The following is a 114,050-nucleotide window of genomic DNA, read 5'->3' as shown; positions in this document are numbered from 1 at the left end:
GTGGCAAAGTCGCCTCTGTGGAAAGCATCCGATGTGATTAAGATCTGTTGGTCTTCGGTCATGCTTTGAGCAAAAAGCATGCCGTTTAGGGCTAACCCCAAGCCAAAAAGCCTCAAAGTCCTCATTCTCTGTTGTGGCATAAAACCTCACTTGTGTGTAAAATTTGCATGGTATCCTGTAGTATATAACACAAAAAACATGTTTTAGTTAAGGGGTTTGACCCCGGGGCATAGGGCGCACAGTTCTTTGACCTTTTTTGGGTTTTGGAAACACTCCCAAAAGGGGAAAGTTTGGCATTGCTTGGGGCGCACGGGGTAGATTTGGCATTGCTTGGTTTCCTCATCTAAGAACACACACGCATAGCCCTCTTTGGGATCGCTTGCGGGCTTTTCTAGTAGACTGTATTTGTAGCCCACCTTTTTGATGTATTGCAGAGTAAATTTTTCAAAGGGCAGTTTTAAAAACGCGCTGATCGCCTCCATTTCAACGGGTTGAAGAAAGATATATCCCTCTTGCCCCAAACAGCACCTAGCCCCACAAGATGCGCACGCCCTCGGGTCAAAACTAAACTCCATCAGCGTTTCATCACCTTGTAATCTACATGCATGCCAAAATCCAAAATAAAGGTGTGTTTGTTTTTGGTGATTGTGATGGGAAACTCAATTTGCGTGTATGCACTGATGGCGGCTAAGCCGTCAAAGAAAGCGTAAAAATCGCTCAAACTGTGCGCTTGCACATTCACCCGCAACTCATCGTGAATAAACCGCTCCAAGGGGTCAATGCGGCTACTCTTTTCTTGGATTTTAATGTGGGTGAAGTGCTGGCGCAAGAGTGTGTTTAGATTATTTGTCGCCATAGTATAATCGGGGTGTTTTAAAAGGGAGATGTTATTTTGCTCTAAGGTTTCGTAGTCTTTCAATGTCCCCACGAAGTCCTTGCGGTAGTAGGCGACAATCGTGGCTTGTTGGCGGGCTTCAAGGTCTTGGGAGCGGTAGTCGCTAATCTTTGGCAAAAGCCATACACTCACACTCACCATAGCGGTGATCACAAAGACCACAAAAAAGATGAAGTTTTTAAATAAGTTCTCAAACGCCAAATCCTTGGCGTAGCGACTCATGTAGACTTGTTCGGGGCTTCTTTGGCTTTGTTCCATTAGTTGCTCGCCTTTTCAATGAAGGGTAAAACAGAAGAGTTTGTGGAAATGAAGCTGTACCACCCATTGTTTAGGGGGGTAAAGACCACATGGCTGTTTTCAAAAATCGAGTCGAGTCGTTGTTGGATCGTGTTTTTAAAATCCTCTTTGGAGGGGACAACGCCCTTAAGTACCAAACTAGAGTAGTCTATGGTGATGGACTCTATGGTGATCGAATCGGGGATCATCTCTAAAACCCCCTTGATCGAATCTTTGACATTAACGGTGTAGGTGGCCTTGCCCCGCATGCTTTTTAAGGTTTGCTTGGTGCGCTCTATACGCTCCTCAAGACGGCGGTTTTCGTGGCTGTAGATATGCCCTTGCACTTGGGAGATTTCAGTCTGGTTTTTGGTGATTTCAATGTACTTTTGCAAGAAGCGGGTGAGTCCCCACACAATCACCACAGAGAGCAAAATATAAAAAATCCAAACTTTGGCAAGCGGACCTAATATGTGTTTGGGGAATGGTTTGCTATAGCTGAACTTCATTGTATAGCTCTTTCTTCGCTAAAACACCCATTTGTTCGAGCAAGGACACGGGCGTGTGCAACACATTGAGCATCATTTCATCTTGGAGCATGTCGATGAGTTGTTTGGAGACTCCATAGGTGTGCAAGAGATAGATTTTTTCCACGAAGTCCACAATGTTGTAGACAGGGTTGCTGTAACAGGTTTGGATGCACTCTTGCAAATGCTTGGCGATGTCGGGGACATGCAAGATACTATCGACAAGGGCTTTTGGATCTTCTACGGGCTTTTCTTCGATGATGGGCTTTTCAGGAGAGCTAAAATCCATTTGCATCAAATTGGTTTCAATGGACTTCAAAAAAGATTGCAGTAATTGCTCTTCATGCTTATAGTCCTCGTTGTCTTCCTGGGTTTGCACCTCAAAATCTGTTTTCACCGTTTCTAGAGGATAGAATTTGCTGTAACAAATGTCCCCGCGGTTGCTCACCATGACATGCAAGCGGGCGTGTTCTAAAAGGGCGTAAACCACCACACCATCCTCCAGCATGGGCTTGATGAAGCTATACATCAACAAGAAGGGCGAAAAAATGTAATCGATCTTTTGCATGGTCAGGTTAAAGATTTTGCGGTCCTGCTCTAAAGATTGTTTGGGGATGTAAAAACAATAGTCGTCCACTTCTAAGATGATCAAGTCTTTTTTACGCATCCCCTGCGGGATGTGTTGCTCTAATTCGCTCTTTCTACACATCCCCTGATCCACACTCTTAGCCATCCCGCACATGTAAGAAAAAGGGTAGATGTTGACATAGTCGCGGGTATCTTTTAAGGCCTTGATGGGGATCATGCTATTTTTCACGGGGTAGACTTTATTGATAATTTCGCGCGTTTTTCTCCATCTGAGCCTCTCTATCCGGCCAAGTAAAACTTCATGATCTAAGTTAAAACAGATGAAGACATCGGAGAAAAACAAAGAGCGCATACCATCGTAAATAACACCCCTACAAAAGCTAAAGACCCCCACTACACCGTCTCCATGCGTTGTTTCACAAGCACTTTAGCCTCTTGTAAATCCATGTTTTTGGGGATGAAAAAAGGGGAGAGCATATAGTAATGGATGGTGGAAAAGGGCTTGGGCAGCTTAAAGCGATCCCATGTGTTGAGTGTGAAAGCATTGCTAAAGACCACACGGCACACCACCACCCCTGCTCCCGTCTTTTGCGCCAAGGCCACCACCCCATCGGCAACACTATGGCGCGGCCCCTTAGGGCCATCGGGGGTGATGCCGATGTCCTCCCCACTCTTTAGCCTTTTGATCGCCTCAATGAGCGCACCCACCCCGCCTCTCTTGCTAGAGCCCCTAATGGCTCGAAACCCAAAGCACTTAAAGAGTGTCGCTGCCAAACCGCCGTCAAAATGCTGGCTGGCGATCACGGATAGATGCGCTTGGGGCTTGACACGCAAATAAGCAAAGGGCAACATCGCCATCTCGCCATGCCAGCAACTGGCGATGAAAGTTTGTTTTGGCAAGTCCTCGGCTAAGTGAAAATGGTTTTTACAAGTCTTGAACAAAACCCTAAGCACCCAATAGAGCAACACAGGCAAGGCGTGGGAAACAAAACCATTTCTCAAGCGTTTCAACAGCACACCTTAAGCAATCCTCCCTTTTAAGCTCCCCTTACGGTGCGCCACCACCTCAACCGCCACAAAATCCCCCACGCCAGCCCCGCCAGCCTCAAAGCTTAAGAGCCGTCCATTGCTGCTGCGCCCCTCAGCCACACCCTCTGTGATTTTTTCGATCAACACCTCGTGGGTTTTGCCCAGCTCTGCCCTAGCCTTTTGCTCTAAAATTTCCTTGTGGCGGCTTTGTAGGCGTTTTAAATGCGCACTCGACTCTTCTTTGGGGACTTGATTCTTCCATGTGCAAGATGGTGTGAGCGGGCGGGGGGAGTAAATGAAGCTATAGAGCGTGTCAAAGCGCACTTGCTCTAAGATGTCTAGGGTGTCCTCAAAGTCTCTAGGCGTTTCGCCCGGAAAGCCTACAATGATGTCCGTACTGATGCCCACTTCAGGTACTAGGGCTTTTAAACGGGCGATGCGATCTAAATACCACTCCCTGCTATACCCCCTTTTCATTGCCTTTAAAATGGCATTAGAACCGCTTTGCAAAGGGATGTGGATGCTCTTACACACTTTAGGGTTGGCAGCAAAGTGTTCCAAAAAGGCGTTGTCCATATGCAGAGGGTGGGGCGATGTGAAGCGGATGCGTTTGAGCCCCCCAATTTGGCTTAAGTTTTCCAATAAAGTGGTGAAGTTCACTTTAGGGTGGTCTGTGCTAAAGCGCGCGCCGTAGTTGTTGACATTCTGCCCTAAAAGTAGAATCTCTTTCACCCCCGCCTGTGCGAGCTTATCCGCCTCTTTTAAGAGTAAATCCATAGGGATGGAAATCTCTTTGCCCCTGGTGTGGGGGACAACACAATAGGTGCAATGCTTATCGCAACCGATGGAGATGTTTAACAGGGCTTTGATGTTGCTAGGGGCTTGGCTGGCAAACACATAGGTGCTGTCGTCATGGTCGAGATCAACGGCGACCGCTTTATCCTGTTTGATGATTTGGCTGATCTTAGACACATTGCGCGCGCCTAAAACGAAGTCCACGCTCGGGGCTTTTTTAAGGATTTGTGCGCCCATGTGGCTTGCCGTGCAGCCACACACACCGATCTTTGCCCCCGGCTTTTTGATCTTGGCAAACTGCCCGATCTCGGAGAACAATTTTCGCTCGGGCTTCTCGCGCACACTGCAGGTGTTGATTAAAATCAAATCCGCCTCGCTAGGTTCATTTGTTTGGACATAGCCCACCTTGCCAAGTTCGCCCACCATATGCTCGCTGTCGCGACTATTCATCGCACAGCCCATCGTTTCAATGTAAAGTTTCACAAACTGCCTTAAATGATGTGCATTTGGTAAATGAAGTCCTTTTCATCTGAGCTCACCTGCACTTGCGACAAATGCACCCGACAATGCTTTTTCTCCAAAAACGCCACCGCCGCTAGCATGTCCTTGTGGGAGTTGGTGGGGGCAAAGTAAAAAATATGCTCACTTTTTAGGTATTTTTGGTGCAACTCTTCCAAACTCAAGCTAGGGGTTTTGCTCTGTTTACGATCCATTTTTGCTAAACGCAGTTCCATTAAGACCTCCCATCAAATAACCCTAGAGTCTAGCCTACATTGCCTTAAAACCCCTTTTAGAGCCACACACCCACTCCCCGCCGATGTATAGACTCTGCACCCGTCTTGTCTGCAAGAGCCAGTGCAACACCCCTTGTAAATTTGCCTGAGCGTGAAAGCCAAATAGGGCAAAATCTGCCAAAAAGCCCGCTTGCAAACTCCCCCCTTTAAGCCCCAAGGCGTGGCTGGCGTGCAAGGTCGCCCCGAGCAAAATTTGGGGTAGAGCCTCTAAAAGCGGGATATTCAAGGCAAAAAAGGCGGTGCGCAGTTCCTCTAAAAGTAAGGTGTTGGCATTAGAGCTTGCACCATCGGTGGCTAGGGCGATCTTCACACCCGCCTTGTTTACCTGCTTAAAATCCAAGAGTGTACCGCTTAACAGGCGGTTAGAGCGCGGGCAACTAATCAGTGTCGGATGGGCGATGTTTTTGGCGTGTTGTAAATGCGCCTTGTTGGCAAACAAGGCATGCACTAAAAGCAACTTTTGCCCTTGAAATAGATCTAAAAACTCTAAAGGGCTTTCATAGTGGGGGGCACTTAGTCCATGTTTGGCGTAAAAATCCTTGAAATACCCCCCCCTCCCCTTTAAAAAATCTAACTCGGCCTGAGACTCTAAAAAATGCGTGGAAACCACGGGGCTTTTGTGGGTGCTTAAAACTTTTTGAGCGAGGCCTTTATGTACCGAATAAGGGGCGTGGATGGCGATGGCGGGGGTGAATTTAGGGCTTTGGCACTCAAGACTCAAGGCGTGGCGTTTGCTAAACGCCTCAAAAGCGGGGGCAATGTTGCCATTTGCTCCAATGAGCTCATCAAAAAACACCACCCTTAAAGGACTCTCTTTTAAAATGGGGCGATCGATCCCATAACTGCTGATCGCCCCCACACTCCCCACGCCTTGCATGAGTTGCTCGCCCACCGCCCTTTGCATGTGCGCTGCGGCTTTCTTCAACACTTGGCTTCTATTAGACATGACCGAGCTTAGCCAGCCCTCAAAGCTCCCATAGTCAAAGTTGTTTTTTTGTGCAGCAAACTCAAAGTGGATGTGCGGGTTAATTAAAGCGGGCATTAAAAGGGCGTTTTTATAAAAATGGGCTTGGGTTTTGGGGTATTTGGCATAAAGTGTGGCGTAATCGCCCACTTCTAAAATGTGTTCTCCCTCAAACAACACCCCCCCATTAGGCACAATGTCAAAGTTGGGGTTGCACAAGAGCACACACTTGGCCCCCAAAATTTTAAGCCCCATAGACCATGTCCTCCCCTTGCAACACCAAGCGCACACCCCCCTTTAGTTTCTCTTGATAGTAGGGACTGTGTGGGTTTTGCACCACGACCTCTCCCTCAAGGTCTACAAGCATCAAGCGCGCCTCTTTGCCCTCTTGTACCTCCCCACAATTTAGGCGCAAGAATTTAGCGGGGGTGCTTGCCATTAACTCTATGAGTCTTTCTAGACTCACTAAGCCTGTTTTGACTAAATGTGTGTAGGCTAGGCTAAAGCTGTCCTCAATGCAGTGCATGCCAAAGGGGGCTTCTTCAAAGATTTCTTGCGCTTTAGGGGGGCGGGTGTAGTGTAGGCTTGTTAGCATGTCAATTTGCCCTTCTTTGAGGGCTTTGTGTAGGGCTTTTTGCTTCTCTTTGCTTTGCAGGGGGGGCAAGATTTTAAAACGGGGGTCGTAGGTTTGATACACACTCTCGGTTAGGATTAAGTGGTGCAGGGGGGTTTGCACGAACAGGGGTGCGCCCAGAGATTTTAGGCTCGTGGCAATGTTGAGGGCATCGATCTCCACCACGCTGTCTAGCATGGTGTCTATCTGGGAGTGCAGCGCCATGCTGGCGTATTTACCAACCTCTTTGATTTGGATTAGGGGGCTGACACTAGGCAAGCCCAATCTATAGGCCAAGGGTGTGGCATCAACGATGCCTAGAGTGGGCCGTCCCTCATAGCCACGCACCCCGCACACCAGGGGCAAGTTTAGCATTTTGGCGTAATCTAGGGCGGGCAAGAGCTTTTGCCCCTCCAAATTATAGATGTACAAACACGCAGGGCTTCTCAGTCCGCTCACAATCTTAGACAAATTTTGCAGGCGTTGTTTGGTGTTTAAAGGGTGCAAGCAAATAGGGTCTTTGGCTTTTTGCGCTTCTTTGGCAATGGTGCTTTCTAAATTGTCCTCTGCCTCTTTAAAGTCCAAAGGTTGCATTTCAGGCTCGTTTAAAGAGTAAAGGGGTTCTAAGTCAATCCCCATGGGTGTGCCTACCCCCCCCTTGAAGGCTTGGGTTTTTAGGGCGGTGTAGGTGGCGGCTTGCAGGTTATGCAAGAACACGCCCAAATCCACAAGACTAGGCAGCAGCGTCAGCCCCTTGCAATCTAGGACTTCTTCGCCATCTGTGGCGGATAAAGATGGGCTAATTTCTGTGATGTGCTCGCCCACAATGCGGACACCAACAACTCCACCCCCTAATTTTGCATTTTTGAGTAACAAAAGATCTCCTTAAATTTGTAAAAACGCCCCTAAGCGCGCCATTTGTCCGCTTAAAATCAAAATCCCCATCCCCACTAAGAGCAAGCCCGAAACAATCTCCACGACTCGGCTGTAACTGCGCATTTTTTTAAGCACCCCCCACACTTGATTCATCAACAAAGCCACCACTAAAAAAGGCAAGCCAAAGCCCAGCACAAACACGCCTAAAAGTGCCATGCCATAGGCGTGCTCTGCCCCACTAAGCAATACAATACTCGTAAAAATAGGGCCGATGCAAGGAGTCCACCCTAAAGCAAAACTCACTCCCAAGATGAAGGGAATGGAGCTGTTTAAAAAAGGGTTTTTAAACTCTAGGCGCACTTCTAGGGTTTTGCTTTTGTAAAGCCATTTGATGGGCAAAATCCCCAAAAAGTGCAGACCAAAGACCACCACAACCAAGCCCGCTACCACCCTAACCCACGGAGCGTTTAAGTAGGCGTGCATGATTTTTGCCATAGACACCCCGATGAGCCAAAAGACCAAACCAAAGCCCAAAACGAATAAACTAGCCTTGCCTAAAACCACTAAACGGGGGGCGTTGCCGCTCTTTAGTTCCTCTAAAGAAGTTTGCGAGATGTAGGACAAGTAGGCGGGGATTAAGGGCAAAACGCAGGGGCTTAAAAACGCTAGAATACCCGCCAAAAATGAAGCAATCAGGGGTGTTTTGTCAAAGAGCGTTAAAAGGTTCTCCTCCAACATTTACCTATCCTAAGGGTTTTTTGCTATAATACTATACTATGTAATTTATTGATTGCACCTAGATTACGCCTAGCATTGATATTAAGGACACTAAGCCACCTATGCAAACCCCCACTGAAGAAACCATCCAGCCCACGAAGTCTTTTAAAGATTTGGGTTTAAACTCTAAGATTTTAAAATCCATCGCCGAAGTGGGCTTCACCCAGCCAAGCCCCATTCAAGAAAAGGCGATCCCCGTGGTACTTGAGGGCAAAGATGTGATCGCCCAAGCCCAAACAGGCACGGGCAAGACCGCTGCTTTTGCCCTGCCGATTATCCAAAATTTGCAAAACAACAAAAGCGTAGAAGCCCTCATCATCACGCCCACGAGAGAGCTTGCCATGCAAGTGAGCGATGAGATTTTTAAACTCGGTAAAAGCTCACGCACCCGCACCATATGTGTCTATGGGGGGCAGAGTATCCGCAAACAATGCGAGCTCTTAGAGAGAAACCCCCAGGTGATGATCGCCACGCCGGGTAGACTGCTCGATCACTTGAAAAATAAACGCCTCAAACGCTTTGCGCCCAAAGTCGTGGTGCTCGATGAAAGCGATGAAATGCTGGACATGGGCTTTTTGGACGACATTGAAGAGATTTTTGATTATTTGCCCGAAGATGCGCAGATTCTGCTCTTTTCAGCCACCATGCCCCCGCCCATTAAGGAGTTGGCAAATAAAATCTTGCAAAACCCCGTATCCATCCACATTGCCCCCACGCATGTGACCAATGCCGACATTACGCAACGCTTTTATGTCATCAACGAACACGAGCGCAACGAGGCGATCATGCGCTTGTTGGACAAAGAAACCCCCAGCAAGAGCATCATTTTTATGCGCATGAAGCGCGAAGTGGATGAATTGCACCAGTTTTTGAGTGCCAAGGGCTATAAAACCACACCCCTGCACGGCGACATGGAGCAAAGGGCGAGGCTTGCCTCTATCAAAGCCTTTAAGTCCAAGCAAGCCGATGTGTTGATCGCCACCGATGTGGCGAGTCGGGGGCTAGACATCAGCGATGTGAGCCATGTGTTCAACTACCATATGCCCCTAAACACGGAAAGCTATATCCACCGCATCGGGCGCACGGGGCGGGCGGGCAAAAAGGGCGTGGCGATCACGCTTGTAACCCCTCTAGAGTATAAAGAGTTGCAGCGCATGCAAAAGGACATCGGCTCATCTCTAGAGCTGTATGAAATCCCGCACATGGACGAAGACCGCTTGATCCAAGCCCTTTCTAAAGTGGAAGTGGATGCAGAGGTGGTGAGTTTGTACGAGCAGTTGACTGAACAGTTTGAGCCCTCTCAGTTGGTGCTGAAGCTCTTAAGTTTGCAATTTAAGAGCCACAAGGTGGATTTAGACCGTATTTTTGCAGAACAGAAGCCAAGCGAGTCTAAAAAATCCCCAAGAAGTTCAAAACCCCGCAGAAATGGGCGTTTTAAGGATTCTAGGCGCAGGTATTAAGAGAATAGGAAAATAGGAAGGCATATCATGAATCACCCATATATTTGGCAAGATGGGGTTTTGGTTGAATTTGACAAAGCCAAAATCCATGTCCTCAGTTATAGTTTGCACTACGCTAACCTCGTGTTTGAAGGCATCCGCGCCTACAAAGGCAAAGAAGGCTTGTTTGTGTTCCGCTTGCACGATCACATGCAGCGGCTCTTGGATTCGTGTAAGGCGGTGGGCTTAAAAATCCCCTACTCCATAGAAGAGCTGAGCCACGCCACGCTAGAAACCTTGCGGGCAAACAAGTGTGATGCCAACACCTACATCCGCCCTTTTGTGTTTATGGGGCTTGGCACTCTAGGCATTTGTGCGAGTAATCCGCCCATCCACACCGCGATCGCCACCGTTACATGGAAGGACAACCCCCACGAGGGCATTAAAGTCAAGACCAGCTCTTACAGAAAACCCAGCGTGCAATCCACGATGAATAAAGCCAAAGCCAGCTCCAACTACTTAAACTCGCAACTTTCTAAACAAGAGGCCCTAGATTGTGGTTGCGATGAGGGCTTGCTTTTAGATGTCAATGGCTTTGTGGCTGAGGGTTCGGCTGAGAGCTTTTTTATGGTGACTAAGGATAAACTCATTGTCCCCCCCCTAGATTATGCGCTAGACTCGATCACCCGCCAAACCATCGTTGAGCTCGCCGAACATTTAAAAATCCCCATGGTGCACCGCCATGTGGTGCGTGAGGAAATTTACAGTGCCCAGGAGGCCTTCTTTGTCGGCACAGGCATGGAGATTTTACCCATCAAGTCTTTGGATTTTAGACCCATTGGCACGGATAAAAAGCCCATTACAAATGCTTTGTTTGATGCTTACATGAAGCTCGTTAAGGGCGAAACCGCCGGCGGTTTGGAGAAATTCGCACACTATGTTGTTCGGGTCTAAAGGAAGTGTATGCCCATTGATCTCAACGAGCATTTAAAAAAAAAGCAAGGCAACCAGCCCGAGCCCCCCAGCCCTCCCCCCAAGAACAACACGCCTTTCAAGCCCCCTCTAGGGCCCAATCTATGGCAGTCTAAAAAGCTCACTTCGCTTGTCGTCTTTTTAATTGTCGTGGCTCTGCTCTTTTTGGCTAAACCTTTCATGGTGATCCAATCGGGCGAGATCGGCATTAAAGTAACGGCGGGGCGTTACGATCCGATCCCCTTACAACCCGGGATACATTTCTTTATCCCCTTAGTGCAAGACATTTTGGTGATCGACACAAGAGTGCGGACGATCAATTTTTCACGCACGGAGGATATGGGGATTGTGGGCAAGAATCAGGGGATTTTTAGAAACGATGCGATCAATGTAATGGATTCAAGGGGACTCACCGTTTCCATTGAGCTCACCGTGCAATACCGCCTCAACGCCCAAACCACACCCCAAACGATCGCCACTTATGGCTTGAGCTGGGAGCAAAAGATCATCAACCCCGTAGTGCGCGATGTCGTGCGCTCTGTGGTGGGGCGCTACCCTGCTGAGGATTTACCCATCAAACGCAACGAAATCGCCGCACTCATCAACACCGACATCAATAAAGAAGTTTCTAAACTGCCCAACGCTCCCGTGCAACTAAGCTCCATCCAATTAAGAGAAATTGTTTTGCCCACGAAAATCAAAGAACAAATTGAAAAAGTGCAGATCGCCCGTCAAGAGTCCGAGCGGGTGAAATACGAGGTGGAAAAAGCCAAACAAGAAGCCCAAAAGGCGGCAGCTTTGGCTAAGGGCGAGGCGGACGCAAACCGCATTAAGGCACAAGGTGTGGCGGATGCGATTGTGATTGAAGCGAAAGCCAAATCGGCAGCAAATCTGAGCATCGCCCAAAGTTTGACAGATAAGCTGTTGAGTTTGCGCCAAATTGAAACACAAGGGCAATTCAACGAAGCGCTGAAAAGCAATAAAAATGCCCAAATTTTCTTAGTCCCCGGCGGGGCTGTGCCTAATATTTGGCTAGACACCCACAACCGCCAAAAGGCAACAGCGGCCACACACAATAAATAATGATAGACACGACTGCCCTTTTGCACTCTGTACTTGCCCATTTAAAAATCTTTTGGGCAAACACCAGTCCCTTCGCTTTGGTGGTCTTTGGGGCGCATTGTGCGTTTTTTTTATGCTTTTATATCCCCGGCTTGTTGTTTCGGGGGTTTATGTCCTATTTTTTCTACATTTTAGCCACTTTGTGCATGCTCGGCGCGCCCTTTGCCGTGCGCTACATCCTTGAAGAACAACTTTTTAAAATCCAAACCCACATACACGAATCCTTCTCTTTCAACTACACCAACGCCTTCATGGCCAAGATCAATGTCAAAAATGTCGGCCGTTTGGCCATCAACCAATGCCTTTTACGCCTAGATGTGCTACACACACCACACAATAAACTTCAAGACTATTTATACCAGTGGGTGTTTGTACACACCTACACGCAGTCTTTCAAGGTGCAACTCCCCCCGCAAGCAGCCCAAGATTTAGTGATGGACATTGAGGGCTACCCCTACAAACAAGCCCCCTTTAAACTCTCTGCAAGTTGCTATTGAGCATCTTGTTGCATTTTTACCAAAATTCGTTATAATGGATGGGTTTATTTTGAAAAAAAGGATCAGCATGGCAATTGGTATTTTTTACGGTACAGACAGTGGCAACTCTGAGACCATCAGCAATAAAATTTCTGGAAAACTAGGCGGGGCTAAAGTTTTTGATGTGGCAAAAGCCTCTAAAGCCGATTTTGACGGCTTTAGTTCTGTGGTCTTGGTGGCACCCACTGCGGGAGCTGGGGATTTACAAAGCGACTGGGAGGAGTTTTTAGGTACTCTTGACAATGCAGATTTTGCTAACAAAACCATCGCCTTGGTGGGCTTGGGCGATCAAGACACCTACTCTGAAACTTTCGCTGAGGGCATTTTCCACATTTACGAAAAGGCTAAAGCCGGTAAAGTTGTGGGCTTCACTTCTACAGATGGCTATAATTTTGAGGCTTCTAGGTCTGTGGAGGGCGGTAAATTCGTAGGGCTCGTGCTGGATGAAGACAATCAAGACGACTTGACAGACAGCCGCATCGATGCTTGGATCAGCGAAGTGAAAGGGCAACTCTCATAAATCTCTAAAAGGGAGGGGCTTATTCACTCAAAAAAGCGTATACTATAGTTTCTAAACTTGTTTAAAGGAACTACGATGTTTCAAGTGCGCTTTTTACCTCCCGCTTTGGTTCTTAGCAGCCTTTTAGGTTTTGTGGCCTGCACCAGTACTCACCAAAAAGACATTTTTCTAGCCAATGTGCCCGCTTGGATGGTAGAAGACCGCAGTGCTTTTGTAACACAAGGCATCGACAGCTCACACATCATAGACGGGCAGATCGCCCGCTCAGAGAAAATCGCTAGAGAGCGGGCGCGTTTTCGAGTCGCTCAGCACATCGGCAACGCCATTAAAGAGACTTTCAAACAAACCCAAAACACCAATAACCGCCCCTTTGACAACGATCTTTTTAGACAGGTCATCCAAGCCATCGCCGCCAGCCTCGATCAAGAGGTCCAACTGGGTGAATACATCAACACCAATAACCAAGAACTCTTTATTTTAGTGCGTGTGGATGGCTACGATCGGGGCTTGCTTGAAAAGAATTTACTCGCCATTAAATCCATCCACATCAGTGCCATCAAAGCCTTGCAGCAAGCAATCCACCAAGTCTTTAAGGACGCGATGAGCTATGGCGAGGTGAAAGTCCCCCAAAGCATGTAACCTAAAACAACCCCAAGAGTTTGGCAAGGGCGAGCACCACCAAAGACAGCCCCCAGAGCCAGAAGAAGCTGTAAGCGATGTGTCGCCCCATAGAAAGTTTAGCTAGCCCTAAACCTAACCACAAGGCGGGCGCAAATGGGGAAACAAAGGTCCCCACAATTGAGCCAATGAGCATCGCATAGCCTGTCGCTTCCCCACTCACGCCATAGGGGGCGGTGATGTGTGCAACGATGGGAAAGAGCGTGAAGTAATAGCCGTTGGTGTCTAGTAACAGCTCAAAAGGCGCGCCAAAAATCCCCGTGATGATGTGTAAATGTTTGGTGGCAAAGTCAGGCAAGAAGAGGCTCAGATGTTGTGCCAAATCCACGAGCATGCCGGAGCCACTTAAAATCCCAATATACACCCCGGCGGCGAGCAAGATCACTGCCATAGAGATGGCTTCAGGGGCGTATTCCTTCACCTTTGCCATGCGCTCTTGAGGGTTGGCGTAATTGATCAAAAGCACGGCACACAACGCTAAGAGAAAGCAAAATTCAGGAGGTAGAATTTTAAACATCACCGAGCCTAGCGCGATTAGGGCGGTTATAACATTGATCCAAAAAAAGCGGGGGTGATCTAAGGTCTGCACGCTCAAATCCCCCTGCATTTCTAGCCCCGCCTTCACAATGCGCCGCTTTTCTTTAAAGCCTAGAAACAGCGCCATGAGCAAAATACACGCAAAGCCAAGCAACTGCACCTTGATCAAGGGGGTGTAGAGTGCGCTCACATCAGTGCCGAGTACACTGGCAATGCGCCCTAAGGGCCCGCCCCAAGGGAGCATATTTGCCACGCCCGCACTGGCTGCCACGAGCAGTAGGAGCAAATAGGGGTTCATGTTTAGGCGCTTGTAAATGGGCAAAAGTGGGGGGATCACCACTAAAAAGGTACTTGCCCCCGAGCCATCTAAATGGGCGATCATCGCAACCAAACAAGTCCCCACGCACACCGCCACCACACTGCCCTGACTGAGTTTAATCAGCGCATTGATGAGCGGGTTAAACACCCCCACATCGTTTAAAACCCCAAAGAATAAAATCGCAAAGACAAACATGATCGCGATGTGCGCCACCTTAGCAATGCCCTGCTTGAAGTAGCGCACCAACTCTTGCATATGGTCTTTAAAGGTGTAAAAGGCGTTGTGCTTGGCAAAGAGCGGGGCTAAGTTCTCTTGAATGTGCTTGGCATTAGGATAAAGGGCAGCCACGCCCGCCAAGTAGAATTTTTCCACCTGTGCTTTAGAAAGTGGGGGGTAGTCCTTCATTTTGGGTTGAAAGCCTAGGGCGACATTGCCCGCTTTGCTAAAGGCGTGGCGCAGATGCCCATCGGGTTTGTCAAAACCATTGTTTTTAGCCAGGTGCTTTAAAAAGTGCTTTTCACTGGAGTGGCTCAGCATATAGGCGTAATTCTTAGGCACAACGGGCTGAAAAAATAGGGCAGAAGTGAGCCAAAAGCCAAACAATCCACCTAAAGGCACGAGGGTTAAAGCAACCATAGGTGAGAGCTTATCGGTCAAAAGCAGGGCGATCAAAGAAGCGATGATGAGGATAGCAAAAAGTGTAAGCATGGCCTTTATTCTCCGATGGGCTACGAGAGGATAAAAGACCTAGTGTAGAACCTTTTTCTTAAAACTCCCTTTTAAGTCTAAAATGCTAAATTCCAGCGCATCGTCTGCGCAAACCTCAATACACCGCCCGCAACGGGTGCATTCCCCAGAATTGACCGACACGCTCTTAAGCCCCACCATCCACAGCACCTGCCGCTCGGGGCAAATTTCAAAGCACAGGTCGCACTTGGTGCAACGCATTGCATCATGTTTGACCTTTAAGAGCGCATAACGGCTGACGAGTGCATAAAATGCCCCCAAAGGGCAGAGTTTTGAGCAAATGATTTTATCGCCCAAGAAGGCGTCCACGCAAAAGAGCAAGAGCGCCACAATGAGCCACGAAGCCGTGCCTAAAATGATCCCCCTTTGCACGACCCCGATGAAGGACACGCTCTCAAAAGCCGGTGTGGCGAGCACAAAGGATAAAATTAAGCTCAAGACTAAAAGAATGTAGCGTAAATTTCTAGGCAAGCCCAAATGTACGCCCTTAAAGCCCAACTTGCGCCGCACCCACGCCGCAAAATCCACAATCATATTCACCGGACACACCCACGCACAAAACGCCCGCCCCAAAAACAAGCCATAAACGCACGCCACCAAGACCGCCCCCAAAAGAGCGGTGATTTCTATGTGCATGCCGGCTAAAAACACCTGCAGAGCTGCGAAGGGGTCGCTTAAGGGGATCGTGTTGAACAACTTGGACGCGCTCAAATTGCCCTTGAGTACAAAGGTGTTGGCGGCAAACAAGGCTAAAACGCCACATTGCGCAAGCCGTCTTAGCACCAAATAACGCATCAAAGCCCCTTGTTAAGATAGTCTAGGGGATTGTCTGTCCTGGGATTTAGGGTGTTGGGCTTGGCATTTTTTACCCGTTCTTGATCTTTAGCGTCCCATCCCTTGACATAATGGTTACCCACCTCCCCGCTCACAAACGCCACGGGCAAAACCCGAATGGCAGGCTCTTTGGTGATGCATGCCCGCTCACACAACCCACAACCCACACACACATCGTTTTGGACCACAGGCAACATATAGGCGTGTTTGCCCGTGCGCTCGTTGTGCTTGGTCTCTAGTTTAATGGCCCTGTCTATCAGAGGGCAAACCCGATAACACACATCGCAACGAATCCCCCAAAACGCCACGCAAGAGATGGGATCGACCACCGCCACGCCCATTTTAAGCGAATCCACACCTTGATTTTTTTCTAAGTGCTTCTTGTCTAGCGCATCTGTGGGGCAAGCTTTGATACAAGGGATGTCTGGGCAAAGATAACAGGGGACTTTGCGGGCTTCAAAAAAGGGCGTGCCGACTCTAGCGTAGTCTAGCAGGGTGGCGAGTTTTAGGGTGTTGTAGGGGCAATCTTTCACGCATAGACCACAGCGGATACATAGGCTTAAAAAGCGTGCCCCATCCTCTGCCCCCGGGGGTCTTAGCGCATACGAATCCTTGCCGTGCTTGGCTTTGAGCATGGCGGCCAAAAACGCCCCCCCGCTGCCACACAGCAAAGCCCCCTTAAGGGCTGTTTGTAAAAACGCCCGTCTTTGCATCAAAACCTTTAATCCGTATAGGGGAACTTGCCATCTAGGCGTAGTCCTGTGGCGTTAAATTGCGTGTGCGTCATCCTAGCCGCCCTAGCCCTGATTTTGCTTGTGTGTGGTTTCCATGTGGTCTTCAAACACCTCCATTGTCTTGTTTGCGGCGTTTTTGTTCGCCGCCACAACCGCCTTTTGGTAAAACTCCCTGCGCTCTGCTAAGCTCAATACGCGCCTATGCGCTAGCCGGGGATTTTTGCCACCTCTATTTTTTACCCGCCACGACACCCATTAGACTTTCTCAACAAAAGCCTCCTCAAGCTTTGGTGATCTTCACCGCGCATTTTTTATAATCCGTTTGTTTAGAAATGGGGCAGGTCGCATCCAAACAAACCTTGTTGATGAAGACATTTTCATCAAACCAAGGCACATAAACCAAACCTGCGGGGGGTTTGTTGCGCCCGCGCATATCCACCCTAGCTTTCACAGCCCCCCGGCGCGACTCGATCCACACGGCATCGCCTTGATCGAGTCCTAGCTTTTTGCCATCTTCCTCGTGCATGTAGCACAAAGCCTCGGGCACGGCTCTAAAGAGCTCAGGCACACGCATGGTCATCGTACCGCTGTGCCAATGCTCTAAAACCCGCCCCGTAGCCAGCCAAAAGGGGTATTCTTCGCTGGGGCGCTCAGGGGCTTTCATAAAAGGTCTAAAGAAAATCTTAGCCTTATTGGCTAGGCTCTTGGCCTCTGTGCCTTGTGGCCCTTTTAAGTCTCCGCTCACCAGCTTTTTACCCGCCTTACCATAGAAGGCAAAATCCCCATTGGGGGCGGCTTTTTTGGCGTAAGGGTCGTACTTGGTGTTGAAGCGCCAAAGGGTTTCTTTGCCATTGACCACCGGCCATCTTAGCCCCCTTGCTCTGTGGTAGTCGTCAAAATAAGCCAAATCGTGCCCATGCCCTCTGCCGAATTTGCGGTACTCTTCCCACAAGTATTTTTGGATGAAGAAGCCATAACCTTTAAAAGGCTTGCCATCACTGCCGATCACATGGCGTTTGTCGCCAAAGACTTCGGAGTTGGGCGCACCCCTACCGATGGGATCATTGGCTAAAAACTTACGGCTAAAGCGGTTGTCAAAGAGCACATGGTAGAGCGTGTCGTTGTCCTTGTAGCCCATTTTACGCGCCTCAGCCAAGACATTGGGCAAGGTGAGTTTGTCATCGATTTTATGCTCGCCCCAAACTTCTTTGAGTTTAAAGCGTTTGGCAAACTCTAAAATCTGCCAAGTGTCGCTCATGGCTGAGCCCACGGGTGTAACTTGTTGTTTCCAGTGTTGTGTGCGCCGCTCGGCATTGCCATACGCCCCCCATTTTTCATAAATCATCGCCGTGGGCAAGATCAAATCCGCCACTTTTGCACTGATCCCCGGATAACAATCACTCACCACGATGAAATTGTCCATTTCTCTAGCCGCCTTGATCCAGTGGTTGGCATTCGCGGTGTTTTGCCAAGGGTTATTCACCTGCACCCAAATAAACTTCACCTTGCCATCCTCTAAGGCGCGCATCATTGTCAAGAAAGGGTAGCCGGGCTTGGGGTTGATCGTGCCCTTAGGCAAGTGCCAAAGTTTTTCGGCGATTTTGACATGCTCGGGGTTGTTCACGACCATATCTGCGGGCAAGCGGTGGCTAAATGTCCCCACCTCTCTAGACGTGCCGCATGCACTGGGCTGGCCGGTGAGTGAAAACGCCCCACAGCCCGGCTTAGCCTGCTTGCCTAGCAAGAAATGCACCATATAAGCCTGCTCATTCACCCATGAACCCCTTGTGTGTTGGTTAAAGCCCATCGTCCAAAAGCTCACCACCTTGCGATCTTTCTCAATGTAGAGTTTGGCAAGGTGTTGCAATTTATGCTTAAAGCTCTCGATCGACTCGTTCCTATCGCCCTTAGCCACTCTGGCGACATAGTCTAGGGTGTAGGGCTCTAGGGCTTCTTTAAACTGCGCAAAGGTGATTTGCCAGTGTTTGCCCGCTTGTTTTTGGTGCTCCATTTTAAACACCTCGCCGGCTTTCACACCTAAGTGTTTGAGGGCAATCGCCTCATCTTCATCTAGGGTGATGGCGTTTTGTTTGGCGACGGTGTCCTTTTCGCTCGCTTTAAAGCCGTGGTGGTTGGGATCAGAGCGCATGCCATAGCCGATGTCGGCGTATCCGGTGGCAAACACGATGTGTTCATCTAAGAATTTTTGGTCGATCGCTTCGGGGTGGTTATAGACAATCTCCCTTGCGATGTAGTTCCAAATGGCTAGGTCGGTGTTGGGCGTGAAGATGATCTCTATATCTGCCACACTGGAAGTGCGGTTAGAAAAAGTCGTGAGGTTGATGACCTTGACCTTATCGGGGCTGTTGAGCTTGCGATCGCTCACCCTAGACCATAAAATGGGGTGCATTTCGGCCATGTTTGCCCCCCAAGTGATGATGGTGTCCGTGGCTTCGATGTCATCATAGCACCCACTGGGCTCATCAATCCCAAAGGTTTGCATAAACCCGGCAGCCGCACTTGCCATGCAGTGGCGGGCGTTGGGGTCAATGTTGTTGCCCCTAAAGCCGGCTTTCATGAGCTTGAGCGCCGCGTAACCCTCTGGGATCGTGTATTGCCCGCTCCCAAAAACCCCTACCCCCGTAGGTCCCATTTCTTTATAGTATTTTTTAAACTGCTTTTCCATTTCATCAAAGGCGCGTTTCCAAGACACTTGTTGGAACTTACCCTTTTTGTCAAACTCACCTTTGTCATTAACTCTTAAAAGAGGTTCTACGAGGCGATCAGCCCCATACATAATTTTGGCGTTGAAGTAACCTTTAATGCAGTTCAAGCCACGATTGACCGGAGCTAATGGGTCCCCCTTTGTGGCGACAATTTTATCGTCCTTGGTGGCGACCATGATCCCACAGCCCGTACCGCAAAAGCGGCACACGGCTTTGTCCCATTTCCAATCTTCTTGGGCACGCTCGGCTTTAGCTTGCAAGGCGGTGGGGGTGAGCAACCCGGCGCTGCCCATCGCTGAGGCAAGGGCGGCAGATTTTAAAAACTCTCTACGGCTTTCATCTTGGGGAGTTGTGTGGTCTAAAGATGGAAGGGTTGGCATAAATAACTCCTTTGCATTTAATCTCTGTATTATACATAAAAATCCATTTGCTTTAGAGCAAATATCAAGTAAATGGCTTAGGTTTATGGCTATTTTTTAATCAATTTTTGGTTATCATTGCCCTTTGTTATCAGGGTATGGAGGTCGTGCATGGCAACTCCCTATGAAAGGTTAATGGGTGTGGGAAATCAGCGGGGTTTGGCGGTTAAGCTGTTGTGGATTTTTGGGGCCATTTTCTTTGCGTTGTTGGGCTTAGGCGCTGTTGGAGTCGTCCAAAAACAAGAGTGGGTGCAAAGTGTGGATGTGTTTTTTATTGACCTTGTCCGTAGCCCTGCCCCAACCCAAGGGGCTTGGCTTAACTTTGTGCTCTTTAGCACTTGGTTTGCCCAATCTGGACTCACCACACCCATCGCTTTACTCATCGGTCTTTGGTGGGTGTTTAAAAAACGCACCACCTTTGGGGTTTGGTTTTTCTCTAGTGTCCTTGTGGGCGAGATTGCGCTTAAAACCTTAAAACATGTTATCAAACGCCCTCGCCCGGCGACTAATGGGGAGCTGTATTTGGCGCATGGCTTTAGCTTTCCTAGCGGACACGCCCTAGCTGCTGCGCTTTTTTACGGCTTGTTGGCTCTCTTGTTGTGCTTTTCTAGAGCAAGCGTAGGCGCAAAAGTGGGCGGGTTTGCCCTTTTGTTCTTTTGGATTTTTTTAATGATGTACGATCGGGTTTATTTAGGGGTGCATTATCCTACAGATGTTTTAGGGGGTTTTTGCATGGGCATGGGTTTTGTGTGTTGTTCTATGGGATTTTATGTAGGGTATTTAAAACATTAATGGCTTTTAGGACAATCCGTGGATTTTAAGGGTTTATTACAACAAATCATCCGCCTTTTCTCGAGACTCAATAAGGCACAGAAAATCACGATTGTGGTGGCGGTTTCCTTGATTGTCGCCTTTTTGGTCTTTTTATTGGTCTACCCCACTAAAGATCGGGAGGATTTGAGCGGGTATGGGGTCCTCTTTGAGGGCATGGATGCCAGCGACAATGCACTGATCTTGCAACACTTGCAACAAAAGCACATCCCCTATAAAATCCCCAAAGACGACACCATTTTAATCCCAAAAGACAAGGTCTATGAGGAACGCATCACTCTTGCCTCTCAAGGCATTCCTAAAACCAGCAAAGTGGGCTATGAAATCTTTGATGTGAGGGATTTTGGGGCGACAGACTTTGATCAGAACATCAAATACATCCGCGCCATTGAAGGAGAGCTTAGCCGCACCATTGAGAGTCTTGTACCGATTGAAAAAGCCGATGTCCACATCGCTATCCCCAAAGACAGCGTGTTTGTGAGCCGTGAGATTCCCCCCACGGCTTCGGTGATGCTTAAAATCAAGCCCAACATGCGCTTGTTGCCTAAACAGATTCTAGGCATTAAAAATTTAATCGCCGCCTCTGTGCCCAAGCTCACGGTGGAAAATGTCAAGTTGGTCAATGAAAATGGCGAACCTTTGGGTGAAGACGATGAACTAGACACCACGAGAGAACTCGCCCAAGCCCAGCTGCACTACAAACAAAACTTTGAAAACATCCTAGAAAATAAAATCGCCAATATTTTAGCCCCCATTGTGGGCGGGCACGATAAGGTCGTGGCTAAGGTGAGTGCGGAATTTGACTTTAGCCAAAAGAAAAGCACTAAAGAAACCTTTGACCCCAACAATGTCGTGCGCAGCGAGCAAACGATGGAGGAAAAAAAGGAGGGCTTGCCTAAAAAGCAAGTGGGCGGGGTGCCCGGGGTGGTGAGCAATATCGGGCCCGTGCAAGGCTTGAATGGCGCAGAAAGAGAGAAATACGAGAAATCCACAAACACCACAAACTACGAAGTGGGCAAAACCGTGAGCGAGATCAAGGGAGAATTTGGGGTTCTAACCCGCCTAAATGCCGCTGTAGTGGTGGATGGTAAATACCAAAAAGTGGATAAAAATGGCAGAGAGAGTATTGAATATGTTGCCCTAAGCACCGATGAAATGGAAAAGATCGACGCTTTAGTCAAACAAGCGATCGGCTACAACAAAGCTAGAGGCGATGCGGTGACGGTCAGCAATTTTGAGTTTAATGGCAAATCTGCCAAATATGTGCCCATGAGTGCATATGAGAAGGTTGTGGCCACTACAGAGAAAATACTAGGACCCTTCTCATCCTTGCTCAAATACCTCATTGTGGGATTGGTGTTGTTTGTCTTTTACAAAAAGGTCATCACGCCCTTCAGCCAACGCATGCTTGAGATTCACCCGGATGAGGAAGAAAAGGTACAATCTCTCTTTGCTATGGATGAAGAGGATGATGAAGAGATTGACCGTTTTGGAGAAATACGCAAAAAAGTGGAGGATCAATTGGGGCTTAGCGCGAGCTTTAATGAAGAGGATGTCAAGTATGATATTATGCTTGAAAGGGTGAGCAACTCCCTTAAAGAGAAACCCGAGGAGATTGCGTCTTTGTTTAAACTTTTGATTAAGGATGAGGTCGCAATCACCAACACCAAAGGCAACTAATGGCTAAACTAACCCCTAGACAGAAAACGCAACTAGATGAATTCACCATGTCTGAAAAGATCGCTATTTTGTTGATTCAAGTGGGCGAGGAGGCGACAGCGGGGATTTTACGCCATTTGGATGTGGATTCGATCACCGAGATCAGCAAGCAAATCGTGCAGCTCAATGGCACAGACAAGGCCATCGGGGCGGCGGTTCTAGAAGAGTTTTTTGCCATTTTGCAATCCAACCAGTACATTAATAGTGGCGGTTTAGAGTACGCCAGAGAGATTTTAATCAAGGCTCTAGGTCCCGAGCAAGCCAAGATCATTTTGGAGAAACTGAGTCGCAGTTTGCAAACCCAGAAAAACTTTTCTTACTTGGGGCGCATCAAACCCCAGCAACTTGCCGACTTCATCATCAACGAACACCCCCAAACCATCGCCCTGATTTTAGCGCACATGGAATCGGCCAATGCTGCCGAAACTTTGAGCTTTTTCCCCGATGACATGAAAGCTGAGGTGAGCATTAGAATGGCAAGTTTAGGCGACATTTCGCCCCAAGTGGTGAAACGGGTTTCTACGGTCTTAGAGAATAAATTAGAGGCCCTCACTAGCTATAAAGTCGAAGTGGGTGGTACGCGCGCGGTGGCCGAAATCTTTAACCGCTTAGGCCAAAAAGCGGCCAAAACCACTTTGGCACGCATCGAAAACATCGATGCCAAACTAGCTAATGACATTAAAGAGATGATGTTCACCTTTGAAGACATCAGCACCCTTGACAATTTCGCCATCCGTGAAATCCTTAAAATTGCGGATAAAAAAGACCTCACTTTGGCGCTCAAGACTTCCACAGAAGAGCTAAAAACGAAGTTTTTAAGCAACATGAGTAGCCGTGCGAGCGACCAATTCATTGAGGAAATGGCCTATTTGGGCGCGGTGAAAATCAAAGATGTGGAGTCCGCACAGCGCAAAATCATCGAGATTGTCCAATCGCTCGCCGAAAAAGGTGTGATCCAAATGGGCGGAGAGGAAGATATCGTTGAATAACTTTAGCGATGAGAATTTAATCCCCAAAGAGGACCTTGACAAGCACACAATCAAGCGCTACACCTTTAAATCTTTCGCTGAAATCGCCGCTGAAGAGCCCGAGGAGAAAAAGCCCAAAAAAGAGCAGCCCGAGCCCCCCCAAGAGGACGCACATCTCGAGCGCTCCATCCAGCTAGAAAACGATCTCATTGAGTGCCTACTCAAAAAAACCGATGAACTCTCAGGCCAGCTTGCCAAACTCCAAATGCAGTTTGAAAAGAGCCAAGAGGAAAACCAAAATCTCTTACAACAAACCAGAGAGGACAATTATAAAATAGGCTTTAAGGAGGGCGAGCAAAAGGCCAAAGAGGACTTAAGCGCAAGCATTGACGAAGAAAAGACTCACCTCCTGCAATCGCTCACTGCTATTGACCAAAAAATGCAACAATCCCAAAGCCACCTAGAAGCCCTAGAAAAGGAACTCAGCGCCATCGCCGTAGAGATCGCCAAAGAGGTGATCGTTAAAGAAGTGGAGGAAAAGAGCCAAGAGGTCGCACTGGCCTTAGCCAAAGAGCTCTTAAAGAACATCATGGACGCGACCGACATTTGTGTGAAGGTCAACACTTTAGACTACCCCTATCTCTCCCAAAATCTTAAAGACCTACCCAAAATCAAGCTAGAACCCAGCGATGCGATCGCCAAGGGCGGGGTTTTGATCACCAGCTCACAGGGCAACATCGATGGTAATTTAATGACACGCTATAAGAATTTGAAAGAGAGCGTGTTAGACAATTTAAAGGCATAAATACAAAGCATGGACCTAGAAGTTTATCAGCGAGATTTGCCCCATTTAGAGCAAGTGTGCGCCCAGCTTAGAGGGCGGATTTTAGAAGTGGTGAGCGCACACGGAGGGCACTTAAGTTCCTCACTCGGGGCGATTGAACTCATTGTGGGTTTGCACAGCGTGTTTGACAAGGATAAACACACCTTCATCTTTGACACCAGCCACCAAGCTTATGCCCATAAACTCTTAACGGGACGCTTTGAAGCCTTTGATACCTTGCGCCAAATGGACGGGCTTAGCGGGTTTGTGCGTCCCAGTGAGTCGCCCTATGATTACTTCATCGCCGGACACAGCTCCACGGCTTTATCTGTAGGGGTGGGTGTGGCTAAGGCTTACGCTTTAAAGGGCAAGAGTGAAGTACCCGTTGCAATGATTGGTGATGGCAGTCTTAGCGCAGGGCTAGCCTATGAGGCCCTAGATGAATTAGGCGATCGCAAATACCCCCTGGTGATCTTGCTCAATGACAATGAGATGAGCATCGCCAAACCCATAGGCGCGATCAGCAACGCTTTATCGCAACTCATGGCACGCCCCCTTTACCAATCCTTTAGGGACAAAATCAAGAGCGTTTTAAAGTCTATGCCCGAGGGGGTGAATTATCTAGCCAACCGCTTTGAAGAGTCCTTAAAGCTCATCACCCCGGGGATTTTCTTTGAAGAGCTGGGCATCAGCTATATGGGGCCCATTGACGGGCACGATTTAGAGGCGATCACCCAAGCCTTAAAATTGGCCAAAGACACCAAAACCCCCCTAATCATCCATGCCCAAACCACGAAGGGCAAGGGCTATAAGATGGCAGAGGGGAAGTATGAAAAATGGCATGGCGTGGGGCCCTTTGATTTAAAAACGGGGCAAAGCCTTAAAAGTGCGCCCAAAATTGCTAACCCCACACAAATATACTCAAAGACCCTTTTTGAGCTAGCAAGCCTTGATGATAAAATCGTGGGGGTTACGGCGGCTATGCCCGGGGGCACAGGGCTTGGCAAACTCATAGACAGCTACCCTGAGAGGTTTTGGGATGTCGGCATTGCTGAGCAACACGCCGTAACTTCTATGGCAGCTTTAGCCAAAGAGGGCTTTAAACCCTTTGTGAGCATTTACTCCACCTTTTTACAAAGGGCGTTTGATCAGATCGTGCACGATGTAGGGATCATGTCTTTACCCGTAAAATTTGCCATCGATCGTGCCGGAATTGTGGGTGAAGATGGCGAAACCCACCAAGGCCTGCTAGACATTGCCTATTTGCGCCCTATCCCTAACATGACCCTACTAGCCCCAAGGGACAACGCCACTTTGCAACAGGCGATACACTTTGCTAAAGAACACACAGCAGGGCCATGTGCTTTCCGCTACCCACGGGGAGCGTTTTTGCTAGAAGAGGGGGTCTTTGAATCCAAGCCCTATGTGTGGGGGCAGTGCGCGTTTCTAAAGCCAGAAGGGGATATTTTATTTGTGGGCTATGGCAATGGGGTGGGGCGGGCGTATGAAACCTTAAAACTCGTAGAGGCTCAGGGGCTCAAAGTGGCTTTGCTCGATTTATGTTTTTTAAAGCCCCTAGATGGCGCATTGAAGGAGATTTTGCCTAGATACTCTAAAATCTATGTCTTTAGCGATTCGTATTTGATGGGAGGTGTGGGGAGCGCGTTGTTAGAGTTTGTAGGCGGGTTGTATGTGGAAAGTTTTGAAATCGCCGACTTGTACCCCACACATGGCAACATTGCCCTCGTGGAGCGATCTTTACAGATCGATCCCGCTAGTTTAGCTAAGAGAGTATTGGGCGTGGTGTGATTTGGAGTTTGATCAAGCATCCCTCTTTTAAAAGGCGATATCAAGTTCAACAGTACCGATATTGTGGCTTAAGGGTTGCTCCTCAAATCCCTTGCTCAAGTTGGTGGCAATGAAGGACAGACGAAATCCTCGATAAAGCAGAGCAAACCCACCCTCTACAGCATAGAGTGCATCGGGTAGATGGGTGATCCCTCTAGTTTGAGGGCTATTGCCCTGGATAAAAATATCGATAGGTTGGTAACTCCCGCTAGCCCCTATGAAAAAGTAAAAAGAAAAGCGGTTGCTAAAAGGTTGCCCTCCGCTAAAAAGAGATCCAATTTTATTCGGTCCAAAATCTGTGTCTAGGTTATACCCAAATCTAAGAAGCGAACCGAGGCGTACATGGGTGATGGCATTGCCCAGGGCAATGTCCACAGCGGGCAGAATATCCATGCTAAAAAAACGCGTTTTGAGGATATAGACTTGATACAGCCACTGGTAATTGAATTGGAAGATGAATTCATCGCGCAATTGGTTATGCCAACCTTGAAAGGTTTTATCACCCCATAGCCCATGCAACCAATTTTGGGTTTGTCCGGCCATCGAATTGGGCCCCACTGTGCCTAGAGAAATCAAGATTCTCTCGAGGGCATGCGGGGCGCGTTGGAAGAGGGCAAGACTAGCTCTTAACCAACCCGCATAGAGGTGATCGCCCACAACGATCGCTTCGCTAGTATGGCTATTTAAGTGTGGCGTGTACATGGTCTGAGTCATGCTCACATTAAAACGAGTCATTTTAGGGGAGTGGATCATCAAGGTTAAATAACGACTCCAGGCCATCCAAGAGTGTGCATAAGCCGCACCCCAAAAATTATATTCTTTACTCGTGTAGCTGATACGATTTCCTGCGCTGTAGTAGCGATCGGCCGGATAAACATAGGCATCGTTTTCAGAGAGCAGGTTAATGTATTGTTTTTTATAGGGAACTAAAGGTGTGGGGACATCTAGCAAAGAGGGATATAAAGGGCTTGCAGCGGCTTGAAGGCAACAGAGGAGCAAAAATCCAAAAACATAAAACATAAAAACCACACAAAATCAAACAGCCCCCGCGCTCTAACACAGAGGAATAAAAACATAAAACCAAAAAAACAACCCTCCCTTTCAAAACTCTAGCGTTTTAGGCTATTGACCGTCTGCAACATGTTATCTGCGGTTTGGATCGTCTTAGAGTTGGCCTCATATGCCCTTTGGGCGGTGATCAAGTCGGTCATCTCCTCAACCAAGCGCACATTGCTCAACTCCAAGAAGCCTTGACGCAATTGCCCATAACCATCTCCATTAGGATTGCCCACAATCGCCGGGCCGCTGGCGGAGGTTACGGCGAGTAAATTATCGCCTAAGGCGTGCAAGCCGGCGGGGTTGATAAAATTAGCTAAAGTGATCTGCCCGATCACATTAGAAGTGCTGGCATTGCCCTGAGTTACGCTCACTGTGCCATCTACGCCAATGCTAATTTGGGTGGTGTCTTGGGGGAAAGTGATTTGGGGAATGAGAGGGTAGCCCTCAGTCGTCACCATATTGCCCTGATCGTCAATTTTAAAGTTGCCCGCGCGGGTATAGGCTGTCGAGCCATCAGGCATTTGGATCTGAAAAAAGCCCTTGCCCGTGATGGCTAAGTCTAAATTATTTTCAGTCTCTTTAGGGCTGCCTTGAGAAAACATCTTGGTCACGCTAGAAGTGCGTACCCCCAGCCCCACTTCGATCCCATTGGGCGATTTTGTGGTATCCGAGGTGGAAGTGCCGGCGTATTGCAAAGCTTGGTAAAAAAGGTCGTTGAAGTCCGCTCTTTGGCGTTTAAAGCCCACGGTGTTGACATTGGCAATGTTGTTAGAAGTGGTGTCAATGTGGGTTTGTTGGCCTAACATTCCGGTAGTGGCGCTATAAAGAGATCGCAACATGGATAGCCTTTGCTGATGAAATTTAGGCCCCATTATAGCCTAAATATCCTAATCCCCTCCAAAATTCTAAAAAGTGTAGCTCAAATACGCTGTAACAGAGCGCCCGGGGCCGGGTTGTAAGCCTGCAGGGCTAGAGCCAATCCCCGTGAAGAAATACTTCATGTTAAAGATATTGTTGACCTGTAAACTCCCCACAATTTTATGCCGTCCGCTCTCCCAAAAGACTTGGCTCACTTGGATATTCCACACCCAATACCAAGGCAACATCCCCTCATGTTGGGTCATACACCAGGCTGCACATTGATAACCGCTGTTTAACACACTCTCAAAGTTAGCGCCACCGCTGTAGTACTGCGTGCCATAATAGCCCCCTGCCGCGCTGTTGCTAATGCCACTATAAGCCCGGCTATAAAAGTAGCTAGACAAACCAAAGGTGGTTTTGCGGTAAGTGTAGCGCGCATCCAAGATGAACTGATAAGGGCTCACAAAGGGGAAGTGCTTGTTATAGCTTGTCCCGGGCAACACATCGCCATTTAAGTCTGTTAAAGGTCCATGGCTTGTAACGCGCGTGTCAATGTAGTTAAAGGCAGCATGCAGTTGCAAGCCCTTAATGGGGCGGTAATACATTTCCAGCTCCACACCTTGTGAGTAGCCATTGACGGGGCGCACATTGCCCTTCATAGGCCCGCTGGTGTAAATAGAATATTGCCCTGTGGCAAAATCGCGAGCCCAAATGCGGAAATAGTCGGCGTTAAAACTAAAGTTGCTTTTATAGGTATAGCGCGCGCCTGCCTCTACCTCATCAAAGTGCTGGGTAAAGTACTCTGCTCCACCATAGCTCAAGACATCTAATTGGGGCGGCACATAGGAGCGTTGGTAGTTAAAGTAGGTGAGCAGTGTGTGATCGCCCTGCACCGGGATAAAACCAATATTGGTCGAGGGCATCCAGTTGTTCATGTGGGCAATTTTTTTCAAGACAGCTTGCGGAATGGTGGCCCAATTAGCTGCATTTTCATTTTGATACTGCACCAAAGCATAGCGTAGACCAGGCACCACAAAAAAGCGCCCATTCCAAGTCTCGATGCGATCGCTCAAATACACGGCGGTGTAATTGTTGCGCCAATCGTTCCAGTTTTTGTATAGCCCATGCTTGATGTGGGGTTCCCAGCCGCTCATGACATTGGCTCCGTCACACAAAAAGCCCGCCCCCTCTCCGCTTTTTATAGTTGGACAATCATTGGTGTTCATGTATTGGCGTTGCAAAAAGGTGGTGGTCATGAAACGCAAACCAGTGATGAAAGTCTGCTTAACCTTACCAGTGTTGACAACTAAATTGACCTTGGGTTCAAAGGCGTTGTTGATGGAACGCACAGGGTTTTCCACCTCTCCCCAGCCATTGTAGTTTGTGGCATAGTAGGGCACGGCTAGGTTATAGCCACTAAGTCCCTGGGCTGCACAGCTTGCTGCGCTGTAACAAGTGACCATGTTCGCGCTGTTGTAGCTAGAGCTCACCTGAAAATCCCTAGTCATGAACTGCCCATAGTAGGTGAAACTAAATGTCCCGCCCACTCTTTCTAAGTCGCCAAAGCGGTTTTCATACACAATGCCAAAGCGCTGGGAACGCCCCCCTTTGGAGTTGTAAGGGCGTCCGTTCATGAAGCGGTTTTCTTGGTACTGCTCTGCGCTTAGGCTCCCGGGCTGGGCAATCTTAAAATCATAGTACTGGTAGTAGGCTTTGATGCCGTTGTTCTCGTTGATGTCATAGACTCCATCCAGCCAATAGTTTTGGATATTGGTGGGGCTATTGTCCCTAAAGCCCTGCCCATCTACCCAGTTAGCCTGCGCCTGTACGCCAAAGTGCTTGTTGATCATCCCCCCACTCCTCACATAGGTATTGTAAAGAATGTCATTGCCCAAAGAGCTGAGGAAAGAGGGATTGCCGGTTTTGCCAGGAGGGGCAGCAAAGCCAGCATTCCTCGCCTTAGCCCAAAAAGTGGTTCTCTCAGCCACTTGACTCTCCCAATGCTTGGGGATGGGCTTGGTGATAATGTTCACGATCCCGCCATAGGTGTTGGGGCCATACTGCACACTCCCCCCGCCCTTGATCACATCGATGCGATCGATGGATTGGAAGGTAACGGGGAAGATGTCTAGCTCGATGTGTGAGTAAGGCGCCATATAGACGGGAATCCCATTCACCAACATTAAAGTGGCATCGCTGTGCCCTGAGCCTCCGGCCCCAAAGCCACGGATTTGGATGCTAGGCATCGCCCCCACGCCAGTGGTGTTTCTCACCTGCATGCCCGGGACATTTTGCAAGGCCTCCTCAATGCTTTGGTTGGCACTCTGGGTGAGTTGTTTGTTAGAGATCACCGTGCGGCTACCGGTGTATTTTTTCACTTCTTCATCTTGCCAACTTTTAGGAGCCGTGATTCCGCTGTAGCCTAGATTGACATGCCCTGAGTAATCGGTTTTACCTCTTTGTCCGGCTGTAGAGACCTTGCCTAGGGTGTAGGTTTTGTCCTTAGCCATTAAAGCCGCTTGGCACGCCAAAGAGGCTATTAAAGCCGATAGTAATCTTTTATGCATGATGCAAAAACTCCTTGCTCTAAATTTCATAAGGCTGAACATAAATTACACAGAATTTGAAGGCTCTTAGTTCAACTGTGGGCAGAACTAGTAATAAAAATTAAACTTTTTTAATAAAACGGGCGCATTATAGTCTAATAAACTTAAGATTTTCTAAAAAATTGAGTTCAATTAACTTCTTATTTATCTTCTTCTAGTAAGTAATCCCCACTTTTGACGCAAATGATTCTGGTGTTGTGGATGCTCGGGCGCACCTTTTTATTCTTAATCAACTCTTCCACTTGGTATTCTTGGCAAGTACCCTGCTTGGGGCGGACATATTTATCTTGCCATGCTAAATATTCTTTAGAGTGCGCCACTTGGCTATCCAAATACTTTTTTTCATACACTTCTACAAACTCTAAAAACTTAGGGCTTAAGTGCAAGTCGTTCTTTTTGATGTCGGTTTTTCTCTGGGCTTTCACCTCATCGGTGGTGGTGCTGTATTCTGTGGGAGTGGTTTGCCCCACTTGTGGGGGGCGTTGGTAGGTCCTAGTTGTCCTTGTGGTGGTGGTGGAGTAAGTGCTGGTCCACTCTGTGGCAGTGTTTGGCTCAATGTGTAAACACTGGCGGGTCTTTGCCTTGTAACACAACTTTTCGCTGTAATTTGCCTTGCTTAAAATAAAAGTGTGCATGCTCGTGGTTGGTCCTAGCACTTCAACTTCAGGGGGCAATTCTACATAGTTTAGCGTGATCCCCTCCCCCTTGCCACTAGCACTATCTGCCCTAAAATCGCAAGGGCTGATGTCTAAAAGTTGCCCGCTGGCTTTATCCAAAGCGCGCATGACACTGGGGCGTTTGGCCTGCAATTTTGCATCATCATAGCTCCAAACCCCACAAGCCTCCTCCTGGGCACCCCCCATCCCTAAGTGTGTTTGCACTTCCAGCATGGCTTTGGGGTTGGGTTCTAACTTTTTACTTTCTATTTTGGGCTTTTCTTGGGATTCTTTCTTGGTGTCTTGGGGCTCTATGGGTTCTTTAGGTTTTTCTAGGGCTTCTGGGGTTTCGGGTTTTTTAGGGGGTTCTTTTTCTAGGGGTTTGGAGGGTTCTTTGGGGATTTCTGTCAGAGTGCTTGGCGTGGGTTGTGTGGCTTGGGGCGTGGTGGGGGTATTTGGGGTTTGGCGGCTTGGCGTGCTTGGCGTGGTGGTGCTGGTTTGTGGATAATTTAGGGGCAGGGGCATGTAACTTGGGCTGTAGGTGGGGCTTGGGTTGTAAGTGGGCGCGCTTGTGCCTGAAGTGTAACTTTGGTTTGGGGGGTTATAACTTTGGTTTGGGCTGGGGTTGTAGTGTTGGGGCTGTGTGTTTTGGGCTTGGTTATAATATTGGTTAAAGTTTTGGTTTTGGCTCTCCTTTTGTGTGCTGATGTGGCCTCTTGTGCTGCGTGTGCTAGCACTTACACTTCTTGCACTTGCCCTGCGTGTTGTGCGTATACCCCGTGTGGTGCTTGTGGTGCGCCTTGAACTTGTGGAGCTTCTTGTGCTTCTTTCCCTTGTGGCATTCGTGTCAGTAGGGCTAGGAGTGGTACTTCTACTGCTTCTTGCGCTCGTGTTTCTAGCCCTTAAACTTGCATCACTTCTAAAACTTCTTCTTGTACCTGTGCTTCTTATACTTCCTGTTCTTGTACTGCTCGTGCGTTTGGAGCGTGTATTGGTGCTGTAGGTTTTGGGTGTGTAGGTACGACCTCTTGAGTGTGTTTTGCTCTCTCTATCTTGGGGGTTTTCTTCTCTCTCTTCTCTTGGTTGTAAACGCGTGCTTTGTGGGGCGGTGGGGTTTAAAAAGGTGGTTCTCTCTTGGGGCGAAAAGCGGAGATAGTCTTGGTAGGACAGCCCTAACATTTGCGCCATTTTTTTAGGGTCGGGGTCTTTAAAGTAAATGTGTGCGCCTTTGTTGATTTTAGCGGGCAAGATCGCCCCCAAATCTTGCGTGGCTTTTAGATCCCTTAGGGGCGTGGTTGTGGACTTGTCTTTTGTGGGTACGCCCTTTTTAGGCTTTGGGGGTAATTTTTGAAGCTCTAGGGCTTGTAGGCTGAGCTGGTTGCCCCTTAGTTGGTAGTGCCCTTGCACAACGAGTTGCTGGTGGGCGGCGTTTTTGTAAAAGACATAGCCACTAAAGTGCCCACTCTTTTGTTTTAATGGCAAGTCTTGGATCGTTTGTATGGTTAAAGCTTGCAGGCACACCACGCCCACAAGCCACAAAAGCCAAAACATAAAAACCCCTAGCCCGTGTTACGCAAGCCTTGGGCGATGCCGATGAGTGTGCTTTGCACCGCTAGTTTGATCTGCTCGCTAGGGTTGTGTTTAAAGACTTTAATGAGCTCAATTTGCAAGCAATTTAGGGCATTGGTGTAGGGGGTTCTAAACAAAATCCCCTGCCTCACGAGATTGTCTTTTTCTAAGAGCGCACCCTCTTGGCGGATTTGTAAAATGCGCTCTAGGCTTGTGTGAAACTCGCCTTCAATTTGCGCCCAAATGTGCTGGGCATTTGGCACACCGCTGGCAAAGGCGTGGTATTGCTTGGCGATGTCTAAATCTACCTTTAAGAGTACTTGGGCGATGTTGTCGATCACCACCTTAAAAAACCCGCCCTCAAGATAGCATTCTTGCAAGTCAGCTAAATCCACGCTTTTAAGCGCACTGCCCACCCCAAACCACGCCGGCAAAATGCTTCTATTTTGCGTCCAAGCAAAGACCCACGGGATCGCCCTCAAGTCTTCTAATTGTGTGCTTTCCTTGCGTTTGGCGGGGCGTGAGCCTAGATTGAGTTCTTGGATAAAGGCGATCGGCGTGGCTTGTTTGAAATAGTCTAAAAAGCCATGCATGGTGTAGAGCTGGCGGTAAGCGGTGTAAGAAATTTGCGAGAGTTTTTGCATGAGCTCTTGGGTATTTGGGCTGATGGGGTTTTTAGACACCCCTTTTTCATCGTAAAGGGATTTTTTTAAGAGTGCCCCCATGATATTAGAAAGGTTGTTTAGAGCACTGGTGTTGTTTAAATACCTTGTGCTGATGGTTTCGCCCTGTTCGGTGAGTTTCAACACCCTTTGTGCGCTAAAAAGGGGAGCGTTTAACAAAGCATCTTCTAAGCTCCCCCCCCCACGGCTCACACTCCCTCCCCGTCCGTGGAATAAGATAAACTCCATGCCTAGCTCCTTGCCCAAAGCGACTAGCTGGCAAATCGCCATGTGTAGGTTGTAATTGCTGGCGAAAATCCCCCCATCCTTGCTCGAATCCGAGTAGCCCACCATGATTTCTTGGGTGTTTTGCATGCCCTGTAAATAGGCTTGGTAGTGGCAGTTAGCGTGCAGGGCTTTTAAAATCGTGGGGGCGTGGTTTAGGTCTTCTATGGTTTCAAAGAGGGGCGTGATGTAAAGGTCTTTTTCCAGCCCCACTTGCTTGACAAGCCACAGCACAGCTAATAAATCGCTTGCCTGTGTCGTCATAGACACAATCACGCTAGAGAAGGCTTGTTTGGCGATTTTGTGTTGCGCCCACAGCATGGTTAAAAAGCCTTCTAGCAAGCGTTTGCACTCGGGGCTGATCTTAGGCAGCAGTGCCCAAAAAGAGATGGGCTCTAGGCTTAGGGCGTGGTTGAGCACTTCTATTTTTTGTTCTTCGGGTAGGGCGTAAAAGTCGGTGGCGATGGATAAGAGCGAAAAGACTTCGCTTAGGGCATTGACAAACACCGCTTGGTGTTCTCTAAAATCAAGGCTGAGTAAATGAAAGCCCACAAGCAGAACCAAATTTTTAAAGCGCAGCATAGAAGCCTGTAAGCTGGGCTCTAAATTCTCTAAGAGCAAATCAATGTCGGCGACAAGTTCATCGGCGTGTTGGTAGCTAAAGTCAATGGGGGTGGGGGAGTTGAGGGCGATGAGGCGGTTTTTTAATTTGGCCTGCATTAAAAGCAACTTCGCCCTAAAGGGCTCTTTGGGGTGCAGCCTTGCGCTGGTGGGGTCGAGCTTGTCATAAAACTCTTTCAAATCGGCTTTTAGGGCAACAGAGATGGGGCAAAAGTCCACAGAGATAGACAACTCGCGGCGCAATTTGTCTAATTCTTTGAGGTATAGGTCTATGGCAAACTGGTGTTGGATACACACCACTTGGCGCAACAAGTCGTTGGTGACCATTGGGTTGCCATCGCGATCTCCGCCGATCCAGCTCCCCAAAGTGATGGGAGCGTGGGCGAGCGATTCTTGAAACTCGGTTTGGATTTGCTGGCATAAATCCAAACAGCTAGGCAAAAAGGAATTTTCTAGGATATACAGCAAATTGTCTAGCTCAAAGAGCACTTCTAGTTTTTCTTGGCGCACGAGGTGGCTTTTATACAACAAACGCAGGCGGTAACCCAGCCGTTCTTTAGCTTTTTTCATGGCGATGGGGTCGCAAGGGTGGTCAAAAATGGTCGCAAGGTCGCTAAACATTTCTTGGATGGCTTCTAGGAAGGTGCGGCGCATGGACTGCGTGGGGTGGGCGGTGAAAACGGGGTAAAAGCGCAAGGTTTCGAGCTTATCGCTTAAGCTTTGGGGGCTAAAACCGGCTTGACGCAAGTCATGCCTTGCTTTGGCAAGCCCGATTGCAAGGGGTTGTTTGTTTTTGTGGCGTTCTTCTACAAGATTTGCCAAAATATGATAGAGCGAGAAGGCTTTAATCACTTCTAAGATTTGGTCCGATTCGATCGTGGCTTGCAATTCTTTGGCAAGGTTTTCTAGGCTGGCGTGGCTTTTAAATAACGCCTTTAGAGCGATGAAATAGCCCGAGCTTTTGGGACTAAACTCTTGCAAAATCTCTAAGAGCAAATCTTGTAAAAAATCCAACTCAACTTGTATGTTTTGTGGCACGGGCTCTCCTAAAAACAAAACTTAAGTTGTTTTCGTTTAGAATAGGCATTTATCATAAATAAAAGGGTAATTATGGGTGATTTACCCATTTATACAAACCAAGATGGCAATTTGGAAACGCTTTTGGATCAAAAGGTCGCCGTTTTGGGCTATGGCGCACATGGACGGGCGCATGCACTCAATTTAAGGGACAGCGGGGTGGCGGTGCAAATCGGGCTGTATGAGGGCAGCCCCAGCATTGCCATTGCCAAAAAAGATGGCTTTGAAGTCTTTAGCGTGAAAAAATGCGTGCAAGAGTGCGCCGTTTTGGCACTGCTTTTGCCCGATGAGATCCACGGCGATATTTACAAGCAAGAGATCGCTCCCTACATACAGTCCGGACAGACCTTGATTTTTGCCCATGGCTTCAGCGTGTGCTTTGGGCAAGTGCAAGCTCCCGAGGGCGTGGGCTTGGCGTTGGTGTCGCCTAAAAGCACGGGCTACGCTTTAAGAGAGAATTACAAAGAAGGGCGGGGGGTCTTTGCCCTCATGGGTGTAGAGCAAGACAACAGCCACAAAAACGCCAAAGAGATCGCCCTAGGCTATGCCTATGCTTTGGGCTGTGGGCGGGTGGGGATTTTAGAAACCACCTTTAGGGATGAAACCCATTGCGACCTTTTTGGCGAGCAGGCGGTGCTGTGCGGGGGAGTGGAAAATCTATTGTTGAACGCTTTCAACACCTTAGTGGAAGCGGGTTATCCCAAGGAAGTCGCCTACTTTGAATGTGTGCAAGAGTTAAAAGTGATTGCGGATTTGATTTACGCCAAGGGTTTGGCCAGCATGCAAGAGCACATCTCCAACACTGCCGAGTATGGGGGGCTTGAGAGCGGGGCGAAGGTCATTGGCCCCAGTGTGAAAGAGCGCATGCAAGAAGTACTAGAACAAATCCAAAACGGCTCGTTTGCCAAGAAGTTTTTAGAAGAAAAAGAGCAAGGCTACCCCCAAATCCACAGCAATAGGAAAGCCCTAAAAACCGAACTTTTAGAGCAAACAGGGGCGCATTTGCGCCATTACTTGTTCCAATAGGGGCGTTTGTGGTTATCACGATCACTTCGGGCAAGGGTGGGGTGGGTAAAAGCACTTCCACGGCGAATTTAGCCATAGGACTCGCCCAACAGGGCAAAAGGGTTGTGGCGATCGACTTTGACATAGGACTGCGTAATTTAGACATGATTTTAGGCTTAGAAAACCGCATTGTCTATGATGTCGTGGATGTGATGGAAGGCAACTGCAAACTGCCCCAAGCCTTGATCAGCGATAAGAAAAATAAAGACCTTTTCTTTTTGCCCGCCTCACAGAGCAAGGATAAAAATATCCTAGAAAAATCCAAAGTACAAGCTTTGATTGCGGATTTAAGGGCGCAGTTTGACTTCGTTTTGATCGATTCACCCGCTGGGATTGAAAGCGGATTTGAGCATGCCATGCTCTTTGCCGACCGGGCGATTGTGGTGGTAACGCCGGAGGTGAGCAGTGTGCGCGACAGCGACAGAGTCATAGGGATCATGGACGCTAAAAACCAAAAACGCAAGGAGGGGCAAGAAATGGAAAAACACATTTTGATCAACCGCATCAAGCCTGAGCTTGTGGAAAAACAAGAAATGCTTTCTAACGATGATGTGCTGAAAATCCTAGCTCTGCCCTTAATCGGGCTCATACCCGAAGACCCTAAGATCATCTCTGCCACCAACACCGGCGAACCCATCATTTACACCCAAAGCCCGAGCGCACAAGCGTTTCAAAGGATCACCAAGCGCATTTTGGGCGAAGATGTCCCCTTTGCAGAGTTTAAGGCTAAACGGGGGCTGATGGGGGCTTTAAGGGGCTTGTTTGTATGACTTCTTTGCTGAACAAATGGTTTAAGGGTGCAAACAGCGCACACATTGCCAAAGACCGCCTAAAATTTGTGCTCGCCTATGAGCGCAGTGTGCGCCTGCCCTACATTGACGAGATGAAAAAAGAGATTTTGGCGGTGGTGCAAAAATACACCCAAACGAGCAAGATCGATGTTAGGGCAAATTCTAACCACGACATAGACACCCTAGAGGTGGAGATTGTGCTAGAAAAGCAGACCCACACCCCCTAATGCTTAGCCCCTTTGCGCCCAAGCCCCTAGACTTTCTGCCCCTAAGTTTCAAAGCCCTAAAAAACCCCCCAAAACTCTTGCACTATGTGGGGGAGCTAAAACACCTACAAGCCCCCCTGAAAGTGGCGATTGTCGGCACAAGAAAGCCCAACACCTACACCCAGCAAATGACCGCCACACTCGCCAAAGAGTTGGTTAAAATCGGGGCGGTGGTGGCAAGTGGGGGAGCACTTGGAGTAGATATTATCGCTCAAAAAAACGCCCTGCCCTCTACAATTATGTGCGCCCCCTGCTCTTTAAAGCGCATTTACCCACCTAGCAACGCCAAGATCATTCAAGAAATTGCGAAGGTGGGACTCATTTTAAGCGAATATACAGAAGACTTTCAGCCCTACCGCTTTACCTTTTTAGAAAGAAACCGCCTCGTCATTGCCTTGAGCGATCTTGTCATCATCCCCGAAGCACAGGAAAACAGCGGGTCTATGGCGAGCGCAAGGCTTGCGCTAGAGTTAAACAAGCCCTTATTTGTCCTGCCCCAAAGGCTCTTTGAGAGCCCGGGCACAAACGCTTTACTCGCGCAAAATAAGGCCAAAGCCATTTACAGCACCGCCGCCTTTGTGGAGGGCTTGGCTAGAGATTTTGGCTTAAATGTGCCCCAAACCCTTCCAGATCCCACAGAAGTGGGGTTTTTAGAGTTTTGCCAAAAGTCCCCGAGTTTTGAAGAAGCTTACGCCCTCTTTGGGGATTTAGTGTTAGAACAAGAGCTCTTGGGTGTGGTGAAAAGAGAAAAGGGGCGGGTGGTGGTGCAGTGATCCTCGCGTGCGACATCGGCTTAAAACGCATCGGTTTAGCCATAAGCGTGCAAGGCATTATTTTGCCCCTAGAGCCCATTTTACGCCTCAATCGTAAACAAGCCAGCCAAGAGCTGCAGGCCCTGCTAGATGAGAAAAAGCCCTCTTGCCTGGTGGTGGGCTTGCCCCCCGAAAACTACACAGACACCCGCAAGCGCATTTTGCACTTTGTGGGGCTGTTGAACTTTACACCCATTGTGTTTGTCAATGAGGGCAACACAAGTTGCGATGCCCTAGAGTACACCCACCACCTCAAGGCGCAAAAACGCCAAAACGCAAGAAAGGACGGCACGCTAGATAGCCTAGCTGCCTGTGAAATTTTAAAACGCTATCAAGAAATGTTGGTGTAAAGGGCGATCACATCGTCGTCCTCTTCGATCTTGTCGATCAGTTTTTCGCTCTCGGCTAGGGCTTGCTCGCTTAAAGTGATGGGGGCGTTGGCGATGCGTTGCAAGTTTGCCTTTTGCACGGGGATGTTCAAGGTTTCAAAGCCCTCGTTTAGCTGTTTGAAGTCTTGGTAATCGCCGATGGCAAAAAAGCTCTCCCTCTCCACTTCTAGGCTCTCTAGCCCATAGTCGATCAAACTCAGCTCCAAATCCTCCAAAGACAAATTTAAAGGTTTTAAATCCGCCAAACGCCCCTCTAAGACACTTTTGCGCGCAAACATGAACTCTAAAGAGCCGTTATTGACAATGCTCGCCCCCGGGGTTTTGTTGAAGTAACTTTTTAAATTCGCAATGGTGCGGGTGGGGTTATCTGTCATGCACTCAATGAAGAGCAAGACTCCGTGGTTTGCCTTGCCCTCATAGCTCACCTCTACCAACTGCCCCTCTTTGCTGTTTGCCCTTTTAATCGCCGCGTCTATGTTGTCTTTAGGCATGTTCTGTGCTTTGGCGTTTAAAATGGCGGTGCGTAGTTTGGCGTTGCTGGCCGGGTCCCCCCCGCCCTCTTTAGCCGCCAAAGTGATGGCTTTGGCAAGTTTAGGGAACACTTTACTCATTTTATCCCAGCGTTTTTCTTTCGCTGCTCTTCTGTATTCAAAAGCCCGTCCCATTAAAATCCTTTCTGTAGTAACTTGGCCACTTCTTTGGCGTGGTAACTGATGATGATGTCTGCCCCCGCCCTCTTAAAGGCGGTCATGGTTTCTAAAACTAGGCTGTTGTAGTCCATGAGATTGTGCGCTTGGGCAAGTTTAAACATGGAATACTCTCCGCTCACATTATAAAGCGCAAGGGGCAAGAGTGTGCGCTCTTTAATGTCCCTAACAATATCGAGGTAAGCTAGAGCGGGTTTGACCATAAGAATGTCCGCCCCTTGAGTTTCGTCTTCTAAACTCTCTAAAATCGCCTCCCTGCGGTTGGAAAAATCCATTTGATAAGCCTTGCGGTCTCCAAAGCTTGGGGCAGAATTTGCCGCCTCTCTAAAAGGTCCATAATAGCTGCTGGCAAACTTGGTGGAGTAGCTCATGATGGGGGTTTGGCTAAAGCCGTTTTCATCTAGGGCTTGGCGTAAAGCGATCACCATGCCATCTAACATGGCACTAGGGGCGATGATGTCTACCCCGCTTTGCACCAAAACCAACGCCTGTTTAGCCAAGATTTCTAGGGTCGTGTCGTTGTCTGGCACCCCGTCTTTTAAAATCCCACAATGCCCGTGGTCGGTGTACTCACAAAAGCATAAATCTGCAATGACGCACAAATCGGGGAAGTTTTCTTTAATCGCTCTTGTGGCGGTGGCTATGGGGTGGTCTGCGCTCAACGCGCTTGAGCCGGTGGGGTCTTTAGAGCTAGGCAAGCCAAAGAGCAACACGGCTTGGATGCCTAGCTCTTGCAACAAGGCGCACTCTTTCAATAAATCTTGTAAATCCATCTGCCACACCCCGGGCATGGACGCAATGGGCGCACTCTTGCCCTCTTGCAACACAAATAGGGGGGCGATGAGGTCGGCGGTGTGTAACCTAGTTTCACGCACCAAGTTACGCAAAGTGGGCGTGGCTCTTAGACGGCGGAATCGTTTAAACATGGCTATCCTTATTTTGCGAAATGAAACAATTCTTGCAAAAGGGGGCGTTGAGAGTGGCCTTTAGGGCGTTTAAAGACAAAAAGCCCACGCTACTCGCCCCTATCGCCTCAGCCTCTCCCCCCTGCACGCTTAATAACTCGCTTTTTTTGGGAATGTCAATGCCCCAAAAACAGGGTGCTAGGATGGGGGGGGTGGTGAGGAGTAAATGGATGCGCCTAGCCCCTGCATCTTTTAACATTTGCACCACAACCTTGCTTGTGGTCCCCCTAACAAGCGAGTCGTCTATGAGAATAATGTCCCTACCCTGCACGGGCTCGAGCACAAGGCTGAATTTTTGGCGGGCTTTAAGCTCCCTGCCTTCTTGGGTACTCTCTATGAAGGAGCGCCCCACATAGGGATTAAGGCTCAAAAGCGGGGCAAAGTCTAGCTTCAATGCTTTGGCATAAGCTAGGGCAGCGATGCTCCCACTATTGGGGATAGGCAGCACAAAATCTGCTTTTAAGGGGTGTTCTTTGGCTAGGGCTTGCCCCAACTTTAGGCGCAGGGCATACACGCTTTGGCTAAACACCACACTGCTTGGGTGGCTAAAGTAAATGGCTTCAAACACGCAGGGGCTAGGTGTGGGGGGGGCTAGGAGCATTGCGCCTTTTTTCGTGTAAAGCGTGGCTGGGGGGACTTCTTGGATATTGCGCACCCCCAATGCTTGTAAGGCACTGCTTTCGCTAGCTAGAGCATAACCTCCCTTTAAATCCCCCACAAAAAGGGGGCGATAGCCAAAGGGGTCGCGCACAGCGGTTAAGTTATCCGGGGTTAAGAGCAAAAATGCATGAGCTCCTTTAAGTGTGGGGATCACCTCTTTTAATTTAGCTTCCAAATTTGAGGCTTTGGCTTGTTCTAGAGCTTTGGCTATAAAATGCGCTGGGTTGTCAGTGTTGGGCAAGTGGCCACAAAAGGCGATGGCTAGTCTCTCATTAGCGTAAAAGTCGTGGTGTGTGCCTAGGACTTGGCCTAGAGCGTGGGGGGCTTCTTTAAAAAAGTCTTTGGGAGTGCTGCTGAGCAAGCCTTGAGATTGTTTAAATTCTATGTGGTGGTTGGCGATGGCTAGGGCAATGCCCTCTTGGGCGCGGTGTTGTAAAGAGAGCAGGGCTTGGTGAGCTAGGGCTGGGGTGGCGCAGGCAAACAAACCAAACATTAGACTTTCACCCCCCTTTTGGATTTAAAAAAGAGCGGTCCAAATTCTTGCAAAATGCACCCGTGGATCGTAAAAATATTGTACTCGTCCTTGTAGGCGTAGCTTAAACGCAATTCTAAGGTGTCTAGTGCGCTTTTAATAATATACATGCCTAGCCCAAAGCCGTGCGCATCGCTGGGATTTTCGTGGTGGAAATAGGGTTTGAAGTAGTGCATTAGGTCTTCTTTAAGCGGTTCGCCCCGATTGGAAACCAATAAATCTTTACCGCTCACTTCGAGTTTCACCTGCCGATCTGGGCTGTATTTTAGGGCATTGTCTAGCAAGTTTTTAATCACAAGGCTAAAGAGCTCAAAGTCGGTTTCAAAGGTGTAATTGGGCAAGTTTGCCACAATACAGGTACTCCCCCTTTCTAAGAGCAGCATGTTTTTGACATGTTCTAGCAGGCGGTCCATTAAAAAAATTTCTTTGGTGATTTTGTAGTTCTTGGAGGAGAGTTGCTCGATGCGGGCAAATTGCTCGATGAGGGCGTTGAGCCGTTTAAAGGTCGTGACTAGCCGCTCTTTTTGCACGCTGTTATCCACCATTTCGGCCACAATCATGCCCTTGGCGATGGGGGTTCTAAGCTCGTGCATGATGGCCCTTAAAAATAAAATGCGCGACTCGTTCATGCCCTTGATTTTTTTAATGGCGTTGTCAAAGGCTAGGGCCAAATCCCCAATTTCGTCCTGTTGCTCTAACTTGCACTCAATGTCCATTTCGCCATTGGAGAATAAATGCACCTTTTTGCGCAATTCATTGATGGGGATGAAGCCTTGCAACATGAAAACAAAAATCATGGTGATTAAAAACGCCCCCACAGAGATGGCAAAGTAGTAGTTGCGATACGAGGTCTTTTGGATTTCCTTATACAGCACCGTGTCGCCCTGACTTTTGAGCGAGATGAAAATCTTATTGCCGACTTTGATGATATGGGCTAGGGGGTTTTCGTCATTTTCGATCTTGCCATGCTGGTTGGCTAGGATTTCGCGCAATTCTTGTTGGGTGATCTCTTGAAAGCCCAACTCGTGTAGGTAGACTTCAGCGGAGTAGCGGTTGCTCTTGTCGGCTAGGACTTGGTTGATGGTGGTGATGAATTGTTGGTGGCGGATTTGGGTTTGGAAGTTTTCATGATCGATTTGTGAGCGGATGAAGTAGTAAGAAAAGGCGGCAAAGCTTGTGATCGAGATCACAAACAAAAAAACAATCTTGCTAAAGATTGAAAAAGGCATTTAAAACTCGAGCTTGTAGCCGACTCCCCGCACAGAGATGATGTGCTTAGGTTTTTTGGGGTCTTGTTCGATTTTAGAGCGCAAACGCCCGATGATGACATCTATGCTCTTATTGGAGCTTTCAGGATTGATCGACTCGGATTCAATGGCGATCGACTCTCTAGAAAACACATAGCCCTTTTTGCTGATCAAGAGCGTGAGTATCTCGTATTCAGCCCTGGTGAGCTCGAGTTTTCTATTTTGCATATAGACCTCTCTAGCGTCATGGTCGATTCTAAAAAGGTTGTTCTTGTTTGGCAAGCCCCTCTCTTGGGCGGGTTTCTTGTTGTAGCGGCGCAACAAAGATTGTATGCGCGCTAAGAGTTCTTTGGGGTCGTAGGGTTTGGGGATGTAGTCGTCCGCCCCACACTCTAGGGCTTCTACTTTGTCGTTTAGATCGTTTCTTGCCGAAGAAATGATGATGGGGATGTCCTTTTGTTTGGAAATGCGCTTACACACTTCTAGCCCATCTAAATTAGGCAGGGTCAAATCTAACAAGAGCAGGTCGTATTGTTGGGTGGTGGCGGCACTGATGCCCGTGTAGGGCTCATCGCAATTGACCACTTCTATGCCATGTTGGCTTAAAAACTCGCTTAAAATCTCAGCCAACTCAACATCATCTTCTATCATGAGTATCTTGATCATAAGCACCTCAATGGAAAGTTAACAAAAACTAGATACTAACACAAAATCAATGAAAAACATCAATCTTTAAAAGATTTCAATCTTTCTTGAATCATGTAAAGCTGGTATTGCAAGTAATTCACCACCAAATCTAGTTTCATGGGTAAATTCTTGGTTTGGGGGGATTTTAGTCCCTCAAAGAGCAATAGAGTCTTTTGCTCCAAGTCCTTTAAGAATTGCTGTTCTTCTTGCAAGACTTTAGGGCTTTGGCGGGAGGGTGGGGCTTTGCTCACCGCCTTGGGCTTTTGCTCCACTTGTTCGATTTCATCTAAGGCTTGGGATATGATATTTTTTAATTCCATTTGAGTAACCATTGTTCGATTGTTGCAAGCTCGGCCAAGCTTGTGGCTTGGATAAAAAGAGATTGCATGTTTTGGATTTGGAAGCGCTGCAGCGGGGCGTATTGACTTAGGTGTACCACGGATTTGGGCTTGGCAGGTGCGGGCTTTTGCGGGACTTTTTGCTCGAGTGCACTCAAGCGTTTGTGGCTTTGCAACGCTTGCTTGTGGTGCGGGTCGCTTTTTAAAATGCTCTTGTAAATCTGTAAAGCTTCAAGCACACGCCCTTGTAGCTCATACACACCCGCTAACGCAATCGCTTGTTCCACGCAGAAAACCTTAATTGTTTATTCAACTTATTATATAATGACCCTTTTTAATAATTGCTTTTATGGCAGGATTTTGAAAGGGTGAGTGAGGGCGCAAAATGGAAGCACATGCTCTGTATGTGGTTGTAGCTGGATTGGGTCTTAGTGTGGTGAGTGGCCTTTTGCTGAAAAAAATCGAAATGCCCGTCATCATCGGGTACATCTTGACCGGGCTTGTCATCGCCGCACTCTTCCACATCCAGGACTTCGAATCGCTCTCAGAGATTGCAGATTTTGGGATTGTATTTTTGATGTTTATGATTGGGCTTGAATTTAACTTCGATAAACTCAAGACCATGAAACAGGAGGTCTTGCTCTTTGGCGGGTTGCAAGTGGTCGTTACTTCCGCCCTACATGTACTTTTTGGTTACTTTGTCATGGGGTCGTCTTGGGGCTTCTCCTTTGTCGTGGCCATGGGCTTTTCGCTCTCGTCTACGGCGATTGTGCTCAAGTTCTTTGAAGAATGCAAGCAGTTAAACACGCCTACGGGTAAAATTGTGGTGGGGATTTTGATCTTTCAAGACATCGCGGCGATCCCCATTTTGCTGATTTTAATGCTCATGGGCGGGGGAAGCAACCACTTTTTAGGCTTGGTGGTCAAAACCATTGTGTCGGCAACCATCATCTTGACCTTGTTGCTTTTGCCCGGCAAACTCGCCGCGACAAGGATTTTAGGGCTGGCCGCCGAAAGCCGCTTGCCAGAGATTTTCATGGGTACAATTTTACTGATTGTCTTTGGGGCGGCAAGCCTTAGCCACTTTTTTGGTTTTTCTATGTCATTGGGGGCGTTTGTGGCGGGCATGGCGATCTCTAAGTCGCGTTATCGTATCCGTGTGCAAGAAGAGTTCGCCCCGCTTAAAAACATCTTTTTGGGGCTCTTCTTTGTTACGGTGGGCATGCAAATCCACCTAGGGTTTTTGTTTGAAAACTTCTTTGCTGTGATTTTCTTGCTAAGCATCGCCATGTTTTTAAAAACGGGGGTTTTATACGCCATTTTGCGGGTCTTTAGGGATAGTAAAAGTGCTTTAAAAGCTGCACTTTCTTTGGCCCAAATTGGGGAATTTGCGTTGGTGGTGTTTTTGAGCGCGAGCAAACATAATCTTTTAACTCTACAAAAACACGAAGGGATTTTAGCCTTTTTGCGCGATCACGACATCATCCATGTCGGAGCAGACGACATCCAACAATTCTTGGTGCTGATGATCATCTTTTCCATGCTCATCACGCCTTTTATTTTGAAATACCTAGACTCGATTGTAGATTTTTTTACAGAAAAATTTAGCAGAAACAAGGCTTAGTTGAATAATGTTGCAAATTGGGATTGTGGGCTTGGGCTGTGTGGGCCTTAGCGTGGTGGAGATTTTAAACAAACACGCCGATCTGTTGGCGCAAAGGTGCGGACATCAGCTAGTGGTAAAAAAGGGGGTGGTTAGGGATTTATCCAAAAAACGCCCTGTGGACTTTGCTTTAAGCGCAAATGCAGACGGCCTTTTAGACGACCCGCAGATCGATTTGATCGTGGAGTTGAGCGGACAGGTGGATTTGGCTTATAAGCTCGCCACAAAAGCTCTAGAGCGGGGCAAGGGTTTTATCACCGCAAACAAGGCCATGCTTGCCAAGCATCAAGAGCTCATCCACAGCTCCATTGGCTTTGAGGCGAGTGTGGGTGGGGGCATCCCCTTAATCAAGGCCCTTAAAGAGGGGCTAGCGTCTAATGCCATTGTCGGCATACAGGGCGTGGTGAACGGGACTTGCAATTTTATATTAGAACAAATGGGCTTGGGGCAAAGCTTGGAGAGTGCCCTACAAAAAGCCCAAGAGCTGGGCTATGCCGAGGCAAACGCCCACCTAGACACCAGCGGGCAAGACAGCGCACATAAACTGCTCATTTTGTCATCTCTGGCCTTTGGGGGGCGGATCGTGTTTGAAAGCATGGCAATTCGGGGCATTGAGCAGATCACCAACGCCGATTTGGCACATGCCAAACGCTTAGGTTACACTCTAAAACTCCTAGCACAAGCGCATAAAGGCGTAGGGGGGCTAGCCTTGAGCGTGGGGCCTGTCTTGTTGCCACAAGGGCATTTGCTTGCCCAAGTTAGGGGCGTGATGAATGGGGCTATTTTTGTGGGCGACTCTGTGGGAGAGACTTTTTACTATGGAGCGGGAGCTGGGGGGTTAGCCACAGCCAGCGCCGTGGTGAACGATATTGTGGACTTTTGCAAACAAAAACACAGCCCAAAACCAAAAGACTTGCCAAAAATCGCCCTAGCCCCACAACCCCCAACCCCCACTATGTCCGCCTAGAGAGCAGCCCATGCCACAAAACATCCCCGCGACTTTGCACTTTTGCGCGGGGCAAAGCCACATTTATATCACCAAGCCCACACACCTAGCGTATTTGCAAGATAACCTAGCGGACTTAAACGAGGGGGTGCAAATTTACCCCATTTTGGCATGAACACAAGGGGACAACTTGCCGAGAATTTGGCTTGCCAATATTTGCAAAAACAAGGGTGTAGCATTGTTTGCCGCAACTTTTATAGCTCCTTTGGCGAGATCGACATTGTCGCTTTAAAAGGGGGGGTGTTGCACTTCGTGGAGGTCAAAAGCCGCCGCCAAGACGAGCCACTCTATGCGATCACACCCCACAAGTTAAAAAAAATCCAACAAACCATTGATGTGTATTTTCAAGAGAATCCCAGCGATTCACCCTTTTGCATAGATGCGCTCACACTTAAGGGGGAGTTACCAAATTGCCAAATTGAATGGATACAAAACATTGCTTTTTGAGTTTAAAGGCAAGCTTGGCAATCCATGTTATAATGCAGGCCTAACTTAAAAATTTAGGAGAATCGATGTCTGGTTATATTGAATTGACGAGTGAAAATTTTGATGTGGAAACTAAAGAGGGGGCGGTGGTTGTGGATTTTTGGGCCCCTTGGTGTGGACCTTGTAAAATGCTCTCTCCCATCATTGACGAGTTGGCCGGCGAGTACACCGGCAGGGCGAAGATTTGTAAAGTGAATACGGACGAACAAGAAGAATTAGCCGCCCGTTTTGGCATCCGTAGCATCCCCACCGTACTGTATATTAAAGATGGTAAAGTGGCGAATCAAACCGTGGGGGCACTCTCCAAACAATCTTTAAAGGATCACATTGACAAACTTCTCTAATGCCCCTTTACTAGACCTAGCGATCATCGGTGGGGGTCCGGCAGGCCTTAGCGCAGGGCTTTACGCCACAAGGGGGGGGCTTAAAGAAGTGGTCTTGTTTGAAAAAGGTGCGCCAGGGGGGCAGATCACCTTTAGTAGCGAGATTGAAAACTACCCCGGGGTGCGTGAGATCGTAAGTGGGCTGGACTTCATGCAGCCTTGGCAAGAACAATGCTTTCGTTTTGGCCTAAAGCACGAAATGGCTCTTGTTACGCAAATTAAGCCTAATGGGGCGCATTTTGCCATCCACACCGATGAAAATAAAGTTTTTCACGCCAAAAGCGTGATTGTAGCCACAGGCGGCAAGCCCAAAAAAGCGGGCATTAAGGGCGAGGATGCATTTTGGGGCAATGGGGTGAGCACTTGTGCGACCTGCGATGGCTTTTTTTACAAGAATAAGGAGGTGGCGGTTTTGGGCGGGGGCGACACTGCCCTAGAAGAAGCCCTTTATTTGGCTAAAATTTGCACTAAAATCTACCTCATCCACCGTCGCGACACCTTCCGCGCCGCCCCCATCACCCTAGAAAAAGCCAGAGGCAACCCCAAAATTGAGTTTTTAACCCCAGCTGTCATTGAAGAAATCAAGGGCGACTCAAGTGGGGTCAACGCTGTCGTGTTTAAAAACACCCACACGGGTGTGGTGAAGGAACTTGCCGTGCATGGAGTTTTTGTCTTTGTGGGTTATGAGATCAATAACGAAGTGTTGGAACAAGACGACAAAGGCATGCTTTGTGCCTGCGACCCCTATGGAGCTGTGGTGGTGGATTTAGCGATGAAAACGAGCGTGAAAGGGCTGTTTGCCGCCGGAGATGTGCGCACACAAGCAGCAAAACAAGTGGTCTGTGCGGCTGGGGACGGCGCCACGGCTGCACTCTCAGCTCTCGCCTATTTGGAGGGGCATTCTTAATGCAACAATTACAAGTAGGGATTTTTGGGGCGAGTGGCAAGGTCGGGGGTCTGCTTGCCAAAGAGATACATAAACAACCCTATTTGGCTTTGTCCAGTGTCTTTTTGCGTCAAAATTTGAACCTACAGCTTGCCCAAATCTTGCCACAGGAAACTTTTGTAACCAACGATGTAGAACAATTCCTTGCCCATTGCCAATTAGTGATCGATTTTTCTTCTCCTAAGGCCCTAGACACCCTCTTGCAAGTCTTGCTTTTAAACCCCTTGCCTCTTGTGTGCGGTACAACAGGGCTACAAGAGCAATGGCAAGCTTTAGCCGAGCTTAGCCAAAAAGTCCCCGTTTTGTACGCTTCTAACATGTCCTTAGGTGTGGCAGTGTTAAACGAAGTGGTGGGGGCTGTGGCTAAGAATTTAGAGCATGCCGACATTGAGATCACAGAGATCCACCACCGCTACAAAAAGGATGCGCCCAGCGGGACAGCTCTCACTTTGGGGCAAACCTGCGCCCACGCCCGAGGGGTGGACTTCAAAGAGGTGTGCCAAGAGCATAGAGAAGGGGTGCGCAAAGAGGGTGAGATCGGTTTTACAAGCCTGCGGGCAGGCGATATCGTGGGGCGGCACACTGTGGGCTTTTACTTAGATGGAGAATATTTGGAGTTGAGCCACACCGCCACAGAGCGCAACATCTTTGCCAAAGGCGCGCTAGAGGCGGCCAAGTGGCTCTCTGCCCAAAAACCTGGGCTTTACAGCATTCAAGACATCTACCACTCATAAAATAAACTTTAGCGTGTGCCGCTGGCGGCGCACCAAAAACTTAAAGAAAACACCCAAAAAACAAGCGTTATTTTGCACAAATATTTGTTAATTTTGACCATAAAACTATAAGGAATTAAGATGAAAAAAATTAACACTATTTTCGCAAGTGCACTGATCGCCCTTGCTCTAACGCCCTATACCTACCAGTGCCCAGCCCTTAAATTTTGCGGTATCGCTCACACAAAGTACATCTTTCAAACCCAGCCAGCTTCGAATCGTTTCTGAAAATGATTTTCCGATAACCATCACAAACATCACCCTTAATCATGGCAATTCTTGCAAGTTGCCCAATGATTTTGAAACCTTAAATGAAGAAATGAAAGGGGCGCAAAAAGACATCGATGCAAATGCCGAGGCGCAAGATACAGAGCAGGATCACCACCGATTTAGAGGACTCATAGACCTATACCAACAAGGCGTCCTCGAACACCAACAACACCTTGCGCGCCTACAGCAGACCTACCAAGTACTGCAAACAAACCACGCCCAAAACAAGCGCATCCAGTTTTGGCACCCCCTCAAAACATTGCAAGCCTTTGAAACAGCAAGCCCTTGCCACCCACGCAACTTAAAAAGCATCACGATCGAAACGCTCAAAAACGGCACGGTCACCTATGATTTAAATTTTAGATGATTTTTACTACAAATGCACCATTCTGGCGTAGGGTTTGGGGATGGCGATCTCTTGACCTAAGCTCAAAGCTGCATTAAAACACCAAAAGGGGTTTTTTAAGAGAGCTCGCGCTAAATAGATGGCATCCACAGCATGGCTACCCACGAGCCTATGTGCCATTTTAGGTTCTTCGAGCGCGCCACCCCCGATGGTGGGTTTGTCTAACGCCTCTTTTAACACCAAAGCATGGGGGATTTGATAGCCCGGATAAACTTTAATAGGGGGGCCTCCACCACGCCCCCACTGCTAACATCTAGGGCATCGTAAAGGGGGCTTAAAGGTTCTAAAAGTTGTGCCAAAGTTTCTGGGGTATTGCCCTGTTTATGGTAGTCTGTCGCAGACACCCGCACGATTAAGGGCAAATCCAGGGCTTCTCTTAAGCTTTCTAAAATTTCTTGCAAGAACAGTGCCCGATTTTTGCCATAGGCATCGCTTCTATGGTTGCTTAGGGGGGATAAAAAACTGCTGAGTAAATACCCGTGTGCGGCGTGGACCTCTAGCGCATCAAAGCCGGCTTGTTTGGCGCGTATAGCCGCCAATTTAAAATCAGAAACCACCTGCTTGATGTCTTCTCGATCCATTTCTTTAGGTGTAGCGTATTGATCGTTAAAACGCAAAGCAGATGGGGCTAAAAGGGGTGTGTCTTTAAGAGTGCCCTTTCTGCCCGCATGCCCGATTTGCAACGCCACTTTAGAGCCGTATTTGTGGCACTCTTTGACAATCTTAGCCAAACTTTCTATGTGTTTGTCTTCATAAATGCCTAAATCTCCCGGATCGATCCGCCCATTGGCACTCACCGCTGCCACTTCAAAAATGATCAAGCCCACTTGCCCGATAGCACGGCTGACATAGTGGTGCGTGTGCCACGCATTGGCGTAGCCATTTTCTGCGCTGTATTGATCCATCGGTGCCATCACCACGCGGTTTTTCAACTCCAAGTCCTTGATTTTCCAAGGGCTAAACAACAATGTTTTATCCATGTTCTACTCCTAGTTGGTTTAAAAAGGTGTGTAAATGTTTGTACTCTTTAGAATTTAAATAGCGGGTCTTGCCCACAGGCAGGGCGTTTAAAGACACAAAGCCAAAGCTAACCCGCTTTAAGTCTAGCACCTCCCGTTTAAAATGCCCGAAAAAGCGGCGCAACTCGCGGTTTTGCCCCTCTTGTAAGGTGAGTTTGAGTTTAGAGTAATTGCGGCTGCTCTTCAACACGCTTGCTTGCATGGGGGCGATGTGGATTGTGGCGGTGTTGGTTTTAGGGTGTGCACCCTCTTTGCTCGTGGTTTCTAGACCCACTCCAAAGGCATCAAGCATGGCTTGTGTAACGCTCCCATTGATTTTCACCAAATAGGTGCGCTCTAAGCGGCTATGCATCAAGGCATCCACGACTTTTTTGCTGTCGCTTAAGAGCAAGAGCCCCATAGACGCATAGTCTAGCCGCCCTATGGGGGTGAAGTGTTGGAATTTGCCCTCTAGGTTGTCAAAAATGACCTTGCGCCCCCGATCGTCCTTGTGGCTCACCAGCTCGCCCTTGGGCTTGTGATAAACGATCACACTGAAGCGCTCTTGCTCTTTAACCCTTAGCAACTTGCCATCTACAAAGATTTTATCTTGGGGGTGGAAGGGCGTGGTGAAAGTGGCTTTGGTGTGCTTGATCTTGACCCGACCCTCAGCAATGAGGGCATCGGCAACACGGCGCGAACAGGGCAGATTGTGGGCTAAGAATTGGTTTAAACGCATTAATTATCCAGCCATTGGTAGGTTTTAAAATTCTCTTTAATCGTGGTGTTGACCTTAAAGGCGGTGTTGAAGCGCAAGCGTTTGTTCTGCTCGTAAAAGACCACAGACAGCGCGCGGTTGCCCTTGTGGCTTGCGGCTGCTTCTTTGAGCTTAGAAAACAAGTCCAAAGACACGCTCGTATCCAGCACGATGGATAGGGGGATGTGTTGCTCGTCTTGATGGCCGATCACGCAAGAGCTCGGGTTTTCGCTAAAATCCTTCACCACATCCACAAGCTGTATGTCTTCCGTGTCCTCTTTTTGGGCTTTGTAGCGCACCTTGGGGATTTTGGCTTGTTTGATGTTTTCAAAGGTGTCGATCTCCAAGAGACGCAAGCGGGCGACCTCCTCTTGTTCTTCAATCTTGCATTTAAAAGCGAGGGGCGATTCTATGTCTAGCTGGTCTAGGGCGTTTAGTTGATTTTCAAACAACATCAACTCAAAACGCCCCGAGAAATCCACGATCGCCGCCTCGCCATAGGGCTTACCGCTGTTTTTGCCTATTTTACGTTTGACATCTAAAATTTTGCCGATAAACACCGCTGAAGAGCCGATCTCTAAACGGGGAATGTCCACGCTCTTAGCCACATTTTTAAGACTTTTGATCGCATCTTTAAACGCGTCTAGGGGGTGGCCTGAGAAGTAAAGCCCCATGCACTCGTATTCGTAATTTAAAAGCGTGTTGGCATCAAATTCCTCATAAATCTTTAAATCCAAATGCGCCTTTTCCAGCTGTTCGCTAGACATGTTAGCAAACAGCCCCACACTCATTTGGGCGTTGCTCTTATCCTTCCTACGCCCCTCATCACAAATCGCGTCTAGGTTTTCTAGCATGGTGCGGCGGTTGTAGCCCAGCCCATCCAAACTCCCCGATTTGACTAAGGGCTCTAAAATGCGTTTGCTAAACTTTGAGAAATCAATCTTGCTGATCAAGTCCTCTAAACTCGTGAAAGCCCCGTGTTTTTCACGGATTTCCACCAAAGTGCCTAGCGGCCCCTCGCCCGCCCCCTTGATCGCCTCCAGCCCAAAAACAATGACTTTTTCGCCCTTTGCATCCTCCACCTTAAATTGCACATCGGAGGTGTTGACATGGGGGCGTTGTACCTTGATCCCCATTGAACTCGCCTCTTCCACATAGTAAGCCACCGATTCAATGTGGCGGCACTCGCTGCTGAGCATCGCCGCCATGAATTCGTGCTTGTAGTGGGTTTTTAAATAGGCGGTTTGGAAGGTCAGCATCGCATAGGCGGCGGAGTGGGACTTGTTGAAGCCATAGCCGGCAAATTTCACGATCAAGTCAAACAACTCGCCCGCCTTTTGGCCATCAAAACGATTTTTCACCGCCCCTTGCACAAATTTGGCTTTATTGTCCGCCATGATTTGTGCGTCCTTTTTGCCCATCGCACGGCGGATCAAATCCGCCTCGCCCAAAGAAAAGCCCGCAATGGTTTGCACAATTTGCATGACTTGCTCTTGATACACGATTGTCCCGTAAGTGGGGCGTAAAATCGGCTCTAGCGCGTCAAACATATAGGTGATCGGGGCACTGCCATGTTTGCGATTGACAAAGTCATCGACCATGCCAGACTCCATAGGACCGGGGCGGCCCAAAGCAATGATCGCAATGATGTCCTCAAAACTAGAAGGGCGTAGCCGTTTGTTTAAGGTTTGGAACATGCCCGACTCGATTTGGAAGATCCCCACCGTGTTGCCCTCTTGGATCGTGGCATAGACTTTAGGGTCGTCCATATCCACACTCAAAAAGTCGATCTTTTTGTGGCTGTATTTTTCAATGATCTTTAGGGTATCGTGGATCACCGTGAGCGTTTTTAGCCCTAAAAAGTCAAACTTGATGAGATCAATGGCTTCTAAATATTTCATGGAGTATTGCGTTACAATGCCCCCCGTGCGCTCACTTGTGTAAAGGGGGGATTTATACCAAAGCTCCCTTTCGCTATCCACCACCAACGCGGCGGCGTGCTTGCCTGCTGAGCGATTCAAATTTTCCAAACGCAAGGAAAAATCCCAAACTTGTTTGGCTAAAGGGTTGCTCTCAATCAAGGCTTGGATTTTAGGCTCTAGCTCAAAGGCTTCTTGCAAGGTGATCCCTAGTCGATTGGGGATGAGTTTTGCCATTTCATCGGCTTGCTTGTAGGGCATGTCTAGCACCCGTGCGACATCGCGAATCACGCCCTTAGCCAGCATTTTATTGAAGGTGATCACTTGGGCGACATTGTATTTGCCGTATTTGGCAATCATGTAATCGAGCATTTCGCCCCGCCGTCTTTGGCAAAAGTCGGTGTCAATATCGGGCATGCTCACCCGCTCGGGGTTTAAGAACCGCTCAAAGAGTAGATCGTATTTGAGCGGATCTATGTCCGTGATTTGCAAACAAAAGGCGACCAAACTGCCCGCCGCACTGCCCCGCCCCGGACCCACGGGGATATTGCTCTCTCTGGCGTGGCGGATAAAATCCCATACAATCAGCATATAACCCGCAAACTTCATATCGCTGATAACTTTAATTTCGTATTCTAGGCGCTCGGTGTATTTGGCGTGTTGGCCGGGCTCGATGATCTCTAGGCGTTTTTTAAGCCCCTCTCTAGCCTTGTGGGCGAAGTAAGCTTTATCGTCCTCAAAGTCCAGCCCTTCATTTTGGGCGTACTCTTTGGTGAATTTAAAACGGGGGGGCGTGGGGGGGTTGGTGTCGTTTTTTAAATCGATCTCTAAATGGCATTTGTCGGCGATCTCTTGGGTGTGCTCTAGGGCTTCGGGGATGTCGGCAAAGAGCCTTGCCATCTCTTGGGGAGTCTTGATGTAAAACTCATGCACAGAGTGTTTAAGCCGTTCGGTGTCATTCAGGGTCTTGCCCATCGCCACACACATGGCGACCTCTTGGGCACTGGCATCCTCTTTGTTGGTGTAGTGGGTGTCGTTTGTGGCGATCAGCTTAATGCCCGTTTCTTTAGAAAGCCTGATCACCTGCTCGTCAATGGCGAGTTGGTCGGCAATGCCATGGCGCATGATCTCCATATAAAAATCGTCCCCGAAAATGTCTTGGTATTCTAGGGCAATGCGTTTGGCCTCTTCATAGCCTTTTGCGCCAAATTTTTTATTGCGGGGATTTTGGTCGTTTAAATGCCAGTTGATCTCACCTTGTAGGCATGCACTCGAGCAAATCAGCCCCTTAGCCCTCTCTCTTAAGATTTTCTTATTGATACGGGGATAGTAGTAAAACCCCTCTAAAAAGGCTTGGGAGCTCAAATACATGAGATTTTGGTAGCCCTCTTGGTCTTTGGCATATAGGCACAAGTGGAAACGCTGGCGGGATTGTTTGTCGTTTAAATTTTCGGCGTTGTGTAGGTAGGTCTCAATGCCAATGATGGGCTTGATCCCTTCTTTTTTCATGCAAGTGTAAAAGTCAATCGCCCCAAACATATTCCCGTGGTCGGTCATGCTCACACTTGTCATGCCCAGCTCTTTGATCTTTTTGGCTAAGATTTTGATCTTGTTTGCACCATCGAGTAAAGAGTATTCGGTGTGTAGGTGTAAGTGGGTGTAGTTTTGCATGTCTATCCTTTACCCACACTATTACTACACAAGGGCTTAAAAATCAAAGGGGTAAAAAGTGTCTATAAGGTTCGTAAGGGCAAATGTTTGATGAGCTCAAAGCGGGCATCGCCGCTCAAGAAAGTGGCGCACCCTCTGCACCGCAACTTTGGCAATAGCTGTCGATTTTGCCCACTTCTTGTATCAAGCTAGTGGCCTACAAGCTGAAAAGTTGGGCAGAGAGCATGGCGCACCGCTCCATTCTGCCTAGCCTGTTGGAGAACTTTGCCCGTAAAACACCACTGCAGGGGGTCTAATGCGAGGGCAAGAATGGTTTTAATTTTTCTTTTAACATCATTGTCTTCCAATGCGCTAAGGCTTTGACTCCATATAGACCGGTGCATGCCTTCAAAAAAATGACTACACCAAAAAATCTTGCATCCCAAAAGGGAGTGTTGCCTAAAAAAGAACGATCCCATCCGAAAAAGGCTATGCCATTTTTTCTATAAATTCCAAAACCTCAAAGCTCACTTGAAATTTATGCCCCTTAGTTGTGGTGTGCCGGGCGTGGGGGGTTAGGAGTGTGAGTTGGTTGGTGTCTTGCCCTAGGGTGCTTGTGTCATTTAGGCACACAAGCTTACAGCCCTTGCCCTGTGGGGGGGGGTCTAAGAGTTTTTTAGCGTTTGCTAGGGCGTGGGTAGGGTCGCTCTCGGCTTTAAAGCCCACTTTGTGAAATCCGCTGACAGAGCGCAAAATGTCTGTATTTTGCACGCATTCTAAATCCCAAAAGGGCCCCAAATCCTGCTTTTTGAGCTTGCCTTGGTGGCGGTTTTTGGGTTTATAGTCGCTAATGGCGGCGAGCATGAATAAAAAGGGGGGGTTGCTGGGGTTTTCATGCGTTTTTAAAGCCTCTAGGTAGTCGTTTGCGCTTTGCACCTTGACACGCTCTATGCCACTAGGTAGCTCTAAAGCGTTTTTACTAGAGATCAGCACCACTTGTGCCCCCTTAAGCCACAGAGCTAGGGCTAAAAAATGCGCCTGCAAGCCGCTAGAAAAATTAGAAATGCACCGCACCGCATCGATCGCCTCAACGCTCCCTCCCCCTGTAACCACCGCCTTTTTGCCCGCCCAAAAAGCATTAGAGAGAAGTTTGCGTGCACAAATGCTGGCAATCTCTGCCATGTCTGCCATCGCCCCCACGCCTGTGGTGTTGCACGCCAAAAGCCCACTTTGGGGGGCGACAACCTCACAGCCTAATGCCCTTAAGCGTTTTAAATTGTGCTGGGTTTGCTTGGCTAAAAACATTTGCGTGTTCATGGCGGGGGCTAGGACTTTGGGGGCTTTGCTGGCTAAAAAGGTGGCGCTTAGGGCGTTGTCGGCAAGCCCGTGCGCTAATTTGGCTAGAGTGTTGGCGCTGGCGGGGGCGACTAGGACTAGGTCAGCGCTCTTAGCGTAGCTAATGTGGTTGGCACAATCTCCCTCGCACAACGCCCATTTTTCATGCGTGTCTGTCAGCACTTGAAAATGGCTCAAAGCCTCAAAGCTCAAAGGCTGCACGAATTGGCACGCCCCCCCACTCATCACCACCCTAACGCTTGCCCCCATTTTTTTAAAAAGACGCACTAACTCTAGGGCTTTGTAGGCGGCGATCGAACCGCTCACTAAGAGCAAAATATTTTTACCCTCTAATAGGGGGATTTGGCTTAGGCTAGAGAGCATGCACCATCTTTAAGAGCTCTTGGGGGGTGAGCCTTTGGGGGTTGTCCTTGCTGTTGTAGCTAAAGCCCTCTGGCGTGGGTGTGCCGCACTCGCCTAGTAAGGTTTGTGTGTAGTTGATCGGGGTTTGGAAGGTGATCGTGGGCTCTAAAATATAAAAATCCTCAAACTCTAGGGCTTTGTCATCGGCACTGATCATCACCTCGTGTAACTTCTCGCCCGGGCGGATACCGATCGTTTTTAGGGGGATATGTGGGGCTAGGGCTTTGGCTAAATCCACAATCTCCATGCTCGCAATTTTAGGTACAAAAATCTCCCCCCCGTGCATGCGCTCCAAACTCTTTAACACAAACCCCACGCCCTTTTCTAGGGTGATCCAAAAGCGGGTCATGCGCTTGTCGGTGATGGGGATAAAGGGAGCACTCTTGGCGGCAAGGTCTTTAAAGAAGGGCACGACACTGCCCCTAGAGCCAACCACATTGCCATAACGCACCACGCTAAATTTCGTGCGGGCTTTGCCTTTCATGTTGTTGGCGCTGGTGAAAAGCTTGTCGCTGCATAATTTGGTCGCCCCATATAGGTTAATCGGGTTGCTCGCCTTATCTGTGCTAAGGGCGATGACATGCCCTACTTGCGCTTGCAAGCACGCCTCGATCACGGCACTCGCGCCTAAAATATTCGTTTTGATGCACTCTAGGGGGTTGTACTCGGCGGTGGGGACTTGTTTGAGGGCGGCGGCGTGGATACAAATATCCACCCCTTGCAGGGCACTAAAAAGCCGTTCTTTGTCCCGTACATCACCGATAAAATAACGCATGTTGGGGCTGTTAAACACCTGCGCCATTTCCCATTGCTTCAGCTCATCACGGCTATAAACAATGATCTTTTGCGGGTGGTGCTGTTCTAGCAGGGTTTGGACACATTTTTTGCCAAAACTGCCCGTTCCGCCCGTGATTAAAATGGTCTTGTTTGAAAGTTGCACGCTTAAAATCCTTTGCAAAATGGCTATTTTAGCAACTTTTAGCCCTCTTGCAACAAGACTTCCCGCCATGTATGCGGATGCGCTTGCATGAGAGCTTGCAAGCGTTTGACATGGGCGGCATTGGAGTTAAAGATGCGTAAATGCGCCCCTAAGTCTTGCAAACCCACATGGACGATGTTAGAACTGCCCTCCGCCATGTTTTTGACCAAGACTTGTTGTGCGTTTAAGGGGGTGTTTTCTAAAAAATGCGCCTCCATATAACTTAGCTGTATCCCTAAATCTTGGCTAAGTTGCGTGCTGTCTAGGTGCTTTTGGGGGTAGAAAATCAAAGTCCCCATGTTTTTGACGAAGCTGGCGGCATCGGGGATTGTAGCCAGCTGGTTAGTGTCTTGCAAGGCTAAGACCACCACTCCATTGGCCTTTCTAGCCTGGGTGATTAAGGTGTTGATGTGGGTGTTTAGGGTTTCGTTAGTGGCGTAGCTTTTAAACTCATCCACAAAGAGCAAAAAGCCCTCTTGCTTCTCAAGGGCGCGCTGCAAAATTTTGTAGAAAATGTAGTACGCCAAGAGCCCTAAGTCCTTGGGGTTTGCGCTGATGGCATCCATGTTGATGGCGGCAAGGGGGGTGTTGAACTCTAGGCTGTCTTCTAGGGCGTTAAACAAGGGGTTTTGTAAATAAGGTTCAAGGCTTAGGTGCAAGTTAGGGGCATGTGTCAGGGCTTCTTTAAAATCTTGCAAACCAAAGCTTTTAGGGGGCAAAGTGGCATATAAACTTTTTAGAGCTTTTAAAATGGCGTGGCTGGCCTGTATGTCTTCTGGGGTTTGGAGTTTTTCTGGGACATTGAGCAGGTGGGCATAAAAGCTGTGTAAAAAGTCTTGGCTGCTGGGGCTTAATTCTAAAGATAGAGGGTTAATTTTAAACTGATCCCCGAAGTTATACACCCCTCCGAAGTAATTGACACACGAAAACAGCCCATAGGCGCGATCGAGAGCTAGGATATTCAGTTTGTCGTATTTGAGTGCATTTGCCATTAAAAAGCCCATTAAGGTCGTCTTGCCCGCCCCTGTGGCCCCGATGATCATGGTATGCCCGTTGGTGCGGGGGCTGTTTGGGCTTGGGTCGCTCTCTTGGTTGTGGAAATTAAATAGATAGGGGGAGTGGTCTAGGTTTTTAAACACGCTTAAAGGTTGCTCACCCCACGGGTTGCTTTTAAAGCCACAATTTGGCTTTTCAAAGAGCATGAGCGTGGCTAGGGCTTGTGCGCTTTGGCAACGCAAACGGGGGTTTAAATGCAAACGCCCAGGAAACATGGAAAAGTAGGCAGGTCTTAGTCCCAAAGTTTCCACCACAGCCACTAAATGGGCGTTGGAGAGCGCGCCTAGCACCGCTTTGGTGTGGGCGTTTAGGCTCTCTAAATCAGGGGCTTTTAAAAAGACATTTAGGGCGACCTTTTGTAGATTCAAGTGCTTGGCTTGGATTTGTTCATAGTAGTTTTGCAATTCTTGGCGTACAAGGCGTGCAAAACTTAGGCGGATTTTTTCTTGCACGAAGGCTAGGGCTTTTTGCTGGTTTAAGGGCTCAAGACTTAAAAACACTTCGCATTCTAATTCTTGGTGCAAGAGAGAGAGCAAAGCCAAAGAGCTTAGGGTTTTGCTGGCATATGCTTTCACCCCTAAAATGCGGTGGTAGGTCGTGTAGCTAGCGTGTTCTTGGATATAGTGATCTTTTTTAAAATGTAGGTTTGTGGCGATGTAACTGTCTTCTAAGAAACCCAGCGTGGGGTTTAAGTGTGTGGGCTCTCCATTGATGAAAGTGGCGTAAAAGTTCAGGGCTTCTTTGGCACTTAGGGGCGTGGGCTTGAAAGCGTGCAAGGCGTGCGCCATTTTCGCCATGTTCTCGCTTAAAAGCAAGGCTAGGTGTTGCTGTGTTTTGTGGTCTGTGGTGAGCTCTAATTTTTTCTGCTCTAAGAAGTCTTTTAGGGGGCTTTGGGCGGTTTCAAAAATCAAAGTGTAGGTGTTTTCGTATAGGTCTTTGGGTTGGGATAAGTCTAATAAGGCTTGTACTTGGGGGTTTGGGGGCTTTTTTGGGGGATCTAGCTTGATTTTGGCGCGCTTGGTGTGGATACGCAACACCACGCCCTCTAACTGCTCTAGGGCATTTTGTTTGCTGGCAAAATGGGTTTGCAAGTCCTCTTGGAGTAAGGCGTTTGCGCTCAAGCCTTTGACATTGAGTAGCCCCACAAGCTGTTCGCTCTTGGTGAGCAAAAAGCGTTCATTGTAAAGCCCTAAAATGTTGTTTTCTTCCACCATGGAGTGGGTTTTTGGCAGAGCCCCTAGCAAAAAATCTAGGGCTTTGTTTTGCCAAAACTCCAGGCCAAATTTCAAAGAAAACCCTAGAGCGTGCTTAAATCCACGGCCAAAGTCGCCCCCAAGGGGGGGAAAGTCAAATCCAAATGCGTGCTGTTGCCCTTGATTTTGAGGCGCACAGCGGGGTTCGCTTTGGCGAGTTTGTAACGCCCTTTTAAAACAATGGTCGTTCCTTGCAGGGTTTGCGTGGGGTCGGCTACGCTTAAGGCTAGCCCATTTTGGCTTTGCACTTGCAAGAGCGATAGCGGGTCTTTGAGTTTTAACCCTTTAATTTTACCCCAGCCTGCAGCGTATTTATTGATCGCTAAAAGATTTTTAGAACGGACAAACACAGCGTGCATAGCTGGGGTTTGGGCGAGAATTTGCAAGTCGTCTAGGGGGTAGCTTTGCACCTCTTTAGGGCTGAAATTTGGCAAGATCACATAAGCGTAGTGGGCTTTTAGGGAGTGCAAGATTTGCATTTCTAGGAAGGGTGCGGATAAAGTCTTATAACTTTTACCCCCGATGGCTTTATAATTGCCGCTTCTGGCGACTTCTTGTAGCTGGGTGTTCTCGTCTTGTAGGAGTATGTAGCCTATATTGGTGTGGGCGTGGGGGTTGGTGAAGTTGACGAAGTCGCCCTTGTGGGTTAGCTGTGCTTGCTGGCTAAAGGGGGCGTTGTTGATGGACACCTGCATATTGGGGCTTAGTTTGCGGTTGTCCAAAATGGTGGTTGTGGGTTTGTTGCCCACAATGCTGCCTAAAGCCACCACCTCATCGCCTAAAAAGAGATAAGATTTTTGCGCCCGAAACTCGGGCTTTTGCAAATCAAAGCCCACAAAGCCAAAGTGCCCATTGCCAGCCCCCCCTGCAAAATCGTTCAAGCCCAAAGAACCCCTACGCCACAGCACCACCTCCTGCCCCTGCACTTCTGTTGTACCGGGGAGTTTCGTGGGGTCGGCTAACACCCAATAATCTACAAATGCGCTCGGGTCGCCATAAATATAGGTCATGCCATCGGCGCTGTCAAAGCCCTTTAAATTCTCCCCATTCATGGTTTCATAATCCAAAATGCGGCTAGAGTGTATGGCCAGCACCACCTGCCCGCCATGCGTGCCCACCTGCGCCGCGCGGTCCATCGCCCCAAAGACATGCACGGGGGGTATGTGGCTTGTGTCCCCCTTGATTAAGGGGGTTAAGGCTGGGTTATCAAATCCACGCAACGCCTTTAATAACGCTTGTCCCCTTGTAAAGTCGCTCTCTTTGTCTCGACTGATGCTTCGGCCACACACCGAAGCGTTTAGCCCCCCTTTGATGAGTAAATAGGGGTAGCCTTGCAAAATGCTGGCATACAAGGCGGGGTCTATGAGATTTTGCGCTAGGGGGGTGTCGCCTAAAGTCGCCTTAAACTGCGCCAAACCCTTTAAAAGTACCACGCCATACGAGCCATTGGAGGGCACATGCTCGTGTTGGATGAACGAGCCGTCCGCATAAAACCCATTGCCCCCTGCCACGATTTTAGACGCACTTTTAACCGCCTCAATGGCTTGTAAGACCTCCTTTTCATTGTGTTTTAATATCCCTCTAGCTAGACTGACAAAAGCGGTGTCCACTCGGTTAGCCCCTTGACTTTCGCGTGCTTCGGGCTTAGTGCTTGCCCTAGCCCCTGCGCTCAAACCGGAGTATTTGGGGTTGGGTTGGTAGTATTCTTGCGCTTGTAAAAGGGTGTTTTGTAGGTTTTTTGGCAAAAAATCAGCCAAAGCTAAAATGGCATTTAAGGTTTTAGGGATGCCGATCTCCCATTGCCACCAATTGCCCCGCTCTAACCCCCCCACGCTATAGTACTGGCTAAAGTCTTGCAGGGCATTGACAATCTCTGCCTTGTTTAGCGGAGCGTTGTCTAGGGCGTGGGCTTTAAGTGAGTCTAAAATAGTCCTTAGCTGATTCAACAAATCTTGACCACTAGGCTCAAAGGGCAAGGACACCGGGCGTGCAATCTTGGGGACATGCGCACCCTCTAAAAGCGTGTGGGCATAATTTGCCCTTAACTTAGTGAAGTCTAGCGGTACAGCCGACAAAAGGCTCACACAAAGCAAAAGAGGAACCGGTTTCATCATCATCCTTAACTATTTAGGCTAGGATACAATGAAAACCCTACAATATGGCTACAATGGCTTAAAAACCTGCAAAAGAGTTGGAAGAGCGATCTTATAAGCAACCTGTCTCAAGTACCTGGGGCGCGCCGCACATAAAGAGAATGGCCTAAAATCGTCCATTCTCCCGGGCACTCATCACCAAATCGGGTTAGCTTCAGCGTGATGTATGAAAAAATCTTAGTGAGGGCAGAGGACAACAATATGGGGCTTCTCTCAACTTTAACCCCTTTTATGTAGAATAAGAGCAATATGGCGAAAGGTTTTTAGTGCTTAAAAAGTTCTTTTTAACCAACAGCTCGGGGATTTTATGTTCTAGGGTGGCAGGGTTTGTGCGGGACTTGCTGAGTGCCTCGGTGCTTGGCAGTGGGCTTTACAGCGACATTTTCTTTGTGGCGTTCAAGTTCCCCAATCTCTTTCGGCGCATTTTTGCCGAAGGGGCGTTTAGCCAAAGTTTCTTGCCTGCCTTCATTTCTAGCCGCTACAAGGGGGCATTTTTGTTTGGCATTTTTGGCGTGTTTAGCCTGTTTTTGCTTGCCTTCACGCTGGTGGTGTCGCATTTTCGCTTGTTTTTCACCAAACTCTTAGCCTTTGGCTTTAGCCCGCACGCCATTGAACTAGCTAAAGATATTGTGGCGATCAACTTCTATTACCTGCTCTTGGTCTTTTGGGCAACTTTTTTTAGCGCGCTCTTGCAATATAAAAACTACTTTTGGGTGAGCGCTTACCACACGGTTTTATTGAACCTAGCGATGATTTGCGCCCTTGTGTGGCACAAGGACAGCGATTTATTAGAAGTGGTGCGGGCTTTGAGCTATGGTGTGCTGTGTGGGGGGTGCGCTCAGGTGTGTCTGCATTTTTATCCGCTCTATAAGCTGGGCTTTTTTAGGCTCTTTGCGATCGGGGTGCATAGCCTACTACACGCTAACCCCACCCAAAAAGCCACCATCAAGCAAGAGCGCAAGCAGTTTTTTAGGCAGTTTTTGCCCAGCGTGCTTGGCAACTCCGCCGCCCAAATCTCGGCGTTCATAGACACCTTGATCGCTTCGTTTTTGGCGACGGGAAGCATATCCTATCTTTACTATGCTAATCGCATTTTTCAATTGCCCCTAGCCTTGTTTGCCATCGCCACTTCTACCGCCCTTTTCCCCACAATCGCAAGGGCGATCAAGAATAAAGACCATGAAAAGGCCACAGCCCATTTAAAACAAGCCTTTGAGTTTTTAAGCACCATGCTTTTGGTTTGCACGCTCGGGGGAATGTTCTTGTCTAAAGAGATCATCGCCTTGTTGTTTGAAAGGGGACAATTTGGAGCGCAAGATGTGGCGGAGTGTTCTAAGGTCTTTTGTGCTTATTTAGTGGGGCTTGCCCCCTTTGGGGTGGCTAAGATTTTTGCGCTGTGGTTATACGCCCACAAAGAACAGGGCAAGGCAGCAAAAATCGCCATTGTTTCGCTCATCTTTGGGGTGCTGTGTTCTTTGAGCTTGATGCCCTATTTAAAAGCGAGTGCATTGGCCCTCTCTAGCTCACTCTCGGGGTTCTTACTCTGTGGGTTTTACCTTAAGGCTTTTGGTTTTAAGCGTTTTTTAGGCATGATCTCGCTTTCTAAGTGCGCCTTTTTAGGTTTACTCTTGGCTTTAGAGGCCGTGGTTTTAGCCCTGTTTGTTTGGGTGTTGCAAAACTTAAAGGCGTGGATTTTTTTACACCACTTATTTTAGCCCAAAGGTTTTTTATGATTTATTTATTTGACAGCCACCGCAAACAAAAATGCCCCTTTAAGCCCCTAAAAGCCCCCGATGTGCTGATTTATGTTTGTGGCCCCACGGTCTATGACTACTCGCATTTAGGACATGCTAGAAGTGCGATCACTTTTGATTTACTCAGTAGAATGCTGACTTTGAGCGGGTATCGGGTGCATTTGGTGAAAAACTTCACCGACATTGACGACAAAATCATCGCCAAGGCCTTGCAAAAGAACACGGACATACACACGCTCACGGAGTATTTTATCAAGGGCTATTTGCAAGACATGCAGGCTTTGGGCGTGCAAAGACCTAAGCTAGAGCCAAGGGCTAGCGTGCATTTGGGGGGGATTGTGCAGTTGGTGCAGGATTTAATGCAAAAGGGCTTTGCCTACCAAACCCCTAATGGCGATGTTTATTTAGACACGAGCCTAGATCAGGCCTATGGCTCTTTGAGCGGACATTCTTTAGAGCTAGAGAGCTTGAGTCGCATTGAAGACAACCCTGAGAAAAAGCACCCCCAAGACTTCGCCCTATGGAAGGCGTATAAGGGGGAGGGGGATTTGGGCTATGCGAGTGTTTTAGGCAAGGGACGCCCCGGCTGGCACATTGAATGTTCGGCGATGGTAAGAGAGAGCGGGGCTTACACAGACACCCCCTATCAAATTGACATACACGGGGGGGGGACAGATTTATTTTTCCCACATCATGAAAACGAGGCGAGCCAAACCCGTTGTGCTTTTAACCAAGAGTTGGCGCAATTTTGGGTGCACAACGGCTTTGTCAACATTTCAGGCGAAAAGATGAGCAAGAGTTTAGGCAATAGCTTTTACATCAAGGACGCTTTAAAGGTTTATGACGGCGAAGTTTTGCGCAATTATTTGCTCGGCGTGCATTACAGCGCGATTTTAAACTTTAGCTCCGATGATTTGGCCAGCCAAAAGAAACGCCTAGACAAGCTTTACCGCTTAAAAAAACGGGCGTTGGAGTTAGCCCCCGCTCCCAGCACAGCCAACCCCACCTTCGCCCACGCCATGTTAGAGAGCATGCAAGATGATTTAAATATTTCTAAAGCGTTAAGCGTGCTTGAAGAGCATGTACACTTAAGCAATGAGAAGCTAGACAACACAACTAATAAAGTGGATAAAAAGCACGGGGCTGGCGAGATTTTGGCAGATTTGCTCTTTGTGGAAAGTTTGCTAGGGCTAGGGGGCAAAGACCCAAAGGTGTATTTTCAGCTAGGCGTAGACACCGCGCTCAAAGAATACATCAACACCCAAATCGCCCTGCGTCAAGAAGCCAAAAAGGCAAAGGATTTTGCAAGGGCGGATGCGATCAGGCAAGCTTTAAGCGGGCATGGCATTGCTTTAATGGACACGCCAAATGGCACCATTTGGGAGAAAATCATTTAAGCCTTAAACGCTCTAGGAATTTGGGCGTGAGGGTGCTTAGGGACAGGGGGTAGGTGTTGTGCGGGTCGTTGGTGCTTTGGTTGTAAAAGACCTGTCCGCCTTGAGCGTAGCGTTTTAGCTCCAAATCTCCCCCGCAACGCTTAAAGTTTAAAGTGATTTCAGAGGTGTTTGCAGGCTTTAGGTGCAACTCCACATAGGGGGCGTGTGCGCTAAAGTCTACAACCCCTGCCCCTTGTATGCAAAAACGCCCTCTTGTGCGCTGAAATTTTTGTATGTCTATGCATTGTTCTTTGGGGCTGTAAGAAGTGCTTAGCGTGTAATCGCCCATTTGTGTGGTTTGGATTGGTGGGGTAAAAGCAACGCTTTTGCTAGGCGTTTGGGCGGTTGTGGGTGTATTGGGCGTGTTAGGCGTACTCAATTTGGCCAAAAGAGTGCCGCTAATCGCCCCCATGGCGTAGGTGGGGGTTGTGCTGTGGTAAGTCTTAGGGGCGTTGAGGGGGGCTAGGCTGGTTAAATAAAAAGTGCCTTTGTTTAGGGCAAAGGTGAGGGTGTAGCCCGTTTCTTTAGGGGCTGTTGTGGGCGTGGCTGGGGTGCTCTGCACCAACTCTAGGCGCAAATGCCCCTGCTCTTTGGATAAGTGCAAGACATTAAACCCGCGCACACAAAAGCCCTTAAAGAGCTGTCCGTCAAAGAGCACCCCCACACAAGCTCCCTGGTTAGCGTGTATCTGCCCTAGCGCACCTATCAGCGTGTAGGGTGTAAACTCCAGCTTATTTGTGTGGAAGTGTTCTAGGTGTTCTTGGCTTGATGCGTTTAAGGACTCTTGGAGCCAAGTTTTTAGGGTTTGGGTGGGGGTGGCGTGTAAAGACAGGGCACAACAAACAAGTGTCGAGAAAAGACGGCGCATAGACTTCCTTTAAAAATCCCCATTATACAAAAAAACCCATTTACCCCCACTTTTAGGTATAATGAACCATTTTATGCTGGGATGGTGTATGCGGCGTTATCTTTTGGGTTTGTCTTTTTTAATGTCCCCCCTGTTGACGACAGAGATACGGCTCGACCCCTTCGGGTATTTAGGGATGATTTACAGCCAAGGGTTAGAGCACAAGGGGCATGGGTATGTGGGCTTTGATGCCCGTGTGGGGACAAACTTTGCTTTCAACAATGGTTGGGCGTTTGGGATCGGCGCAATAGGGGCATGGAATGTGTGGAGCAAAAACAAGAAGTTCGAACCCATTGTCAGCATAGGCAATGTTTTAGGCAGTGTAAAGAGCAACATGCTCCCGTATTTGAGCATGGGCGACATTTCGGACGCTTATGTCAAATACGACACCAAAAGGTTAAAATTTGCTCTGGGGCGTTTTGACACCAACTTTGTGGACTTTGACTGGATACAGGGCAATATTCAAGGTGCGAGCTTGTATATGCACCGCTACGATTGGACCTATTGGGGCATTTTCATGGACTCCATGCTCTACAATGGCTATCAAGGCAATGACCTACAAGGCCCGCGCATTGCCACCGGGATCAATGCCCTAGCGTCCTACGACCCCGTATCTAAGAAAAAATATGTGGGCGGAGAAGTTGTGGCATTTGGCACGGGCTACGAACATAAGGGCTTTAAAATTGAGCCCTTCTTTCTAGCAGATTCACATTTACCCATGACACACACGCCTTTGATCCAAGTGGGCTTTAAGTTCCAGTACTTTGCGCAACTGCCCAAGGGTTTCAAGTCTTATACCATTGTACACGGCATTTACCAACATGGCAACACGGACGCTGTTAGGGGCAATGATGAGGCGGGTTTGGTGATGGTGGATCAAACTTTCATGTATAAAATCTTAAACTTTGGCCTGGGGGCTTATGGTGTGCCAGCCCCGAATAAAAAGGGTTTCTTTTGGTCATTCAACGACAAGACAAAATTCTATGGACGGGGCATTAACGCGATGGGCGTGCCCGCCATTTACTTTGCCAACGCCACCGTTACGGGCTATATCTTTGGAGGGCTGAAGACGAATCGGGTGCGCATGGACGCGATGGTCGCCTTTGGGGATTATCAAGAGTATTCACTCATGACAAATTACAAGGTGTGGCAGTCCAAGCAAATGATCTTAGATGCGGGGTTGGGCTATGTTTACTCTTACTCGTCCAAAGTGAGAAACACCATAGGCAATTCGTCCTTTGTACTTTTTACAAAGTTTTCTTACTAATGCTAGTCGTTGAGAACTTGAGTAAACACTATGGCTCTAAGGTTGTGCTGCATGGCATAAATTTCAGCCTTGAAAGCGGGCAGATTGTAGGGCTTTTGGGGGCTAATGGGGCGGGCAAAAGCTCGTTGTTGAAGATTTTAGCTGGGCTTTTAAGAGAGCATGGGGGAGAGGTGCGCTTACACGGGCTGCCCATCGGACTAGAGAGCAAGAAAATCACCGCCTACTGCCCAGACCACCCCATTTATCCGCCTAGCCACACCGCCAACAATCTCTTGCATTTATGCGCCGACTTCTTCAGCGACTTTGACAAGGATAAGGCGCTCAAGCTGATAGAGAGTTTTAAACTCCCCCAAGACCTACCCCTTAAATCCCTCTCAAAGGGGCAAAAAGAACGCTTGCAACTCATTTTAACCTTGAGTCGCAGGGCGCAACTTTTTTTGTTCGATGAACCTTTTGGGGGGATCGACCCACTCGGGCGGCAAGAGATTTTAGACCTCATCATGCACGAAAGGGAGCAAGAGAGCGCAATTTTAATCGCCACACATTTGGTACACGACATACAGGAGTGCCTAGACAAGGCGTTGTTTTTGCAAAATGGGGGGTTAGTTGCCTTTGAAGACACCGCCACGCTTAAAAATAGACATGGCAGCGTGGAGCAGGCGTATAAGGATTTAATGCATGTTTAAAATCTTTAAGCACGACTTTTTAGAGAACTACGCCCCCATAGTGGGGACGCAAGTATTCTTGATCTTTTGCTGGGTGTTTTTGAGCCAAAAAGAAGGCAATGTCTTGGTTTTCTTGATAGCAAACTTCTTTTTATTCTTAGGCAGTGGGGTTTTGCTTGTGTTGATTTTTGCCGCCGCCATGCGCTCCACCCAACAAAAGCTCTTTGGGACTGAAGGCTACTTCACCTTTAGCCTGCCCTTAAGCATAGACGCGATTTTGTGGGCAAAGATTGCCATCAATTTGACATGGGTACTTTTAAGCATTTTAGGCTTTTTTGTGGCCCTGTTCCTCTCTTATTTATGCCACACCAAAGCCCCGTCCTTGAGCGACCTAAGTCCTGAGGGCTTGCCCTATGTTTTAAACGCTTTGGGGCTGTTCTTGCTCTTTTGTTTGCTCTTGTATTTAAAATTGCTCTTGGTGCTGGCCTTGTTGAACATTGGGCGGTTTAAACGCTTCCCCAAACTCACGGGGCTGGTGTTCTTTGTAGGAATCAGCTTTGGGCTGTCCTTGCCATCGCAAATCTTGCAACAAATCTTTTTAAGCCCCAAAAATGCGATTTTGCAAGACAGTTATTTAGCCTTTTACGCCAATTACTTTTTTTTAGACACGGGTACGAGTGCTCTTTTCTTAGGGCTGGAGTTTTTCAAGGCAGGGGTTTTATACGCCATCACCCGTTGGTTGTTGGTGCATAAACTTGCATTAGAATAAAAAAGAAAGGCAACATATGCAAAAACTTTACATTTGGCTCTTTTTAGGCTTATTTAGCACTTTAAATGCCCAAAGTGGATATTGCAGCTCAAATTGCGAGGGCACAGCTAGCGAACGGCTAGCCCCTATGGAGTTTCACTTTGACTTTGTGCGCTCCGTAGAGCATTTTTTAAAGCACCCTAAAGCCCGCCTACGCACGCTAAGGCATTGCCACGAAGCATTCACCTCAACCGCCAGAATCAACACCATCACAAACTCTTTTCGGGTGAATTGCGACCACGCTTTGCAAGCGCAGAAGTTAGCACAGCCCTAAAGTGATCTATGCTACAATAGCCCCCTTTCAGATAAAGGATATTTTGATGCAACTCACCATTGACAAGACCCGTTTAGAAAGGGCATTGCAACATTTAGTGGCGTTTACCGACCGCAAAGACCTCGCCAACATTGCCTCCCATGTCTGCCTAGAAGCCAAAAATGGGGGATTGCGTTTAGAAGCCAATGATTTAGAAATGGGACTTTGCTTACATCTAGAGGCAGACATTGTTCAAGAAGGGAGCGCGACTTTCAACGCCAAACACTTTTTAGACATCGCCTCAAAGCTAGAAAATGGGGATTTGTCTTTAGAAGCCGATGCCGACTTTGTGCATGTGCGCTTTAAACGCTCTAAATTCAAGCTCCCCTTGTTTGACCGCAACGACTTCCCGGCGTTTCCTAGCCACGACAACTTGCCCTTTTTGCACTTTAGCGACACCACTTTGGGCGAGCATTTTAAAAAATTAGTGCATGTGATCAAAACAAACGCCTCTAAATACGAATTTGGGGGGGTGTTGATGGTGCTCAAAGATCGCCTAGAGCTAGCCGCCACAGACACAAGGCGTTTGTCTTTGGTGCAAATGGATGCCGACAATATCCCCGAGCAAGCCCTGATGACTGAGTATATTTTGCCAAAGCGCGCGATGCTTGAAATCAGCAAACTTTTTGAAAACGACTTTGACATGTTTTATGAGCCCAAAGACCCGAGCATGCTTTTCTTTAAAAACGAGGAAATGTTGCTTTACTCTAAGCTCATTGGGGGTAAATACCCAAACTATGAGGCGATTTTCCCCAAACAATTCGCCCACACCTTTGATTTAGAAGCCCAAAACTTCAAAGAGGCGATCCAAATCACAAGCGCGCTCAGCCCTACGACCAAGATCATTTTCTACCCTGAGCGCATAGAGTTTGAATCCTTAGAAAACGAAAGTCCGAGTTTTGCCAGCACTTCCATAGAAGCCAAAACCCCCTTAGAAGGTTTTGAATTGCAAGTGCATGCCCGCCATTTGCTCGATGCGATCAACGCCCTCAACACCCCCACTTTTGAGCTGTCTTTAAACCAAAGCACCGACCCCTTTTTGGTTGAAAAGGACGGGTTTAAAACTCTGATCATGCCCTTTGTGTCCTAAAGGGCGATCACCAAACTAGAAAAGTGCGTGTAGGTAACGAAGGCTTTGTTGCCCCCTTTTTGGGCGAATTTGACATGCTTTTTTTGTGTGTAGTCGATCGCCACTTTTAGGGCTTGCTGGCTCTCGTTGGCGTAGGCGAGTTTGGCGAGCAAGTGGCACGCCTTTTGAAGTAGGCTAGCTGAGGGGCGGTTAGGGTGGGTGAAAAGCAACATATGCGCGCTGGGCTTGTCCTTGATATGCGCCCAAGTGTCGCCACTGCGCCCCGATTTTAACAAGGCGCGGTTTTCGTTTTCATTGCGTCCAATCCCCACACGCACCCCCTCAATCTCAAAGCTTTCCCACACGCTGGGTTTTTTATGTTTGCTCTGTTTGCTGGGTGTGAGCACTTTTAAATCCTCTAAATTGCTTTGGGGCAACAGAGCGATTTTGGCTTGCAAAAAGGCGATTTTGGACTCTAAATTCTCTTGTTGTAGGGCGATGTGCAAAGCCCTTTGCTGGCATTTCTTGGCTTCTTTAAAAAGTTTATTGGCCGCATCGCTGAGACTTCTGGCGTTTTTGGGGAGGGGGATTTGCTCGTTTTCTAAACACAGCACGCCTTGATACAAGCTTTTAGGCTCTAGCTCGTGCAAGTGGCACAAAATTAAAGATGCTTGGCGTTGCTTGGTGTGGCTCAAATTTTCTAACTCTTTGGGGCTAGACAAACCCTTTAAAATGGCTTGTAGGCTCTCTTGTTTCTTAAGCCACGCGGTTTTTAGGCTCGCCCTTTGGTTTTCTAGTTGCTTGTTTGTGGTGCTGGCGTGTAGCTCTTGCAAGGCTTGTAGCAGTGCGGGGGTGTCTAGGCTCTCTTGTGGGGAGCGTTTAAAGGGGGCTTTTCTAGGGGGCTAGCGGGGCGTTTTTGAGCGGGGCGGACACTTTGCTCTAAAGACACAAAACGCAAGGCTTCGAGCACTAAGCCTTGGCCATCTAGCAAAATGGCGTTGCTGTGCTTGCCCGTAAATTCTAAATGCAACACACTTTGGACTTTTTTATAGCTGGTGGCGCACTCGAGGACAATCTTTAAAATGCGGTCTTCGTTTTCCAAAAAGCAATCTAGGATTTTGGCATTGCTGGCATAGCGTTCTAAGGCAAGGTTAAAGGGGGTTTTAGACAGCTCTAAGGGCGTGGGGTCTAGGTAAATGTGGCTGGTGCCCTTTTGCATGCACGCTTTAAAGGGGTAGTTGGGGGTGTCTAGGCTTAGGGTTTGTTTGGCGTGGCGGATGGTGATTTTAGATTGCTCTTTTAGAAGTTTAACAAAGGCGTTTAAAAGGGCGTAAGAGATCAAGGCCTTGGCTTTAACTTCATTTTGGCATAAGCGATGGCTTCCTTGCCTAAGTTGGCATCCACCATACGGGCGATTTCTAAGGTCTGTTCTTCTTTGCTTAGGGGTTTGACGCAAGTTTCTTTGTGGTGGGGATAGACCAAAAAATGTTTGTCGGCTAGGGCGGGCAAGTGGGGGGCGTGCGAGATGGCGATGATTTGGTAATGCCAACTTAGCTCTTTTAAAATCTGGGCGACGCACGCGCTCTCTTGTCCGCTTAAATTCGTGTCTAGCTCATCAACAAAGATGGTTTGCCCCCCTTGTGCCCTTTTGCTTGCCTTTAGAGCCAGCAGGCTTAAACGCAAGCGGTTGTACTCACCCGCACTGATATTTGCACTCTTGGCACTGCCTAATTGTAACTCTAAGATCTCTAAGCCACTGGCACTTAAGGGCGTGGCTTGCAACTTTAACACGGGGGGCTTTAAAAGCAATCTTTGGGTGTAGCTTTGTAAATCCGCTTGCATTTGCGCTAAATGCGCCTGCCTTTGCTCTTTAATTTGCAGGGCTAAACGCAGACTCTCTTGCTCTAATTTGGTGCAATTTTGTTGGCTTGCTTGCAACAACTCCGCTTGCTGGCTGTAATCCTTGCAACTTGCCTGTAGTTGCTCTAATCTTTCTCTGGCTTGCGTTAAACTCCCGTATTTTTTCACCACACCCCCTAGACGGCTGATTTCATCGAGCAAGGCTTCAATGTCTAGAGCTTCTAACTCTTCTAGGGCACGCTCTTGGTCTAGTAAAAAATCTTGTGCTTCGTCTAGGGCTTGCTTTAAGGCTAGGGCTTTTTGCTCGGGCAGGGCTTTGGTGATTTTAGCGGCATGCTCTAGAGCCTCTAGGGCGGCTTTCACTTCAACGCCTTGTTTTTCTTGCATTTGGTGCGCTTTTTTACGCTCTAACAGCCTTTCATACGCCCCCTCGCTCAAATCCAAAGCCTGTAATTTAGACAGCTCAAAACGCGCCATTTCGGCTTGCAAGTCTAATTGCGTGCTCTGGGCTTGCAAGGTTTCTAATTTGGCTTTGGCTTGCTGGAAGCGTGCAAAGGCGGTTTTAAAACTCTCGAGCAACTCTAGGGGGGCATAGCTATCAAGCAGGCTTAAAAGAAAATGCGGTTGCAATTCTTGGGCTTGTTTATAGCTGGAGATGTGCAAGATGAGGGGGGCAAAACTCTCTTGCAAGCTCTTTTTTGTCATGGGCTTGCCGTTTAAAGTGTAAAGGCTCTTTTTGTCCTTTGTGGCGTGGATTTTGCCTAATTGCCACTTAGCTTTTACGCTTTTGGCTTGTAGGGGTCTAAGCCCCACGCTGGCTAAAATCGTCCCCACGAGCACGCTTTTACCGCTCCCACTCGCCCCACTGATCACATTCAAACGGGGGCTAAAGTCTAGCTTGGCCTTCGCAAAGACAAGCCCGCCTAATATCTCTAAACTCTCAATCACAGCCCCACTCCAAAGCCGATATTTTTGGCCGTGCCAAAGCTCCCTTGTTTCTCTTTAGCGATTTCGCTGGCAAAGTCCTCTAGCCTAAAAAGGGGGTCTTTGTAGGTGGCGACTTTATAGGCGGTGTTTTTCACCACCAAAGCGATTTGCCCCCCACTTAGGGCGTGCTTGGCAAGTTGTTTGGCAAGACTCTTAGCGTCCTCTGGGGGGGCGTAGGGGGCGTTTTTGGGTAAATACTTCTCCCATAATTGCACCCTTTGCTCGAAAGTGGGGAGTCTAAACTCTATCTTATGATTGAAACGGCGGGAGAAGGCGGCATCTAGGGTTTCTAATAAATTCGTGGTCGCAATCAACACGCCTTCAAACTTTTCAATTTGGTGCAAAAAGATATTTTGCATTTGGTTGTGCATTTTGTCCGCCCCACTGCTGGCGGTCGTGCGGGTGCTTAAGAATTGGTCGGCTTCGTCTAAAAATAAAATGGGGGGGTTCTTGCATTGTTTGGCGATTTTTTGGTAATCGTCAAAGATTTTACGCACATTTTTCTCCGACTCGCCCACATACATGGATAAAATCTTGGAGCAATCAAAGCCCAAGACTTCCTTTTTCAGGCTCTTGGCAAGGGCTAGCGCGCTCATGGTCTTGCCCGTGCCCGGTGGTCCATAAAAGATGATCTTGGCATCAATGTCCTTGTGGTTCTTTTTCTCAAGCCCCCAATCTCTTAGCCGTTGTTGCATTTTAGGGTCCATTTGTTTGAGCAAAATCTCTAGGGTTTCTTTGGTCTTTTGGCTTAAAACCACCGCCTCTAAGCCCTCTTTAGGCTCAAGAGCTTCAAAAATGTCGCTGTCTTTAAGGATATGCTTTAAAGTGGCGTTCGTGCGTGGGGGCGTGGGCGTGGTGATCGCCTCGAGCACCATGTCGTGTAAAAAGAATTGCCGCACTAGCCCGTTTTCAAAGGGGTCTAAAAGCTCTTCATAGTCCATAATCTTTTTTTTAATCAGGGGGCTTGCGGGGCTTAATAAAAAAGAACTCTCTTCAAGGTCGCCCCCATGGGCGCTTAGAAGTTGCAATAAATTTTGGTGCTGGCTTAGCGAGTCGTCCTCTTTGATAAAGTCTCGGCTGTTGTACGCGTCTTTCAGCAAAGCAAAGAAAAGCAAGGTCGCTTTGGGGCTTAAATGGTGCTTGTTTAAGAATTTTTGCACGGCTAGGGGGTTTTGCGTGGCTTTGGTGCGGGCGTGGATTTTATGCTCCAAAAGGCGCAAATCCTCTTGGAGTTTGGAGCGCCCCCTTAAGCCCACTTTTTGGATTTTTTGCAAAATCTCAATTTTTAAAAACCAATCGTTGAAGTAGTCTAAATGGTCGCTGTAGGGCGTGATCTCTAAAAAGGGGTGCTTGTTGTGCCCGTTTTCGGCAAGCTTAAAGAAGTTAGGGCTTAGGGCAATGGAGCTGTCAAACAACTCTAAAAGCAAAATCTCTTGCCGTCTGGCGCGCTTTTCTTGCACCACCCACTCCAAATCTAAGAGATTTTTAATGTGGTACAAATAGGGCAGGGCTTTGTCTTCTTTTGCCTTAAATAAAGTCTCGAGCAAGTCGGCGACTTCTATGTCGCATTGCCCCTTTAAATATTGCGTGGCCAAATGTTGCAAAATCCGCCCTTCTTTGGGGCTACACTTTAGGGCGTAAAAAATGCGGGCTTGGCAAATGTCTTTGGCTTGGATAAAGTCAGTGAAATAGCTGGTGTTCATGGGTTAATGGAGTCTTCTTTGCCCTTAGCGAGCAAGATAATGGGCGTGCCTAAAAAGCCAAATTTTGCCCGCAGGGTGTTGGTTAAGTAGCGTTTGTAGCTAAAATGCAAGGCTTTGGGGCGGTTCATCACCAAAGCGATTTGGGGCGGACAAGACGCAAATTGTGTGCTGTAGTAAATGCGTACAATCTTGCCGTGATCGCTGGGTAGGGGGTGTCTTTGGGTCGCTTCACCAATCACCTTATTTAGGGTGCTGGTGCTGATACGCATGGTGAAGTAGCGGTGCACTTCTAAAATTTTATCCTTGATTTGCAAAATGTGGCGTTTAGAAACGGCACTGGCCGTGATGATGGGGGCGTGTTGCAAGAATTTAAACTTGTGTTTGAAGGTCTGTAAAATGTTCTCAAAGCTGGCATGCCGTATGTCCCATTTATTCAACACCACCACGACACCTAGACGAAACTCATCAGCCAAAGACGCGATTTTTTCATCCAAATCCACAAAGGGTGTGCTCGCATCTAGGATCAAGAGCGCAATGTGGGCATTTTCTAGCACTTTACGGGTGCGATCGAGCGCAAACTTCTCTAACCCTTCGATCTTGCCCCTTTGGCGCAACCCGGCGGTATCCACAAAGCAAATTTCTTGCCCATTGTGCGCTATGGTTTCATCCACGGGGTCCACGGTCGTGCCCGCCACGCTAGACACAAGCGCGCGTTCCTTAGCCACCAAAGCGTTTAAAATGGAGCTTTTGCCGACATTAACACGCCCGATGATGCCCACTTGGATTCTCTCAGGGGTTTCTTGCACTTGGGGGGCTTGGAGGGGCTTGAGCTTGAAATGCCTTAAAATGGCTTGTGTGAGTTTGTCTAATCCCCGATTGTGGCTAGCCGACACAAAGAACATGTCTTGCACGCCCAAACTAGCAAACTCATAGGCACTCAAAGCTTCTGTGTCGTTGTCCACCTTGTTGATCAACAAAAAGCAGGGGCAATTTTGCTTTTGGACACCCAAAATGTGCTGTTTGTCGGCATCTTGGGGGGGGACTTTGCCATCCACGACATACAACACCAAATCACAGCTTTGCACTGCCTCCATGTTCAAAGACGCGATTTTGTCCCCAAAAATGTGGGCGGGGTCAAAGCCCCCCGTGTCCCACAGCTCAACGCCATGCCCGGCGAGCAAAAAGGTTTGTTTTTTAATGTCCCTAGTGGTTCCGGCAATGTTGGAGGTGATCGCACTGCGGCTTTTTAAAAAACAATTAAACAAAGAGCTTTTGCCGACATTAGGCATGCCTAAAATGGCAATCTTAAGCACCACGCCCCCCTTGCTCTTGTTACAAGTGTCAACAGATTTGTAAACCTTTCATCGCTTCTAGCCCGCCTTTTTACAATCCAAATTATGATAAAATGGATATTCGTTTGCTTTGGGGTTAAAAACCCACCAGATGGGGCGATATTAGTAGCATTTGACTTAAAGAACGCTTGTATCCCTGGTGTAGGGGTTTAGCGCTGTAAAAAGGGTTTTTATGGAGCGGATTTGGGCGCAAAGGGGGGGCTTGTTTTTAGCGTGTTGCTTGGGGGCGTTTGTGGGGTGCGGGCAACCCCCAAATGGCGGTGCCCCCATCAACTACAACTTCAACTACAAAGAAGACATCACAAACACGGTCAACCACAACCACTTACAAACTTCAAGGGCAAGCGCACCCACCCAAACCCAAACCAAAACCACGCAAATTGTCAAATTAAAGACAAGCGGATCTAAAAAAGTGGTGTTCTCGCAAGAAAACTACTACCCCTTGAGTGGGCGGGAAGTCGGCATTGAAGAATCGCATGGCAAGCTGTATTTAGACATTTTTTCCTATAAACTCCAAAAGTTCATGCAAGGCGAGGTCTTTTTGACCAAAAGACAAACCCAAACCTTTAGACTCAACAACTCCTCCACCCAAATCACCAACATTGAAGGGCGCATCAAGACCTACGAGTACACCCAAACTAAGCAAAAAGACCACAACATTAACGCCCCTTATCAACGCTACGCTTTGCAACAAAAAACCCCCTCCCGCTTTGAAATCGCCATCGATAAAATCCCCTACGAGTTCGATACACAGGGCTGTAGGATTGTGATTAGAAAGCAACTCATCGACACCTTTGCCAACAGCAAGGAAGTGATGATTAACTTAGACTTCAAAAGAGAATTACGCAACAAGGCAGGCTTTGATTTGTTCTTAGAGTGCCCTTGGTGATCCTCACTTAAACCTTGCGCCCCCCACACTAAGGCTAACTTTAGTCCGCAGCGCGCTCAAGCTCGAGTCGTTCTTACAGACCGATCAAAGCCCATCGACCTTATAAAATTCTACAAGGCTGGGATTTTTACTTCTTGCTTTAACCATGTCCGCTCTCATCAAAAGCCCCGCTTTTGCTCCTTGGTTTTGGGGAGACAAGCAAAATTTGTAGCTTTAAGCGTTAATGTGGCAGGAATCTAGCCCACTAAGAGCAACATCTATTTTTGCAAAATTTAAAGCTTTTGTGGCAAAAACAAACCTATAAAAACCTGTATGTATAGTTTTTATAGATTTTGTCTTGTTGTTGCTAGCTCTTGTTGTAGTGGTTCAATAACCCTACTCCTTGCCATAAGCGATCAAGAAAGCTAAGGGCTTGAAGAGCGCAAGGATTGATGGGGTTGGTGGAGTTTGTTGACATACTCTCGCACAACTAAAATTAGGGGACTCTCACTTTAGCACAGATCGTGGCTTCAGGCGGGATAAACTCCGTTTGGAGTCTTATGTTCCCTACTTCCAAAGGTTGATGCCCCAACCCCAAGGGGTCAACCCCTTGATTGCGCCTTGGATATTAGCATATCCTGCTAATGCTAGCCAACTATCCGTCTAGCTAAAGCTAGGGGCCTTAGGGCGCGAGTGGTAGGTGGTTTAAAGACCAGCAAAGTGTGGCGACCCCTGAAAGATTTGAACTTCCGTTTCCACCTTGAAAGAGTGGTATCCTTGGCCACTAGATGAAGGGGTCTACTAAAGTTTGGGGTTTAATTGAAGTGGCGGAACGGACGGGACTTGAACCCGCGACCCCCTGCGTGACAGGCAGGTATTCTAACCAACTGAACTACCGCTCCGTGGTGGTCGCTATAAGACTCGAACTTATGACATCCACCTTGTAAGGGTGGCGCTCTACCAACTGAGCTAAGCGACCTTGTGGTGACTCCTAGGGGATTTGAACCCCTGTAACCACCGTGAAAGGGTGGTATCCTAACCACTAGATGAAGGAGCCTGGTGACCCGTGCTGGATTCGAACCAGCGGCCCATTCCTTAAAAGGGAATTGCTCTACCTGCTGAGCTAACGGGTCATTTGCAAAAAGTGTAATAATACACTATTTTAAGGGCTTTGTCAAGTCCACCGATTCTTAGAATAAAAGCGGTGTGTTGCCCTGGCTTTGGCTAGGAAGTGCCGTGCCCTTGATGGTGTAGAAGGTTTCGCCATTGATGCGCTGGGCGATCACGCCCTCGGGGATTTCAAAGCGGCGTTTTAAGTTCGGGTCAAATTTAAGGACTTTTTTCATGAAGTCGCCAAAGACGGGGGCGGCCACCATCCCCCCCGTCATCGCTCTGCCTATGCCCGTGTTGTCATCTCGGCCAAACCACACGATCGTCTGTAAACTCGGGCTAAAGCCACAAAACCACGCATCCACATCGTTGTTAGAAGTCCCCGTTTTGCCCGCAACCTCTAGCCCCGGCACCTGTGCCTTGCGCCCCGTGCCCTTCTCCACGACATTTTGCAACACCGCTAGGGTTAAAAAGGCCTTAGAGGGGCTCAGAACGCTTTTGGGCGTGATGAGCTTCAAGGGTTTTTCATGCCCTCTTGAGTCGGTGATGCTCTCGATTAAAGTCGGCTCTACAATGTTGCCATAGTTAGAAAAGAGCGAGTATTGCATGCTCGCCTCTAGGGGCGAAATGCTGAAACTGCCCAGGGCAATGGACATGTTTTTAGGCAAGTCCTCAAAGCCAAAAGAGCTAAGATCCCGATAAATGGTGTCAAAGCCCACATAGTCCACGAGGTTGATGGTGGCAAGGTTGAGCGAGTGGGTGAGGGCGCTTTTTAGGGTTACGAGGCCGTTGACCTTGCGGTTGTAGTTTCTGGGCTGCCAATGGCGTTGCTTGGGAGTCGCGCCATTGCGGTTATTGAAGCTGCGCGCCACATCCGGGATCAAAGACGCGCTAGAGAGTCCGTTGTCAAAGGCGATTTGGTAAATAAAGGGTTTTACGGCACTGCCTAGTTGGCGCTTGGCTTGGGTGGCTCTGTTAAAAGAACTCCTGTTGTGATCCACCCCCCCCACAAGAGCTAAGATGTGCCCGCTCTTGGTGTCTGTAACCACCATCGCCCCATTGAGTGTGCTGTCCTCATTTTCACGCAACTGCTTGAGCATGTTTTGATAGCCCAGCCTCAAAGAATCGCGGGCGAATTTTTGGTAGTCTAAATCCACATACAATTTTATCGTGTAGCCCCCGGTTTTAAGGTCGGGTAGAAAGCCCAAAGTCCGCACCACTTCATCTGCCACATAGGGGGCGACATTTTGGGTGGTGGTGGTGTGGTAGACTTGCGGCACTTCGTTTAAAGCTGCATCCATTTCTCTATCCCCAATCCAGCCTAAATCATACATGCGTTTGATGATGCTATTGGCCCGTGCTAGCGAGAACTCAAGCCGTCTTGTGGGGTCATAAAAGGACGGGGCTCTGGGCAAGGACACGAGCATGGCGATTTCTTTGAGGCTCAAAAGAGCTAGGGGCTTTTTAAAGTAACCCAACGCCGCGGTTTTGATTCCATAGAAGCCATGCCCAAAAAAGGTTTGGTTAAAGTAGCGCTCAAGGATTTGCTCTTTGGTGAGCATCCGCTCCAACTTCAAAGCGAGCACCATTTCCTTAAGTTTGCGATCCAGGGTCTTTGCCCTTGTTAAGAGCATGTTTTTGACGAGCTGCTGGGTTAAGGTGCTCCCGCCCTCAGCGTATTTTTGGTTGCGTAAATTTTTGATAAACGCACGCATGATCGCGTCTAAATTCACACCATTGTGTTCGAAAAACAAGGTGTCTTCGACCGCCAGCAATGCCTCCACCATGCGTGGGGGGATTTCATTAAAGTGGGCATAAATGCGGAACTCTTTGTCATAAATGTTGGCGATCAGCCGCCCCTTTGTGTCTAAAATCTGTGTGGTGAGATCGGGTTTATAATCCACCACTTTTTTAAGGTCGGTGTCCGCCTCTTCCCACAAATAAAACACATACCCGCACCCAAAAACCCCGCCCAAAACCACAGGCAAGATGAATAAAACCCACAAGACCTTTTTAAGAATCTGCATTAAAATTTCTTCTTGTTCGCGTCTTCTAAAATATCCTTGGAAATGCGATCGATGTTGTTGCCCACCTCTAGAGAAGTGCTGGCGGCACTGAGATTGTTTTGTGTGTCCTCTTTAAAAACTTGCAAAGAGGCGTTGATCCCCTCCACGCTTTGACTCTGTGCCTTAATGGACTCGGCAGTGTCAACAATGCTTTGGACTAAAACATTGATATTTGCCTCAATCTCACCCAAAGATTTTTGGGTGCGTTCAGCCAACTTGCGCACTTCATCGGCGACCACAGCAAAGCCCCGCCCGTGTTGGCCCGCTCTAGCGGCCTCAATGGCGGCATTGAGCGCAAGTAAATTGGTTTGGTCGGCGATGTCCTTGATGATCTCTACAATGTTTCTAATGTCCTGCCCTTGGGCGATCATCTCTTCGCTTTTTTGGCTAATGCTGGCGATGCTCTCTGTGATAGATTCGATCGATTTAGAAGTTTGGAGCAAGCTTTTATTTTGCTGGTTTGCGCTGTTTGTGAGCTGATCGACACAAGCTTTTAAACCTTGCGATTCTTTTGTGAGTGCGCTGGCAAAATCGAGCGAAGTGCGCAGCATTTTAGTGATCTCAGCCCCCAAAGCATCGATGGACTTTTCGACATCTCCAGAAGGGTTTGGGATGCCCTTTGTGAAATCTAAGGCGCGGTAGCGTTGAAAGGCCTCGTTGATGGTTTGCATGTAAGAACCTATATGTTCTTGCAAATACGCCACGACATCGTTAAAGAGTTCTCTGAGTTGCAAGAGATCGGGATTATTGGGCGTAGCGGTGATCCTTTGCGTGAAGTCGCCCTCCTTAATGTGGCGCACCACGCCCAGCATGTTTTCAATGGTGGCGCTGTCCGTCTTGGTGTTTTCGTGTATTTTTAAAATGTTCTCGTTGATGGAGAGCTGCATATGCCCGATCTCATCGAGCATTTTAGGCTCGACAATGTGCACATCTTGGTTGTTTTTAGGATCGTTGAGCAATCTAAAGAAACTGCGCAGGGTGTTGGAAACCACTTCAATGCGGTTACCCACCAAAGAGCGCACAAGGATGTAGACGGTGGCCACCAACACCACCACCACCAACCCCATGATGAAAATCAATTTTTGCAAGTAACGGGCTGCTGCAAAGACTTCGCTTTTGCTCGCAAACCGCGCAATCGCCCAATTAAACTTAAAATCCTCAGGACCGATTTTATTAAATATGTCAAAGGATTTGACAACCAAGAAACTGTCTTTATTGGTGCTGATCGCGTGGTAATCCATAGCCCCAGAACTGTTTTCATGCACCATCGCCACTAGGCGTGCTGCTGTAGGATCGGGATTGACTTCACTCAAGAGTTTGCCTTGAATATTTTTGTCGTATGTGAGCAACAAATATCCGTTTTGCTGCATCACAAAAGTGTCATTTTTACTGCGCATGGTAATGTCGGCAAAACTATCGATGTCGATAAAAGCGATCATCACCCCCACTATTTTAGTTTTACCACTCTCATTTTTGTTGAGGGGCACCGCTAATTCAAAACCAAAAACTTTTTGTCCACCGATGTCTTTAAAATAGGGTTTTGTTTTGAGAATCTTGCCATCTTGCAACACTTGGTGGGTGATCTGGGGGTTGTAAAAATCTTTTTTAACGAGAGTTTCTAGGCTACCACCCACCCTGCGCACGATGTAAGAGCCGTTAGGATCGCCCACAGCGGATACGCTGATCAGCCGAACACGCGTATTGTCGTTTAAAAACCTTTGGATCAACCGCTGTTTTTCACTTTCATTGTGGGCTAAATCAATGGAGGTGAGATTCTCGCCTAAAACACTCATGGCTGCAAACATGCGATTCATCACCCTTTGTAAGCGGGCAGCGTTCTCATTGATATTTCTTTGCATGTTCTCGATGGTGGTGTTGCGTGTAACAGTCCTCACCTGCTTGCTGATCACCACCCCTAGGATGATAATCCCCAGCACAACCACTATACACACACCGACAATAATCTTAGTGCCAATCCCCAATTTAGAAAACATCACATCCCTTTCTTGCATACATGCACCTAGAAGTCTTTTTTAAGGATCTCTTCCACTTTAAGGATGGAAACCAACTTGTCCTCCCTCTTGCCGATGCCAAAAATCAGCTGGTTGTTTTCCAAGAGGGTTTCAGGCACAGGGTCAATGTCGGATTGTTTGATGCGAATCGCCTCTGTCAAGCGGTCGATGAAAAAGCCGGCAATTTGGTCGTTGTGGCGCACGACCAAGTAACGCATGTCTTTATTGAGTTTCTCAGCGGGCAAGCCAAATTTCAAGCGCAGACTAATTAAGGGGAAAACATTGCCCCTTAAGTTAAACACGCCCAAGACATAATTAGGGGTTTCGGGGACACGGGTGTAGCCGATGGGCTTGACGATTTCTAAAATATTGAGGATGGGGATCGCATACTCCTCATTGCCGATGATGAACCCAATGAACTGTAAAATCTCTTCATTATCTTCGGGCTTTTCATCTTTATCGCCTTTTTTCTGCTTTTCAAACAGCTCTTTTAATGCCATCGCATCTCGTTGCATGGGTCGCTCCTTTAGTCTTCTAATTTAATGCTGCGTTTCACCACATTTGCCAAATATTCGGGGCTGTAGGGCTTGGTGATGTACTCAGTCATCCCGCTCTCCACGCCTCTAATGCGATCGGTCTTGGTAACCCTTGAAGTTACGGCGATCAAGGGCAAATTTTTAAACTTGTTGTATTTACGCACCTCTGCCGCAAAGGCGTAACCATCCATTTTAGGCATTTCAATGTCCACCAGCACAGCATCGGGTATTTTATCGGCGTTTTTCACCATCTCGAGCCCTTCGATGCCGTTTGTCGCCTCAAGCACCGTTACACCTAAAGGTTTTAAGGATTTACGCATCATTGCCCGATCCGTGCTGCTGTCGTCAATGGCGAGCACAATATAGTCGCTGGGGTTGTTTTTGGCATTCGAGTTTTGCGCCTCATTGATCAAGCTATTGACATTGACCTTGACATTTTTTGCCATCTCCATCATCGTACCCACATCCACGATCAAGGTGATCTTGCCATCCCCACGCACCGTCGCCCCCGCGATGCCCTTCGTGCTTTTGAGGTAGTAGCCTAAAGATTTGATCACCACCTCCTCTTGCCCGATGAGATAATCCACGATCAGTCCGATTTTTTGATCGGCTAACCCGATGATGACCACATACACCTCTCTAGAGGTTTCTAAAATGGCATCCACTTTAAAAATATCTGCCAAACGCACTAAAGACAACACCTCATCGCGCAGGCGTAACACGCTCTTGCCATCTACGCTGTAAATCTCATCTTGGCTGATGCGCACCGTTTCAAGCACAGAAGAGAGGGGGATGGCGTAGTATTCCTCTTGCACGCCCACCAACAAGGCTTGGATGATCGCCAAAGTGAGGGGGATTTTGAGTTTTTGTGTGGTGCGCACACCCACTTCGGATTCGAGCTCAATGATCCCATTGAGTTTTTCAATGTTCGTTTTCACCACATCCATGCCCACACCCCGACCCGACACATTGCTCAAGGTTTTGGCGGTGGAGAAACCGGGCTTAAAGATGAGATTCAAGGCTTCTTTGTCTGTCATGGTGGCGGCTTCTCTCTCGGTGATCACGCCTTTTTCGATCGCTTTTGCTTTGAGTTTTTCCGGATCCAGCCCCACCCCATCATCGCTGATCTTGATCACAATGTGGTTGCCCTCATTGTAGGCACTGAGCTCCACGGTGCCCGTTTCGGGTTTGCCCAGCGCTTTACGATCTTCTGGCTTTTCAATCCCATGGTCGCAAGAGTTGCGGATGATGTGGATCAGCGGATCGCCGATCTCCTCTACAATGGACTTGTCTAGCTCGGTTTCCTCCCCGTCAATGACTAAATCGATGCTCTTACCCAGCTCCCGGCTCAAATCGCGTACCATGCGGGGGAATTTATTGAAGACCTTGCCGATGGGCTGCATCCGTGTTTTCATCACGGCTAGTTGTAAATCTGTCGTGACTGCCGAAATAGAAGAAACCACCTGGTTGAGCTCCTCTAGGAATTTCTCTCCATCGTAGCGCTCCTCCACATCGCTATAAATGCGGATCAAGCGGTTTTTGCCCAGCACCAACTCTCCGATGAGATTCATCAAGTGATCCAGCCGCCCCACATCCACACGCACGGTCTGTTCGACCCCGATCGCCACCGACTTTTCACCCTCTTTTTTAGAACCTCCCGGCTTTGCGCCCACTTGGGTAGGTTTTGCTGGTGCGGGTTTAGGTGCAGGGGCGCTTGGGGCTTTTGGGGCAGGCGCGCTTTGGGGGTGTGCGTTTTGTGCGGGGGTGCTTTGTGCCTCTTCCTTCCTTTTCTCTGCACGGCGGGCTTTGTCTGCCTCTTGGCGTAATTTTAACAGCCGCTCGATCTCTTGTTCCACCTCTTGCGGGCTCATATTAGCATAATCGGGTTCGTTTTCATGACCTGCCTCTTGGACTTTGCTCTCCACCTTAGCCTCTTCTTTGGGGTGCTCTGCTGTGGGTTGCTCTTGCCCTTGTGGGGCTTGCTCTGTGGGAGCAGAGGTGTCCTGCTTGGGGTCTTGCACAAGGGCTTGCAATTCTTTGGTGATCCCATCAATGTCTAAACCCGCATTGGCATCTGTGCCCGTGTTGCGGATATTGACCAATAAGGTCTTCATCATATCCACCGAACGCAACACGATGTCCATCACATCGGGGGTGATCTTCAGCTCATTTTTGCGCGCCCGGTTTAAGACATCTTCCATGTTGTGGGTCAAATGGGTGAGGGTGTCTAGATTGAGAAAAGAGCTTGAGCCCTTGATGGTGTGGGCGACCCTAAAAATGCGATTCAATAAGTCCAAATCCTCTGGGTTGTGCTCCAGCTCCACTAAATCCTGATCGAGCTGTTCGTTCATCTCAAAGGCTTCGACTAAAAAGTCCTCCATGATCTCTTTCATATCATCCATAAAACACCTCTCTTTTAAATTCTTTTATTATAACTTAAAAAGATTACCCTAAAATCTTAGCAATCTCATCTATGAAACGATCGGGATCAAACTTCACCAAATATCCCTTCACCCCCAAATCCAGCGCTTTTTGTGCGCTGTAGTCATCGCAGATTGAGGAGTTGAAGAGCACGGGGATTTGGCAAAACCTCGGGTCCTCTTGGATTTTAGAGAAAAAATGGTAGCCGTCCATTTTAGGCATCTCCACATCCGACACAATCAAGCGCAAATTTTGACCCAACTTGTCTTGGTACTGCTCGTAGAGCATCTCCAACTTCGCCAACCCATCCTTGCCATCCACTGCCTCCACGACTTTAAAGCCCATTTTTAACAAAGTGCGCTTAATGATCATGCGGGCGGACTTGCTGTCGTCTACAAACATGGCAATCCCGTCAAACTGCTTGATCTGGTGCTTTTCTTTGGGTGGTTTGGGGGCTTTGTAGGCATGCAATTCTAGGTCGTTTAAAATGCTCTCCAAATCTAAAATCAACATCATCTTATCGCCATCGATCTTGGTCGTGCCGGTCACTTTGTCCTTGCTTGGGGTGCTGTGGCTGCTGAAAGCGGCGGGCTCAACATCGCCCCAGTCGATACGGCGAATGCGTTTAGCCGCGTGCACCACAAAGCCCATTTTCACACCACTAAACTCGGTGATGACCACAACTTTTTCAGACACACGGCTTTCATCTTCAACGATGCCTAGCCATTTCGACAAATCGATTAAGGGGATGATCGTAGAGCGCAGATCAAAAACGCCCAAAATATAATCCAAATTTGTGGGACACTCAAAGATCTCAGGCATCATGATGATCTCTTGCACCTTGGATACATTGATCCCGTAAATGCCCTCATAGGGCTGGTCTCCTTGTAAGCCGAAGATTCTAAAATCCACTAGCTCAATTTCGCCTAAATTTAGAGCGGTGTTTAAATTTTGTTCTGTCAAGCGCATCCCTATTTTACAAAATTTAAAGGGAGTTAGATTTTAGCCTATTTTCTCTTAGTTTAGCGCAGATCAGCTCAAGGCGGGGCAAACCACTAAACTCCCCTCGCTTAATTTTGTAACCTCTTTAGTGCAGTAAAACGAGGGCAAAGACACATACATTGAGTCTTGATAAATGCGCCCAATGTGAAAATGCCCTTCAATCACACCGCTTAAGGGCTGTGGGCTTTGCTTTGCATAGCGTTCTAGGCGCGCTTTGGCAAAATGGGTGAAATCTAGGGCATTTTGGGGGTAGGTTCTAATCCTTTTGGCGTAAATGGGGGTGCTTATGGCGGTGTAAAGGGGCTTGATGTGGGCCAACAGCCCTAAGATTTTAAGGCTTAAAGGGTTTGCAAGCAAGCGGATATACAAGCCATAGCCAAAGCCCAAAAACAAATCCCCATGCGCTAGGGCGTAGAGTTTATCCTTGTGGCTAAAAATGACCGGCTGTGCACTTCTAGGGTAAATTGTCGTGTTTTTGAGCTGGGCTACACCGCTTAAGCCCAAATCGTGATTGCCTTCAAAGTAAAAGACGGGGGTTTGTCGACTCAAACTCTCGATCTGTTCTAGAATATGGGGGGCGTGGGTGTGTTTAATGCTCCCCACAAAAATTTGGAAAAGATCGCCCATTAAAAAAAGTTGGCTAGGTGGGTTTGCCCTTAGCTGTTCTAAAAAGTCAGGCAAGTCAGCCATGCCCTGTTGGTGGTGGGCATCGGCAATGAATAGGGCATTTTCTAGGATTGTGGGGAATGATGCTTTCAGTCGTGGCAACTTTCTTTGGATTTTGGACTGGACTCAAGCCCAAGGGGGCTATTTTAACCTTTTTATGGGGGGTTGACAATGTCAACCCTAAGGGAGGCTGACATCAGTCTTAAGGGTGCTTGACAGTGTCAACCACCCCCCATAAACTGCAAACACTCTAGGCGGTCGTTTTCTTGCAGGGGGGTGCTGTGCCACCTCTCTTTTTTCACCACCGACTCGTTTAGAGCCACCGCACACACCTGAGCTTCAATGCCCAGCTCTTGAATGGCGGTGTCGATGTTTATAGGCTTGTCAAACTCTTTTATCTGCCCGTTGATGAAAACTCGCATACAAATCCTTTGGCTAAATAGCCCCCATTATAACAAAAACCCCTAAAAACTCCATGCTATACTCTCAAAAATGCTAAGGTTTGCCATGTTTGCCCCACTTTTAGATGCCTTCATTGAGTCTAGCCACTTGCCCCCACCCCCACCCACTAAAAAGCCTCTCACCATCGGGGTTGCTTTTTGGACTAGTAAAAATGCTTTGGAAAACCTAGCACATTTTCAAGCGTGGCTCTTTTACGGCATTTTGGCCACACAACACGACACCACTCTATCCACCAACCCTAAAGACCCTTGCGCTGTGGTCTTTGGCAGTTCTCTTAGATTGGCTGGCATGTTAAATTCCCCCATTTTGGACTTCCCCCAAAAGCGTATAGGCTACACAGGCGAGAACGAACGCATCGATTTTAATGTCTACGATTTTGGCATGGGTTTTGACGACTTAGAATTTGGCGATCGCTATTTGCGCCTACCCCTTTATTACCAAGCCCTGCATTGGTTTTCTCAATTAACCACCAACCCCACCTTCAACACCACGCACCCCCAAATAGACAGCCTTGCTAGAGAGCAGAGCGACCCCCTTAAACGAGGATTTGCCAGCTTTGTCGCCTCTAACCCCAACGCCCCTGCAAGAAACGCTTTACAAAGAGCTCAACGCTTATAAGCCGGTTGCGGGGGGGGGTGTTTAACACGATTGGGTCTTTGGTGCAAAACAAGCACGAGTTCATCAGTGGGTATAAGTTTAATCTGTGTTTTGAAAACTCTTTAGGTTTGGGTTACACCACAGAAAAAATAGTCGATGCCTACTTTGCCCACACCATCCCGATTTATTGGGGCAACCCCAAAGTGGCTAAGGATTTCAACCCCAAAAGCTTTGTCAATGTCCACGATTTTAAAGACTTTAAAGAAGCTCTGGATTTTATCCGCTATTTAGACACCCATGACAACGCCTATTTAGACATGCTCTATGCCCACCCTTTAAACACTTATAATGGCAAGCCTAGATTTCACCAAGATTTGAGCTTTGCCAAGATTTTAGAGTTTTTGCAAAACGCTATAGAGTGTCCGTATGTTTATCATGATCACACGGGCTTTAGGCACACAGGCACTTCGCTTAAACATGCCTGTTTAAGCAAACTCAAACAAATGAAGACTAGGTTCTCCCGCGCACAAGACACTAAGATATATAGAGGCAAATAAAACCACAGACTAACAGACTAAAGACTAGGGTGCAAGTTCTTAAGTGCTAATTCAAGTCGCCCTATTCCTGCCCTAAAACTTCTTCTTGTTGACATCATCAAAAATTTCCTTAGCGATGTCATTGACTTTTTGGGTGATCTGATCGGTGTCTTGGGCAATCTTAGCGTTTTTTTGCACCACGACTTCTAGTTGTTCGACCGTCTTATTGACCGCCTCAATCCCACTAGTCTGTTCTTGGACATTAGCCACAATCTCATCGATGCTTTGGATCAACGAATTGGCATTGGCTTCGATCTCACCTAAAGATTTTCCCGTCCTCTCGGCTAATTTGCGCACTTCATCGGCCACCACAGCAAAGCCCCGTCCGTGCTCGCCCGCTCTGGCGGCTTCAATGGCGGCATTTAAAGCCAAAAGATTGGTTTGGTTAGCGATGTCTTTGATGATGCCAATGATGTTTTTGATCTCTTGGGCCTGCTTGGTGATCTCTGTGGTTTGGGTGCTGGTGTTTTTCATAAAAGCAGTGATTTGGGCAATTTGTTTGGCTGTTCCCTCTAGGGAGTTGGATTGCTCTACACTGCTTTGCGAGAGAGCTTGCATGGATTCTCTTAAGACGGCACTTTGGGAGGATAATTCTTTAGCAAAAGCAAAAGAGGCACTCAGCATCTCGCGGATGTCTTGGCCTAGCATATTCGTCGTGATTTCCACAGCGCCCTTAGCCTCTGGGATTTTGGCTGTGAAGTCAAATTTTTGTAGGCTTCAAAAACGGCGTTGATGGTGTTCATATTGCCCCCACTTTGCGCTCTAGGGTGTCTAGCATGGTGTTGAGCACATTTTTAAGCTCTTTAAGCTGAGGGTTAGCAGGGATTTGCGTGATGCGTGCACTCAAATCGCCCGATTCAATGATCTTAGCCGTGTTAACGGACTGGGACACCGCCTGTTCATCTTGTTCTAAAGATTGTTGAATCTTTTGGATATTGGCGTTGATGACACTTGCCATTTGCCCTAACTCGTCATTGCTTTGCACTTTCAGGGGTTTGAGGGAAATTTTCTCGTGGTTTAAAAACTTAAAGAAAGAAACTAGCCCCTCTAAAACGATAGAGAGGCGTGCAGAGATGACTTTGTTAGCCAGCAACGCCACGCACACCCCCGCAATGATAAGAGAAAAAAATGCGGTCATCATGACGAGTCTTGCAAGCTCGTTTCTGTGTTTAAAAACAATATCTTTAGAGACGACAATAAAGACAGACCAAAATTGATCGACACTGCGCCACACTTTAAAATTCACCAACCCAATAAAGGATTCTTGGTGTCTAATGTTCACATAAGGAAATACCCCTTCTTTACGCTCTTTTACGGCTTTTAAAATAGCCTCTGTCAAGGGACCTGGATTGACTTCAATCAGAGGTTTTCCGATCATTTTAGTGTCTGGAAAAACAACAACTTTACCTGTAGATGAGAGCACTGCGATGATGTCGCCCTGATAAACCGAGCTGGTTTTGTCCAAGATGATCTCTTGGCGTACTCTGGCAAGATCGATGGTGATGCCGACAAACCCTATTGCTTGTTTTTGTGCATTTCTGATGGGGACGGTGGCGATGACAGTGGTTATTTCCTTGCCCGCAATGTTGATGCGTATCGGCTCGCTCACCGTGTCTTGATTCCTCTGCAACACTTCTTGGATGTGGGAGCGGTTAAAAATACGGGCACTCTGTTGGGCAGAGAGGGAAATAACCCCTCCTGCGTGTGCCATATCAGTGTCCTCCAAAGCCAAATAGAAACCTTTAGGATCAAAGTGTTTTGCATCTTCTGGTTGGGGCATTTTAGTGGGCAAGTCTTGAAAGACCGCGCGTGGGAGGTAGAGGAAACAATAATCCGACCAATTAGCTTCGTCAAAAGTAGTGTTCACAAAATTGGACAATTCGCCTCTGTATAAGGCATGGTTAGCAATGGAGGTTTGAATCGTCCCTCTCAGGGTTTCTAGCAGGGTAAAACTTTGGTTAAAGGCGAGGATGATGCGGTTGGCATGCCTCTCGGCGACATTATAGAGAGTTTTATAAGCCTCTGCTTGCAAAGTTTTAGAAGACTTGTGGGTGATCACTAAGGCCAAAACGACAAAGATGACCAGCAAGACCCCAATGATCAAACCAACGAGCTTTGTCCCAATCCTGACATTGGATAAATTCATAAGCTGTGCCTTCCTTCCTAAATTACACCACTATGCTTTTTGGACTCTACCCTACGCCTGTGTATTAGAGCGGTGATTATATCATCTTAAAAGGCTAAATAGGGGTAACCATCGGAGGGCAAGAAACAGCTTATAGGATTATTCTTGCCACAATAGCCCGAAATTTTGCTAAAACAGGCATTGCCTAAATTAGCGCTTGCTTCCCCCAAAGGGGACCCATGCAAAAAGCTGCAAGCTTTGCTTCCCTCCCGAAAACCAAGAGTGTGGCAGGCATGGTTGGACCAAGAATACAACAGAAATTCTAGCTTTGTAGAATTTTACAAAGTTTTATAGGATTTGATAGGGCGGCATTTGCCAAACAACACAAATTGTCAGGTTGCCAAAGACTTTAACACGAAAAATTTTGCCCATGTCCATGGCCTTAAAGACTTTAAAGAGGCCGTGGATTTCATCCACTATTTTACAAAATGCGCTAGAGTGCCCCTATGTTTGTCAACTGCGGGCTTAACTTTAGGCAAATTTTGCTAGAATGGAAAGATGTTTAAAATCAAAGTGCAGGCTTTTGGCAACACACAGACAAATTGTTATGTCCTGCAGTTGGCACAGGGCGATTTGGTGATCGATCCGGGTGTGGGGGCAAGCTCGTGGGTGCAAGAGCAAGCCAAAAACCCCTTAGCGATCTTGATCACACACGGGCATTACGACCACATTTGGGACGCGCCCGCCTTAAAGCAAACATGGGCTGGCGTGCCTTTGTATATGCCTAAAGAAGACATGTTCATGCTCACCACAGATTGTTTTTGTTTAGGCCAACCCACCTGCAAAGAGGCAGACATCCAGCCCATTGAGGGGCATAAAAAGAGCCATTCTTTTGGAGTGGGGGGGGTGGAGATCACCTATTGGCATTTTCCCGGGCACACCCCGGGGTGTAGTGTCATCGAAGTGGGGGGGGTGTTTTTTAGTGGGGATTTCATTTTTTATAGAAGCATTGGCCGCTACGACTTCCCCTACTCCGACCCACAGGACATGAAAGAGTCTTTAGAGCGTTTTTACGCTTTAGATAAGCTAGATTGCCCCATTTACCCCGGGCACGGGCGCGCCACAAGCCTCAAAGCCGAACAGCCCCATATGCCCGCTTGGATCGCACAGATAAACTAAGGACAGCCATGACAGAGAGCCAAAAAGAACGCTATAAACGGCATTTGATGTTGGAAGATGTGGGCGAGGAGGGGCAGGAAAGATTGTTGCGCGCCAGCGTGCTTGTGATTGGGGCGGGGGGGCTTGGCTCGCCCAATTGTTTTTATTTGGCAGCGGCGGGCATTGGGCGCATCGGGATTTTGGATTTTGACATCATCGAGTTAAACAACTTGCAACGCCAAATCATCCACACCACACAGGAAATCCACAGCTCTAAGGTCAAATCCGCCGAGCGCAAAATGTTGGCCTTGAACCCTGAAGTGCAAGTTGAAACCCATTTTGAAAAACTGACCGCCACAAATGCCCTAGAATTGATCCAAGAGTATGATTTTATCATCGATGCGACCGACAATTTTGCGAGCAAGTTTCTCATCAACGATGCCTGTATTTTGGCAAACAAACCCCTAAGCCATGCGGGCATTTTCAAGCACCACGGGCAAACCATCACAATTTTGCCTAGAAAAAGTGCATGCTTTGCTTGTATCTTTGACAAACCCCCAAGCACGGAGCTAAACAGCGTGTTTAAAGCCGGGCTGTTTGGGGTTGTCCCAGGGATTGTGGGCTGCATCCAAGCATCTGAAGCGATCAAATATTTTCTAGGTTTCCCCCTGCTCACCGACCAGCTTTTACATGTGGACACCAAGAACATGGACTTTAGAAAGATCAATGTCCGGCGCAACACAGAATGCCGGGTGTGTGGGGCGCATGGCATACAAACCTTAACGGATTATCCGCAATAGCAAAAAAACAGAAAGGGTAGTTTCTCATGGATTTGTCATCACTTTTAGGTGTGTTTTTGGCGATCACATCCATCGCAGTGGGGGATATTTTAGAGGGGGGCAACCCTATCCATGTGATCCACTTGAGCTCTTTAATCATCATCATCCCCACGACCCTATGCGCGTCGATGGTGAGCACCCACGCCCACCATGTCAAGGCCGCCTTTAAAGAAATCAAGATTGTGTTTTTAAACCCCAAAGTGAATCTGCAAGACACGATCAAGAACATCGTGGAGCTCTCCACGATGGCGAGAAAGGACGGGGTGCTCTCGCTCGAGTCTAGAGTGGCGCAGATTGAGGACGACTTCACCCGCAATGGCTTTTCGATGATTGTGGATGGCAAGGACATCAAATCCGTGCAAGAGAGCCTAGATGTGGCGATTGAGGAGCTTGAGGAGTACTACCACGGCGCAGCGCACTATTGGATCACTGCGGGTGAAAGCGCGCCCACCTTTGGGCTGGTGGGGGCGGTGTTGGGCTTGATGTTGGCGCTGCAAAAGTTAGACAACCCCCCAGCAATGGCGGCGGGCATCGCTGGGGCTTTCACCGCCACGGTGACAGGGATCATGTGCTCTTACGCCCTCTTTGGCCCTTTTGGCAACAAACTTAAAAATAAGTCTAAAGATATTTTAAAAGAAAAGGTGATGATTTTAGAGGGCATTATCGGAATCGCCAATGGAGATAACCCCAGAGACCTAGAAATGAAGTTATTAAACTACATCGCTCCCGGCGAGCCTAAAAAATCGCAGTTTGAATAATGGCAAAGAAAGCAAAAAAAGCAGAGTGTCCAGCAGGCGAGCGCTGGGCGGTGCCCTATGCCGACTTTTTGTCCTTGTTGCTCGCCCTTTTCATCGCCCTTTATGCGATTTCTGTGATCAATAAGGCTAAAGTCAAAGCCCTTAAAAAAGAGTTCATTAAAATTTTTGACTACGCCCCCGTGCCAGACTCCATGCAACCTGTGATCCCCATCCCTCCAGCCCCCGGTGAAACCCAAAGCAGCGTAGAGGCCCAAGAGAAGGAATCCAAAGAACATCCCAGCCGTTCGCAAATCACGATCACCAAAGTGGGCGAGGGCTCGATCTTGGAGCAAACCGATCAAGGGGCGGTGTTGAAACTGCCCTCCAGCCTGATCTTTGAAGAGCCCTACAGCGATAAGATCAACGCCTCCATGCGTGAATACATCCACCGCATCGCCAAGATCATCCAACTCTTGCCCGACCAAGTGGAGGTCAATGTCAGGGGCTACACCGACAACACCCCCATGCCCGCTTCTAGCCACTTCAAAGACCACTACACCTTGGCAGCGAGTCGGGCCTATAAGGTCATGCAAATCTTGCTGAATGACGGCATTAACCCGCAAAAACTCTCCTTCACCTCCTATGGCAAGAACGACCCCATCATGCCCAATGACAGCGTGGAGAACCGCATGCGCAACAACCGCGTAGAGATCTATTTTTCCACCAACCACCAAAATGTCGAAAAAATCCGCTCCATTTTAGACCGCAACATCAACAGGAGCAACGATTGAGGGCACTTGCGCTTAGTTTGCTCTTGAGCCCTCTGCTGGCTTTACCCACCGGCGAGCAACTTCTAAGAGAAGAGCAGGTACAGCAACCCAGAGCCACTTTAAGCGCGGTGTTTTTCAGCCAAAAACAGCCCTACACCTCGTGGACGAGAGATTATGGGGTGTGGCAAACCAAGCACATTTTAGAAATCAAAGCCTTGAGCAAAAGAGTACACATCAATAAAATCACCCTCAACCGGGGGCGTTGCGCCTTACTACCCATTTTGCCCAGCTTCGTGCTGCATTTGGGCGAAAAAATGGACTATGAGGTCTTTTGCGAGGGCCACCTAAGGGTGGAGATAGACACAGACTTTGGGGCGCAAATCTTCCATTTGCGCGAGGATTTCCCTAATGATCCTTTTTAAACTTCTCCACTAGGTAGCGGTAATCCATGAGTTGGTCGGGGTCTAGGGCTTGGCTGATTCTATGCACCCCTTGGGCGTAAATTTGCATTAAAATTTGGTAGACATTACTGTCAAAGCCCTCGCCACGAATAGGTGTCACGACACTTGTAGGCATATACCCGCCCGAAACGCCTCGTTCTTGGCGCACAGTTACAGGGGTGCGGACTTGATAGCCGGGCAATTCCAAACTTGTCATGTTCAAGGGCTTTTTGCTCTTAGGTTCCAGCACCTTTAGAGTCAAATACCCCATGGACAAGTTCGCATTTTTGCCCTCCAATCCCCCATTTCTTAGCCGATCCTCTCTTAGACTAATGTCCTCAAGTACCTTAACAAACCCGCTCACCTCCACAAGAGCATAGCCCCGCTCTTGTTCGGCAGGGGTTAGGGGAAGTTCTACCTGTTGCACGCTAAATCCGCGTTTTTCTAGGATTTCTTGGATTTGATCGCGCATAGAGTCCTTAAAACCCTGTTGCATGTTTGCCGGCACCGTCTTGCTAAAGGTGATGGCTAGTGGCGGAATCAAAACTAGTAAATGGTTTTTGGGTTGGGGCTTTTCGCTTGCCTCGTAATAAGAAAAGGGGATGGGGCCTTGTTCGTGTTTGTCTGCCACTTTAGGCGCACAGCCCAAACCTAGTAAGCCCACCAACAATAAAAGTGAAGTTTTTTTCATATGTTCCCTCAATGTTTTTTTAAAAAAGACCAAAGACTTTTAAGCAAGCGGGCGAGTGCCCTAAACTTTTTGAAATTGTCGTAAAACGACCCGCCCCGCCTTTTAGCCATCAGCAAGAATAAGTGGTTTTGAACTCAAAGGGGTGGGGGCGGCTCTCCCAAGGGAAGACCTCGGAGCGGAACTTAAAGCTCTGGTAAGCCTGAATAAACTCCTCTGTGAACACTTCCCCCTTTTTCAAATACTCCTTATGCACCAACATTTCTTCCAGCGCACTTCTTAGGGTGTGGGGGAGTTGTTTGATCCCCTTGTCCCTGATCTCATCTAAGGTGAGCTGGAAGAGGTTGATGTCCATAGGCGCGCCCGGATCCATCTTTTGCGCCAGCCCGTCTAAGCCTGCCATTAAAATGGCGGCAAAGGCTAGATAGGGGTTAGAAGAGTTGTCGGGGAAGCGGAACTCAAAGCGCGCCGCCTTGCCCTTCACCCCATAGGGGATGCGCACACTCGCACTCCTATTTTGTGCCGAATAGGTCAAAATCGAGGGGGCTTCAAAGCCGGGGATCAAGCGTTTATAAGAATTGCTAGAGGCGTTGGTGAACGCCGCTAAACTTCTAGCGTGGCGCAAGACCCCGCCCAAAAAGTGCAACGCCATTTGGCTTAGGTTTTTATACACATCGCCACTAAAGAGATTCTCGCCATTTTTCCACAAGCTCACATGCGTGTGCATGCCACTGCCATTGTCGCCATGTAAGGGTTTTGGCATGAAGGTGGCGGTTTTGCCGTTTAAATGGGCGACCATTTTCACCACATATTTGAGCTTTTGGACATTGTCGGCGGCCTCTACCAACTCCCCAAAACGCACGCCGATCTCGCCCTGGGCCTGGGCCACCTCGTGGTGCACGACATAGGTTTCTAGCCCCACTTGATTTAAAACCTTAACAATCTCGGCTCTAATGTCCATCATCGTGTCGGTGGGGGGGGTGGGTAAATACCCGCCCTTATGCCCCGTGCGGTGTCCAAAGTTTACCCCCCCCTCAAAGCTGCGATCCCGGTTCCACTCCCCTTCTTCGCTGTCGATCTCATAATATTGGCAATTCGCGCTGTTTTTGATTTTAATGGAGTCGAAGATAAAGAACTCATTTTCTGCTCCAAAGTAAGCCATATCGGCGATGCCTAAATTTTGCAAATGCCTTAAAGCCCGTTTGGCGATGCTCCTGGGGCATTTTTCATAGTCTTGCTCTTTATAGACATCCCACACATCGCAAAACACCACCGCCGTAATATCTGCACTAAAAGGGTCAATGAAGTAGCGAATCAAGTCGGGTTTTAAGATCATGTCCGAGCGGTCAATGCTCTGCCACGCCTTAATGGAGCTGGCATCAAAGGGGATTCCCTTTTGCAACAAGTCCTTATCCACGCCCCCGATGAAATAGCCCATGTGATTCCAAGTCCCCTTGACATCGGTGAAGCGGAAATCTACAAATTCCACTTCTTTTTCTTTACAAAAGGCAAAAAACTGCTCTACATCGGCATCGCTGTTATGAATGTCCATCAATGTTCCTTGAATTTTTAGCGCATTTTAACATGCCTAGCATTAAGACACAGCCACAAACGCGCTTTCGGCTAAAGGCGGTTGTACCTGCCCCTTGTAGGCACGCACACAAATACGCACACTCGCCACCAACACAAAAAACGCCACAAGCATGAAAAACACGCAAAGCATGGCATCGATGCTGTGGTTAAAGATGGCTTGCTTGAGCAGGCTTATTTGCTTAGGGTCTGTGGCGTGGGCGAGTTTTTCGCTTAAAATTTGGGCGGTGGCGACATGCGACACTTTGTTTAAAATAGGGTCTGCGCCTTTAGGCAGTACCTTTAAAACCCCGCTGTAAAAGGTGATGGATAAAATAAAAAACGCCGGGATCGCGCTCACCAAAGCGTGTCTAAAGCGTCCCATTTTAAATAAAACCGTGGTGCCAAGCAAGAGCGCCATGCCGGCGAGCATTTGGTTACTCACGCCAAAGAGCGGCCATAAAGTGTAAATCCCCCCTTTAGGATCGATCGTGCCCTGATACAAGAAATACCCCCAAAACCCGACCGCCAATAAAGTTGCCACAATGCCAGCCGCGTAGGAATTGGTGTTGCCAAGGGGTTGATAGACATGCCCTAAGATGTCTTGGATCATGAAACGGGCGGTGCGGGTGCCTGCATCCACGGCGGTTAAAATGAACAAAGCTTCAAAGAGGATCGCAAAGTGGTACCAAAACGCCATCACGCTAGGGTGCCCCACGACCTTATACACGAGTAAACTAAGTCCGATGGCAAAAGTGGGCGCGCCCCCCGTGCGGCTTAAAATGCTCTGCTCGCCTATGTGTTTCGTGATGTCTGTAATCTCTTGGGGTGTGATTTTAAAGCCCCAAGAATTGATGGCCTGCACAGCTGTGGCGATGTCCGTGCCTAGCGCACTTTGGGGGGCGTTGATCGCAAAATACAGCCCCGGGTGTAAAATGCCCGCCATCAACAGCGCCATTAAAGCGACCACAGATTCCATGAGCATAGAGCCATAGCCCACCAAACGGGCATGGCTTTCTTTGGCGATGATCTTAGGCGTGGTGCCTGAAGAAATCAAGGCGTGAAAACCGCTGATCGTCCCACAGGCGATGGTGATGAATAAAAAGGGAAAGAGCGCACCGGCAAAGACAGGCCCACTCCCATCGATAAAATGCGTCAGTCTAGGCAAGTGCATGGGCGGGGCGACAAAGACAAGGGCTAAAGCCAAAACCAGCACCACCCCGATTTTTAAAAAGGTGCTTAAATAATCTCTGGGTGCGAGCAAGAACCACACGGGCAAGATGGAGGCGACAAAGCCGTAGGCGATGATGATCCACGCCAAAGAGCTGGCCTGAAGGGTGAAGTAAGAGGCAAGAGTGGGGTCATTGGCCACCACCTTGCCATAATAAATCGCCAAGAGCAAGAGCGCAAAGCCGATGAGCGAGCTTTCGAGCACTTTGGGGCGTAAAAAACGCATGTAAAGCCCCATAAAAATGGCAATGGGGATCGTGCAAGCGATCGTAAAGAGTCCCCAGGGCGAGTGGGCTAAAGCTTTGACCACCACCATGGCCAAAATGGCGATGATGATGACCATGATCCCCAAAGTCCCCAGCATGGCAAACCAGCCCACAAAAGACCCCATTTCATCTTTAATCATTTCGCCCAAAGAACGCCCATTGCGGCGCATGGAGCAAAAGAGCACAATGAAGTCATGCACGCATCCGCCCAGCACACTGCCGATTAAAATCCACAAAATTGAGGGCAAATAACCCATTTGGGCGGCTAAAATGGGGCCCACTAGAGGCCCTGCGCCCGCAATGGCGGCAAAGTGGTGCCCGAAGGTGATCGCCTTGTGTGTGGGGACGAAGTCGCGTCCATCGTTGATCACACAAGCGGGCGTGGCGCGGTTATCATTGAGGCACAAGACCCTATACGCTACAAAATGGCTGTAAAAGCGGTACCCCAAGCTGTAAATACACACCGCCGCACACACCAGCCAAAGCGTGTTGATGCTCTCGCCCTTATGCAGGGCTAGCATTCCTAAAGCAATTGCCCCCACGATCGCCACCAACCCCCACAGCAAAGCTTTTAATTGTTCCATCTGTCCCCTTAGCAAAGAGCAAAGTCTAGCACAAGGGAGTAAATCGCGCCTAGAAAGTGTAAAAATAATGCGCAAAAAGGGCGATCCCCCGTTTCAAAAAAATACGCGCCTTGCCGCCTTTGCCATAAATGCCCCATTTGTTTTTGTCTTTCTCGGTGTAATAGGTGTGTTCTAAAAAGGGGAAGCGCACCCCCACTTCAAAGCTTTGGTGCTTAGAGAGTTGCGCCCTAAAGCCTCCTTGCACCGCCACTTGAAAACTAGGCATTTCATAAAACTTAGCCTCATTGCCCATAGAACTCGCGATCGAGGCGTTGTTTTTCCACACCGCGTCCGCACTGACGCAATCTTTAGGCTGTGTGGGGATTTGGGTTTGGCAACTTTTATCGCTGGCGTAAGCTTTGCCTAAAAGCCAGCTTTGCCCCCCGATCATCGCCCCCACAAACAGCCCCAAGCTGTGATCGCCCCGATTGAAAAAATTAGACAGCAAGTCGATCCCCGCCCCATAGAAAAATGTAGCGGCGTTTTGCGTGGCGCTGATGTTCTGCCCTTTGCGCCCAAAACCCAAATAGTTATACCCCCCACCCATGCCATTGGCAAAGGCAAAGTAACGCAAACCAAAAAGTTTGGGCTTGCCAAAGAATTGCTTGTAGCCCAGCACAATCTCTCCCCCATAGAGCGCCCCGCTGTGCTGCTGGCTGTGTGAAGTGCTCTGGTCAGCCACAGGCTCTAAGGTGTGTGTGCCGTCAATGGGGATGGTGAAGTTTAAGGTATGGCTAAAGTAGTTATAGACAAACCCCCCACCGACAAAAAACCCGTTTTTTTCTGCAAATAAAGGCAGCACCACACACATAAAAACCACCCACAGCTTAACACCAACGCGCATGCCAATCCTTTTAGAGTCCATAAACTCCTGAGTATAACATAAGCCCCCGATGTGCCCCAAACGGCTTAAGGTCAGATGGCTAGGGGTTGCATGTTTTCATCGCCCACCCTAAAAGAGGGCAGGCTAGAACGCCATAGAGCGTTATTTTTCATTGCAAGCATGCGTAAAGCCTTTAGCTCTTTTAGCTGGGGCAGCGCTTCTTTTAAACAATCCCTTTTAGAGAACATAGCCCTTAAACTCCCCACCCACAAAGATGGCGCAATCGCCTACGACTTAATGGAACACTTTATACGGGCTTTGGAGAAACAACAGATTGAGAGAATTAAGGCGTTGTGGGATCAAAGATTAAAGGCGTGTAAGGATATAATTCAAGCAAAAATTTAGAAAACAAAACCTTTTAAAATCGCCTTAAAACACATAGAAAATGGGTTGGTTGTGGCGATTAAAACACCCTACACCTTAAGCTATTTTGTGAGAAACTACAACCTTTGATTTAAAAAGGAGCACGATGCAATTTTTGGCTTTTGTCTTAGCCCTTTTTGGAGTGATCATGCTTTTAAAGCCCACAAAGCCCTGCATAAACTTAGTAAAATCCCCCACGCTCACGGAAAGCAAACCTCTTTTTAGTGCCCTAAGCTTGCCACCGCCGCCTGTTAAAAGTGTGCATTCAGCGAGTTTAACCGCTCTAGACGGCCACACAATGCTAGCCGCTTACTTTGGCGGGAGCAAGGAAGCCCAAAGCGATGTCAACATTTGGGGCAATTTTTACACGGACAAAGAGAAACAATGGAGCAAGGCGTTTAAGCTTTTATCTGCCTATGATTTAAGCCAACAAGCCCAAGAATTTGTAAAAATCCTAGGCAACCCCGTGCTTTTGACACATAGAAATCGACTTTATTTATTTGTGGTGGGGGCCAGTTTAGGTGGATGGGCGACTTCTAAAATCTATGTGTTGAGTGCCCCCTTAAGCAACCCCAAAGCCCTACACTACGCACAAACTCTGCACCTAAGCCCCTTTTTAAACATCAGCCATCTAGTGAGAAACGCCCCCACCTCGACTACAGATGGGGGCTTTATCCTCCCCATTTACCACGAATTAGCCAACAAATCCCCCGTGTTTTTAAAGTTTGACAAAGAAGCGCATTTGCAATTTTTAGTCAAGACCAACTACCTAAAACAACAATTACAACCTAGTCTTGTCCCGTATAAAAATTGCGCCTTTGCGGTTTTTAGAAGTTATAAAACCACGCATTTTTACACACAAAGCTGTTTAAACTTTTGGCATTGGCAAAAGCCCGCCCTCAGCAACCTCAACAATTACGACAGCGCAAACGCCCTGTTTAACGCCAATGGGGTGCTGTATCTCATTTATAACCAAGCCTTGCCAAACAATCCAAGTGCAAGAAGTGCCTTGCGTTTAGCCCGCTTTGATGCCAAAAGTGGGGCGTTTGTGCCTTTAAAGATTTTGGACACAAGCCTTAGGGGGGAGGTGAGCTACCCCTCTGTGTTGATCTTCCACAACCAAATCCATGTCCTTTACACCAAAGAGCGCAAGGTAATTGCACACTTGGTGTTGAATCTCTCGTACTTGAAGAGTCTGTAGTGGATGCCTTGTTTTTGGCTTTTTGTGTGGGGGTGTGGGTGTTTGTGGGTTTTAACGCCCTTTGGGGGATTTGTGGCTTTATCCTTTTAATCGTACCCATTTGTGGGTTTAGCCTAAGCAGCGTCTTTGTAGGGTTATTTGGAGCACCAAGTTCTTTTAGCGTGCTTTTAAGTGTGGGGGCGTTGTTGGCTCAATGCACACAAACGCCATTTTTATCTAAAAGAGCCTGTGCCTTTTTAGCCCTTTTTTCCTTATTTGTGTTCATGGACACCTTAGGGCTCTTGCCTTTTAGTTTTGTTTATGGCGATTACGCTCTACCTAGTTTAGGTGTCTTTGCCCTCATCGCTTTTTGCTTAGATCGCATGTTAGGCTGGCTGTTTTTGGGGGCACTTGCCACACAAGCCCTCATAAGAGAACCCATTTTGTATGTGGGCATGGCAGACATCTATTTATTTTTGGGAGCGAGTTTTGGCTTAATTAAAGGGGTGATCAGCCCCCTATGCGGACACCGCACCACGCCCTAAAGGCATCCATCCCATCTGCTAAAAACGAGGGGGATTTTTTGCCAAAGAGTTTTAAACTAAAAAGTCTGTTTGATTTGCATTTGTTGCACTTTGGGGAACATTTGCGCATCTGTGTCGCAAAGACCCATCACCCTAAGCCCCATTTGCCTGCTTTTCTTAAAGTACTCCCTAGCCCTTGCGCGATCTGGGTCCACGCCCAGCCCCCAATAATACATGCACCCTATATTCTGTACAGCCCCCGCATCTCCCATTTGGGCGGCTTTGGCAAAGTAGTCTAAAGCCTTGGAGTAATCTTTACGCACCCCATACCCATTGTGGTACAACACCCCTAAACCGCCGTAAGCGTGGGCATCACCCAGCCCCACTGCCTTGTTAAAATACTTGAGCGCAACTTTGTAATCCTTGTCCCTATAGGCTTGCTCGGCCTTGGGGAGGTATTGATCCACACTGACATTTTCATTTTCACTTTCGCCACAACCTCCAAGAAAATAACATAAACCTGCAACCATTGTTTTGAATAACTTTTGTTTCATAAACACCTTTCCATGAGGATAAAGTAGCATTGTATTCTCTTATGGCTTAAAAATATACTTAAAGTCTTGCATAAAAATCTGTTAGGATTACTATTCTAAACACAATGTGTTGTAGTAGAGTTAAAAGAGGAACAATAACTATTTTATTAGACAAAATAGCCTATAAAATATACTAATCCCTATATTTGTGTTTTTAAAATAAATTTCTATGCTTGAGGTTGCGTAAAAAGTCGTGGACACTGTGGCTTGGGGCAGTGGCACTTGGGTTGATCGCCATGCCCACAAACACCCCCGCGCTGTTGAAAAAGGGTCTGCCATAGGCATTGGTTTCTTTCTCGGGGGGGTAGGTGTGGTGTTCTAGCAAGGTCTGCACTTCAAAGGCGTTGTCATCGCTCACTTTGGGATAGTACACTTGGAGTCCGAGCGTGGTGCTTTTGGTCTGCAAGAGGTCTTGGGCGTAGCGTTTGTAAATGCGGGCGTGGTAGAAGCTCTCAGGGCGGATTTGGCAATAGTCGTTGGTGAAGGCGTGGGTGTTGAGCAAGGCCAGCCCCCGATTGCGATCAATCGCTTTGATGTGTAACCTTGCCACGCAAATGAGCACGGGCGCGCTGTCATCCTGCATTTGCGCCATGAAAGTCGTGGCGTACATCCCCTTGTCGTAAGCAAGTTCGGCAGAGGTTAACATATGCCCTTTTTGCAACAACAGCCCATAGCCTTGTTTGTAATGCCCATCCCCAAAGTAGGCGGTCAAAAACACGTGCTGTAAATCCATGGGTGCAAAACGGCGTGGGGGTGGTGGGGGGTGTTGTGTGTGGCGTGTTGGGGGGTGGGGGTGTTGTGTGTGGCGTGGCTAGGAGCTCGCTCTTGTGTGTGGGGTTTATGGGCGTTGGGCGTGGCGTGGCCTTTGTGGGCATTGGCTTCTTGGGTGGGGCTGTGTGTGGCGTGTTGGGGGGTGGGGGTGTAGGCGTTTGTGGGGGTGCTGGGGTGTGGTCTTCGTGGGCTTTGTGTTCTTTGTGGGGGTGGTGGTGGATTAAAGAGGTGTCTAGGGCTTCTTGCTTGGCCCCTAAAAGCCCCCCACCTAAGATAAGGTAAACCGCCAACACACCAACGCACCGCATAAGCACCCCATAACATAAATTAAGGGGGAAATCGGTAAAATGCCCCGATTATTTTAATCTTTTCAAGGAAGACAATGAAACCCCTAAAGACTTTTGAAACCAACCCCGATGTCTTAGAAAGCTACCACACTGCCACGATCCACACAAGCAAGGGGGCGATTAAAGTCCGCCTATTTGGCAACGATGCGCCCCAAACCGTTACGAATTTTGCAACCCTAGCCAATGAGGGTTTTTACAATGGCTTGGATTTCCATAGGGTCATCGCCGGCTTTGTGGCCCAGGGGGGTTGTCCGCTTGGCACAGGCACAGGCGGGCCTGATTACCGCATTAAATGCGAGGTTACAAACAACCCCCACAAGCACAAAAGGGGAGCTTTAAGCATGGCGCACGCCGGACGCGACACGGGAGGGAGTCAATTCTTTTTATGCTTTGCACCCCAGCCCCACTTAGATGGCGAACACACAGTGTTTGGGCAGATTGAAGATGAGGCGAGCTTACAAGTCTTAGATAGCCTAAAACAGGGCGATAAGATCGAGAGTGTCCAAATCTCGGCGCAACCCTAAGTTTGTATGCTGATTTTATCGCGCAAATTGGGGGAGGGGGTTGTCTTGGGCGACTCGATTTATGTGCGGGTGGTTTCCATTGAAAAGGGGAGTGTGAAGTTGGGCTTTGAAGCCCCCCCCCACACCTTGATTTTGCGCTCGGAGCTGAAAGAAGCGGTGGCGTTGGAGAACAAAAAAGCGTCTAAAGATGTGAGCGACCAGCTTTTGGCCGGTATTGGCAAAGAACTAGGCAAGATCGATTGACATTTAGTTGCCCCGTGTATCCAAAGGTCAATGTCTTTTTAAAGATGGTCGGCAGAGCTCAGGGGTATCATTTATTGAATTCCCGTTTGTGCCTAGTGCAAAACTTGCACGATGTGTTGGGTGTAAAAAGTGCGCCCAAGTTTAGCTTGAAGGGCGCTTTTAATTGCCCCCTAGAGCAAAACACCATTTACAAGGCGTGGTGGTTGCTAAAAGAGAGTTTAAAGCCCGCTTCACGCCTGCACTTAGAGCAAATCAGTGTAGAGGTAGAAAAACACATCCCTTTAGGTGGAGGCCTTGGAGGCTCAAGTGCGGATGCAGGGGTGTTTTTAAGGGAAATCAATGGACACTTAGAGCTGGGCTTAAGTTTGGAGCAACTTTATCAAATCGGGGCACAAGTGGGGGCGGATGTGAATTTTTTTATCTCGGGCTTTGCTAGCGCAAATGTCAGCCACTTTGGCGAAGTGGTGGAGTCTTTTGGCGAACCCCCCCTAGAAGTGCAACTTAGCATCCCGCCCCTAGAGTGCACCACCGCTAGGGTTTATGGGGCCTTTAGTGCCTTTAAAGAATTTAACCCCCTTTGGTTAGAAACGCCAAGCCTTGCGCTTTTAAAAACCCACACAGCGCAAGAGTTAAACGACCTACTCACCCCTGCTTTTGAGTGCTACCCTGCTTTAAAAGAGTGGACTAAGTCTTTAGACCCTAGTTACGCATGGTTTTTGAGCGGAAGTGGGGCCAGCTTTTTTGGGATCAAGGATAGGGTGTGAGAGAGATTGCCCGCAATAAAAAAGCCTTTTTTGACTATGAGATTTTAGAAAGCTTGGAGGCTGGGGTGGTTTTAGTGGGGGCAGAGGTCAAAGCCATTCGGGCGGGGCGTGTCAATTTAAAGGATAATTTTGTTAAGATCATTCGAGGCGAGGCGTTTTTATTTGGCGTGCATGTTTCCCATTTGCAGACGGCAAACGCCCACTACACACCTGATGAAAGGCGGGTGCGTAAGCTGTTGCTCCACAAAAAACAGCTCTTGAAGTGGTACGCTCAAGTGGGGCAACAACGCCTAAGCATCGTGGCTTTGAAATTGTATTTTAACGCTAAAAATCGGGTAAAATTGCAAGTCGCCCTGGTGCGCGGCAAGAAACTTTACGACAAGAGAGAGAGCATGAAACAAAAGGTTTTGGACATGGAAGCCAAGAGCCAACTAAAGTACAGAGGGTAGCGATGGGCGATTTCAACTTAAAAGAAATGGTGGACTATGGGATTTTGGGCTTTTTGGCCTTTTTGTCTGTGGTTGTCATTGCGATCGGCATTGAGCGGGTGTGGTTTTACGCCACGGTGCGGGTGGATGACTACAGCGACAAGCGCAAGCTGGAGCTGGACTTGCACCGCCGCTTGACCTTAGTCGCCACCATCGGCTCAAACGCCCCCTATGTCGGGCTACTTGGCACCGTTACGGGGATCATGATCACCTTTATTGAACTAGGCAACACCACAGGCGTAGACACGAAGGCGATCATGGTCGGTTTGGCGTTGGCGTTAAAGTCTACAGGGATGGGGCTGATTGTGGCGATCCCCTCCGTGGTGATTTATAACATGTTGGTGCGTAAGAGCGAGATCATCGCCACCAAGTGGGACATTTACCACCACCCCGCCGAGGGCCAAAGCTTCAACCGCCTAGACATGGATTAGGACACGCCCATGAAAAAGATCGACTCAATGAATGTGGTCCCGTTCATTGACATTATGTTGGTGTTGTTGGTGATTGTGCTCACCACTGCGTCCTTTGTCAGTACTTCTAAGTTGCCCATCAATATCCCCAAAGTGGACCAAAGCTCCAATAAAGCTGAAGATGTTTTGGACAAAAAGCAGGTCAATATCGCCATATCCCACAAGGGCGAATTTTATTTAGACAAAAAAAGGGTGAGCTTTGAGGCGTTGAGGCGGGCGGTTTCAAGCTACCCCAAGGACACACCCATCATTTTACAGGGCGATAAAAACAGCAATTTAGACAGCTTTGTCAAAGTCGTGGACCTGCTCCAAACACACAATTTAAACCAGCTCTATATCTTGGTGGAGGACAAAAACAGCACCCGCTGAATTTAGATAGCTTTTAGCCAAATTTGGCTAGAATAGTCCTTTTGAAAATTTTAAAGGAAGACAATGAAACGGACTTACCAACCCCACAACACGCCTAGAAAGCGCACGCATGGTTTTCTTGTGAGGATGAAAACCAAGAACGGGAGAAAGGTCATTAAAGCCCGCCGTGCTAAAGGAAGGAAGCAATTAGCCGTTTGATTTTTGCGGCGTGCAATCCCTAAAAACCACCCAGCAATTTTCTTACACCTATAAAAAGGGCATGCGGACACAGAGGGCGTTTTTCGCCATTTACAGCCTGCCCCTAGAGGGCTTGCCCCCTTTTTTTGGCACTCCCAGGACTTCTTTGCTCGGGCTTAGCGTGTCTAAGAAGGTGGGTAAGGCGGTGCAAAGGAATTTACTCAAAAGGCGGGTACGCGCCATTTTGAGCCACGCCCGCCTAGAAAAGCAGGTGATCGTCTTTGTGGCGCGGGCGGGGATTTCTAGCCTAAGTTATGCAGAGTTGAAACAGCAAATTTTGGCATGCCTAAAGCGCAAACACCCCCACAAGGGCGCACTGAGGCGTGTATGAGAGTTGCCCTAGCCTTGCTCGCCTTTTACCGCACCTGTATATCGCCCATGAAGCCTGCCACCTGCCGCTTTTACCCCACCTGCTCCACTTATGCGCTGTGGCTTTTGGCAAACGAGTCCTTGCCAAAAGCCCTTTTAAAGGTGGCTAGGCGGGTTTTATCCTGCCACCCCTTTCACCCCGGTGGGCTAGATTACCCCAGCACAAGCAAGCCCTTAAGCCCTAAATTTTACGCTCCAAATGCGTTTAAGCTAGTTTATTACCTAGTGCCCACAAGCCCTAATGCCCACACCTACTATATTCTCAAGGTACACTCGTGAACGAAAACAATTCCAAATTCATTTTAGCCATTGCTCTCTCCTTCATTTTTTTAATCGCTTATAGCTACTTTTTTCAGCCCAAGCCCAAGCCAGAGGATCAGGCGCACCAAATCACCCAAAGCACCCACAGCCTACAAGGGCAAGCCCCCGGCGCTTCCCACTTGGCCCCAAACACCCTAGAACAAAATGCCCCACAACCCACGCAAAACACCCCCCTAATCGCCTTTGTGCGCTCTAAAGGTGTGGAGATTGAGATCGACTCTTTGGGGCGCATCGCCCAGGTGTATCTGAAAGATAAAAAGTTTACGGCGCATCGCCAAGAGGGCTTTTTGGAACATGTCCAAGAGCTTCTAGGGCTTGCCAAACCCAAACCCCCTTTAGAAAAATTGCCCTTGCTCGGCACTGATGCCCTAAAGCCCTTAGAATTGCGCTTTGTAGACAATGCTTTAAATGCAGAGGCGTTTAAAACCCCCTACAGTGCTTCAGCCAAAGAAATCACCCTAAACAATGCCCCCCAAAGTTTGGTTTTAACCCAAGAGTTGCCCGGCTTGACTTTAACCAAAACCCTCACCTTTTACCCCAACCTCACCTATGATTTAAAAATCCACCTAGAACCAAAGAGGGCGAGCAACACCGCCTATGTGCTCTCCAATGGCGCAAGACCCGTGGCCGATGCAGATGGCTATGCGTTTCACGGCGTGCTCTTAGGCACACAAGACCATAAATTAGAAAAGATTGAGGACGGCAAGGCGAAGAAAACCAAGACCTTTAGCAACACGACTTTTATTGCCAGCGTAGATCGTTACTACACCTCGCTCTTTTTTGCCAACACCCCCCTAAACGCCATTGTAGACACACAGCCCAGCAAAAACCCCCTGCCCTTTGTGTCCTTAAAGGGCGATGCCACCTTGCATGGTTACATAGGCCCTAAAGACCACCACCTATTAGCCCAAATCAACCCCGCCCTAACAGAGGTGATCGAGTATGGGATCATCACCTTCTTTGCCCGCCCCGTGTTTCTCTTGCTAGACTTTTTACACAATTACACCCACAATTGGGGGTGGGCGATCATCTTGTTAACGCTCATTGTGCGGATTGTCCTTTATCCTTTAAGCTACAAGGGCATGGTGAGCATGCAAAAAATCAAAGACCTCGCCCCCGCAATGAAAGAATTGCAAGAAAAATACAAGAGCGACCCGCAAAAGCTCCAAATGCACATGATGCAACTTTATAAAAAGCACGGGGCAAATCCTTTGGGCGGGTGTTTGCCTTTGCTCCTACAAATCCCCGTGTTCTTTGCCATTTATCGGGTGCTTTACAACGCCGTAGAGCTCAAAAGCGCGGGGTGGATGCTGTGGATTCACGACCTATCGCTCATGGACCCTTATTTTATCCTGCCCCTTTTAATGGGGGTCTCTATGTACGCCCAACAAGCCCTGACCCCAAACACCATCACCGACCCCACGCAAGCCAAAATCTTTAAAATGCTGCCCTTGTTTTTTACGATTTTTTTGATCACTTTTCCGGCGGGGTTGGTCCTTTATTGGACGATTAATAATATTTTTTCTATTGTCCAGCAGTGGATGATTAACCAAATGCTCGACAAAAAAAAGGCTAGAGAAATCGCCAAACACAAGAAATAGGAGTTGGCATGCAAACCATCAACGCCCCGAGCCTAGAAGAGGCGATCATCAAGGCTTCTTCGGTGCTTGGCTGTTCGGTCGTGGATTTGGAGTATGAAGTGATCCAAGCCCCCAGCAAGGGCTTTTTGGGCTTAGGTAAAAAGGAAGCCATTCTAAGGGTGCAAAGAAAACCCCAAGCCCCCATAAACCCCCAGCCAACCCCAGCCCCCAGCAAGCGCAAGCCGATGGCTTGCTCCCTGAAACCGCCGCACCACAGCCACAAACCCCAGCCCCCAAGCAAGGCACACTCAAGAAGCCCCAAGCCCACAACCCACAAACAAGTTAGCCCAAATCCAAGCCGAGCTAGAGAGTTTGTTTAGCCATCTGCCCTATGAGATCGAGCGCATACAAGTGAGCCTTTACAACCCCCAAACGCTGTTGATCGAAATCAATGGCCCCGACTCGGCTCTCATCATCGGTGAAAAGGGCTACCGCTACAATGCCTTATCTTACTTGCTCTTTAATTGGATACACCACAAGCACAATTACAATGTCCGCCTAGAGGTGGCGAGCTTTTTAAAAGATCAAGAGGAAATGATGGAGGTGTATTTGCAGGGCGTGATGATGGCCGTGCATGAGGTCGGCAAGGCGCAAACCAAGCCCCTAGATGGCATGCTCTTACACATTGCCTTAAAACGCCTACGAGAGGCCTTTCCTAATAAGCATATAGCGATCGAACAAAACAGCCAAAACGAGTCGGTTGTAGTCGTGAATGACTGACACCATCGCCGCCATCGCCACAGCCCCGGGGCAGGGCGCGATCGCCATTGTGAAGATCAGCGGCAAAGATTGCCTAAAAATCCTACAAGCCCTGACACACCGCCCCCACTTTGCCCCTAGAAAAGCGATCTTGGTGGATTGTTTTGAGCCTAGTGGGGATTTATTAGATCAAGCCCTCGCCCTTTATTTTCAAGCCCCCCACAGCTACACAGGCGAGGATGTCGCCGAAATCCAATGCCACGGGGGGGTGCTTGTGGCGCGATTAATCCTAGAGGCTTGCTTAAAGGCGGGGGCAAGGCTTGCGACAAGCGGGGAGTTTAGCAAGCGGGCGTTTTTCAATGGGCGCATGGATTTATCACAAATACAGGCTCTGCAACAACTCATCGAGAGCCAAAACGCGTCTATGGCAAAGGCGATGGCAAAACAGCTTAAGGGGGGGCTTAAAGACTTCGTGCACTCCGTCCGCACCGCCCTTTTAGAGCTCATCGCCACGGCTGAGGTGTTGATCGACTACGCCGAAGAGGATTTGCCCGAAAACTTGCCAGAGATGATGTGCGCCAAAATGCGCCCCACCTTAGAGAAGTTGCAACACACCCTAGAGGTGTCTAAAGCCAAACAGGCCCAGCTAGAGGGCTACACTCTAAGCATTGTGGGCAAGCCCAATGTGGGCAAGAGCTCGCTTTTAAACGCCCTCTTGTTGCAAGAGCGCGCCATAGTGAGCCCGCTTGCCGGCACCACTAGGGACACTATAGAGGAGGTCATTTATCTCAATGGCTCTTGTGTACGCCTTGTGGACACGGCGGGCATTAGGGAGGGGGCGGATGTGATCGAGAGCTTAGGCATTGCTAGAAGCAAGGCACGCATGCAAGAGAGCCAAATCATTTTGGCTTTATTTGACTTGAGCCACGCATTAGACGACCAAGACATGCATATTTTAGACTTGCTAGCAAAGCAACAAGACAAAATCATCCTTGTGGTTTTGAATAAAAGCGATTGCGTTAAAAAGCTAGACACCCCCGCCCTTTTAGAAAAACTGCCCTTCATCAAAGCCCCCCCACTTGTTTTAAGTGCCAAAGGAAGCCCTTGTTTGCCCCTGATCCAAGAAGCCCTAGCCCCTTTCATGCAAACCGACTTGCCCGATGTGATCTTGCCTGCCTTAAGCCAACAAGAAGCCCTAGAAGCCACCATCGCCCACCTACAAGAAGCAACAAAACCCCTAGCACGCCTTGAGCTTGAGCTCTTTGCTTACCACATTAAAGACGCTTTAGAGAGTTTGGCTAGGCTCACCAGCCCCTACAACACGGAGGAAATGCTCGGGGTGATGTTCTCTAAGTTTTGTCTAGGCAAGTAGCTAAAACACCCAGCCGTAGTTGAAGAAGACATTGAAATGGCGCACACCCTCTTTAATGGTGAGCGTGCCCGCAAGGTCGTTGGTGTTGATTTTGGCGACTAAATTTTGCTGGGCTAAAGGCAAAGCGACGCCGATGCTGTATTTGGAGTGCTTGTAGCGGTAGTTAAAGCCCACATCTAGGTTCAAATTGCCGCTGTTGAAAAACCCCGCCCCCTTTAAGCCATAGCCCTTCCACAACGCCCGAAAGCCCACAAACATGCCATAGGAGCTTTTAAATTTACGGTGCACAATGCCGACCCCTCTTTTGTTGCGGATGCGGTAGGTGCTGTAATTGGTTTTAAAGTCAATGAGCGCGTCCATCCCCACCCCGAAGGCGACTTGGTTGATGGTGTGCACAAAGCCCATTCTTTTAGCGTAGTTGTATTTGATGATTCCATAGTAAGACAGCCCGAAGTAGTCGTTGAAGTATTGTTGGTAACCCCCCATGACATTAAAGCCCACCATCGCCGAAGCGGCGGCGCTGTTGGTGGAGAGGACACTGCGTAACGCGCGCATGAAGGCGGTGGGGTAAACGGGACTACTTTGGCTGGCTAAATTGTTGTAGTTGATGGGCAAGTCCCCCGCTTTACCAAGTTGTGTCCACACATCTACACCGATCCCGCCCATGCCCGCTTGGACATATTGGCCATTAATTTTGTAATATTTCCAGCCGGCATGCGGCCCGTCAGTCGATTCCGGCCCTCCGATAGAGTTGTACCAGCCATTTTGGTAAGTCATGTTGCCATTGTGCCCGTAGTCATTGACATGCCCAAATTCGTGCATGATGGTGATGATAGGCCATGTATCGCTATTGAGGCTATTGGTATCTAAAATCTTGGCATCTTTGGGATTAATGATGTAGGGCTGTACCCCCCAAACCCCCGGACCACCCAGACCTTCATAGGGGGCTTTGGAAGTGAGGGTGTCGATCACAATGATTTTTTGACCCGTGTATCTGTCATAAACCTGCTGTTTGTTGAGGATGTCGTGTGTGCAAGCTGTGTTGCTCCCACACTGCCCCTGCGCGTTAGGGACAACATTGGGTTTAAAGTCCGAGGGGCCATTGACTAGATCAAAGGGGGCGTTTAAAACCGCATTTTTAAACTCGGGGGAACTTAACATGGCGGTTAAATTTAAAAAGGTTTCCACTAATTCTTTTGCCTGCGCGGGTGTAGGAATCGCCCAAGTGGTGTTGCCAGCAGCCCCGGCTTGGGCAATCTCGCCCTTGATGTCCACCGTGATTTTGTTAAGATCGTTTAAAACCTGTGTGGTGGTGGGATCGGAGCTGGCGGAGGGTTCTAGGCTAAAAGTGGAGTTGGCATTGCCCCCAGCTTTGGCGATCTCGGGGAGCAAACTTTGGGCGATCACACTTTGGGTAAATTGCGGGATGTCTTTAAACATGCCCACCTTGACCTTTTGCCCATTGGCAGTGGTCATATAAACATTGACATTGTGGAGGTTGTAGGGCAAAAAGCTTTCAATGTGTAACTGCCCATCGCTTAGTTGCATTTTCACCGGGTGGGTGGTGTTAAAAGTAACGGGGTTTTTGCGGTTATCTAAGGCCGCCTGCGTGAAAGTGGGCGCGGCATTTAGCATGTAAGTGGAATCACAGATCACACCCAGCGGGCAGGGGGGCTTTTTCTCAATGTCTTCTTGGGTTTCTAATAAACCTGTCATCAAGCCCCCCTCCACAAAGAACCCATCTTTAGGGTGTGCCATTAAAAAACCAGAACTACTCAAGACTAGGGGGAGCAACCATTTACGCATGCAAGTAACCTATGTTAAGATAGCTATAAAGTTTTGTTGTAGCATTTTGAAACTTTAGACTTGTTGAGATAAAACATGCTGGAGATTTTAGTACAAAAACGCTTAAAGGGGGCGGGGGGAGACTTTAACCTAGAGGCCAACTTGCGCCTACAATCTGCCCAAACCTACGCCTTGATGGGGGCTTCTGGTGTGGGCAAAAGCACCTTGTTGCGCGCCATCGCCGGGTTAGAAACCCCCGATTGTGGGCGCATTGTTGTTCAGGGGCGGGTGTGGTGCGACACACAAAAGCACATTAACCTAAGCCCGCAGGAGCGCAAAGTGGGCTTTGTGTTTCAAGATTATGGACTGTTCCCCCATTTAAACACCCAGCAAAACATCGCCTTTGGGGCCCCCAAACACCCTAAAATCGCTGAGATCACCGCTCTCATGGAGCTAGAGGGGTTGTTGAAACGCCCCATCGCCACACTCTCAGGCGGGCAACAACAAAGGGTCGCTTTGGCACGGGCGATTTTGCGTGCCCTTGATGGCGGGTCGCTTTTATGCCTAGATGAGGGTTTGAGCGCGCTTGATCCGCATATGCGCTCCAAACTGCAAGAACAGATCAAATTTTTAAGCGCACACTTTAAGCTCACCACCTTACTCATCACCCACGACCTTTTAGAAGCCCATAAAATGGCAACCACGCTGATACACCTACAAGCACAGGGGCCAACCCACACCGCCCACATCCAAAGCTTAAAGCCCCAAACAGCCCTGCACGCTAAAGTGCTGCAAAGCCAAAATCAAGAGCTCACCCTGGCCCTAGGGCCACAAATTTTATGCCTGCCCTATGCTAAGAAGCTCAAAGAGGGGGATTGTGTGGCGCTAGACCCACACAATCTGCAAATAAATGTGTTAGAATCCCCGCTATGAAAAATGTCTATGTTAGAGAAGTGGATCAAAAACTCTTGGAACAGCTTAAAAAGGTG

Annotated in this window: 114 protein-coding genes, 5 tRNA genes and 3 pseudogenes (2 of these 122 running past the window's edge); 57 read left to right on the top strand and 65 right to left on the bottom strand. The window is 48.3% G+C overall.

Annotation, left to right across the window (positions count from 1 at the left end; translation table 11 throughout):
• The 11 genes from K6J72_RS03275 to K6J72_RS03225 all read right to left on the bottom strand — a co-directional run.
• Positions 1-125: the 5' end (the start) of a tetratricopeptide repeat protein gene (locus K6J72_RS03275; RefSeq protein WP_260320693.1), read on the bottom strand. Its footprint begins 1,150 nt before the window's first position; only the first 125 of its 1,275 coding nucleotides appear in the window; its start codon is at positions 123-125; its stop codon lies beyond the left edge, outside the window.
• Between the two features lie 78 nt (positions 126-203).
• On the bottom strand, positions 204-575 hold the full coding sequence (locus tag K6J72_RS03270) for a YkgJ family cysteine cluster protein (protein ID WP_221280638.1): 372 nt from the start codon (positions 573-575) through the stop codon (positions 204-206).
• Positions 575-1,153 carry a hypothetical protein gene (locus tag K6J72_RS03265; RefSeq protein ID WP_221280636.1) on the bottom strand — a complete coding sequence of 193 codons (579 nt, stop codon included), beginning with the start codon at positions 1,151-1,153 and terminating at the stop codon, positions 575-577. The genes K6J72_RS03270 and K6J72_RS03265 overlap by 1 nt, the downstream gene beginning before the upstream one ends.
• Positions 1,153-1,680, bottom strand: a complete 528-nt coding sequence (locus K6J72_RS03260; RefSeq protein WP_221280634.1) for a hypothetical protein — start codon at positions 1,678-1,680, stop codon at positions 1,153-1,155. The genes K6J72_RS03265 and K6J72_RS03260 overlap by 1 nt, the downstream gene beginning before the upstream one ends.
• The gene (locus tag K6J72_RS03255) at positions 1,664-2,638 is read right to left on the bottom strand and encodes a hypothetical protein (RefSeq protein ID WP_488592941.1); all 975 of its coding nucleotides are present in this window, start codon (positions 2,636-2,638) and stop codon (positions 1,664-1,666) included. Before K6J72_RS03255 ends, K6J72_RS03260 begins: the two co-directional genes overlap by 17 nt.
• Positions 2,639-2,679: 41 nt before the next feature.
• Positions 2,680-3,303 (bottom strand): lysophospholipid acyltransferase family protein, encoded by a 624-nt coding sequence (locus K6J72_RS03250; RefSeq protein ID WP_430886740.1) that lies wholly within the window; start codon positions 3,301-3,303, stop codon positions 2,680-2,682.
• Positions 3,304-3,306: 3 nt separating this feature from the next.
• Positions 3,307-4,593, bottom strand: coding sequence for a tRNA (N6-isopentenyl adenosine(37)-C2)-methylthiotransferase MiaB (gene miaB, locus K6J72_RS03245; RefSeq protein ID WP_221280631.1), 1,287 nt, complete (start codon positions 4,591-4,593; stop codon positions 3,307-3,309).
• An 8-nt stretch (positions 4,594-4,601) separates the two neighbouring features.
• Entirely contained in the window at positions 4,602-4,844 is a 243-nt protein-coding gene (locus tag K6J72_RS03240) for an HP0268 family nuclease (RefSeq protein ID WP_221280630.1), read from the bottom strand.
• 34 nt (positions 4,845-4,878) lie between these two features.
• Positions 4,879-6,123 (bottom strand): aminofutalosine deaminase family hydrolase, encoded by a 1,245-nt coding sequence (mqnF, locus tag K6J72_RS03235; RefSeq protein ID WP_221280629.1) that lies wholly within the window; start codon positions 6,121-6,123, stop codon positions 4,879-4,881.
• Positions 6,113-7,357, bottom strand: a complete 1,245-nt coding sequence (locus tag K6J72_RS03230) for an amidohydrolase family protein (RefSeq protein WP_221280628.1) — start codon at positions 7,355-7,357, stop codon at positions 6,113-6,115. Before K6J72_RS03230 ends, mqnF begins: the two co-directional genes overlap by 11 nt.
• Before the next feature lie 9 nt (positions 7,358-7,366).
• On the bottom strand, positions 7,367-8,095 hold the full coding sequence (locus K6J72_RS03225) for a cytochrome c biogenesis protein CcdA (RefSeq protein ID WP_221280622.1): 729 nt from the start codon (positions 8,093-8,095) through the stop codon (positions 7,367-7,369).
• Between the two features lie 80 nt (positions 8,096-8,175).
• On the opposite strand from K6J72_RS03225, the gene K6J72_RS03220 reads away from it, so the two are divergent.
• The 6 genes from K6J72_RS03220 to K6J72_RS03195 all read left to right on the top strand — a co-directional run bounded on the left by K6J72_RS03220 (position 8,176) and on the right by K6J72_RS03195 (position 13,362).
• The gene (locus K6J72_RS03220) at positions 8,176-9,594 is read left to right on the top strand and encodes a DEAD/DEAH box helicase (protein WP_430886748.1); all 1,419 of its coding nucleotides are present in this window, start codon (positions 8,176-8,178) and stop codon (positions 9,592-9,594) included.
• A 27-nt stretch (positions 9,595-9,621) separates the two neighbouring features.
• Positions 9,622-10,527, top strand: coding sequence for a branched-chain amino acid transaminase (locus tag K6J72_RS03215; RefSeq protein ID WP_221280619.1), 906 nt, complete (start codon positions 9,622-9,624; stop codon positions 10,525-10,527).
• A 9-nt stretch (positions 10,528-10,536) separates the two neighbouring features.
• Positions 10,537-11,628 (top strand): prohibitin family protein, encoded by a 1,092-nt coding sequence (locus K6J72_RS03210; protein WP_221280617.1) that lies wholly within the window; start codon positions 10,537-10,539, stop codon positions 11,626-11,628.
• Complete coding sequence (locus K6J72_RS03205) at positions 11,628-12,164, top strand: DUF2393 family protein (RefSeq protein ID WP_221280614.1); 537 nt, start codon at positions 11,628-11,630, stop codon at positions 12,162-12,164. Before K6J72_RS03210 ends, K6J72_RS03205 begins: the two co-directional genes overlap by 1 nt.
• Before the next feature lie 67 nt (positions 12,165-12,231).
• Positions 12,232-12,723: a flavodoxin gene (locus tag K6J72_RS03200; RefSeq protein ID WP_221280612.1), complete on the top strand. Its 492-nt coding sequence runs from the start codon at positions 12,232-12,234 to the stop codon at positions 12,721-12,723.
• Between the two features lie 75 nt (positions 12,724-12,798).
• Complete coding sequence (locus K6J72_RS03195; protein WP_221280610.1) at positions 12,799-13,362, top strand: hypothetical protein; 564 nt, start codon at positions 12,799-12,801, stop codon at positions 13,360-13,362.
• Between the two features lies 1 nt (position 13,363).
• Here the strand turns inward: K6J72_RS03195 and K6J72_RS03190 are convergent, their stop codons facing one another.
• From K6J72_RS03190 to napA, 5 genes are all read right to left on the bottom strand, one after another.
• On the bottom strand, positions 13,364-14,965 hold the full coding sequence (locus tag K6J72_RS03190; protein WP_260320659.1) for a CitMHS family transporter: 1,602 nt from the start codon (positions 14,963-14,965) through the stop codon (positions 13,364-13,366).
• Between the two features lie 39 nt (positions 14,966-15,004).
• Complete coding sequence (gene napH / locus K6J72_RS03185) at positions 15,005-15,799, bottom strand: quinol dehydrogenase ferredoxin subunit NapH (RefSeq protein ID WP_221280608.1); 795 nt, start codon at positions 15,797-15,799, stop codon at positions 15,005-15,007.
• Positions 15,799-16,554: a ferredoxin-type protein NapG gene (gene napG / locus K6J72_RS03180; protein WP_260320658.1), complete on the bottom strand. Its 756-nt coding sequence runs from the start codon at positions 16,552-16,554 to the stop codon at positions 15,799-15,801. Before napG ends, napH begins: the two co-directional genes overlap by 1 nt.
• An 81-nt stretch (positions 16,555-16,635) precedes the next feature.
• Entirely contained in the window at positions 16,636-16,764 is a 129-nt protein-coding gene (locus K6J72_RS08305; RefSeq protein WP_260320657.1) for a hypothetical protein, read from the bottom strand.
• 88 nt (positions 16,765-16,852) lie between these two features.
• On the bottom strand, positions 16,853-19,678 hold the full coding sequence (napA, locus tag K6J72_RS03175) for a periplasmic nitrate reductase subunit alpha (protein WP_221280604.1): 2,826 nt from the start codon (positions 19,676-19,678) through the stop codon (positions 16,853-16,855).
• A 150-nt stretch (positions 19,679-19,828) separates the two neighbouring features.
• Between napA and K6J72_RS03170 the strand changes: the two genes are divergently transcribed.
• From K6J72_RS03170 to dxs, 5 genes are read left to right on the top strand one after another with little or no spacing between them, the layout of a single operon-like run.
• On the top strand, positions 19,829-20,509 hold the full coding sequence (locus K6J72_RS03170) for a phosphatase PAP2 family protein (RefSeq protein ID WP_221280601.1): 681 nt from the start codon (positions 19,829-19,831) through the stop codon (positions 20,507-20,509).
• 18 nt (positions 20,510-20,527) lie between these two features.
• Positions 20,528-22,228 carry a flagellar basal-body MS-ring/collar protein FliF gene (gene fliF / locus K6J72_RS03165; protein WP_221280600.1) on the top strand — a complete coding sequence of 567 codons (1,701 nt, stop codon included), beginning with the start codon at positions 20,528-20,530 and terminating at the stop codon, positions 22,226-22,228.
• Positions 22,228-23,256, top strand: a complete 1,029-nt coding sequence (gene fliG, locus K6J72_RS03160; protein ID WP_221280599.1) for a flagellar motor switch protein FliG — start codon at positions 22,228-22,230, stop codon at positions 23,254-23,256. The genes fliF and fliG overlap by 1 nt, the downstream gene beginning before the upstream one ends.
• Positions 23,243-24,040 (top strand): flagellar assembly protein FliH, encoded by a 798-nt coding sequence (fliH, locus tag K6J72_RS03155; RefSeq protein ID WP_221281084.1) that lies wholly within the window; start codon positions 23,243-23,245, stop codon positions 24,038-24,040. Before fliG ends, fliH begins: the two co-directional genes overlap by 14 nt.
• Positions 24,041-25,867: a 1-deoxy-D-xylulose-5-phosphate synthase gene (gene dxs, locus K6J72_RS03150; RefSeq protein WP_430886747.1), complete on the top strand. Its 1,827-nt coding sequence runs from the start codon at positions 24,041-24,043 to the stop codon at positions 25,865-25,867.
• A gap of 27 nt (positions 25,868-25,894) precedes the next feature.
• On the opposite strand, the gene K6J72_RS03145 is transcribed toward dxs, so the two are convergent.
• The 5 genes from K6J72_RS03145 to K6J72_RS03125 all read right to left on the bottom strand — a co-directional run bounded on the left by K6J72_RS03145 (position 25,895) and on the right by K6J72_RS03125 (position 35,263).
• Entirely contained in the window at positions 25,895-26,857 is a 963-nt protein-coding gene (locus K6J72_RS03145; RefSeq protein WP_347709323.1) for a lipid A deacylase LpxR family protein, read from the bottom strand.
• Positions 26,858-27,015: 158 nt separating this feature from the next.
• Positions 27,016-27,804, bottom strand: a complete 789-nt coding sequence (flgG, locus tag K6J72_RS03140) for a flagellar basal-body rod protein FlgG (protein WP_221280596.1) — start codon at positions 27,802-27,804, stop codon at positions 27,016-27,018.
• Between the two features lie 66 nt (positions 27,805-27,870).
• Complete coding sequence (locus tag K6J72_RS03135) at positions 27,871-30,393, bottom strand: TonB-dependent receptor family protein (RefSeq protein ID WP_221280595.1); 2,523 nt, start codon at positions 30,391-30,393, stop codon at positions 27,871-27,873.
• Between the two features lie 179 nt (positions 30,394-30,572).
• Positions 30,573-32,639: a hypothetical protein gene (locus tag K6J72_RS03130; RefSeq protein ID WP_221280594.1), complete on the bottom strand. Its 2,067-nt coding sequence runs from the start codon at positions 32,637-32,639 to the stop codon at positions 30,573-30,575.
• A gap of 8 nt (positions 32,640-32,647) precedes the next feature.
• Positions 32,648-35,263: a phosphoenolpyruvate carboxylase gene (locus K6J72_RS03125; protein WP_221280592.1), complete on the bottom strand. Its 2,616-nt coding sequence runs from the start codon at positions 35,261-35,263 to the stop codon at positions 32,648-32,650.
• Between the two features lie 72 nt (positions 35,264-35,335).
• Here K6J72_RS03125 and ilvC point away from each other — a divergent pair, with 72 nt between their 5' ends.
• Genes ilvC through K6J72_RS03100 form a run of 5 tightly spaced genes read left to right on the top strand, consistent with a single transcriptional unit; the run spans position 35,336 to position 38,586 of the window.
• Positions 35,336-36,328 (top strand): ketol-acid reductoisomerase, encoded by a 993-nt coding sequence (gene ilvC, locus K6J72_RS03120; RefSeq protein ID WP_221280590.1) that lies wholly within the window; start codon positions 35,336-35,338, stop codon positions 36,326-36,328.
• 8 nt (positions 36,329-36,336) lie between these two features.
• Positions 36,337-37,137: a septum site-determining protein MinD gene (minD, locus tag K6J72_RS03115; protein WP_221280588.1), complete on the top strand. Its 801-nt coding sequence runs from the start codon at positions 36,337-36,339 to the stop codon at positions 37,135-37,137.
• On the top strand, positions 37,134-37,385 hold the full coding sequence (minE, locus tag K6J72_RS03110; protein WP_221280586.1) for a cell division topological specificity factor MinE: 252 nt from the start codon (positions 37,134-37,136) through the stop codon (positions 37,383-37,385). The genes minD and minE overlap by 4 nt, the downstream gene beginning before the upstream one ends.
• Positions 37,385-38,197, top strand: coding sequence for a DNA-processing protein DprA (dprA, locus tag K6J72_RS03105; RefSeq protein WP_221280575.1), 813 nt, complete (start codon positions 37,385-37,387; stop codon positions 38,195-38,197). The genes minE and dprA overlap by 1 nt, the downstream gene beginning before the upstream one ends.
• Complete coding sequence (locus K6J72_RS03100; protein WP_221280565.1) at positions 38,194-38,586, top strand: RuvX/YqgF family protein; 393 nt, start codon at positions 38,194-38,196, stop codon at positions 38,584-38,586. The genes dprA and K6J72_RS03100 overlap by 4 nt, the downstream gene beginning before the upstream one ends.
• Here K6J72_RS03100 and K6J72_RS03095 read toward each other — a convergent pair.
• Genes K6J72_RS03095 through K6J72_RS03065 form a run of 7 tightly spaced genes read right to left on the bottom strand, consistent with a single transcriptional unit; the run spans position 38,568 to position 44,048 of the window.
• Positions 38,568-39,290, bottom strand: a complete 723-nt coding sequence (locus tag K6J72_RS03095; RefSeq protein ID WP_221280563.1) for a YebC/PmpR family DNA-binding transcriptional regulator — start codon at positions 39,288-39,290, stop codon at positions 38,568-38,570. The two genes, K6J72_RS03100 and K6J72_RS03095, sit on opposite strands and share 19 nt — an antisense overlap.
• Positions 39,290-40,258: a porphobilinogen synthase gene (hemB, locus tag K6J72_RS03090; RefSeq protein ID WP_221280561.1), complete on the bottom strand. Its 969-nt coding sequence runs from the start codon at positions 40,256-40,258 to the stop codon at positions 39,290-39,292. The genes K6J72_RS03095 and hemB overlap by 1 nt, the downstream gene beginning before the upstream one ends.
• Complete coding sequence (locus K6J72_RS03085; RefSeq protein WP_221280559.1) at positions 40,251-41,450, bottom strand: amidophosphoribosyltransferase; 1,200 nt, start codon at positions 41,448-41,450, stop codon at positions 40,251-40,253. The genes hemB and K6J72_RS03085 overlap by 8 nt, the downstream gene beginning before the upstream one ends.
• Positions 41,450-42,718: an ArsS family sensor histidine kinase gene (locus K6J72_RS03080; RefSeq protein WP_221280557.1), complete on the bottom strand. Its 1,269-nt coding sequence runs from the start codon at positions 42,716-42,718 to the stop codon at positions 41,450-41,452. The genes K6J72_RS03085 and K6J72_RS03080 overlap by 1 nt, the downstream gene beginning before the upstream one ends.
• Positions 42,719-43,402 (bottom strand): acid response regulator transcription factor ArsR, encoded by a 684-nt coding sequence (gene arsR, locus K6J72_RS03075; RefSeq protein WP_221280554.1) that lies wholly within the window; start codon positions 43,400-43,402, stop codon positions 42,719-42,721.
• Positions 43,403-43,461: 59 nt separating this feature from the next.
• Positions 43,462-43,743 (bottom strand): CiaD-like domain-containing protein, encoded by a 282-nt coding sequence (locus K6J72_RS03070; protein WP_221280552.1) that lies wholly within the window; start codon positions 43,741-43,743, stop codon positions 43,462-43,464.
• Complete coding sequence (locus K6J72_RS03065) at positions 43,734-44,048, bottom strand: hypothetical protein (protein WP_221280550.1); 315 nt, start codon at positions 44,046-44,048, stop codon at positions 43,734-43,736. The genes K6J72_RS03070 and K6J72_RS03065 overlap by 10 nt, the downstream gene beginning before the upstream one ends.
• Positions 44,049-44,146: 98 nt before the next feature.
• On the opposite strand from K6J72_RS03065, the gene K6J72_RS03060 reads away from it, so the two are divergent.
• The 8 genes from K6J72_RS03060 (at position 44,147) to K6J72_RS03025 (ending at position 49,655) form a co-directional block, all read left to right on the top strand.
• Complete coding sequence (locus tag K6J72_RS03060; RefSeq protein ID WP_221280549.1) at positions 44,147-45,385, top strand: cation:proton antiporter domain-containing protein; 1,239 nt, start codon at positions 44,147-44,149, stop codon at positions 45,383-45,385.
• Between the two features lie 7 nt (positions 45,386-45,392).
• Positions 45,393-46,391 carry a homoserine dehydrogenase gene (locus tag K6J72_RS03055; protein ID WP_221280544.1) on the top strand — a complete coding sequence of 333 codons (999 nt, stop codon included), beginning with the start codon at positions 45,393-45,395 and terminating at the stop codon, positions 46,389-46,391.
• A 10-nt stretch (positions 46,392-46,401) separates the two neighbouring features.
• A complete protein-coding gene (locus K6J72_RS03050; protein WP_221280542.1) occupies positions 46,402-46,545 on the top strand; it encodes a hypothetical protein in 144 nt (47 codons plus the stop codon).
• Positions 46,542-46,877 carry a YraN family protein gene (locus tag K6J72_RS03045; protein WP_221280540.1) on the top strand — a complete coding sequence of 112 codons (336 nt, stop codon included), beginning with the start codon at positions 46,542-46,544 and terminating at the stop codon, positions 46,875-46,877. Before K6J72_RS03050 ends, K6J72_RS03045 begins: the two co-directional genes overlap by 4 nt.
• 65 nt (positions 46,878-46,942) lie before the next feature.
• Positions 46,943-47,260, top strand: a complete 318-nt coding sequence (gene trxA, locus K6J72_RS03040) for a thioredoxin (protein ID WP_221280537.1) — start codon at positions 46,943-46,945, stop codon at positions 47,258-47,260.
• Positions 47,244-48,206 (top strand): thioredoxin-disulfide reductase, encoded by a 963-nt coding sequence (gene trxB / locus K6J72_RS03035; protein WP_221280534.1) that lies wholly within the window; start codon positions 47,244-47,246, stop codon positions 48,204-48,206. Before trxA ends, trxB begins: the two co-directional genes overlap by 17 nt.
• On the top strand, positions 48,206-48,979 hold the full coding sequence (gene dapB / locus K6J72_RS03030) for a 4-hydroxy-tetrahydrodipicolinate reductase (RefSeq protein ID WP_221280532.1): 774 nt from the start codon (positions 48,206-48,208) through the stop codon (positions 48,977-48,979). The genes trxB and dapB overlap by 1 nt, the downstream gene beginning before the upstream one ends.
• Before the next feature lie 325 nt (positions 48,980-49,304).
• A complete protein-coding gene (locus K6J72_RS03025; protein ID WP_221280531.1) occupies positions 49,305-49,655 on the top strand; it encodes a hypothetical protein in 351 nt (116 codons plus the stop codon).
• A gap of 6 nt (positions 49,656-49,661) precedes the next feature.
• Here the strand turns inward: K6J72_RS03025 and K6J72_RS08300 are convergent, their stop codons facing one another.
• From K6J72_RS08300 to K6J72_RS02990, 8 genes are all read right to left on the bottom strand, one after another.
• The gene (locus K6J72_RS08300; RefSeq protein ID WP_260320656.1) at positions 49,662-49,877 is read right to left on the bottom strand and encodes a hypothetical protein; all 216 of its coding nucleotides are present in this window, start codon (positions 49,875-49,877) and stop codon (positions 49,662-49,664) included.
• Positions 49,868-50,674: an oxidoreductase gene (locus K6J72_RS03020; RefSeq protein WP_260320655.1), complete on the bottom strand. Its 807-nt coding sequence runs from the start codon at positions 50,672-50,674 to the stop codon at positions 49,868-49,870. The genes K6J72_RS08300 and K6J72_RS03020 overlap by 10 nt, the downstream gene beginning before the upstream one ends.
• On the bottom strand, positions 50,667-51,431 hold the full coding sequence (locus tag K6J72_RS03015; protein WP_221280529.1) for a pseudouridine synthase: 765 nt from the start codon (positions 51,429-51,431) through the stop codon (positions 50,667-50,669). The genes K6J72_RS03020 and K6J72_RS03015 overlap by 8 nt, the downstream gene beginning before the upstream one ends.
• Positions 51,431-55,039: a DNA polymerase III subunit alpha gene (gene dnaE / locus K6J72_RS03010; RefSeq protein ID WP_221280527.1), complete on the bottom strand. Its 3,609-nt coding sequence runs from the start codon at positions 55,037-55,039 to the stop codon at positions 51,431-51,433. The genes K6J72_RS03015 and dnaE overlap by 1 nt, the downstream gene beginning before the upstream one ends.
• A 468-nt stretch (positions 55,040-55,507) precedes the next feature.
• Positions 55,508-56,737, bottom strand: a complete 1,230-nt coding sequence (gene coaBC / locus K6J72_RS03005; protein ID WP_221280525.1) for a bifunctional phosphopantothenoylcysteine decarboxylase/phosphopantothenate--cysteine ligase CoaBC — start codon at positions 56,735-56,737, stop codon at positions 55,508-55,510.
• The gene (pseB, locus tag K6J72_RS03000) at positions 56,727-57,716 is read right to left on the bottom strand and encodes a UDP-N-acetylglucosamine 4,6-dehydratase (inverting) (protein ID WP_221280523.1); all 990 of its coding nucleotides are present in this window, start codon (positions 57,714-57,716) and stop codon (positions 56,727-56,729) included. Before pseB ends, coaBC begins: the two co-directional genes overlap by 11 nt.
• Positions 57,717-57,754: 38 nt before the next feature.
• Positions 57,755-60,100, bottom strand: a complete 2,346-nt coding sequence (locus K6J72_RS02995; protein WP_221280519.1) for a VirB4 family type IV secretion/conjugal transfer ATPase — start codon at positions 60,098-60,100, stop codon at positions 57,755-57,757.
• 8 nt (positions 60,101-60,108) lie between these two features.
• A complete protein-coding gene (locus tag K6J72_RS02990; RefSeq protein ID WP_221280516.1) occupies positions 60,109-62,175 on the bottom strand; it encodes a polysaccharide lyase family 8 super-sandwich domain-containing protein in 2,067 nt (688 codons plus the stop codon).
• Positions 62,176-62,483: 308 nt separating this feature from the next.
• On the opposite strand from K6J72_RS02990, the gene murJ reads away from it, so the two are divergent.
• On the top strand, positions 62,484-63,932 hold the full coding sequence (gene murJ / locus K6J72_RS02985) for a murein biosynthesis integral membrane protein MurJ (protein WP_221280514.1): 1,449 nt from the start codon (positions 62,484-62,486) through the stop codon (positions 63,930-63,932).
• A gap of 17 nt (positions 63,933-63,949) precedes the next feature.
• Complete coding sequence (gene cysS, locus K6J72_RS02980; protein WP_221281083.1) at positions 63,950-65,368, top strand: cysteine--tRNA ligase; 1,419 nt, start codon at positions 63,950-63,952, stop codon at positions 65,366-65,368.
• Here the strand turns inward: cysS and K6J72_RS02975 are convergent.
• Positions 65,361-66,275: a hypothetical protein gene (locus K6J72_RS02975; protein ID WP_221280512.1), complete on the bottom strand. Its 915-nt coding sequence runs from the start codon at positions 66,273-66,275 to the stop codon at positions 65,361-65,363. The two genes, cysS and K6J72_RS02975, sit on opposite strands and share 8 nt — an antisense overlap.
• Before the next feature lie 61 nt (positions 66,276-66,336).
• Here K6J72_RS02975 and K6J72_RS02970 point away from each other — a divergent pair, with 61 nt between their 5' ends.
• From K6J72_RS02970 to dnaN, 5 genes are read left to right on the top strand one after another with little or no spacing between them, the layout of a single operon-like run.
• A complete protein-coding gene (locus K6J72_RS02970; RefSeq protein ID WP_221280510.1) occupies positions 66,337-67,581 on the top strand; it encodes an outer membrane family protein in 1,245 nt (414 codons plus the stop codon).
• Positions 67,581-68,267, top strand: coding sequence for an ABC transporter ATP-binding protein (locus K6J72_RS02965; protein ID WP_221280508.1), 687 nt, complete (start codon positions 67,581-67,583; stop codon positions 68,265-68,267). The genes K6J72_RS02970 and K6J72_RS02965 overlap by 1 nt, the downstream gene beginning before the upstream one ends.
• A complete protein-coding gene (locus K6J72_RS02960) occupies positions 68,260-69,015 on the top strand; it encodes a hypothetical protein (RefSeq protein ID WP_260320654.1) in 756 nt (251 codons plus the stop codon). Before K6J72_RS02965 ends, K6J72_RS02960 begins: the two co-directional genes overlap by 8 nt.
• A 16-nt stretch (positions 69,016-69,031) precedes the next feature.
• Positions 69,032-69,328, top strand: coding sequence for a hypothetical protein (locus K6J72_RS02955; RefSeq protein WP_221280505.1), 297 nt, complete (start codon positions 69,032-69,034; stop codon positions 69,326-69,328).
• A 46-nt stretch (positions 69,329-69,374) separates the two neighbouring features.
• Positions 69,375-70,457, top strand: coding sequence for a DNA polymerase III subunit beta (gene dnaN / locus K6J72_RS02950; protein WP_221280502.1), 1,083 nt, complete (start codon positions 69,375-69,377; stop codon positions 70,455-70,457).
• Here dnaN and K6J72_RS08295 read toward each other — a convergent pair.
• From K6J72_RS08295 to der, 5 genes are read right to left on the bottom strand one after another with little or no spacing between them, the layout of a single operon-like run.
• Positions 70,454-71,269, bottom strand: a complete 816-nt coding sequence (locus tag K6J72_RS08295) for a putative RqcH family protein (protein WP_260320653.1) — start codon at positions 71,267-71,269, stop codon at positions 70,454-70,456. The two genes, dnaN and K6J72_RS08295, sit on opposite strands and share 4 nt — an antisense overlap.
• Positions 71,270-71,292: 23 nt before the next feature.
• Positions 71,293-71,778 carry an NFACT family protein gene (locus K6J72_RS08290; protein WP_260320652.1) on the bottom strand — a complete coding sequence of 162 codons (486 nt, stop codon included), beginning with the start codon at positions 71,776-71,778 and terminating at the stop codon, positions 71,293-71,295.
• Positions 71,775-73,244 carry a DNA repair protein RecN gene (locus K6J72_RS02940; RefSeq protein ID WP_221280487.1) on the bottom strand — a complete coding sequence of 490 codons (1,470 nt, stop codon included), beginning with the start codon at positions 73,242-73,244 and terminating at the stop codon, positions 71,775-71,777. The genes K6J72_RS08290 and K6J72_RS02940 overlap by 4 nt, the downstream gene beginning before the upstream one ends.
• The gene (locus K6J72_RS02935) at positions 73,241-74,986 is read right to left on the bottom strand and encodes an ATP-binding protein (RefSeq protein WP_221280485.1); all 1,746 of its coding nucleotides are present in this window, start codon (positions 74,984-74,986) and stop codon (positions 73,241-73,243) included. Before K6J72_RS02935 ends, K6J72_RS02940 begins: the two co-directional genes overlap by 4 nt.
• A complete protein-coding gene (gene der, locus K6J72_RS02930) occupies positions 74,983-76,275 on the bottom strand; it encodes a ribosome biogenesis GTPase Der (protein ID WP_260320692.1) in 1,293 nt (430 codons plus the stop codon). Before der ends, K6J72_RS02935 begins: the two co-directional genes overlap by 4 nt.
• Positions 76,276-76,510: 235 nt before the next feature.
• Here der and K6J72_RS02925 point away from each other — a divergent pair, with 235 nt between their 5' ends.
• A complete protein-coding gene (locus K6J72_RS02925; protein WP_221280483.1) occupies positions 76,511-77,227 on the top strand; it encodes a cell surface protein in 717 nt (238 codons plus the stop codon).
• 702 nt (positions 77,228-77,929) lie between these two features.
• On the opposite strand, the gene K6J72_RS02920 is transcribed toward K6J72_RS02925, so the two are convergent.
• From K6J72_RS02920 to thiS, 12 genes are all read right to left on the bottom strand, one after another.
• Positions 77,930-78,005: transfer RNA gene (locus K6J72_RS02920), tRNA-Glu, on the bottom strand.
• 26 nt (positions 78,006-78,031) lie between these two features.
• Positions 78,032-78,108 (bottom strand) — tRNA-Asp (locus tag K6J72_RS02915).
• Between the two features lies 1 nt (position 78,109).
• Positions 78,110-78,185, bottom strand: a tRNA-Val gene (locus tag K6J72_RS02910).
• 3 nt (positions 78,186-78,188) lie between these two features.
• Positions 78,189-78,263, bottom strand: a tRNA-Glu gene (locus tag K6J72_RS02905).
• A tRNA-Lys gene (locus K6J72_RS02900) sits at positions 78,264-78,339 on the bottom strand.
• 57 nt (positions 78,340-78,396) lie between these two features.
• Positions 78,397-80,343, bottom strand: coding sequence for a transglycosylase domain-containing protein (locus tag K6J72_RS02895; protein WP_221280482.1), 1,947 nt, complete (start codon positions 80,341-80,343; stop codon positions 78,397-78,399).
• Positions 80,343-82,394 carry a methyl-accepting chemotaxis protein gene (locus tag K6J72_RS08575; RefSeq protein ID WP_279346964.1) on the bottom strand — a complete coding sequence of 684 codons (2,052 nt, stop codon included), beginning with the start codon at positions 82,392-82,394 and terminating at the stop codon, positions 80,343-80,345. Before K6J72_RS08575 ends, K6J72_RS02895 begins: the two co-directional genes overlap by 1 nt.
• 8 nt (positions 82,395-82,402) lie before the next feature.
• Positions 82,403-82,894 carry a chemotaxis protein CheW gene (locus K6J72_RS02885; RefSeq protein WP_221281080.1) on the bottom strand — a complete coding sequence of 164 codons (492 nt, stop codon included), beginning with the start codon at positions 82,892-82,894 and terminating at the stop codon, positions 82,403-82,405.
• A 26-nt stretch (positions 82,895-82,920) separates the two neighbouring features.
• Positions 82,921-85,332, bottom strand: a complete 2,412-nt coding sequence (locus tag K6J72_RS02880) for a hybrid sensor histidine kinase/response regulator (protein WP_221280481.1) — start codon at positions 85,330-85,332, stop codon at positions 82,921-82,923.
• A 43-nt stretch (positions 85,333-85,375) separates the two neighbouring features.
• The gene (locus tag K6J72_RS02875) at positions 85,376-86,314 is read right to left on the bottom strand and encodes a chemotaxis protein (protein ID WP_430886739.1); all 939 of its coding nucleotides are present in this window, start codon (positions 86,312-86,314) and stop codon (positions 85,376-85,378) included.
• A gap of 69 nt (positions 86,315-86,383) precedes the next feature.
• Entirely contained in the window at positions 86,384-87,121 is a 738-nt protein-coding gene (locus K6J72_RS02870; RefSeq protein WP_260320651.1) for a UDP-2,3-diacylglucosamine diphosphatase, read from the bottom strand.
• 119 nt (positions 87,122-87,240) lie between these two features.
• Positions 87,241-87,441, bottom strand: coding sequence for a sulfur carrier protein ThiS (thiS, locus tag K6J72_RS02865; RefSeq protein ID WP_221280479.1), 201 nt, complete (start codon positions 87,439-87,441; stop codon positions 87,241-87,243).
• Between the two features lie 361 nt (positions 87,442-87,802).
• Here thiS and K6J72_RS08645 point away from each other — a divergent pair.
• Positions 87,803-88,521: pseudogene (locus tag K6J72_RS08645) on the top strand (glycosyltransferase family 10 domain-containing protein); the annotation flags it as partial.
• A 186-nt stretch (positions 88,522-88,707) separates the two neighbouring features.
• Here the strand turns inward: K6J72_RS08645 and K6J72_RS08640 are convergent.
• Positions 88,708-89,088, bottom strand: a pseudogene (locus tag K6J72_RS08640) (methyl-accepting chemotaxis protein); the annotation flags it as partial.
• A 325-nt stretch (positions 89,089-89,413) separates the two neighbouring features.
• A complete protein-coding gene (locus K6J72_RS02855; protein WP_260320648.1) occupies positions 89,414-90,820 on the bottom strand; it encodes a PDC sensor domain-containing protein in 1,407 nt (468 codons plus the stop codon).
• A 351-nt stretch (positions 90,821-91,171) separates the two neighbouring features.
• Between K6J72_RS02855 and K6J72_RS02850 the strand changes: the two genes are divergently transcribed.
• The 6 genes from K6J72_RS02850 to K6J72_RS02825 are packed head-to-tail and all read left to right on the top strand — an operon-like array spanning position 91,172 to position 94,725.
• Positions 91,172-91,348 carry a hypothetical protein gene (locus K6J72_RS02850; protein WP_221280478.1) on the top strand — a complete coding sequence of 59 codons (177 nt, stop codon included), beginning with the start codon at positions 91,172-91,174 and terminating at the stop codon, positions 91,346-91,348.
• Positions 91,349-91,357: 9 nt separating this feature from the next.
• Positions 91,358-91,978 (top strand): MBL fold metallo-hydrolase, encoded by a 621-nt coding sequence (locus tag K6J72_RS02845; RefSeq protein WP_221280476.1) that lies wholly within the window; start codon positions 91,358-91,360, stop codon positions 91,976-91,978.
• 8 nt (positions 91,979-91,986) lie between these two features.
• Positions 91,987-92,757, top strand: a complete 771-nt coding sequence (locus K6J72_RS02840) for a HesA/MoeB/ThiF family protein (protein WP_221280474.1) — start codon at positions 91,987-91,989, stop codon at positions 92,755-92,757.
• Positions 92,758-92,783: 26 nt separating this feature from the next.
• Positions 92,784-93,554 (top strand): flagellar motor stator protein MotA, encoded by a 771-nt coding sequence (gene motA, locus K6J72_RS02835; protein WP_221280471.1) that lies wholly within the window; start codon positions 92,784-92,786, stop codon positions 93,552-93,554.
• Positions 93,554-94,324: a flagellar motor protein MotB gene (gene motB / locus K6J72_RS02830; protein WP_221280469.1), complete on the top strand. Its 771-nt coding sequence runs from the start codon at positions 93,554-93,556 to the stop codon at positions 94,322-94,324. The genes motA and motB overlap by 1 nt, the downstream gene beginning before the upstream one ends.
• A complete protein-coding gene (locus tag K6J72_RS02825) occupies positions 94,321-94,725 on the top strand; it encodes a hypothetical protein (RefSeq protein WP_221280467.1) in 405 nt (134 codons plus the stop codon). Before motB ends, K6J72_RS02825 begins: the two co-directional genes overlap by 4 nt.
• Here the strand turns inward: K6J72_RS02825 and K6J72_RS02820 are convergent.
• The 4 genes from K6J72_RS02820 to K6J72_RS02805 form a co-directional block, all read right to left on the bottom strand.
• A complete protein-coding gene (locus tag K6J72_RS02820) occupies positions 94,709-95,434 on the bottom strand; it encodes an HpaA family protein (protein WP_221280465.1) in 726 nt (241 codons plus the stop codon). The genes K6J72_RS02825 and K6J72_RS02820 overlap by 17 nt on opposite strands.
• A gap of 109 nt (positions 95,435-95,543) precedes the next feature.
• Positions 95,544-96,983, bottom strand: coding sequence for a type I glutamate--ammonia ligase (glnA, locus tag K6J72_RS02815; protein WP_221280463.1), 1,440 nt, complete (start codon positions 96,981-96,983; stop codon positions 95,544-95,546).
• A gap of 42 nt (positions 96,984-97,025) precedes the next feature.
• Positions 97,026-99,080 carry a carbon starvation CstA family protein gene (locus K6J72_RS02810; RefSeq protein WP_221280460.1) on the bottom strand — a complete coding sequence of 685 codons (2,055 nt, stop codon included), beginning with the start codon at positions 99,078-99,080 and terminating at the stop codon, positions 97,026-97,028.
• 49 nt (positions 99,081-99,129) lie between these two features.
• On the bottom strand, positions 99,130-99,963 hold the full coding sequence (locus K6J72_RS02805) for an outer membrane protein (RefSeq protein ID WP_260320647.1): 834 nt from the start codon (positions 99,961-99,963) through the stop codon (positions 99,130-99,132).
• Positions 99,964-100,053: 90 nt separating this feature from the next.
• Between K6J72_RS02805 and K6J72_RS02800 the strand changes: the two genes are divergently transcribed.
• From K6J72_RS02800 to K6J72_RS02790, 3 genes are all read left to right on the top strand, one after another.
• Positions 100,054-100,347 (top strand): restriction endonuclease subunit S, encoded by a 294-nt coding sequence (locus K6J72_RS02800; RefSeq protein ID WP_260320646.1) that lies wholly within the window; start codon positions 100,054-100,056, stop codon positions 100,345-100,347.
• Between the two features lie 124 nt (positions 100,348-100,471).
• Positions 100,472-101,566 (top strand): sialidase family protein, encoded by a 1,095-nt coding sequence (locus K6J72_RS02795; protein WP_221280456.1) that lies wholly within the window; start codon positions 100,472-100,474, stop codon positions 101,564-101,566.
• Positions 101,566-102,090, top strand: a complete 525-nt coding sequence (locus tag K6J72_RS02790; protein WP_221280453.1) for a hypothetical protein — start codon at positions 101,566-101,568, stop codon at positions 102,088-102,090. The genes K6J72_RS02795 and K6J72_RS02790 overlap by 1 nt, the downstream gene beginning before the upstream one ends.
• Before the next feature lie 56 nt (positions 102,091-102,146).
• On the opposite strand, the gene K6J72_RS02785 is transcribed toward K6J72_RS02790, so the two are convergent.
• From K6J72_RS02785 to K6J72_RS02775, 3 genes are all read right to left on the bottom strand, one after another.
• Positions 102,147-102,623 carry a tetratricopeptide repeat protein gene (locus K6J72_RS02785; RefSeq protein ID WP_221280451.1) on the bottom strand — a complete coding sequence of 159 codons (477 nt, stop codon included), beginning with the start codon at positions 102,621-102,623 and terminating at the stop codon, positions 102,147-102,149.
• Positions 102,624-102,816: 193 nt separating this feature from the next.
• Entirely contained in the window at positions 102,817-103,395 is a 579-nt protein-coding gene (locus K6J72_RS02780; RefSeq protein ID WP_221280449.1) for a hypothetical protein, read from the bottom strand.
• On the bottom strand, positions 103,371-103,736 hold the full coding sequence (locus K6J72_RS02775) for a hypothetical protein (protein WP_221280446.1): 366 nt from the start codon (positions 103,734-103,736) through the stop codon (positions 103,371-103,373). The genes K6J72_RS02780 and K6J72_RS02775 overlap by 25 nt, the downstream gene beginning before the upstream one ends.
• Positions 103,737-103,815: 79 nt before the next feature.
• Here K6J72_RS02775 and K6J72_RS02770 point away from each other — a divergent pair, with 79 nt between their 5' ends.
• From K6J72_RS02770 to yidC, 10 genes and pseudogenes are all read left to right on the top strand, one after another.
• Positions 103,816-104,304: a peptidylprolyl isomerase gene (locus K6J72_RS02770; RefSeq protein WP_221280445.1), complete on the top strand. Its 489-nt coding sequence runs from the start codon at positions 103,816-103,818 to the stop codon at positions 104,302-104,304.
• Between the two features lie 6 nt (positions 104,305-104,310).
• Complete coding sequence (locus tag K6J72_RS02765) at positions 104,311-104,547, top strand: carbon storage regulator (protein ID WP_221280443.1); 237 nt, start codon at positions 104,311-104,313, stop codon at positions 104,545-104,547.
• On the top strand, positions 104,544-105,311 hold the full coding sequence (locus K6J72_RS02760; protein ID WP_221280441.1) for a 4-(cytidine 5'-diphospho)-2-C-methyl-D-erythritol kinase: 768 nt from the start codon (positions 104,544-104,546) through the stop codon (positions 105,309-105,311). Before K6J72_RS02765 ends, K6J72_RS02760 begins: the two co-directional genes overlap by 4 nt.
• On the top strand, positions 105,308-105,760 hold the full coding sequence (gene smpB / locus K6J72_RS02755; protein WP_221280439.1) for an SsrA-binding protein: 453 nt from the start codon (positions 105,308-105,310) through the stop codon (positions 105,758-105,760). The genes K6J72_RS02760 and smpB overlap by 4 nt, the downstream gene beginning before the upstream one ends.
• Before the next feature lie 2 nt (positions 105,761-105,762).
• Positions 105,763-106,230 carry a TonB-system energizer ExbB gene (exbB, locus tag K6J72_RS02750; protein WP_221280437.1) on the top strand — a complete coding sequence of 156 codons (468 nt, stop codon included), beginning with the start codon at positions 105,763-105,765 and terminating at the stop codon, positions 106,228-106,230.
• A gap of 9 nt (positions 106,231-106,239) precedes the next feature.
• Positions 106,240-106,638, top strand: coding sequence for a biopolymer transporter ExbD (locus K6J72_RS02745; protein ID WP_221280435.1), 399 nt, complete (start codon positions 106,240-106,242; stop codon positions 106,636-106,638).
• Between the two features lie 63 nt (positions 106,639-106,701).
• Entirely contained in the window at positions 106,702-106,836 is a 135-nt protein-coding gene (rpmH, locus tag K6J72_RS02740) for a 50S ribosomal protein L34 (protein WP_015106717.1), read from the top strand.
• Positions 106,837-106,897: 61 nt separating this feature from the next.
• A complete protein-coding gene (gene rnpA, locus K6J72_RS02735) occupies positions 106,898-107,206 on the top strand; it encodes a ribonuclease P protein component (protein WP_260320645.1) in 309 nt (102 codons plus the stop codon).
• Complete coding sequence (yidD, locus tag K6J72_RS02730; RefSeq protein WP_221280432.1) at positions 107,203-107,523, top strand: membrane protein insertion efficiency factor YidD; 321 nt, start codon at positions 107,203-107,205, stop codon at positions 107,521-107,523. Before rnpA ends, yidD begins: the two co-directional genes overlap by 4 nt.
• Positions 107,520-109,100: pseudogene (gene yidC, locus K6J72_RS02725) on the top strand (membrane protein insertase YidC); the annotation flags it as partial. The gene yidD and the pseudogene yidC, both read left to right, overlap by 4 nt.
• Here the strand turns inward: yidC and K6J72_RS08635 are convergent.
• Positions 109,064-109,153 carry a hypothetical protein gene (locus K6J72_RS08635; protein WP_430886746.1) on the bottom strand — a complete coding sequence of 30 codons (90 nt, stop codon included), beginning with the start codon at positions 109,151-109,153 and terminating at the stop codon, positions 109,064-109,066. The pseudogene yidC and the gene K6J72_RS08635 overlap by 37 nt on opposite strands.
• A 21-nt stretch (positions 109,154-109,174) precedes the next feature.
• On the opposite strand from K6J72_RS08635, the gene K6J72_RS08630 reads away from it, so the two are divergent.
• From K6J72_RS08630 to mnmE, 3 genes are read left to right on the top strand one after another with little or no spacing between them, the layout of a single operon-like run.
• Positions 109,175-109,525: a Jag N-terminal domain-containing protein gene (locus tag K6J72_RS08630; RefSeq protein ID WP_430886738.1), complete on the top strand. Its 351-nt coding sequence runs from the start codon at positions 109,175-109,177 to the stop codon at positions 109,523-109,525.
• Positions 109,518-109,925, top strand: a complete 408-nt coding sequence (locus K6J72_RS08625; RefSeq protein WP_430886737.1) for an RNA-binding protein — start codon at positions 109,518-109,520, stop codon at positions 109,923-109,925. Before K6J72_RS08630 ends, K6J72_RS08625 begins: the two co-directional genes overlap by 8 nt.
• A complete protein-coding gene (gene mnmE / locus K6J72_RS02715) occupies positions 109,918-111,276 on the top strand; it encodes a tRNA uridine-5-carboxymethylaminomethyl(34) synthesis GTPase MnmE (RefSeq protein ID WP_221280428.1) in 1,359 nt (452 codons plus the stop codon). The genes K6J72_RS08625 and mnmE overlap by 8 nt, the downstream gene beginning before the upstream one ends.
• On the opposite strand, the gene K6J72_RS02710 is transcribed toward mnmE, so the two are convergent.
• Complete coding sequence (locus tag K6J72_RS02710) at positions 111,277-113,082, bottom strand: outer membrane protein (RefSeq protein ID WP_221280426.1); 1,806 nt, start codon at positions 113,080-113,082, stop codon at positions 111,277-111,279.
• Between the two features lie 75 nt (positions 113,083-113,157).
• On the opposite strand from K6J72_RS02710, the gene K6J72_RS02705 reads away from it, so the two are divergent.
• On the top strand, positions 113,158-113,994 hold the full coding sequence (locus K6J72_RS02705) for an ATP-binding cassette domain-containing protein (RefSeq protein ID WP_221280424.1): 837 nt from the start codon (positions 113,158-113,160) through the stop codon (positions 113,992-113,994).
• A protein-coding gene (locus tag K6J72_RS02700; protein WP_221280423.1) for a class II aldolase and adducin N-terminal domain-containing protein crosses the window boundary here: on the top strand, positions 113,991-114,050 show its beginning. The gene runs 618 nt beyond the window's last position; the window shows 60 of its 678 coding nt (coding positions 1-60); its start codon is at positions 113,991-113,993; its stop codon lies beyond the right edge, outside the window. Before K6J72_RS02705 ends, K6J72_RS02700 begins: the two co-directional genes overlap by 4 nt.

Origin of the sequence: Helicobacter sp. NHP19-003, from assembly GCF_019703305.1 — a bacterium.
GTDB lineage: Bacteria > Campylobacterota > Campylobacteria > Campylobacterales > Helicobacteraceae > Helicobacter > Helicobacter gastrocanis.
This window is presented reverse-complemented; position numbering and strand designations above follow the sequence as displayed.

Bases quoted from the DNA above. Each gene is read 5' to 3' on its own strand.
- thiS (WP_221280479.1), bottom strand. From the start codon at position 87,441: ATGCGAGTTTTCATCAACGGGCAGATAAAAGAGTTTGACAAGCCTATA.
- arsR (WP_221280554.1), bottom strand. From the start codon at position 43,402: ATGATCAAGATACTCATGATAGAAGATGATGTTGAGTTGGCTGAGATT.
- der (WP_260320692.1), bottom strand. From the start codon at position 76,275: ATGCCTAATGTCGGCAAAAGCTCTTTGTTTAATTGTTTTTTAAAAAGC.
- glnA (WP_221280463.1), bottom strand. From the start codon at position 96,983: ATGGACATTCATAACAGCGATGCCGATGTAGAGCAGTTTTTTGCCTTT.
- K6J72_RS02710 (WP_221280426.1), bottom strand. From the start codon at position 113,082: ATGCGTAAATGGTTGCTCCCCCTAGTCTTGAGTAGTTCTGGTTTTTTA.
- exbB (WP_221280437.1), top strand. From the start codon at position 105,763: ATGGGCGATTTCAACTTAAAAGAAATGGTGGACTATGGGATTTTGGGC.
- K6J72_RS02795 (WP_221280456.1), top strand. From the start codon at position 100,472: ATGCAATTTTTGGCTTTTGTCTTAGCCCTTTTTGGAGTGATCATGCTT.
- K6J72_RS02845 (WP_221280476.1), top strand. From the start codon at position 91,358: ATGTTTAAAATCAAAGTGCAGGCTTTTGGCAACACACAGACAAATTGT.
- K6J72_RS03195 (WP_221280610.1), top strand. From the start codon at position 12,799: ATGTTTCAAGTGCGCTTTTTACCTCCCGCTTTGGTTCTTAGCAGCCTT.
- yidD (WP_221280432.1), top strand. From the start codon at position 107,203: ATGAGAGTTGCCCTAGCCTTGCTCGCCTTTTACCGCACCTGTATATCG.
- K6J72_RS02935 (WP_221280485.1), bottom strand. From the start codon at position 74,986: ATGAACACCAGCTATTTCACTGACTTTATCCAAGCCAAAGACATTTGC.
- K6J72_RS03045 (WP_221280540.1), top strand. From the start codon at position 46,542: ATGAACACAAGGGGACAACTTGCCGAGAATTTGGCTTGCCAATATTTG.
- K6J72_RS03190 (WP_260320659.1), bottom strand. From the start codon at position 14,965: ATGCTTACACTTTTTGCTATCCTCATCATCGCTTCTTTGATCGCCCTG.
- K6J72_RS03130 (WP_221280594.1), bottom strand. From the start codon at position 32,639: ATGTTTTGGCTTTTGTGGCTTGTGGGCGTGGTGTGCCTGCAAGCTTTA.
- K6J72_RS02765 (WP_221280443.1), top strand. From the start codon at position 104,311: ATGCTGATTTTATCGCGCAAATTGGGGGAGGGGGTTGTCTTGGGCGAC.
- napH (WP_221280608.1), bottom strand. From the start codon at position 15,799: ATGCGTTATTTGGTGCTAAGACGGCTTGCGCAATGTGGCGTTTTAGCC.
- K6J72_RS02780 (WP_221280449.1), bottom strand. From the start codon at position 103,395: ATGGATTTACAGCACGTGTTTTTGACCGCCTACTTTGGGGATGGGCAT.
- motB (WP_221280469.1), top strand. From the start codon at position 93,554: ATGGCAAAGAAAGCAAAAAAAGCAGAGTGTCCAGCAGGCGAGCGCTGG.
- ilvC (WP_221280590.1), top strand. From the start codon at position 35,336: ATGGGTGATTTACCCATTTATACAAACCAAGATGGCAATTTGGAAACG.
- K6J72_RS03095 (WP_221280563.1), bottom strand. From the start codon at position 39,290: ATGGGACGGGCTTTTGAATACAGAAGAGCAGCGAAAGAAAAACGCTGG.
- K6J72_RS03135 (WP_221280595.1), bottom strand. From the start codon at position 30,393: ATGCATAAAAGATTACTATCGGCTTTAATAGCCTCTTTGGCGTGCCAA.
- K6J72_RS03260 (WP_221280634.1), bottom strand. From the start codon at position 1,680: ATGAAGTTCAGCTATAGCAAACCATTCCCCAAACACATATTAGGTCCG.
- K6J72_RS02745 (WP_221280435.1), top strand. From the start codon at position 106,240: ATGAAAAAGATCGACTCAATGAATGTGGTCCCGTTCATTGACATTATG.
- K6J72_RS03240 (WP_221280630.1), bottom strand. From the start codon at position 4,844: ATGGAACTGCGTTTAGCAAAAATGGATCGTAAACAGAGCAAAACCCCT.
- K6J72_RS03070 (WP_221280552.1), bottom strand. From the start codon at position 43,743: ATGGAATTAAAAAATATCATATCCCAAGCCTTAGATGAAATCGAACAA.
- hemB (WP_221280561.1), bottom strand. From the start codon at position 40,258: ATGTTTAAACGATTCCGCCGTCTAAGAGCCACGCCCACTTTGCGTAAC.
- K6J72_RS02885 (WP_221281080.1), bottom strand. From the start codon at position 82,894: ATGGCATTAAAAGAGCTGTTTGAAAAGCAGAAAAAAGGCGATAAAGAT.
- napA (WP_221280604.1), bottom strand. From the start codon at position 19,678: ATGCCAACCCTTCCATCTTTAGACCACACAACTCCCCAAGATGAAAGC.
- rpmH (WP_015106717.1), top strand. From the start codon at position 106,702: ATGAAACGGACTTACCAACCCCACAACACGCCTAGAAAGCGCACGCAT.
- K6J72_RS02820 (WP_221280465.1), bottom strand. From the start codon at position 95,434: ATGAAAAAAACTTCACTTTTATTGTTGGTGGGCTTACTAGGTTTGGGC.
- rnpA (WP_260320645.1), top strand. From the start codon at position 106,898: ATGCGGACACAGAGGGCGTTTTTCGCCATTTACAGCCTGCCCCTAGAG.
- K6J72_RS02955 (WP_221280505.1), top strand. From the start codon at position 69,032: ATGCAAAAACTTTACATTTGGCTCTTTTTAGGCTTATTTAGCACTTTA.
- trxA (WP_221280537.1), top strand. From the start codon at position 46,943: ATGTCTGGTTATATTGAATTGACGAGTGAAAATTTTGATGTGGAAACT.
- K6J72_RS02810 (WP_221280460.1), bottom strand. From the start codon at position 99,080: ATGGAACAATTAAAAGCTTTGCTGTGGGGGTTGGTGGCGATCGTGGGG.
- K6J72_RS02925 (WP_221280483.1), top strand. From the start codon at position 76,511: ATGGAGCGGATTTGGGCGCAAAGGGGGGGCTTGTTTTTAGCGTGTTGC.
- K6J72_RS03080 (WP_221280557.1), bottom strand. From the start codon at position 42,718: ATGCCTTTTTCAATCTTTAGCAAGATTGTTTTTTTGTTTGTGATCTCG.
- K6J72_RS02970 (WP_221280510.1), top strand. From the start codon at position 66,337: ATGAACCATTTTATGCTGGGATGGTGTATGCGGCGTTATCTTTTGGGT.
- K6J72_RS03060 (WP_221280549.1), top strand. From the start codon at position 44,147: ATGGAAGCACATGCTCTGTATGTGGTTGTAGCTGGATTGGGTCTTAGT.
- dprA (WP_221280575.1), top strand. From the start codon at position 37,385: ATGCTTAGCCCCTTTGCGCCCAAGCCCCTAGACTTTCTGCCCCTAAGT.
- coaBC (WP_221280525.1), bottom strand. From the start codon at position 56,737: ATGCTCTCTAGCCTAAGCCAAATCCCCCTATTAGAGGGTAAAAATATT.
- K6J72_RS02800 (WP_260320646.1), top strand. From the start codon at position 100,054: ATGTTTTCATCGCCCACCCTAAAAGAGGGCAGGCTAGAACGCCATAGA.
- K6J72_RS03215 (WP_221280619.1), top strand. From the start codon at position 9,622: ATGAATCACCCATATATTTGGCAAGATGGGGTTTTGGTTGAATTTGAC.
- K6J72_RS03200 (WP_221280612.1), top strand. From the start codon at position 12,232: ATGGCAATTGGTATTTTTTACGGTACAGACAGTGGCAACTCTGAGACC.
- K6J72_RS03265 (WP_221280636.1), bottom strand. From the start codon at position 1,153: ATGGAACAAAGCCAAAGAAGCCCCGAACAAGTCTACATGAGTCGCTAC.
- dapB (WP_221280532.1), top strand. From the start codon at position 48,206: ATGCAACAATTACAAGTAGGGATTTTTGGGGCGAGTGGCAAGGTCGGG.
- K6J72_RS02770 (WP_221280445.1), top strand. From the start codon at position 103,816: ATGAAACCCCTAAAGACTTTTGAAACCAACCCCGATGTCTTAGAAAGC.
- dnaN (WP_221280502.1), top strand. From the start codon at position 69,375: ATGCAACTCACCATTGACAAGACCCGTTTAGAAAGGGCATTGCAACAT.
- K6J72_RS03170 (WP_221280601.1), top strand. From the start codon at position 19,829: ATGGCAACTCCCTATGAAAGGTTAATGGGTGTGGGAAATCAGCGGGGT.
- K6J72_RS02855 (WP_260320648.1), bottom strand. From the start codon at position 90,820: ATGAATTTATCCAATGTCAGGATTGGGACAAAGCTCGTTGGTTTGATC.
- K6J72_RS08630 (WP_430886738.1), top strand. From the start codon at position 109,175: ATGCAAACCATCAACGCCCCGAGCCTAGAAGAGGCGATCATCAAGGCT.
- K6J72_RS02705 (WP_221280424.1), top strand. From the start codon at position 113,158: ATGCTGGAGATTTTAGTACAAAAACGCTTAAAGGGGGCGGGGGGAGAC.
- K6J72_RS03015 (WP_221280529.1), bottom strand. From the start codon at position 51,431: ATGCGTTTAAACCAATTCTTAGCCCACAATCTGCCCTGTTCGCGCCGT.
- K6J72_RS02805 (WP_260320647.1), bottom strand. From the start codon at position 99,963: ATGCGCGTTGGTGTTAAGCTGTGGGTGGTTTTTATGTGTGTGGTGCTG.
- K6J72_RS03210 (WP_221280617.1), top strand. From the start codon at position 10,537: ATGCCCATTGATCTCAACGAGCATTTAAAAAAAAAGCAAGGCAACCAG.
- mqnF (WP_221280629.1), bottom strand. From the start codon at position 6,123: ATGGGGCTTAAAATTTTGGGGGCCAAGTGTGTGCTCTTGTGCAACCCC.
- K6J72_RS03270 (WP_221280638.1), bottom strand. From the start codon at position 575: ATGGAGTTTAGTTTTGACCCGAGGGCGTGCGCATCTTGTGGGGCTAGG.
- fliG (WP_221280599.1), top strand. From the start codon at position 22,228: ATGGCTAAACTAACCCCTAGACAGAAAACGCAACTAGATGAATTCACC.
- motA (WP_221280471.1), top strand. From the start codon at position 92,784: ATGGATTTGTCATCACTTTTAGGTGTGTTTTTGGCGATCACATCCATC.
- K6J72_RS02960 (WP_260320654.1), top strand. From the start codon at position 68,260: ATGTTTAAAATCTTTAAGCACGACTTTTTAGAGAACTACGCCCCCATA.
- flgG (WP_221280596.1), bottom strand. From the start codon at position 27,804: ATGTTGCGATCTCTTTATAGCGCCACTACCGGAATGTTAGGCCAACAA.
- K6J72_RS03020 (WP_260320655.1), bottom strand. From the start codon at position 50,674: ATGGATAAAACATTGTTGTTTAGCCCTTGGAAAATCAAGGACTTGGAG.
- K6J72_RS08575 (WP_279346964.1), bottom strand. From the start codon at position 82,394: ATGCAAGAAAGGGATGTGATGTTTTCTAAATTGGGGATTGGCACTAAG.
- dnaE (WP_221280527.1), bottom strand. From the start codon at position 55,039: ATGCAAAACTACACCCACTTACACCTACACACCGAATACTCTTTACTC.
- K6J72_RS03085 (WP_221280559.1), bottom strand. From the start codon at position 41,450: ATGTTTGGTTTGTTTGCCTGCGCCACCCCAGCCCTAGCTCACCAAGCC.
- K6J72_RS03205 (WP_221280614.1), top strand. From the start codon at position 11,628: ATGATAGACACGACTGCCCTTTTGCACTCTGTACTTGCCCATTTAAAA.
- minE (WP_221280586.1), top strand. From the start codon at position 37,134: ATGACTTCTTTGCTGAACAAATGGTTTAAGGGTGCAAACAGCGCACAC.
- K6J72_RS02880 (WP_221280481.1), bottom strand. From the start codon at position 85,332: ATGGATGATATGAAAGAGATCATGGAGGACTTTTTAGTCGAAGCCTTT.
- K6J72_RS03255 (WP_488592941.1), bottom strand. From the start codon at position 2,638: ATGCGCTCTTTGTTTTTCTCCGATGTCTTCATCTGTTTTAACTTAGAT.
- K6J72_RS02895 (WP_221280482.1), bottom strand. From the start codon at position 80,343: ATGCAGATTCTTAAAAAGGTCTTGTGGGTTTTATTCATCTTGCCTGTG.
- K6J72_RS03050 (WP_221280542.1), top strand. From the start codon at position 46,402: ATGCCACAAAACATCCCCGCGACTTTGCACTTTTGCGCGGGGCAAAGC.
- K6J72_RS03055 (WP_221280544.1), top strand. From the start codon at position 45,393: ATGTTGCAAATTGGGATTGTGGGCTTGGGCTGTGTGGGCCTTAGCGTG.
- K6J72_RS02785 (WP_221280451.1), bottom strand. From the start codon at position 102,623: ATGAAACAAAAGTTATTCAAAACAATGGTTGCAGGTTTATGTTATTTT.
- K6J72_RS02990 (WP_221280516.1), bottom strand. From the start codon at position 62,175: ATGAAACCGGTTCCTCTTTTGCTTTGTGTGAGCCTTTTGTCGGCTGTA.
- K6J72_RS02840 (WP_221280474.1), top strand. From the start codon at position 91,987: ATGACAGAGAGCCAAAAAGAACGCTATAAACGGCATTTGATGTTGGAA.
- K6J72_RS02965 (WP_221280508.1), top strand. From the start codon at position 67,581: ATGCTAGTCGTTGAGAACTTGAGTAAACACTATGGCTCTAAGGTTGTG.
- K6J72_RS02975 (WP_221280512.1), bottom strand. From the start codon at position 66,275: ATGCGCCGTCTTTTCTCGACACTTGTTTGTTGTGCCCTGTCTTTACAC.
- mnmE (WP_221280428.1), top strand. From the start codon at position 109,918: ATGACTGACACCATCGCCGCCATCGCCACAGCCCCGGGGCAGGGCGCG.
- K6J72_RS03225 (WP_221280622.1), bottom strand. From the start codon at position 8,095: ATGTTGGAGGAGAACCTTTTAACGCTCTTTGACAAAACACCCCTGATT.